Genomic DNA, 112,279 nt, shown 5'->3' on the forward strand with positions numbered 1-112,279 from the left:
GACTCCCTCGCGCGTGCTCCTCGCGGCCGCCTTCGGCGGCACGCTCGCAGGCACGCGCCACCGCACCTCTCTCGATCGAACCGCCGCGTTACCTCCACTGTCTGCGACGCTTTCACTCTCGCCCATCGCAACGACTAATCCCCCGCCGGACGCTTCCCGAGGTATGACCGGCAAGGCCACCGCGCGAGCCCACCCGATCCAGGGGCTCGTCAAGTACCACGGGATGCGCGACGAGGAACTGCGGCTCCCGTACCACGACAGCATCAGCCTCTGTACCGCTCCGACCGCGACGACGACCACCGTCGAGTGGCAGCCCGACGCGAGCGAGGACACCTACGTCATCGGCGGCGATGAGGTCGACGGCCGGGCGGCCGAGCGGATCGACATGGTCGTCGACCACGTCCGCGACCTGGCCGGCGTCGACGCCGCCGTGCGGCTGGAGAGCGAGAACTCCTTCCCGTCGAACATCGGCTTCGGCTCCTCGTCGTCCGGGTTCGCGGCCGCCGCGCTCGCCCTCGTCGAGGCCGCCGGACTCGACCGCTCGCTCCCGGAGGTCTCGACCATCGCCCGCCGCGGGTCCTCCTCCGCGGCCCGCGCGGTCACCGGCGCGTACTCGCGGCTCGACGCCGGACTCAACGACGAGGACTGCCGCTCCCGCCGGCTCGACGTGGGCGTGAGCGAGGACGGCTTCGACCCCGAGGAGGACCTCCGGATCGTCGCCGCGCACGTCCCCGCGTACAAGGAGACGGAGGAGGCGCACCGCGAGGCCGCCGCGAGCCACATGATGCAGGCGCGGACCGCCCACGTCCAGGACCAGTTGGTCGAGATGACCGACGCGCTCCGCGACGGCGACTTCGATCGGATCTTCGAGACGGCGGAACACGACTCGCTGTCGCTGACGGCCACGACGATGACCGGCCCGTCGGGCTGGGTGTACTGGCAGCCGGAGACGATCGCCGTGTTCAACGCGGTCCGCGAGCTCCGCGAGTCGGGCGTCCCCGTCTACTTTTCGACGGACACGGGCGCGTCGGTGTACGTCAACACGGTCGCGGACCGCGTCGACGAGGTGGAGAGTCGGATCGCGGAGATCGGTATCGACACCGACGTGTGGGAGGTCGGCGGTCCCGCGCGCGTCCTCGACGAGAGCGACGCCCTGTTCTGACCGGGGCGGGCCGCCGACGCGGCGGCGCGGACGGCACGGATCGATTTATCAAGGCGACCGCGAAACAGCGCCGATATGTCGAGTGGCTCCGAGGCCATCTCGGCGTTCGACGGCCCACCCCCGCGTCGTCGCGGACCTGCGGAGCGTGTCGTTCGACGTCGAACACGGACACGAGGACGTGGCGGACGCCTACTCGGACCGCGACTCGACGAGGCGTACCAGCTGGTGATGTCGAACCGGATCACCGGCGGCGACTTCAGGCAACTGATCGGCGAGAGCCGGCACGACGCCGTCTTCGCGTCGTTCGACTACGACGGCGCGTTTCCGGTGAACGAGCAGATCGACGCGGTCGTCGAGACGTAGACGGCCGAGTGAGCGGGCGGCGCGGGACCGGTCGCCCCGGAACTCGCTACTCCTCCGGATCCTCGCCGCGCGCCCGCTTGTACATCGCGAGGGCCTCCTCGCGGCGCTCCGAGTGGTCGACGATCGGTGCCGGGTACTCGGGCGCGGCGTTCGCGCGCTGGGTCGGCGACAGCTCGTGCCACTCGTGGATCAGGTCGGCGTCGACGCCGCGGAGTTCCGGGACGTACTCCGCGATGTACTCGGCGTCGGGGTCGTAGCGCTCGCCCTGCGTCATCGGGTTGAAGATGCGGAAGTACGGCTGCGCGTCCGTCCCCGTCGAGGCCGCCCACTGCCACCCGCCGTTGTCGTTGGCGGTGTCGTGGTCCGCGAGGTGTTCGCGGAAGTGGTCGTAGCCGTGCCGCCAGTCCGCGAGCAGGTCCTTCGTGAGGAAGGAGGCCACGATCATCCGCACGCGGTTGTGCATGAACGCCTCCTCGCGGAGCTGTCGCATCCCGGCGTCGACGATCGGATATCCCGTCTCGCCGCGCTTCCACGCGGCGATCTCCCCGGGGTCGTCGCGCCACTCGATCCCCTCCTCGTAGGTCTTGAAGTTCTCCGTCACCACCTCGGGGTTGTGGAACAGCACCTGCGTGTAGAACTCCCGCCACGCGAGCTGCTGTTGGAACTCCTCCACCTGTTCCGGGGCGTCGTCGGGGCGCGCGTCCGACGCCGCCTCGCTCATCGCCTCCGCGGTCGCCGCGTACGCCTCGCGGACGCCGATCTCGCCGTATTTCAGGAACGCCGAGAGCCGCGAGGTGGCCCCCTTCGCCGGGTAGTCGCGCTCGGCCTCGTAGGTGAACACCGCCTCGTCGAGGAAGGCGGAGAGGCGCTCGCGGGCGGCGGCGGTGCCGGCGGGACCGATCTCGGCGTCCGGCTCCGCGAAGCCGAGGTCGGCGGGCGTCGGGAGGTCACCGACGGCGACCCGTTCGACCGAAGCGCCCCCGTCCGCGCGGGCATCGGGATCCACCGCGGCCGCCAGCGCGTCGGCGTCGACGAGTCCCTCGGCGGTCGGCGCGGGCCGCGGGTCGTCCTTCGCGCGGTCGGTCCACTTCTTCCAGTAGTAGCTGTACACCGAGTAGGGGTCGCCCGCGTTCGTCCGGATCGCGTCGGGGTCGTGGAGGATCGCGTCGTGGTGGGCCTCGCGCTCGACGTCGGCGGCGTCGAGCGCCCGCCGCACGCCGGCGTCGCGCTCGCGTGCCAGCCCGGAGTAGTCGCGGTTCCAGACGACGCGCTCGGCGTCGAGGGCGTCCGCGAGCCGCGGGAGAACGGTCGCGGGATCGCCGCGGGCGACGAGCAGGTCGCTCCCGCGCTCGCGGTAGTCGTCGCGCAGCGCGGCGAGGCCGTCGAGCAGGCGGCGCACCCGCACGTCGCTCGCGTGGTCGAGCACGTCGGGGTCGAAGACGAACACGGCCGCGGCCGGGCCTCGGTCGACCCCCTCGACGCCGGTCCCCGTCGCGGCCGCGAGGCCGACGCTGTCGGCGACTCTGAGGTCCCGCCGGTGCCAGAACAGCTCCATGGGATCGCCACGGGCGCGTCCACCGTGAAACCACCGGGATCGAGGGGGAGGGTTACCTCACCCGTCCGTTCGCGTCCCGGTGAGCGATTCGAGCAGGCTGACGGCCGGCGCTTTCGCCAGCGGGTCGTTCCCGTTGCCGCAGTGCGGGGACTGGACGCAGGCGGGGCAGCCGTCCTCGCAGTCGCAGGAGTCGATGAGCCGCGCCGTCCGGGTCATCAGCTCCTCGATCCGGCCGTGCCCGCGGCGCGTGAGTCCGACGCCGCCCGGGTACCCGTCGTAGACGAACACCGCCGGTCCCTCGGTGTGGGGGTGGTGCGGCGTCGAGATGCCGCCGACGTCGGCGCGGTCGCAGAGCAGGTGGAACGGGAACAGCGAGATGATGCCGTGTTCGGCGGCGTGGATCCCGCCGTTGAACGCGTACTCGCCGCCCGGGATCGGCTCGCCGTCGCCGCCGTCGACCGTCCCGCCGTCCGACGCGGCGTCGCGGTCGGCGTCGGGTCCGGGGTCGCCGCTCGCGCCGGGAGCCTCGGCGTCGCCGTCGAGCGGGTCTCCCAGGGCCCGCATCTCGCGTTCGAGGTCCTCGGGAACCGGGAAGTACAGCGACTTCGTCCGCAGCGTCGTCTCCGGGAGGTCGAGCGTCGACTCGCCGAGCGACTCGCCGGTGGCCGCGTCCTTCCTGACGAACCCCGTGATCTGCTCGGTCACCGTCACGTCCGCGAACCGGACGGGGACGTCGGGGCGCGCGGAGAGCGCGCGCTCGTCGAGGTCGTCGTTCACGACGATGTCCTTGTCGGAGCGCACCTGCGTGTAGTAGTCCGCCCACGACTGCTGGAGCTCGGCCACGTCGCGGTCGAGGTCCAGTTCGACCACCTCGTAGGTGCGCCCCTGCTGGTGGTAGATCGCGCCGGGGTGCGCGTCGCGGAGCGCGTCGGCGAAGCCGAGCGTCGCGACCGTCTCGCCGCTCGACCGCTCGATCAGCGATATCTCGCGCTCCTCCGCGGTGCGGAGGTTCACGGACTGCTGCGGGCTCGCCTCGCCGGCGTGGACCCAGCGCGTCCCCTTGGCGGCCTCGCGCCGGTTCAGGACGCCCTCGTCCGTGAGGTCCGCGACGACGCCCGGGAACGAGTCGCCGAAGAACCGCTCGTCGTCCGGCGAGAGCCAGTTCTCGTCGGCCGCGCAGGCGACGTGCCCGGGCATCAGCTGACCGTTCTCCGGGTCGCAGATCGCGTCCTCCGGCGGCGCGTCGAAGAAGTCGCTCGGGTTCCGCATCAGGTACTGGTCGAGCTGGTCCTCGCCGCCGACCATCACCACGAGGGCCGGGTCGTCGCCGCGGCCCGCCCGCCCCGCCCGCTGGTGGGCTGACATCCGCGTGCCGGGGTAGCCGTCGAGCACCACGGCGTCGAGCCCGCCCACATCGACGCCGAGTTCGAGGGCGCTCGTCGACCAGACGCCCCGCAGGTCGCCGGCGTGGAGGTCGTTCTCGATCTCGCGGCGGCGGTCGTCGGTCAGGGCGGCCTGGTACGCGCCGACCTTCCCCGCGAGGTCGCGCTCGCCCCGCTCGCGGAGGTCGCTCGCGCTGTCGGTCGCGTACTGCTCCGCGGTCTGGCGCGCCCGGGTGAACGCCAGCGTCTGCTGGCCCGCCGTGACGAGGTCGACGAACAGCCGTTTGCTCTCCGTGTGACTCGACTTCCGGCGGCCGCTCCCGCGCTCCTGCCAGTCGTCGTCGTACTCGGGCGGGTTCCACAGCACCCAGTCGCGCGGGCCGCGGCCCGACGCGTCCTCGTCGATCAGGGCGATCCCGTCCGGGTCGCGGCCGGTGACGGTCGCGACGTGGTCGACGGGGTTGTTGATCGTCGCCGAACAGCAGACGAACTGCGGCGACGAGCCGAACCGCTCGCAGGTCCGCGCGAGCCGGCGCAGCGTCAGCGCGACCTGCGAGCCGAACACGCCGCGGTAGCTGTGCACCTCGTCGATCACGACGTACTCCAGCGACGAGAAGAACCAGTCCCAGAGCCGTCCGGCGTACGGCAGCAGCGCGTAGTGGAGCATGTCCGGGTTCGAGAGGAGGACTGTCGGGCGGCGGTCGCGCACGTCGCGCTTCTCCGACCGCGAGAGCCGCCCGGTGTACGAGTCGACGGAGACGCGGCTCCCGAACCCGAGCCCGGCGGCCAGCTCCGAGAGCGACTCCTCCTGGTCCGCGATCAGCGCGTTCTGCGGCCCGATGTAGAGGGTCCGCGCGCCGCGGTCCATCGCCCCCTCGAAGGCGGGGACGGTGTACGCGAGCGACTTGCCGCTCGCCGTCTCGGTCGCGAGGACCACGTCGTCGCCGTCGCGGACCGCCTCGATCGCCTCGGCCTGATGGCGGTAGAGCCGGTCGACGCCGCGGTCCGCGAGCGCGTCGGCGAGCCGCGGTTCGAGGTCGACGTCCGCGAACTCGGGTTCGCGGGCCGGGAGCCGCCGGTGGTCGGCGATCTGTCCCTCGTAGAAGGGGCGGTTCCGCAGCCACTCGATGGCGTCGTCCACGGTTACGGTACCCTCGGGTCGGCGAGGCGTAACGGTTGCGGTGGCGGGGGAGGAGAGCCGGGACCGGGAGTCAGTCGTCCGCCGGCGACCGCCCGGGCCCGGAGCCGCCGGGCGCGGTCTCGACGATCGGTTCCGCCGGTCCCTCGCGGGCGAGCGGCGGCCACCGCACCTCGGTCGCGACCGGGTCGTCGAGGTCGAGCCGCATCCGGAGGTCCCCGCGCCGCTCGACGACCTCGAACCCGACCGTCCCGTAGACGGACCGAGCGGCGCGGTTGCCGGTCTCGACGTGGAGTTCGATCCCCTCGCGCCCGGCCGCGGCGGCGTTGGCGATCACATGCCGACACAGCTCGGTCCCGACGCCGCGGTCCTGCGCGTGCGGGTGGACGAAGACGGCGAGTTCGGGAACCGCGGCGTCGGTCGGCGTGTACATCGCGTGCCCGAGCACCTCGCCGTCCCGCTCGGCGACGACGTTGTTCCCCTCGGTCAGCATCGACCGGATCCACTCGACGCGCCGGCGGCGGCTCACGGGCGGAAGGCCCTGTGCGCGATCGGATCGGCCGAAACGCTCGTACATCTCGACGAGCCGGGGTTCGTCCGCGTCGACCGCCGGACGGACCGTCCAGCGCGCGCCCTCCTCGTCGACGAAGCGCGGACAGCGCGGGGGGCAGTGGGGCGTCCCCTCGCACTCGCTCCCGTCCCAGCCGTCGCAGGCGACGCTCGCGGTATCGGGGCTCATGTCTCGACGTTACCGCCGCGCCGTGTTATATGGTGTCAACGACTTTCACGCGGTGGGAACAGGCGTCGGTGGAACGGGCGTCGGTGGGACTGCCGTCTCGGGGGGCTACTCCCGGATCAGCACGATCCCGTCGCGGAACACCGCGTGGTTCGGAATGACGTGTTCCTCGCCGTCGGTCTCGATGTGGGTGACGAACAGGTCGACCTCCTGGACGACGCCGCGCTCGCCGGCGACCCGCACCTCGTCGCCGATGCCGTACGGCTGTCGGAGGAGGAGGAAGACGCCGGCCGCCGCGGAGGCGACGAGGTCCTTCGTCGCGAGCGCGGCGAACAGCACGACCGCGAACGCGTACGCCGCGAGCAGCACGATGAGCGCGAGCGTCTGGACGCCGACCTGTCCGAGCGCGATGAGCGCGGCGACGTACACCACGCTGTACTTCACGAGCGTCGGGAGCACGCCGAGTTCGGGGAGCTTGATCCCGCGGAGCCGCTCGGCGACGAGCAGTTCGGTCTTGTCGCCGACGACGATCCCGACGATGAGCACGAGGACGGCCACGAACAGCCGCGGGAGGAAGGCGGCGACGCCCGACCAGAACTGTTCGAGGTAGTTCACGTCCGCGACGGTGAGGGCGACGATGACGGTGACGGCGAGGATGAAATAGCTCGACAGCTTCGCGACGATCCGCACCGTCGAGGTGTCGAACTCCCGGGCGGTGCGCTCGAAGGCCGTGCCCTCGATGACCTCGGGGACGCCCGCGCGTTCGAGCAGCCGACGATTGATCACGCCGGTAAGGTACGCCGACACGAGCCCGACGACGAGGACGAGGAGCGCCAGCCAGATCCGATACGGGACGGCCACCAGGATCTCGCGGAGGGCGGTCGGGATCGCGGACATCTGTCAGTACTCCTCCGGATCGATCTCCAAGACGAGTTCGCCCGCCTTGAACGCCCGGACGAGACCGTCGGACTCGGAAAGCACGATGGACGTCGAGTTGGTGTCGCGGGTGATCGCCGCGCCGGACATGTGGCGCGCGCCCAGCCCCTTCGGGATGTCGACGCCCTCGGCGGCGGGTTCGAGGTAGCGGTACGCGGAGACGATCTTCCCGGAGTCGGAGACGACGAACGCGCCGTCGAGCCGCGAGAACTCTTTTAACATTACGTTCACGATGGGGTCGCCCACGTGGACGTGCGACTTCTCGAAGGGGTTGTACGACAGCGGCCGCGACTTGTTCATCACCTTCCCCGCGTCGCCGACGACGAACAGCGCGCCCACCGGCTTCCCCTTCTGTCCCTTCTGTCCGAGCTCGATCGCGACCTCGAACACGTCGCGGATGACGCTCGGCTCCGCCCGGGAGTTGGTGAACAGGTCGTAGATCCCGGTGTGGATCCCCTCGTCGACGGTGACGCGGATCACCGCGTCGGAGCCGCCGTCGAAGACGGAGGCGACGCAGGCGACCTCGTCGCCCTCCGCGAGGAGGCCCTCGTCCATCGCGCCCTCGATACCGAACCGGATCCGGTCTTTGACGTTGTCGAACGGGAGGGGGAGCTCGACGAACGTCTCGGCGTCGACGTCGTTGTCGGGCGCGACGACGACGACCTCGACCCCGTCGTCCGCGAACCGCTCGTGGAAGGAACTCGTCGGCGAGAACAGTAGCGTGGCGTCCACGTCCGCGACGAGGTCCGCCAGGTGGTCGGTGAGCGAGGCCATTACCACAGGTGAGACGAGGTGCCCGTATAGTCGTTGCGTCGTGCGAACGTCTGACGCACGCGTGACCCGGCCTTCCGTGGGTCGACCCGCCGCGTGCCGCCCGGACGCGCCGTTTTTATTCCGGCCGGACCGAGGGGCCGACATGGCGACCCGCGAGGCCCTCTGGGGGTACCGGAACCGGTTCGGCGACGCCTTCGGGCGGACGTACTTCCGCCGGTTCGGACCGGGCGTCGCCTCCAGCGTCGGGATCGGGACGTACCTCGGCGAGGCGACGCCCGCCGTCGACGACGCCTCGCGCGAGGCGATCGGACTGGCGCTGCGCTCGGGCGTGAACCACGTCGACACCGCGGCCAACTACCGGTGCGGCCGCGCCGAGCGCGTCGTCGGCGAGGCGCTCCGGGACGCCCCCGTCGACCGCGAGTCGGTGGTCGTCGCGACGAAGGGGGGCTTCCTCCCGTTCGACGGCGAGCGCCCGGCCGACCCGAGCGCGTACGTCCGCGAGCGGTTCGTCGACCCGGGAATCGTCGCCCCCGACGACCTCGCGAACGGCGCGCACGCGATGACGCCCGAGTTCTTGGAGTGGTCGCTCGACCGCTCGCTCGACCGGCTCGAACTCGAATCGGTCGACTGCTACTACGTTCACAACCCGGAGACGCAACTCGCCGTCCGGTCGCGCGAGGACGTGTACGACCTGCTCGAAGTCGCCTTCGAGACCCTCGAACGCCGGCGCGCCGCGGGCGATATCGGGGCCTACGGCGTCGCGACGTGGGACGCCTTCCGCGTGCCCGAGGGCGACGACGCGTCCCTCTCGCTCGCGGAGGTCCTCTCGCGGGCCGAGCGCGCCGGCGAGGCGGTCGGCCCAGACGACGACCACGGGTTCGCGGCGATCCAGCTCCCCTTCAACGTCGCGATGGCGGACGCGTTCACCCGCCGGAACCAGCCCGCGCCGCCCGACTCCGACGCGGACGGTCCCGTCTCGACGCTCACGTTCGCGCACGAGGCCGGGCTCTCCGTCGTGACGAGCGCGAGCATCGGACAGGGCGACCTCGCGGTCGAGGGCGCGATCCCCGCCGACGTCGACGCGACGCTCGCGGGGGAGACGCCCGCCCAGCGGGCGCTCAACTTCGCGCGGAGCGCGCCGGGCGTCACCTCGTCGCTGGTGGGGACTGCGGACCTCGACCACGTCCGCGAGAACGTCGCCGCCGGCACGTTCGACCCGCTCGGCGCGTCGGCGTTCGACGCCGTCTTCGAGTGAGCGGGAGGGAGTCACGACACAAGAAGTTTATCGGGACCGACGCAAGCGGGTCGCATGGCCCCGACGCGACGAGCCCTCCTCGGTAGCCTCTCGGTCGGCGTCCTCGCCGGCTGTCTCGGCGGCACGGGCGATCCGGGACCGGAATCAACCCGACAACAGGTCTCCGGCACGGAGACCGACCCGACCGTGTTGAAGATCCGGAACCCCGACGGCGAGCGCGTCCTCCTCGACGGCGGCGAGACGGACGACGAGGGCGAACCGATCCCGATCGGTCGCCGGCTCGTCACGAGCGCGGACCGGGCGGACGACCTGGTGGTCGCCGAGGGCGTCGCCGACGCCGACCGGTCGCGGCTTCGGTCGTTCCTCGACGAAACCGACTTCGACGCGGAGACGGTGTACGTCGCGCGCGCCGGCGTCGAGTCGTGCGAACGCCTCGAGATCCACTCGGTCTCGTGGGACCCCGGACGCGTCGAGTACGAGTTCTGCAGCGAACTCAGGCCGCCCGACGAGGCGTGCGAGGCCGGCACGCGGGTCGCGCTCGCGCTGGTCTTCCGGCTCCCGGTCGCGCTCGACGGCCGGCTCACCGGCTCCGGGGCCAGCGGCCGGTCCCCGTGTCGGCGGACGGAGACCGACTACGCGGTGATCGACGCGAACGCCACCGTCCCCGGAAACGAGACGGCGATCGACGAAGGGGGTGGCGGGGCGTGACGCAGCGTCTCACCCGGCGTGAGGCGCTCGCGGCCGGCGGGGCCGTCGCCCTCGGCGCGCTGGCGGGCTGCTCGGAGGCCGGCGACGAGCCCCGATTCTGGGACGATCCGCCGTCGCTCGATGTCGGTTCGGTTCCGAGCGAATTCGACGCGCCGGTCCCGGAGCGGCCGCGGCTCGTCCCGGTCGACGTGGAGCCGCGGGTCACGGCCGCGTTCGCCGACCGGGTCGACCGGCTGCTCGCTCCGCTCCCCGAACCGCTGACCGCGGAGACGCTCCCGAACGGCGAGGTCCGCGAGCAGATCGGAAGGGAGCGGACCGCGGCCCGCGAGGCGCTGCGGGAGTCCGACGCGTCGCTTCCCCCGCTGAAGGCGGCGGAGCGGTACGCGACGGCGCGCGACTACGCCGCGACCGCCGTCGGCACGTGGGCCGGCGTAACCGTCGAGGGCGACCCGGAGGCGGTGGCCGCCGACGTCGGGACGGTCCGCCGCCGGGCCGCCGACGCGCTGGAGACGCTGCCCGGGTCGGCGGCCGACCCCCTCGCCGGGGCCGCGGTGTACGGACCGATCGAACGGTGGTACGACGAGTCGCAACGGCGAACGCTGGTCGGGGGAAACGCGGGTCCCGGCGGCCGGGCGAACCCGCTCCGGACGGGCGAGTCGGTCGGCGACGTCGAGCGGATCCAGTCGTACGTCGAGGCGGGCCGGTACCTCCGCGACCGGTATCGAGCCTCGCTCGCCGATCCGGTGCCGGTCGCCGAACCGCTCCGCCGGGAGGCCGAGCGACTCGGGACCGAGATCGGCGACCGACTCCGCGAACTCCACGGCGAGGGGACCGATCGGATCCGCTCGACCCCCGGCGACGAGGCGTTCTTCGACGAGCGGCCCCTCGCCCGGGACGCGCCGAGCGTCTCGCTGCTCTCGACGGCCCTCTACCGGACGTTCGAGGACCTCCGGTTCGACCCGGTTCCGGTCGACGACTACGAACCGGACCATCCGGCGACCGCGCTCACCCGGACCGCGCTCGCTCGCGCTCGGTTCCGGGGACTCGACGCGGTCGCGTCCCGGATCGAGGACGGCGAGACGATGTTCCCCGCGAACGCCGCGGCGGTCGGCGAGGCGCGTAACGCGGCGGTCGAGTCGGCGGCGTCGCTCGCGGGGAGCGGGAACCCGCTGGCGCGGTGGCTGGCGACGGAGTTCCTCCCGCTGTTCGAGGAGCCGGACGGGGCGCTCGGGGCGAGCGAACCGAGCGTCAGACAAATCGCCGAGGCGTACACCGAGTACCGGTGGATCGAGACGGTCACGCGCGAGGCGCGGACGGTCGCGGAGTCGGTCGCGGCCGCGTTCGACTCGTGAGCGCTCGCGGACGGAAGCGGTCGGCTCCGTGTCAAAGGCGGTCGACTCCGGGGCGGAGGCGACCGCGGGGGGAGATCGAAGAGAGAGGGCGACGGCGGGCGGGGCGGTCGGTCAGCGAAGCTCCTTGAATCGCTCGCCGCACTCCGGACAGATCCGGACCGAGAACACTTCGTCTGGGTCGTTCTCCTTTTTCAACACCTGATCGCAGTCGGCGCAGTTGAGCCGCTCGTAGGTGTCCTTGATCAGGTCGCCGTCGCGGAGCCCCTTGCGCGTGGATTTCATACCCCGCCGTTCGTCGTCGGGCCGGATAAAAACCCCGTACGACGCCGGTCTGACGCGAGGGGCGAAACCGACGCCAGACGCGGCGACGCCGTCGCCGACGCGGGCGGGGCGTTCCGCGGGGTCGCGGCCGCCCGTCGTCACGCCGCGTGGCCCCGACCGCTTCCGCAACGCTTGTGTCCCGGCGCGGGGAATCGCCGCCGTGTCACGGACCCGGCTGTTCGGATCGCTCTGCGCCTTAGTCTTCCTCGTCAACTTCGCGCGGGTCGTGTTCGCGCCCCTCGTGGGCGAGTTCATCGACGCGTTCGGGATCCGCGAGGGGACCGCCGGCCTCATCGTCACGCTCGCGTGGCTCGGCTCGGCCGCGCCGCGGCTCCCGGCGGGGTGGGCGCTCACCCGCTTCACGCGGCGCAGCGTGATCCTCGTCTCCGGCGCGATGCTGACCGCCGGGGCGCTCGGCGTCGCGCTCGCGCCGGGCGTGCTCGCGCTGATGGTCGCCGCCTTCGCGGTCGGGCTGGCGTCCGGCGTCTACTTCGTGGCCGCGAACCCCTTCATCTCGGAGCTGTTCCCGCAGCGCGTCGGGCGCGTGATGGGCGTTCACGGGATGGCGAGCCAGCTCGCCGCGGTCGTCGCCGCGCCCGCGGTCACCGTCGCGCTGTGGTACGACTGGCGGTACGCGTTCTACGGGCTGGCGGTCGCCGCGGCCGCCAGCACGGTCCTCTTCGTCGTCCTCGCGAACCGGACCGACCTCCCGGACGCCGGCGCGGGCGACACCGACTTCCTCGGGGCCGCCCGCGGGGAGTGGAAGCTGATCCTCGCCGGCGTCGTGCTGATGGGGCTCACCAGCTTCGTCTGGCAGGGGCTGTTCAACTTCTACGAGCTGTACATGATCGACAAGAATCTGCCGCGGTCGACCGCCCGGAACCTCCTGACGGTGATCTTCGCCGCGGGCGTCCCGGCGTTCCTCGTCTCGGGCGACCTCGCCGACCGGCTGCCGCACGTCCCGTACCTGCTCGGCATCGTCACGGCGTTCGTCGGCGGGGTGGTCCTCGTCGTCCTCTCAGAGGGCCTCGTGGCGGTGATCGCCGCGAGCGTCGTCGTCGGCTTCGCCATCCACATGCTGTTCCCGGCCGGGGACACGTACCTGCTCGCGTCGCTGCCCGACGAGTCCCGCGCGTCGGCGTACGCGATGTTCTCCGCCGGCATGATGTCCGCGCAGGCGGCCGGGTCGTGGGTCGTCGGCGAGGCGATCGAGGCGGGCGCGACGTACGACGCCGTCTTCCTCGCGCTCGCCGGCGGGCTGGCGGTCCTCGTGGCCGCGTACGCGGTCCTGTACCGCCTCGGGCGCGTCCCCGGCGGCGCGGCGGGCGCGACTGGCGCGGCCTGACCCCATCCCGGAGGCCCGACGCATCGGGCCCGGCGCGTCCCGCGGAGCCCCCGGAACCGGTCGGCGCTACCGCACCTGTTTTGGGCGTCCCGCCCGTGTGATCGGTAAATGGAGTACGTTCAGGAGCGCGTGACCACCCTTCACGCGTTGACCGACCACCGGCCCGACGCCCCGACCGACCGCGCGGCGGTCGTCGTGCCGATGACCGAACGCGAGTACGGGACCCTCGCGGCCGACCGCGTGCTCTCGACGCTGGAGACCGTCGACCCCGCCCGGGTGATCGTCCCGCTGCGGGCGTCGGCCGACCGCGCCGGGCCGTTCGCCGACTGGCTCGACGGGTTCGACCTCGACGTCGAGACGCTGTGGTGCGACGGCCCCCGGCTCGCGTCGCTGCTGGACGCGCGGGGCCTCGACGGCGAGCGGGGGAAGGGCCGCGACGTGTGGCTCGCGCTGGGACGAGCGCTCGACGAGGAGTTCGTCGTCGTCCACGACGCCGACACGAAGACCTACTCGCCCGGGTTCGTCAACCGCCTGCTGTTCCCGCTGGGCCGCGGGTACGCGTTCTCGAAGGGGTACTACGCCCGCGTCGAGGACGGCTCGCTGTACGGGCGGCTGTTCCGGCTGTTCTTCCGACCGCTCGTCCGCGCGCTCGGCGACGCCGGGCCCGGGCGGCGGCCGGACGTGATCGAGTACCTCTCGGCGTTCCGCTACGCGCTCGCCGGGGAGTTCGCGGCCACGAGCGACCTCGTCTCCCGGTTGCGCGTCCAGCGCGGCTGGGGGCTGGAGGTCGGGACGCTCGGCGAGGCGTTCGGGCACGCCGGCTTCGCCGACAGCGCGCAGGTGGATCTGGGGCGGTACGAACACGACCACCGCTCCGTGGAGGGACCGACCGGCCTCGCCGACATGAGCCGGGCGGTCGGCGCGGCGACGCTGCGCGCGGTCGAGGACGCGGGCGTCGACGTGCGCTACGACGGCCTCTCCGAGCGCTACCGCGAGGCCGCGGAGACCCTGATCGACGGCTACGCCGCCGACGCCGCGTTCAACGGGCTCTCCTACGACGGCGACGACGAGCGCTCGCAGGTGGCGACCTACGCCGAGGCGCTCGACGAACCCGGTCCCGACACCCGGCTCCCGGCGTGGGAGAGCGCTCCGGTCGAACCGGGCGAGGTCCGGGAGGCGGCGCGGAACGACCTCGACGCGGTCCGCGGCGACGACCGGAGCGTCGGCAACGTCGCCGCGGAGAACGACGCGGTCAGCGAGGCGGCGACCGACGACGGACAGACGGAGCCGGCCCCGGGTGAGGACTGACGATGGCCGACGCGAGTGAGCCGAGCGTCGCCGCCCGCGACGACCTCGCCGGCGTCGTCGACCTGTTCGGCTGGCTCACGCGGGGGGAGCTCTCCGAGGCGCTCTCCGAACTGGCGTTCAAGCGGCGCGCCGAGGTCGACGAGGCGGCCATCGACGCCGCCATCGACCTCGCGGTCGCGGAGTACGCGCTCGTGCCGGCCCCGGAGGACGCGATCTCCGGCGGTGACGAGGGGGGCGAGGCGGAGGCCGCCGCGGACGGGTCCGCGCTCGCGGTCGGGCCCGCGGCGTTCCCGACGCTCCCCGAGGGGGCCGAGGACCTCCCGCATATCCTCGACGTCCCGGACCGGTCGGTCGACCGCGAGGCGCTCGCGGACGCGGTCCTCGACCGGCTCCGGGAGGAAGCGGTCGAGGCGATAGGCGACGGCGACGCCGACCGGCTGGAGACGCTCGCCGACGTGACCTACGACGTGGAGGCGTGGGCCCCGGTCGACGTGGAGCCGGTCCGAACCCGGATCGTCGCCGAGCTCGACGGAGACGACTGAAGGCCGACGCGGAGGCCCTCTCGTTGGCGATCGAACACATAAACACGCAACGGTTCGAGACCGAATTCTCACGGGAGAAACATCCGAGCGCTTCTTAACCGGTTGAGGTGCCGAGACGAGGGTGTGATGAACGACGGAAACATCTTCGGCTCGCGTACCGCCTCCAGGCGCAGTTTCCTCTCCGCGACGGCCGCGTTGGGGACCGTCGGGCTCGCGGGGTGCGGGGCACCGCAGTCCGATGCCGGGAACGCCGCGGAGTCCGGGAACGGGGACGGCGGCGGCGAGGCCGCACAGCAGGTCGACGACTGGTCGGGGAGCGACTCGACCGCCGTCGAGACGGACCACCCGTACACGACGCCGCGGTCGACCATCGACCTCGACGAGCGTGACGGCGCGATCACCATGTCCACGCGGCCGTGTCGCCACACGCTGCTCGGCGAGAACGCGCAGGGCGGGCCGTGGGAGCTGCCGGAGGTCTGGGCGTGGGAGACGCCGGACACGGACCCCAGCGTCCCCGGCCCCCTCCTCCGGGTGACGGAGGGGACCGAACTGGAGATCACCTACGACAACACCGAGCACAACCGGCCGCACACCTTCCACGTCCACGGCCTCTCGAAGGACTGGATGGACGACGGCGTGCCGACGACGACGGGCAAGCAGGTCGCGCCCGGCGAGGAGTACACCTACGAGATCGACGCGAACCAGCCCGGGACGCACCTGTACCACTGTCACTACCAGACGCAGAACCACCTCGACATGGGGATGTTCGGGATCCTCCGCGTCGATCCCGAGGGATACGAGGCCCCGGACAAGGAGATCTTCCACACGATCAAAGACTGGGACAGCCGGCTGTCGGCGTCGATGGCGGGCGGCGACGTGGACTTCAGTCACCGCGACCGCAACCCGGACGTCTTCACCGTGAACGGGCGCTGCGCGCCGTACACCTTCCACCCCGAGGAGGGGTCGCCGCTGATCGTCGAGGAGGGCGACCGAGTCAGGATCCACTACGTCAACGCCGGCTACGAGTCGCACGCGATGCACACCCACAACCACGGGTTCACCGTCGTCGAGAAGGACGGCGGCGTGATCCCCGAGAGCGCCCGGCACCGCGAGGACGTGGTCCCGATCGCGCCCGCCGAGCGGAAGACGATCGAGTTCACCGCCGACGCCGACCCCGGCGTCTACGCGCTCCACTGCCACAAGGTGAACCACGCCATGAACGGCGACACCTACCCCGGCGGGATGATCGGCGGGATGGTGTACGACGGCGTCACCGACACCGAGCAGTTCGCCTCCGTGATGGATCTGGCGGGCTACGAGGGCTGAACTGAGAAAATCCGGCTTTCTTTGACCGCTCCGCCTATCCGGAGAACTCGGACTCGCTCACGCGGACGACGACCGTCTCGTCGACGTCGCGGAGGTCGTACTCGGGGGTCTTCCCCTGTCGCCGCCGGACGAACAGCGGCTCGACCGGGCGGCCGTCGACGAGGCCGAACACCTTCAGTCGCTGGTCGGTCTCTTCCGGGGGGACCTCGCCGTCGCGGACCTCGCGGGCGAGGTCCCGAGAGAGCCACTCGTCGGCGGAGACGGACGGCTCAGACACCAGCGCCTCCTCGACGAAGCGGACGAGGTACCAGTCGAGGTCGTTCAGAAGCGAGACCGCCGCCCCGAGGCTCACGGTGTCGACGGCGACGCTGTTCTCGAAGGGCTCCTCGATCCGGTAGGTGGCGAGCGCGTCCCGCGCGGTCTCGCGGGAGAGCAGCTCGTAGGAGAGCTCCACGTCGGGGTCGCCGAGGAGACACACCCGCGTCATGGCCGGAGTTCCGTCCGGCCGGCGCAAATCCGTTGCGGTCGCCGAGCCGCGGCCCTACCACGGGATCCGCTCGCGGTCCTTCCAGAGGTGGCCGGCGGGGCTCCCGGGCGCGAACCGCGCGAGCCAGACGGGGGTCTCCGCGCCCTTCGAGGGCGTCCGCGGCGCTTCGTCGCCGCCCATGTCCGTCCGCACCCAGCCCGGCGAGACGGCGTTCGCGATGAGTCCCCGATCGCCGTACTCGCCGTCGAGGTACGCCGTCAGTCCGCCGACGCCGACCTTCGAGAGCCGGTAGGCCGGGTAGCCGCCCTCCATCCGTCCCTCGGTGAACTGCCCGAGCCCCGACGAGAGCGTCACGACGCGACCGGCGGTCCCGTCGGTGAGCAGCGGCAGCGCGCGCTTGGTCACGGCGACCGGCCCGCGGAGGTTCACGGCCGTCGTCCGGTCGAAGTCGGCGAGGTCCATCTCGTGGAGGGGACCCGACCGCGGGAAGACGCCCGCGTTGTTCACGAGGACGTCGAGCCCGCCCTGCTCGCGTTCGATCCGGTCGACGGCGTCCCGGATCTCGCCGTCCTCGGTCACGTCCAGTCGAACGGCGTGCTGGTCCGCGGCCGTGACGTCGTCGGGGTCGCGCGCGCCGGCGTAGACCTTCGCACCCAGGTCGGTCAGCTCCGCGGCGATCTCGGCTCCGATCCCGCGGGTCGCGCCCGTGACCAGGGCCACGTCGTCGGTCAGGTCGGGTTTGAGCTCCACGTCCGTCGGCGTGTCTGCCATGTCGGATCGCACGGGGCGTCGCAAGTAGAAACCCCGGGCCGGTCGGCGTCAGCGGCGCTGCGACCGCCCGGAACGGACCGCCCTCAGAACGTCGAGACGTCGCCCTCGATGACGCTGCGGGTCACGTCGGTCACGTCGGCCAGTTCGCGGTCGACGATGGCGAGGACGTCCGCCTCGATGTCGCCCAGTTCGACGCCGTCCTCGGTGACGATCTGCGCGTCGGCGACGTGCGGCTCGTCGATCGGGCGGCCGATCTGCGAGAGCAGGCGGACCTGGAGGTCGCGGATGCCGTCGACCTCCTCGGTGACGGACTCGGCGACGCGGGTCGAGAGGAGGTTGTAGATCTTCCCGATGTGGTTCACGGGGTTTTTCCCGGAGGTCGCCTCCATCGACATCGGGCGGTTGGGCGTGATGAGCCCGTTGGCGCGGTTGCCGCGGCCGACGGAGCCGTCGTCGCCCTGCTCGGCGGAGGTGCCGGTGACGGTGAGGTAGACGGAGCCCTCGTCGTAGTCGTCGGCGGTGTTGACGTCGACGTGGACCTCGCGGTCGGTGTGCTCGCGGGCGAGGTCGTCGACGTACTCGCGGACGGACGCGACCGCGTCGTCGTAGTCGTCAAGGCCGTCGACGTAGGCGTCGACCATCGCGGCGGCGACGGTGATGTCGATCCGGTCGCCCTCGCGTTTGCCCATGATCTTCACGTCGGGGCCGAGTTCGGGGTGATCGTCGTGGTACGGGCCGTTGAGCGCGCGTTCGGCCTCGCGGACGATGGTCTCCGTCTCCGTGAGCGGCGCGTGGCCCACGCCGAAGGAGGTGTCGTTGGCCATCGGGACCTCCTGCGTCTCCTCGCCGAAGACGTCCTGGAGGTCGCCCGAGCCCTCGCCGAGCTTCACGTCGACGACCACGTCGGTGCCGTACTCCAGTTCCGGGATCGCCTCCGAGAGGTAGTCGCGGGCGGCCGCGAGCGCGGTCGAGTCGACCGGGAGCTGTTCGCCGTCGTACTCCTTCGTGGCGCGGCCGACGATGAGGATGTAGATCGGTTCGACGACCTCGCCGCCGCCGAACGCGGGGGCCGCGCGCCCGGCGACCAGCTGCGTCTCGTCGGTGTTGTAGTGGAGCACCTTCCCGACGCGGTCCAGATAGAGCTGCGAGAGCGCCCGCGAGACCGACTCCGCGACGCCGTCGCAGATCGAGTCGGGGTGACCGATCCCCTTCCGCTCGACGATCTCGACCTCCTGGTCCTCGACCGCCTGTCGGTCGAGGCGACTTACCTGTATGTTTCGGTCCATTACGCCTCGGTACTCCGCCGCTGACAGTATAACTTGCGGAAACGCTCCGCTACCGGGAAATTACTTCAAGTTATTCACTTCGTTCGAGACGGTCGGCGGAGTGGCGCGCCGGGCGTCGCGTCCCGACGACTCGCGGTCACGCAAGCGAGCGTTTGTGTTTCGGCAACGGCTTTCCGTCCCCTCGCGGTACGCCCGATATGGACGGACTCACACCCTCCCGGCGTCGCCTCCTCGCCGGCGCGGTCGCCGGGGGCGTCGGCGTCGTCGCGGGCTGTCTCGGAACGGACGGGGACGATTCGAGCGACGGCGACGGGCCCGAACTCGGGCTCTCGCTCTCGCGGGTCGACGGGTCGCTGCGAGACCGGTACGTGCGCGACCGCGACGACCCGGACGAGCGGTGGGACGAGGCCGCGCTCGACGCCGCGCTGGCGGGCGAGGAGTACGCGACTCGACGCCGGAAGCCGTTCTTCGCGAGCGCGGACGACCCCGCGTACGTGCGCGAGGACGGGACGTACTACCGGCTCGGCTCGGTGGTCGTCGACGAGGTCGCCGAGACGTATCCGGTCCTCCGACTCTTCGAGACCGACGACGAGTCGACGGGAGACGGCGGCGAGTCGACCGTCGACGGCGGCGAGGACGGACCCCTGCCGGAGAGCGACCGGCGCGCGGTCAGGATCGCGCACTTCGCCGCGCGGGCCCGGGGGAACGCGGGCGGCTATCCGGTCGGACTGGTCGAGCGCGGGGGGTACGTCTACCGGGCCGAGGCCGCGCGGAGCGACAGCGAACTGCTCGCGGACGACGGTCCGGATCGGGTCTCGTACCGGGACGTGACGTACCGGGTCGAGGTCGAACGGGAGCGGTTCCACGAGGCGGTCTCCCGGCCGACCGCGGAGGCGGTCGCCGCGGACCCGGAGCGGATGGAGGCGGCCCTCCGAGCGAAGCTCGTCGGCCCCCGGGTCGGGACGGACGAACTCTCGACGGAGGCCGAACGGATCGTCAAGCGCGCGGCGGTCGACGAGTACCGCGAGACGCACCCGTACTCCGAGGCGTACGTCGAACTGCTCCGAGCGATCGACGCGCGGCCGTACGTCGACGGGAACGTACGGAATGACGCGGGCGTCGGCGCGAACGAGAAGGAGATGATCCGGTACGGCGACGAGTACTACGAGCGCTCGCTCCGGGTACTGGCCGACGAGGACGGCTGACGCGGAGCGGACCGGAACGGTCTCAGCGGACCGCGTCGTACGCCTCGCCCATCACGTCGAGCGCCTCCCGGAGCTGTTCTTCGTCGGTCGCGTACGAGATCCGGGCGTGGCCGGCCCCGCCCTCGCCGAACGCCTCGCCGGGGACGACGACCACGCCGCGGTCGAGGCACTCGTCGACGAACCCGTCGGGGACGCGGGGCATCGCGTAGAACGCCCCTTGCGGGGTCGGACAGTCGAGCCCGATCTCGTCGAAGCCGTCGAGGAGGAGGTCGCGGCGACGCCGGAAGGAGTCGGTCATCTCCTCGACCACGCCGCGGTCGCCGCGCAGCGCGGCCTCCGCGGCGTACTGCGCCGGAGCGGAGGCGCAGGCCTGCGCGTACTGGTGGACCCGGAGCATGCGCTCGACGCGCTCGTCGGAGCCGTACACCCAGCCGAGCCGCCAGCCGGTCATCGAGAACAGCTTCGAGGCGGAGTTGACGACCACGACGTTGTCCGTCTCGGCGAACTCGATCGGCGACCGGTGTTCGCCGTCGAAGACGGTGTACTCGTACACCTCGTCCGAGATACAGAGCACGTCGTGCTCGTCGGCGATCCGCGCGAACTCCCGCACGTCAGCCTCGGAGGAGACCGCGCCAGTGGGGTTGCCCGGAGAGTTGACGACGAACGCCGCGGTGTCGTCGGTGATCGCGTCCGCTATCGCCGCCGGGTCGATCGTGAGGTCGTCGCGGAGCGGCACGGGGACCGGCTCGCCGCCGGTCAGCTTCGTCAGCGCGTCGTAGGAGACGAATCCCGGGTCCGGGATCAGCACCTCGTCGCCCGCGTCGACGTGCGCTTCGAGGGCGACGTGAAGCGCCTCGCTGCCGCCGGCGGTCGCGATGACGTTGCCCGGGTCGAGGTCGATCCCCTGGTCGGCGCGGTGTTTCTCGGCGATCGCCTCCCGCAGCGACGGAGTCCCCTTGTTCTCGGTGTAGGCGTCGGCCTTCCCGGACTCGATGGCGTCGACCGCGGCCCGGCGCGCGTGCTCGGGCGTCGGGAAGTCCGGCTGGCCCAGCCCGAGGTTGATCGCGTCGTCGCCGGCCGCCTCGAACACCTCGCGGATCCCGCTCATCGAGATCCGCTCGACCCTGTCGGAGAACGTCGTCATACTCGTGTGGGCGCGCCGCCGAGAGTTAGTTCTTGTCACGTCGGATCGGCGGCCCGCCCCGGGACTCCCGTCACCACCGCCGCCGCTCCCAGACCGGTCGCCGGTCGTCGCGGCTCGCGTCGCTGCGGATCCGACCGTCCGCGTCGGTCGGCAGCGCGAACCGGCCCTTGAGGACGCTCGGCACCTCCTCGGGGCGGGCGCGCAACAGCGCGTCGTCGACCGCGCGGAGCCGGAGCATCGGCCGCCCCGGTCCCATCGGCATCTTGATCGACTCGATCAGCTCCCGCTCGACGAGCGCGCGCCGGTCGCGGGTGAACTCCTGTCCGGGGGCGATCCCGACCCCCTCCGTCCCGACCCACCGGCGGAGGTCGCGGAAGAGGTGGTCGTGTCGCGCCGCGAGCGCGACGAGCAGCGTCCGGTCCGACGGCTCGCTCGTGCGACCGAACTCGCCGGGCACGAGCGACTCCAGCACGGCGGCCACGTCGTCGGCGAAGCGGTCGTCGAGGACCTCGCGCGCCGCGGCGATCAGTCGCCGCCGCGAGGGCATCCCGACCGACTCCGCCGTCGCCGCGTCGAACCGCGACTCGGCGGCGGCCCGGACGCCCCGGACGGTCGCCCGCGCGTCGGTCGCGGACGCGGCTCGGGGGTCGTCGTCGACCGTCGTCGTCGCGAGCGCCCGATCGCCGGCGGGGCCGACGACCGCGTCGACGCGGTCGGGACTCGCGAACAGCGTGCCGTTCGTCCCGTGATCGAGGCGTTCTCCGGTGCGGATCCGGATCGCGTCCGTCTCGACCGCCTCGGCGGCCGCGGTGCCGAGGACGAGCGCCCGGGAGAGCGCGTCGACGACGCCCGGGCGACACGCAACCCGCCACGGCGGCCCCGAAGACCGCTCGCGGGCCGTCAGAATTGACGGGAGCAAGCGAAGGGGAACGCCGACCGCGACCACCTCGGACCGGCCGCAGAGGGCCGTCTCGACCGCCTCGGCGAGCGGATCGTCGTCTCGGGGGAGGATGTCGGCGACCTCCGTCGGGTCGCGTGTCGCCCGGGTGTCGTCGCTTGCCGCGTCGCTGGTGGCGTCCGAAGTCGAGTCGGTCGCGGCGTCGTCGTCGGCTACCACACCGACGGTCACAGCCGCGACCCGAAAGAGCGTTGCGGCGGCGTCAGGGCGCTCGGGCGAACACGAGGTAGCCCGTGTGGCCGACGCCGGCGGTGGAGGGGCGCGAGCCGCGGTCGGAGAAGTCCATCTCGCGCTGGATCGTCTCGAGCGTCTCGACCCCGTCGAAGCCCGCCTCGCGGGCGGCGAGGGCCGCCTCGCGGGTCCCCTCCACGAACGGGGAGTAGACGGCGAGGCGACCGCCGGGCGCGAGCAGTTCGTCCGCGCGCTCGACCACGGCCGGCGCGTCGCCGGTGTCGAGCGTCAGCGCGTCGAACGGCTCGCCGTCGGCGAGCGCGTCCAGCTCGTCGGTGAGGTCGCCGGTCCGCACCTCGACGCGGTCGGAAACCCCCGCCGTCCGCATGTTCTCGCGGGCGACCTCGGCGAACTCGGCGTCCACCTCGTAAGAGGTGACGTCGGCCCCGGCGCGGCCGAGGTACGCGGCGAGGATGCCCGTGCCGGTGCCCGCGTCGAGGACGCGGTCGCCGCCGGACGCGCCGGTGTGGCCCATCACCAGCCCCACGTCGCGGGGCATCATCGGCGCGCCGGTGCGTTCGAGGTGGTTGAAGAGATCCGGGCCGCGGAGCGCGCGGACCTCGAAGACGGTGCCGAGGTGGGTCTCGACCTCGTCGCCGGCCGCGACGTCCTCGGGGACCTCGATCACGCCGAGGTCGGTGCCGAACTCCTCGCCCGGCTCCAGCAGGTACTCCCGGTCGTCGTGGACGAGCAGGTACGCGGCGTCCGTCACTACAGGTCCGAGATCGCGCGGGCCGGCTCGCCGTTGGCCGCCTCCAGCGCCTCTCGGGCGTCCGCCTTCGAGACGCCGGCCTGCTGAGCGACGAGTTTCACGTCTTCCTCCGGGATCTCGTCGTCGCCGCCGTCCGCCTCGTCGAGCGCCGGGTCGTCCGCGTCGCCCTCGACGGCCGTCGCGCCGCCGCCAGCGCCCGCGTCGGCGACCGCGTCGGGCGAGCCGACGATCTGATAGGTCTCCTGCCCTTGGGCGTCCATCTTGGTGACCTGCGCGCCGTCGAAGACGAGGTCGTCGCCGTCGGCCGTCTCGATGACGACCCGTTCGGCGTCGAGCTCCTCGACGTCGATCCCCATCTGTTTCATCATCTGTTTCATCTTTCGCGGGTTCATGCCGCCGCCTCCGAACATGGTCGTCGGTTCGGCCGGAGGACACAAAAAGGGTGTCGACACGGCGCGAACGGCGGCTCCTCGCCGGCCGGTTCCGCCGGAGACGGCGGTTTGATACGTCCGGCCGGCGTCGTCGGGACATGTACCTCGCGAACCACACCTGGCCGGAGCTCGGCGACGCGCTGTCGGAGGGCTCCGTCGCGCTCGTCCCGCTCGGATCGACCGAACAGCACGGCCCGCACCTCCCGCTGGCGACCGACCACCTGATCGCCGAGGCGCTCGCGACGGCGGCCGCGGACCGGTCTGACGCCTTCCGAACGCCGACGATCAACGTCGGCGTCAGCCCGCATCACCGCCAGTTCCCGGGGACGATGTGGGTCGACCCGCCCGAGTTCCGCGACTACGTCGAGTCCTTCTCCCGGAACCTCGCGTACCACGGCATCGACCGCGTGGTGTTCGTCAACGCCCACGGCGGCAACGTCCAGCACCTCCGAGAGGTCGGGCGGCGGCTCCACGAGGACGAGGTCGCCTACGCCGTCGAATGGATGTGGGACGAGTCGATCCCGGAGCTGGTCGACGACCTGTTCGAGCGCAACGGCCCGCACGCCGGGCCGAAGGAGACGGCGATGATCACCCACGTCGCGCCCGACCTCGTCCGCGAGGACCGACTCGAAGACGCCCGCGACGGGGGGCTCGTCGACCTCGACGACGCCGACACGACCGTCCACGGCGCGCGCACGTTCTACGACGCGGTCGACAACTCCGCGAACGGCGCGTTCGGCGATCCGACCGACGTGACTCCGGAGAAGAGCGAACGCCTGTTCGAGGCCGCCGCGGACCAGCTCGTCCAGCTGGCCGAGTGGATCGGCGAGCGCGACCGCGACGAGCTGTTCCCGGAGCCGCGAGTGGAGCGCGAGGCTTAGTCGCCGCCGGGGTCGCCGGTTAACTCTCCGCCGAGAATCGCTTCCAGCGTCTCGTCCGCCGCCTCGCGTCGCCCGTCCAAAACGGCGAACTCCTCGTCGCGGCGGCGTTCGAGCCAGCGCAACAGGCGGGCGGCCCAGTCGAGCTTTTTCGCCTTCATCGGGTCGACGTCGGGGTCGTCGAAGTCCCACCCGGGGAAGACGAGTTCGCCGGCCCCGACGTGGTCGGCGAGGAACGCGGCGCGGTCGCCGTCGGTGAACCCGCCCGTGTTCCGGACCGGTCCGACGGGGGCCGCCTGCGTCGTCGCCAGCGTCCGCTCGTCCGCGAAGCGCGGCAGCCACTCGCGGACCGCGGGGAGGTTGTCGCCGTGGGCGTGGGCGGCGACCGGGACGCCGTCGCGGGTCAGCGCCGCCGCCGTCTCCGGGTTCTTGTCGAGGTCGGTCACCATACAGTCGACGGCGACGCCGCGGTCCGCGAGGACGTCGACCGCGGTGGAGGCGGCGACGACGACGTCGGCGTCGCGGGCGAGTTCGACCTCGTCGGCGAGGCAGGGGGCCGCGCCCGCGACGGCGACGGTCTCGCCGCGCCAGTCGGCGAGCCGGTCGAGGGGGAACGGGGTCGCGAGGTCGGCGGCGGCGTCGCGGGCGCGCTCGTCGGCCGCACGGTCGAACCCGAAGTCGTCGAGTATCGCCTCGTACGCCGGCTCGAACGTCGAGAAGTTCATCGGCGAGTCACGCTCCGGGAGGCCTTTCTCCGGGGCGGCGCGGGACGGCGCTGCCGCTCGCCGGTTCGGATATGGTATGGACCGGAGTGGCACAGAGTACCCCTACCCGCGTGCCCCTCCGGCGTCCGGTCGATCGGTTGTCTACACGAGGGCATAAACTTTCTCTTAGCTACCGTGTCGGGCGATGTCGCCGAGAACGGCGTCGAGATCCGACGAAACGCCGGACACGTCGTCTCTGACCGCCGAGACGGCGGCCGGCGTCCCGATCAGGAGTCCGCGTCGGCCACCTGCGGGCGCGTCGACGGTTGCTCCGTCGCCGCCGTCGGCCGCCGAGGCGGTCGTCTCGCTCCGTCCGCGGTTCGGGTCGCCGAGCGCGAACGCGGCGGCGGGGGCGTCGGGACCGGCGGTCGCGGCGCGGAGCGCGCCGACGGCCGGGTCGCCGAGCCCCGAGAGCTCGTATGTGCGCACGACGGCGCTGTCGGCGACGCCCCGGTCCCCCTGCGCCGCGTCCGCCGCGCCGATCCGGTCGAGGTGGCGCTCGGCCTCGCGGACGGTCGTCACGTCGAGCTCCTCGGCGGCGACGCCGTCGGAGCCGCGGTCGGAGTAGCGATTACGGGCGAACTCGGCCCCGACGAGCGCGGCGTCGCGCGTCTCGGCCACGTCGTGAGTGCGGATGACGTGCGCGCCGCGCTCGACCGCCATCGACGTAGCCGCGAGGGAGACGGGGAGCGCCTCCTCGGTGCTGCGGCCCGCGATGGTCCTGAGGAAGCTCTTACGGTTGATCGAGACGAGCAGGGGCCGGCCGTACCCGCGGAACTCGCGGAGCCGGTGGAACGTCTCGCGGTCGTCCTCGTGGGTCTTCTCGGCGGACCAGCCGCCGAACGCGGGGTCGAGGATCGTCTTGTCGGTGACCCCGTTCATCGACAGCGCCTCGTAGATGTCGTCCACGTCCTCGATCGCGCCCGGGCGTTCCAGATCCGGGGGCGACGCCATCTTCGAGACCGCCACGTCGTGTTCGCGGCAGACGCGGGGCATCTCGGGGTCGGCGAACCCGCAGATGTCGTTGACCATGTCGAACCCGCGCGAGATCGCCTCGTCGGCGACCTCGTGGTAGCGCGTCTCGATCGACCAGACGGCGTCGCCGGAGGTCGATTCGAGCGTCTCGACCGCGGTGTCGAGCCGATCCAACTCCTGTTCGGCCGAGAGCACGTCCAAGTCCTTGTTCGCCGACTCCAGCCCGACGTCGACGATGTCCGCGCCTTCCCCGATCAGTTCCTCGTCGACGTAGGCGGCGGCCTCGCCGGGGTCGTCGTACACGCTGGGGTCGTACGGCGACTCGGCGGAGACGTTGAGTACCCCCATGATCCGGGGCGGGTGGTCGTCGCCGATCCCCAGCCCCGCGGCGTCCACGTTTCGCATACGATCACCACGGGCGCGAGCGACATAAACGGGGGGAGTGGGCGACGGAAGCGAGGCGAACGCGAGCAACTAATGGTTACAACGGACCGACCGCAGAGCGCCGGTCGGAGATAGCCCGCGGAGCCGCCCGGAACGGTCGCGAGACGTGCCAGTGTGAGACACGACGGCAGCCGTCGGACACGGCTTAACTCCGTCCGGCACGGAACTGAACCATGTACACGAAATCGGAGAGGCTGCTGTTCGGACTCGCGTTGGCCGCCCTGCTCACGACGATAGGCGCAGAGTTCCTCGGGAGTCAGTCCCTCGTCGCGGTCGGCGTCGGCGTCTTCGCGCTCGCGGTCGTGGCGCTGTTCGGGGTCATGAGCGTCGTCCTCGCGGTGAGTGTCGCCCGCGATCCGGACCTGAACGCGCACGGACCCGCGGCCGCCGACCGACCGCGCTGAAGCGGAGTCACAGGTCGAACGCGAGGCGGTCTCCGACCTCGACGCCGCGTCGGTCGGTCCACTCGTACGGGACCTCCAACACGTACTGCCCCGAGCCGGGATACTTCTGCTCGCTTCCGTCCTCGTTCGGACCGGGTTCGGGCGCGTTGTGAATTCGGGTTATCTCGCGGTCGCCGCCAACGAAGACGATGTCGATCCCGAAGCTCATGTCCGGCATGATAAACGTCAGGTCGCGCGGCGAGGCGTAGGTGAACAGCATCCCGCCGTCCTCCGGAAGCGCCTCGGCGTCGCTGAGCCCGAGCGGCCTTTTCTCCCCGTCGTCCGCGATGGCGGCCGTCACCGACCCGAGTTCCTCGCCCGCCGAATTCTCGACTGTCACCGTCGTCGTCTCGTAGTCGGCGTACGTCCCGGTCGGCCAGTCGACGCCGTCTCCGTCGCTGCCTGAGCCGTCTCCCTCACCATCGTCCTCACCGTCGCCTCCGCCGTCCCCACTACCCTCGCCTGCCGTCGGACCGCCGCCCAGACAGCCGGCCGCGGTCCCGACACTTGCGGCCGCGGCCAGCCCGAGGAGTCGCCGTCGCCTCATGGCGCGGAGGAGGGTCGCCGGACGTATAAACGGCGCGCGGGCGACGCGGCGTTCCAGCCCCGGCAACGGGTATCCCGCTGGGCGGCCCGATCGCGGCGCGTCGTTGGGGTGGCCCAGTGGTGCCGAGTCGGCGTCGCGACCGGCCTCGTGCCGGGAAGGACGCGCTTTTATCGCCGCCGGAGCGTAGCGTGCCCATGGCGAAAGTGAGCATCGGCCTCCGCGGATGGCGCTTCGAGGAGGACGAGATATTCACCGACGACGAGGAGCTCAAGCCCCTCGACGAGATCCCCGAGGACCCGCGAGAGCGACTCCTGCGGCTCGTCTCCCTCGTCGAGGAGCCCTGCGACGTCTGCTACCTCGACTACGGAGAGGCGGAGATCCACCGCTGTCGGGAGGCGGAGATCGTGTACGGCGAGCCGGACGGCGAGGTGCTGCTCTGCCCCGAACACGAGCCGGACCTGCTCTACTGGTTCCGCGAGGCGGGCGGCAGCGACCACAAGGGGACCGTCGAGTTCGCCGACCGCTTCCACGAGTGGGTCGCCGCGGGCAACGAGGCCCCGGACGGGTACGCCTCCGTCGAGCACGTCGAAGAAGATCCCGGCGCGCTCCCCGACCTCCCAGACCAGCAGGAGGTCCAAGAGCGGCTCGAAGAGGGGTTCGACGGCGACCGGATCGACATCCTCGAACTCGCCGGCGAGCGGGCCGACGACGACGAGACCGTGACGGACGAGGAAGTCGTGGAGTCCGACCTCGACCTCTCGACCGACTACCCGTCCGACCGATGAGCGGCGAGGGAGCGGAGGAACCGGACGCGGCGACGGAAGACGAACCCGCGGATGACTCGGCGGCAGCGGAGGCCGGAGCCGCAGAAGGCTCGGAGACGGGGATCGACCGTCGGAAACCGGTCGTCGTCGTCGTCGAGCCGGAGACGCCCGGCAACGTCGGTACCATCGCGCGGGCGATGAAGAACTTCGGGCTCTCCGACCTCAAGCTGGTCGACCCGCCGGAGCTGAAGGAGGACGGCGAGGCGTACGGCTTCGCCGGCCACGCCCGCGAGGACGTGCTGCCGAACGCCGAGGAGGTCACCTTCGACGAGGTCGTCGCGAACTACCACACGGTCGGGACCACCGCGATCACCGGCGAGGACGACCGCAGCCACGAGCGGTTCCCGTTCAAGACGCCCGTCGAACTGCGCGAGTCGCTGAAGACGGTCGACGCACCCACCGCGATCGTCTTCGGCCGCGAGGGGCGCGGGCTCAACAACGAGGAGCTCTCGCGGCTCGACGAGGTGTGTTCGATCCCGGCCGACGAGGACTACCCGGTCTTGAACCTCGGGCAGGCAGCGACGGTACTGCTGTACGAACTCCGCGATCTGACCGTCGGGGAGACGCAGCTCCCCGACACCGAGGTGACCCGCGCGCCCGAGAACGACGTCGAGCGCTTCCACGACTTTTTCGACGACTTCCTCGCGTCGACGGGGCAGCGCGACCACGTCCGCGAGAAGAACGCGCTGCTGATGCGGCGGCTCATGGGCCGCGCGCACCCGACGGAACGGGAGATACACACGCTCCTCGGCACCTTCCGCAAGGCGAACACGAAGCTGGAACACGCCGACCGGCTCGCGGCGAAGTACGACGAGCCGCCGTACCCGAGGGATCCGTAGCCGTGCGCGGGCCCGTCCTCGACGAGGACCTGCTCGCGGGCGTGCGAGACGTCTCCCCGCTCATGCTCGGGATCGCGCCCTTCTCGCTCGTGGCCGGCATCGCCGCCGTCGACGCCGGGCTCGGGCTCGCCGAGGCGGTGGGCATGTCGGTGATCGTGTTCGCTGGGGCGTCCCAACTGGCGGCGCTGGAGCTGCTCGGCGAGAACGCCCCCCTCGCGGTCGTGGTCGGCACGGCAGCGGTGATCAACCTCCGAATGTTAATGTACTCCGCCTCCATCGCGCCTCACTTCGCCGACTACGGCCGCCGGCTCCGCGCGGGGCTGGCGTACCTGCTCACGGATCAGGCGTACGCGCTGTCGGTCGCCGAGTTCGACGAGAACCCGGAGCGCAGCCGGTGGCGCTACTACCTCGGCGCGGCCGCGTCGCTGTGGATCGTCTGGCAGATCGGGACGGTCGCGGGCGTCGTCCTCGGTGCCGGCGTCCCCGACGCGTGGGGGCTCACCTTCGCGGTGCCGCTCGTCTTCCTCGCGCTCCTCGTCCCCGCGATGAAGGACCGACCGACGACCGTCGCCGGCGTCGCCGGCGGTGCGGTCGCCGTCGCCGCGGTCGGACTCCCGCTCAACCTCGGCCTGCTCGCCGGCGCGCTGTGCGGAATCGCCGCCGGACTGGTGACGGAGGTGACGGCGTCGTGACGGACCCCGGCGCGGGATCGGCGGGGGTGACGGCGTCGTGACCGGCGCGCTCGGCGGGCTGATCGCCTCTCCGCGCGCCTGGGTCGCCATCCTCGCGATCGGCGCGATCACCTACGGCATCCGGCTCTCCTTCATCCACCTGTTCGGCCGGATCGACGGGGTCCCGACGCGGCTCCAGCGCCCGCTGCGATATGTCCCGCCCGCGGTGCTGGCGGCGCTGGTCCTCCCCGACCTGGTGACGCCGCGCCCGTCGGTCGCCGCGACGCTGCTCGACGAGCGGCTGATCGCGGGCCTCGTCGCCGGCGCGGTCGCGTGGCGGACCGAGGACGTGTTCGCCACCATCGCGAGCGGGATGCTCGCGCTGTGGCTGTTCCGGTTCGTCGTGTTCGCGTGAGGCGAGCGGCCCGGTCATCGCTCGCGCTCGGTGAGCTCACTCGTCGTTTGCGGCCGGGGCTCTCGCTCGTCACCCTCCGTGCGATGGCTATCTTCTGTCGCGTCGACCTCCCGCTCGCGGGCGTCGGCGAGCCGCTGTGCGCCGTCTGCGATCGAGTCGAGCGCGACGAAGAGCCGGTAGGAGACGTACAGGCTCGCCGACAGGCCGACGAGGACGAGACCGAGAAGGACCTGTCCGACGAACACGAGCGAGTAGGCGAACACGAGGAGACTCAGCGTCGCGAGGACGATTCCGGCGGGCGTTCGGAGGGCTTCGGAGGGCGAGAGCGGGTCGTACGCCATGGGCGACGCTACCGGGGCGAATAAGTTAAAAATGAACGCCTGGACTCGGTCGCGACGCGCCCGTCGTCAGTCGTCGGCGGGAGCCGCCGAGTCGCCGGCGGAGACCCCGGTTCCGGGCCCGATGTCGATGTCGAGTTCGGCGAGCTTCTCGTCGGGGACGACCCCGTCGACCCAGTCGCGGGTCTCGTAGTACTCGGCCTTCAGCTGGTCGAGTTCGACGAGTTCGCCCTCGCTCGCGCCCGTGCCGGGGATGGCGTCCGGGTGCCCCTCGACGAAGCGGTTCGGCAGCGTGTCGTCCGCGCCGTCGAAGCCGACGAGGTTGTTGTAGTAGCGTTCGAGGTTGTAGACGCGCTCGCCCGCCTCGAACAGCTCGTCCTCGCTGAGGTCGCGACCGGTCACGCCGTTGTACTGGAGCACGTACTCCTCGATCCCCTCGGCGAACGCGCTGAACTTACAGATGTCGAACGAATCCGAGACGGCGTGGAGGTCCTGGAAGGTGGCGGTGAGTTCGCCCTTCCCCTCCCACTCGTACGGATCGACCTTCTCCGGGATGCCGAGGATTTCGGCGGCGGGCGTGTAGCCGCGCAGGTGGCAGGCACCGCGGTTGGAGGTCGCGTACGCGATCCCCATGCCCTTCATACAGCGCGGGTCGTAGGCGGCCATCGTCTGGCCCTTCACGGAGAGCTTGTTGCCGTGCGCGTCCTTCGCGTCCGCGACGCGCTCGGGGCCCTCCGCGAGGAGGTCGCCGAGGTCCGACGAGCGGTGACCGATCTCGTCGATGAGGTCGATCATCGTCTCCGAGTCGCCCCAGTCGAGGTGGCCGACGCCGTCGAGTTTGCCCTCCTCGCTCATCTCCATCGCCATCGCCATCATGTTGCCGGCCTCGATGGTGTCGATGCCGAGGTCGTTACAGCGCTGGAGCATCAGCGCGATCTCGTCGCGGTCGGAGTGGCCCGAGTTCGGGCCGAGCGCCCACGCGGACTCGTACTCGTACGACTCCGTGCGGACGTTCATCTCCTGGCCCTTGTGGGTGACGTTGACCTCGACCTCCTTCTTACACGCGACCGGACAGGAGTGACAGGTCGGCTCGTCGACGAGGATGTTCTCGCGGACGTTCTCGCCGGAGACGCGCTCCGCCTCCATGTCGACGCCCTCGGTCTCGTTGTACTCCTCCGTCGAGGTGTACTTCGCGTTCTTCGTCGGGAGCCCGTCCATCTCCTCGGTCGCGTTCATCAGGACGTTCGTCCCGTACATCGAGAGCCCGCCCTCGTTGGGGGCGGTCACGTCGGACTCGCGGATGACCTCCATCGCCTGCTGGTAGCCCTCTTGGAACGTCTCCGGGTCGGCGGGCTTGGGCATGTCCGTGCCCGACTTCACGACGACCGCCTTGACGTTCTTCGCGCCCATCACGGCCCCGGTGCCGCCGCGGCCCGAGGCGCGGTCGTCCTCGTTGATGACGCAGCCGTACCGGACCTCGTTCTCGCCGCCCTGCCCGATCGCCATCACGGAGACGTCGCGGCCGACCTTGCCGTCGACCTCCTCGCCGATCTGGTCGATCGTGTCGTGGACGCCCTGTCCCCAGAGGTGCGAGGCGTCGCGTACCTCGACGTCGCCGTCCTCGACGAACAGGTACACCGGCTCGTCGCTCTCGCCGTCGAGCAGGATGCCGTCCAGCCCGGCCCACTTGAGCCGCGCGCCGGACCAGCCGCCGTGGTGCGAGTCGGTGACGGTGCCCGTCAGCGGGGACTTCGTCACCAAGGCGATCCGGCCGCTCATCACGGTCTGGGTGCCCGTCAGCGGGCCGGTCATGAACGCCAGTCGGTTCTCCGGTCCCAGCGGGTCCACGTCGGGACCCTTGTCGAAGACGTACTTGACGCCGAGCCCGCGCGCGCCGATGTACTTCTCCGCGTCTTCGTCGTCGATCCCGCGGTAGCTGACGTCGCCACCGGTGAGGTCGACCTGTGCCACACGGTCTCTGTAGCCGCCCATTTCAGTCATGTAATTCTCGTTCGTTATGTTTGTACTGCGCACGGTTATTCCTTCACACGCCGACGCAACCGCTCTCGGTTACGCGCATCCGTCGTCCCCGGCCGAGGGGAAATCATACCGACTGACAGGTTCGGATCCGTCGGCCTCGGTCCGGTTCCCCGCGAAGCCGCCACGGTCCGAGCCGATACCGCACGTTCGTGGATATATAGAGCTTGGTACCACCACTTATCCGGCATGTAAATGTTTAATAGCGTCTCTCTGTCTTACGGAACTATGTCGCAAGACACGCGGTCGGAGGAGGTCGTCGATGAGACGCGCCGTCGCCTGCTGGCGGCGGCCGCGGGCGGGGTAACCGTCGGTGCCCTCGGAACCGGGGCGACGGGCGGCGCGGCGGCGCAGGACGACGGGACGCTCACGCTCGTCCACGACACGCACTTCCACGGCCGGTTCGAGGACGCGGGCAACGGCGCGATAGACATCGCGCGCTACTACGCCATCGTCGAGGAACTCCGCAGCGAACACCCGAACACCGCCTTCTTCGGGAACGGGGACGACCTCGCGCCGTCGGTCCTCGGCTTGGAGTTCGAGGGCGAGCACATGGTCGAGGCGTTAAACGAGATGGGACCGGACGCCGTCGGGGCGGGGAACCACGAGTTCGACTTCGGCGTCGACACCGCGAGCGAGCGGTTCGAGGCCTCCGAGTTCCCGTGGGTGATCGCCAACCTCCTCACCCCGGAGGGGGAGCCGGTCCCCGGGACGGAGCGGTGGACGACCGTCGATGTCGGCAGCTACACCGTCGGCGTCTTCGGGATGGGCACCACCGGCTTCTACGACATCACGGACTACCCCGAGGACTGGCAGGTCCTCGGCTACACGGAGGCCGCCGAGGCCGCCGTCGAGGCGCTCGAACCCGAGACGGACTTCATCGTCTGCGCGTCGCACGTCTCCAGCGGCGTCCACGAGACCATCGCGGCGGTCGACGGCGTCGACGCCATCGTCGGGTCGCACTCCAACGTGGTCTACGAGGAGCCGGAGACCATCGAGGGGACGACCGTCGCCGAGTTCGGCGACGAGTTCGACCACATCGGGCGGCTGACCTTCGACGTCGAGACGGGCGAGCTCTCGGAGTGGGAGCGGGTCGACGTCTACGACTCGGAGGCGCTCGGCGAGGACGAGTCGCCGCCGGAGTCGACCGAGAACTACACGCCGCGCGACGTCCGGTCGGTCGAGCGGGACCAGTCGATCGCCGAGATCGCCGACGGCTACCTCTCGGACCTCGAAGAGCGGCTCGGCCAGCCCGTCGTCGAGACGGAGGTCGAGCTCAACGCCAGCTTCGACAACTACGAGATCGAGACTGGGTGGGGGAACCTGATGACCGACCTGATGCGAGAGGTCGGCAACCTCGACCAGGAGATCGACGTGGCGGTCCAGAACGCCGGCGGCATCCGGTCGGGATCGACGTACGGGCCCGGCGACCTCACCGGTAGCGACGTGATGAACATCCTGCCGTTCCCGAACGAGATCGTCGTCTACGAGCTGACCGGCGCGCAGCTCCGGTCGTACCTCCAGCGGTCGGTACGGCCGATGCCCGGCGATTACGGGGCCCAGCCGGCCATTCAGGTGTCCGGCGTCTCCTACGAGTGGACCGGCCACGACGGGGAGGGACGGGTCCGGAACGTCTGGGTCGGCGGGGAGCCGCTCGACCCCGAGGCGACGTACCTCGTTTCGACGAACGACTTCGTCGCCGGCCGGAGCGAGGAGTTCGTCGAGGACTCCCGCGTGTTCAACTCGGGGCAGTTCCAGGGGCCGTTCGTCAAGGACACGCTCGACGCCGAGTACGACACGATCGCGCCGGAGCGCGAGGAGCGGATGATCCGCGTCGACGAGGTGGTCGAGGACGCGAGCGTCGAGGCGACCGCGGACGCGCTCACCGTCTCGTTCCCGCGGACGGACGCGGTCTCGTCGGTCGTCGAGGACACCTACCGGCTCGTGGCACCCGGGCACGGCGTCGTCGAGGCGTCGTCTGTGTCGGGGGGCGAGGAGGTCGCCGTCGAACTCGCCGCCGACGCGGTCGTCGAGGCGTTCGACGCCACCGGGGCCGACGCGCTGTCGCTGGTCGGCGGGTTCGACCCGAACAGCGAGCACTACGGCTACGAGAACGAGGACGGCGAACTGGTCGAACTCCCCGTCAACGCGAGCTACGACCACTACGAGCTTCGGACCTCGCTGTCCGGAGAGGACGTTCGGGCGACCGTCGGCGGCGACGACGGCTCCGACGGCGACGACTCCGACGGGGACGACTCCGACGACGGTTCCGGCGGAGACGGCGGGAGCGACTCGGACGGTTCGGACGGCGGCTCCGACGGGTCCGACGGCGACGGTTCGGACGGGGGGAGCGACTCGGGCGGTTCCGACGGTTCGGACGGTGGCGACGGCGAGACCGCCGACGACACGCCCGGGTTCGGTCCGCTCGCCGGGGCCGCGGGCGTCTCGGGCGCGGCGTACCTCTACGGGAAGTACGGCGCGAGCGACGGGGCCGACGACGGCGCGGGCGACGAGTAGAGCGAAGAGGGAGCGAACGAGACTCGGCGGCCGGCCGGGCCGGTCGCCGACGCCGTCTTACCGACGAGACACGAACGGTCACACGACAGGATGGAACTCCCGGATCCGGACTCGGTCCCGCGGCGCGAGTTCGCGAAGGCCGCCGTCGCGCTCGGCGGCGTCGCGGGCTTGAGCGCCTGCCTCGGCAGCGACGGCGACGCCGGCGGGGGCGGGAACGGGGACGCGGTCGGCGGCGGCCCGCTCGACGGCGTGCCCGCCGGCGACCCCGGCGAGGCCCCGGAGCGCCAGCACGCGTGGGACGACGCGCTCGACCGCGACGACGCGGGCAACGTCGTCCCGCCGACCCACCACGTGCTCCGGTACGTCGACGTCGACCGCGGCGACGCCCCCCGGGCCGACGCCCGGGAGCGGATTGAGGCGGCCTTCACTGACCTCGAACGCGCGTTCGAGCGCTCGGCCGCCGGGCTGCTGTTCACCGTGGGCTACTCGCCCGCCTACTTCGACCGGCTGCCGGGAACGCTCCCGGAGTCGGTCGATCTCCCGGCCCCGCGACCGCTGACCGGGCTGGAGGACCCGTCGATCGACGAGGCGGACGCGCTCGTCCACTTGGCCGCAGACGAGCCGGCGGCGGTCCTCGCGGCCGACGAGGCGCTGTTCGGCGAGGCGACCGCCGCCAACGGCGTCCCGATGACGGACGCGAGCGACCTGTTCGACCCCGTCGACCGGCGGACCGGATTCATCGGCGCGGGGCTCCCGCGAGAGCACCGCGACGTCGACGGGATCCCGGACGACGCGCCGGTCCCGGAGGGAGCGAAGCTGTTCATGGGGTTCGCGAACGGCTTCGCGGCGTCGCAGGCGACCGAGGATCGGGTGACGATCGAGGCCGGACCGTTCGCCGGCGGGACGACCCAGCAGGTCTCGACGCTGCGGACGCAGCTCGACGCCTGGTGGTCACAGGAGAGCCACGCCCAGCGCGTGGCGAAGCTCTTCAGCCCGACTCACGCCGACGAGGAGCGCGTCGGCGAGTACGGCGAGCGGCTCGGGAGCGACCCGGGCGTCGCGGACCTCCCGGAAGACGCGGTCGCGTACGCCCGCGAGGAGGGCGTCGTCGGGCACGCACAGAAGGCGGCACGCGCCCGCGAGGACGGAAAACCGCGGCTACTCAGGCGCGACTTCCCGACGACCGACGGCGACCACACGGGGATCCACTTCCTCACGCTCCAGGAGTCGATCGGCGACTTCGTCGCCGTCCGCGACGCGATGACGGGGGCGGACGTCGCGGACGAGACGGGGGTGGGGAGCCGGATCAACAACGGGATCCTCCAGTACGTGTTCGTCCGGAGCCGCGGGAACTTCCTCGTGCCGCCCCGCGGCCTGCGCGCGCTCCCCGACCCGGACCCGCGGAGCGAGCCGTGACGCGGCGGGGCCGACTCGGGGAGCGGGTTCGGGACCGCAGCCGGACCGACGCGGAGCGGGTCCGATGACGCGTTCGGAGCGACGGAGACACGACAGATGACACGCGACACGACACCGACAGACGGGACCGGACCGCAGCGACCGCACAGCCGCCGCCGCGTGCTCGCCCTCGGCGCGACCGTCGGAGCGGGCGCGCTCGGCGGGTGTTTAACCAACTCCGGGGACGGCAACGCCGGCGGCGGGTCGACGGGCGGGGCCGACAGCGGCGGGGACGAAGCGACGAACGGGAGCGGGGACGACGCGGGGGACGATGGCGGTGACGGCGGGTCCCCGTCGCTGCCCCGGGTCGAGGACCCGCCGGCGGCGACGTACGTCCCGACGCACTTCGAGGCGATGCGGCGGTTGGAGCTCGTCGAGGCGGGCGACTACCTCCTCGAACCGATGCTCACGTACCCGCACCGGTTCTGGAACGTGACCGGCGACCGGGTCGAGGCGGCGGCCCCGACCGACGACCACGACGTCCACCTGATGGTGACGGTCCGCGACGCCGAGACCGGGCGCGTCCTCCCGGCGGAGACCGGACTGCGAGTGACCGTCGGCCGCGAGGGCGAGTCCGGGACGCCCCACACCCCGTGGCCGATGGTCTCGCAGGAGATGGGGTTCCACTTCGGCGACAACATTTCGCTCGGCGGCGACGGCACCTACGAGGCGACGGTCCGGGTGGGAGCCGTCGACGCCCGGAAGACCGGGTCGTTCGCCGGGCGGTTCGCGGAGCCGGCGACCGGGACGTTCACCTTCGAGTACGATCGGGCGTTCCGCGAGTCGGTGATCGGCGACATCGTGTACGTCCGAGAGGAGTCGGACTGGGGCGTCCGCGGCGCGATGGCGAACGGCTCGCTCGGGCGCGGCGGCGGGCGGAGCTACGGCGACGCCGACCGCGAGGGGCCGAACTTCGTCGACGCGCAGCGACAGGACGTCGACCGCGACCACCGCGGCGAGCCGCGCTGGGAGGCGCGCGTCGACGACCGGCGGTACGGGACCTACTGGCGCGGTCCCGCGGAGGGCGAACTGCCGCCCGCGGCGCACCTCCCCGGGCGACTCTTGGGCGAACCGGTCGTCGGGGACGCGCTGCTCGCGACTGCCCTACTCCCCGGCGGGTCGCGGTTCGTCGAGGGCGACGAGCGCTACCTCCTCGTCTCGCCGCGGACGCCGTACAACCGCTCGATGCTCCCGATGGCCGCGCTCGACTACGCCGTGCGCCGCGACGGGAGCGCCGTCGCGTCGGGGGCGCTCGACGCCGCGCTCGACGACGCGGTCGGCTACCACTACGGGACCGCGCTCGACGACGTCGAGTCGGGCGACGAACTGGCGCTCTCGGTGGCGACCGCCCCGAACGTCTCGCGGCACGCGGGCTACGAGACGGCGCTGTTGGAGACGGGTGGGGTCACGCTGACCGCGGAGGTGCCGGAATGAGACCGGGCCGGCGGGGCGGCCTGGCCGCGCTCGCCGTCATCGTCGGAGTCGCGCTGCTCGTCGGTGCGGCCGGTGCGCTGGCCGCCCCGGCGAGCGCCGGTGACACCGCGGGCGCGCTCTCGGTGTCGCCGGAGTCGTTCGACGTCGAGCCCGGCGACACCGTCACCTTCGAGGTGGCGATGGTCAACGACGGGGAGCGCGACGACGACGGGGTGTACGGGCTCACGCTCCGGCTCGACTACCCGAGCGAGTACCTGACGGTCACGAAGATCGAGTCGGCGGGCTGGTTCCGGGAGGCCCCCTCGGGCGACGACCGGTCGCAGTCGGACGCCGAGGTGTCGGAGTCGGTCGAGTACGACGACGAACGCGGGGCCGCGCGGCTGGTCCAGTCGCTCGACGACCCGACGACGGGCGTCACCGGCGAGGCGGCGGTCGCGACCGTCACCGTCCGCGTGGAGCCGGACGCGGAGCCGGCGGTCGCGGAGGTCGGGACCCGCGAGACGAGCACGGACCTCACCAGCCGGCGCGACTACCCGCAGCCGCTGTCGACCCCCTCCGTGACGTTCAACGTCTCCGGCGGCGGCGACGGCGGGGTCGTCACGCCGGCCTACGACGACGCGGCGTTCTCGGACGCCGGCGACGGGAAGACCGGCGACGGGAAGACCGGCGACGGGAACACGAGCGACACCGCAGACCCGAACGAGAGCGGGGAAACGAACGCGAGCGACGAGGTCGAGGGTTCAACCGGCGACGAGGCCCCGACACCGGTCGGCGCGGCGGTCCTCGGCGTCCTCGCGGCCGCACTCCTCCTCGGCAGACGGTGAGCAGCGCCGACGCGGGTCGCTCGGCGGACAGGTGGGGCGGCGCGTGGCGGCCGTTCCTCGCGGGGACGGCGGTGGTCCTCGTCGCGTCGGTGCTCCCGGTTCCGGACGCGCTCGTCGGCCCCGGTGGCGGTGTTGGCGGCGGGGGCGCGCCGGTCGGCCCCCTCGCGGCCCTCGGTCCGACCGCCGCGTTCCACCTGATCGGCTACGCCGCGCTGGCCGCGCTGGCGACGCGAGCGACCGGGTTCGGGCGCGGAGACGCCCGCGAGGACGGACTTCCGGAGACGGGGGCTGTCGGGGGCGCGGCGCGGGCGGCGAGCGCGTCGACCGCGGTCGGCTTCTGTGTGGAACTGCTCCAAGCGCCGCTGGCGTGGCGGTCGTTCGCGTGGGTCGACGCCGGGGTCAACGCGGTCGGCGCGGTCGTCGGCGTCATGGTCGTGGCGGCGGTCGCCGTCCTGCGGCGAGCAGCCGGCTGAGCAGGGTCCGAGCCGCTCGTCCAGCCGCCGGCGAGCGGCGATGACGACACCGCTTTACGCGCGCGGCCGCTTCCTTCGGCAATGAGCCAGCCGAGCCCCGACGCGTACGAGCAGGGGCGCGGGATGGACGCGCACAACGCCGTGATGCGCGACATCCGCGCCGAGCGCTCGGAGACGTACGACCCGACTGAGCCGACCCGCGTGTGGATCGACGAGGACAACACGCCCGACGGCGTGGTGAATTCTCTCACGATCATCCTCAACACCGGCGGCTGTCGGTGGGCGCGCGCCGGCGGCTGTACGATGTGCGGGTACGTCGCCGAGTCGGTCGAGGGCGGCAGCGTCGCCCACGAGGACCTCATGACGCAGATCGACGCGTGCCTCGACCACGAGGCCGAGGAGGCCGACGAGCCGGCCGAGCTGATCAAGATCTACACCTCCGGCTCCTTCCTCGACGAGCGCGAGGTGCCCGCGGAGACGCGGGCGGCCATCGCCGAGACGTTCGCGGACCGCGACCGCATCGTCGTCGAGTCGCTGCCGGACTTCGTGAGCCGGGAGAAGATCGCCGACTTCGCGGACCACGGCATCGCGACCGACGTGGCGGTGGGGTTAGAGACCGCGACCGACCGCGTCCGCCACGACTGCGTGAACAAGTACTTCGACTTCGCCGACTTCGAGGACGCCTGCGCGGAGGCCGCGGACGCGGACGCCGAGTTCGACGCTGACGTGGGGATCAAGGCGTACCTCCTCATGAAGCCCCCCTTCCTCGCGGAGCCGGAGGCGGTCGAGGACATGATCGACTCGATCCGGCGCTGCGCCGACGTGGACGGCTGTCACACCGTCTCGATGAACCCGACGAACGTCCAGCGGTACACGATGGTCGACGAGCTGTTCTTCGAGGGGGGCTACCGCCCGCCGTGGCTCTGGTCGGTCGCGCACGTGCTGGAGGAGACCGCCGACGCCGACGCCATCGTCGTCTCCGATCCGGTCGGGCACGGCTCCGACCGCGGCGCGCACAACTGCGGCGAGTGCGACGACCGCGTCCAGACCGCGATCAAAGACTTCGACAAGCGGCAGGACCCGAGCGTCTTCGAGCAGGTGTCCTGCGACTGCGAGGCGACGTGGGAGTACGTGATGGAGGCGGAGACGAGCTACAACATGCCGCTGGCGCGGTAGGGCGCGGAAGATCGGGCGGAAACGGGGTCGCGGCGGGCGGTCTATTCCGGAACGATAGTGACAGTCCCCGATCAGTATGTTTCCTCGTTTCGAAATGATCGATCCGTTTTGGCTCGATTCGTGAAAGAGTTCGGCATGGGAGACCCGACCATGCCGAACGATCAGGTCGAAAAAGACCCTTATAGCTCCGGCTCCTGTGGTGGAACATGAACGCAGACGCCAGCGGTCCCCGGTCCTCCCGCGGGAAGTCGGTCCTCTTCTGTGCGGAGTGTCGCTTCGAGAGCGCCCTGTCGGACGGGTGGCTCGTCGTCAGCGACGGCGACGAGCGCACCGTCGTCTGTCCCGAGTGCGGCCACGTCGCCGACCACCGCTCCGAGCGGGCAGCGCCGACGCCGCAGCACGCCGACTGACCGAGCCGAGCGGTTTCAGGTTTTTCCGTCGTCGACCACGACCCGTCACAGCCCGCGGTCCGTCGGTCGGTTACAGCCCGCGATTCGTCAGACGGTGAGTCACTCCGTCAGATCAGGGCGCTCGCTCCCGAAGCACCGGGATCGCGTCCAGCCGCTCCCCGCCGAGCGCGTCCCAGTCGACGCCCGACGGGCGGGCGTACGGCGTGTCGGTGCGGACCGTCCGCTCGGGCGTCACGACGAGGTCGAGGGGAACGTCGTGGGCGTCGGGAGCCGGAAGCTCGGCGGCCGCGCCTGCGGCGGACTCGGGGCCGTCGAGGACGGAGAGTTCGTGGACGGTCGTCGCGACCGTCGTGTCGGAACTGACCGCGTCGAGCTCGCTGAGGAGCGCCCACTCCAAGTCGCTGTACCCCTCGCCTTTCCCGATCCGGGCCCCGTCGGTCGTGACGCCGACGGAGCCGGCGACGATCAGGTCGACGTGCGCGACGTCCTCGGGCGCGGTCGGCGTCCCGTACTCGGAGATCCCCGCGACGGTCGTCGCGTCGTCGATTTCCTCCGGCGGGATCTCCTCGGGGTCGAGCCGGAGGAACGGGTTCGGGTCGCGGAGCCGCGGCTGCGCCACGTAGACGGTCTTCCCGGCGCGGAGCGCGGCCCGGCGGACCGGGAGCTGCGGCGCGTCGGGGTTGGCCTTCAGCGTCGCCGCCGACTCCCACGCCGCGGTCGTCGCGAGCCGCTCCGCCGCGGCGTCGGCCCCGGCGAAGTTGGGGATGCGGTCGTGCGGCGGGAAGGGGAACCGGCCTTGGTCGCCCTCGTCGAAGGCGTCCCACACCGCCTCGCGGACGGCCTGTTTGTCCATGCGTCGACCTCGCCGCTCGCGGGCATCAACGTTCCGCCGGCAACGCGTCCGGGTGAGGTCGACGCGGGCGCGGTGCTCGGTTCGCCCGGGCGGGGTCGGCACGGGCGCGGACGGGCCACTTAACCCGTTCAGGCGCGCACGGTCGGACATGTTCGAAGACCGGCCGGGCCGCAACGCCGAGGTCGTCCTCGTGGGACGATCGAACGTCGGCAAGTCCACGCTGATGCGCGAACTGACCGGACACGACTTCTCGACCGGCGGCAAGCCGGGCGTCACCCGACAGCCGAACCACTTCGACTGGGCCAGCGAGGGGTTCATGTTCACCGACCTGCCCGGGTTCGGCTTCATGTCCGGCGTCGAGGACGAACACCGCGAGCAGATCAAGACGGACATCGTCCGCTACTTAGAGGACAACGCCGACTCGATCCTCGCGGGCGTCGTCGTCCTGGACGGGAAGGCCGCGGTGGACATCATCGACCGCCACCGCGAGCGCGGGAACATCCCCCACGACGTGGAGATGTTCGGCTTCTTGGAGGACGTGGGCGTCGACCCCATCGTCGCGGTCAACAAGACCGACAAGATCGACGACCTCGACGAGCGGTTGGACGCGATCTGCGACCGGCTCGGGCTGTACCCGCCGTGGCAGCAGTGGTCCGACCGAGTGGCCCCGATCTGCGCGAAGCGCGGCGACATCGAGGCGTTAGAGGAGTGCCTGCGGACGCGCTTCCACGACCACAACCGCGACGACCTGCTGAAGTTCGTCTCATAGGGGTCGAGTCGGACCGGAACGAGACCGTCTGATCCTCAGCCACTCGATCGGACGCGGCTACGGTCAACGACACGACCACCGAAGCCCCGGCCGGGAGGCTATACGCAGTCACTCTTGTCCCGACAGAGACCACCGAAGCCCCGGCCGGGAGGCGGGCGCACGCTCGCTGCGCTCCTCGCTCAGTCGCTAACGCTCCTTCGCTGTGGTGCTTACGTCGCCTGCGCCCGCCTCCCGGCTGCCCCTTCGAGTCCCGCCCCGCACAGCAACCGCACCTCACGCCCCCCCAGCCTCGTCGCTCACTCCGTTCGCGACTCCCTCGCGCGTGCTCCTCGCGGCCTGTCGGCCGCTCGCAGGCACGCGCCACCGCAGATCGATTTGTGAGCGATCACGGACGGAGTGGTCCAGTCGGCGGTCTCAGAACTCGAACCCCACCGCGTCGCGGCTCGGGCGGAGCGGACTCTTGGGGTACGGAGGCTCGGCGTCCGGGTCGTTGTACGCCCGCGGAGCCACGTCGTTCGGGCCGTCCGGGTAACAGAGCGCGGCAATCGTCTGGATCGCGGTGCGCCCGCTCGCGAGTTCGAACTGCCCGCCGCCGTACAGTTCGATCCCCTCGCGCTCGCAGTAGGCGATCGTCTCGAACAGCGATTCGAGCGTGCCGAACCGCGACGGTTTGACGTTACACCACCCCGGCTCGACGGGGAGCGACTCGAGGCTCTCGACGCCGTCGATCGGGTAGTCGAACGAGAGTCGATCGGCCTGCGGCTCGACGAGCGCGCCCGTCGCCGGCGTGAACGCGGGGTCCTCCACGACCGCGGCCGGAAACGCCGCGAACACGTCGCGGTACAGCTCCGGGTCCGGCTCGACGTCCACGTCGGTCCCCTCGTACCAGCCCTTCAAATCGAGGATTCGCACCGCGTCGGTCTCGCGCAGCGTCTCGAACGCCGCCTCGGGCCACTCCGGCGTCGGGTCGAGTTTGAACTCCAACTCCGGGTTGCGCGCGAGCAGTCCCTCGACGCGGTCGGTCGACGGCGGGTCGCCGAGCCGCGTCGAGACGACGAACCGGACCGGCTCCGGCTCGACCCCGAGGAACCCGCCCAGTGATTCTTCGCGCTGCCTGAGCGCCAGATCGAGCGCCGCGCTCTCGACCGCCCAGCGGCGGTAGTTCCGCGAGGTCTCGTTCTCCGGCGGGTTCCCGTGGAACAGGTCGACCTCGTCGAGCCGGTCAGACAGCGCGTCGATCGTCCACTCCCCCTCGACGTCGATCGGGTCGGTCCCGGCGAGCGCGTCGTGGTCGGCGGTCTCGTAGGTGACGTCCTCGCCGCGCCCGACGACGCCGTCGCCCGAGAGCCGATACTCCGTAGTCGTGCGCTCGAACCCGCTCGTCGTGTCCGCGGTCTGCCGGCGGCGGGCGACCGACTCGATAGTCACCGGCAGGTCCGCAATCTGCTCGTAGAGGCTCATGTGTGATCCGACGACGGCCGGTCACTTAAATCGGTGAGCGGAGCGGGGCGGCGGATCCGGTCACGGTCCGGCGTCGCTCGCGCGACTCCGAAGCGTCGCGATCCGAGTGCCGAGGGCCCAGAACAGCGGGACCACGGTGAGCACGACCGCGCCGGCGGCCGCGACCTGTAACACCGTGGTGGTGAACCACGGCTCGGCGTCCGCGTACGGCAGCGCGGTGTGGGTCACCTCGCCGACCACGGGGACGAAGTAGTCCATCAGCAGGTCGACGGTGTACCACGCGGTCGCGACCGCGACGGCGCGGAGCGGGAAGTCCGTGATGCGGTGGAGGACGAACGCCTGAACGACCATCGCGAGGTGACTCACGAGGAGGAACGCGTACAGCGCCGGGCCCGAGTTCGCGAGGAACTGCGGGTAGAAGACGACGAGGACGTACGGCGTCCACAGCCCCAGCTTGACGTTGCCGAAGAAGGCGAGCGCGGCGAGCGTGTCGCTCGACCGGCCGAGCGCCCACGCGCCGAGCGCGAGCGCGATGAGCAGCGTCGCACCGGGGCTGTCGGGGATGAAGATCCACATCTCGGTCGGCAGGGCCTGAAACTGGAACCGGTAGTACCAGAAGCCGAAGGCGGTGCCGACGAGGTTGATGGCGACGATGACCCACGCGAACCGGAAGGCGACGTCCTCCAGCCGCTTCGGGAGGGGCGCGACCCACCGCGGGAGCGAGTCGCGGTCGGGCGGGTCGCGGCCGAGCGCGCCGACGATGTCCATACCGCCGGCTCGGACCGGGCGGGCAAAGCCGTGGCGGTCGCGGCGGACGCGACCGGGGACGCGGGGCCGAGGCGAGCGCGAACCCGAGATCGCCCCGACCCCCGCCCGCGACGAAAAGGGCTATGGGGGCCCGGCGGGAAGGCGGGGGTATGCGCCCGCGAACGCTGCTCGCGCTGCTCCTCGTCGTCCCCCTCGTGGACGCGCTGTTCCTGATCGTGGTCGCGACGCGGCTCGGGTGGCCCGCGACGGTCGCGCTCGTCGTGTTGACGGCCGTCCTCGGGATGCTCCTCCTCCGCGCCGAGGGCCGCGCCACCCTCGCGCGGATCCAGCGGAAGCTGGCCCGGGGCGCGCCCCCGACCGACGAACTGCTCGACGGCGGGCTGTTGATCGCGGCGGGCGCGTTCCTGCTCACGCCGGGGCTCGTCACCGATGCGGTCGGCTTCCTGCTCGCGCTCCCGCTCTCCCGGGTCCCGATCCGATTGGCCTTAAAGAAGTACGTCGTCGTCCCGTACATCGAGAAGGAGACGGACGGGTTCCTCTCCGGGAACGTCTACATCGGCGGCTTCCCGAACGACGGCGAGGGCGGCTTCTCGATGGGCGGCGGCTTCCCCGGCGGCGGTCCCGACGGCGGCCCGGACGGGTTCGCCGGCGGCGACGGCGACGGCGGCGCTGCGGGGGGCGCTGACTCCGGCGGCGCGGCCGCGGACGACGACGTCGTCGACGTGGATTTCACCGTCGAAGAGGAGGAGCGGAAGGGAACCGACTGACGGCACGGGCCTCGCTTCGACCCCGTGAAACCGCCACACGGCGGGCGGCTCCCGAAAGGAAACCCTTAAAATCCTACCCGCGCAACGACTGAATGCGCTCACCTGGGCCAATAGCTCAGTCAGGTTGAGCGCTCGGCTGATAACCGGGAGGTCCACGGTTCAAATCCGTGTTGGCCCACCTACAACGCGCACGGTCTTTGGCCGTGCGGGATTGGTGGGCTGGGACTCCCCAGCCACCCAATTTCGGTATTCTACTATCTGATAGTTAAGTCTGTAATCACAATTCAAGTACCGCGGGATCTCGAAGGTACGGAGCCCGACGTACCCGCCGAGCTGAACGATTGGATCGTCGCGGTGGTCGCCGACCACCTAGCGGAGCTCTTCCAGCTTGTCGTCGCGGAGCCACATTTTGTGCTGGTTCGACTTCCCTGTGGACTCTAACCGCATGAAATTACTAAAAACTGATATATAAGACGGCAGAACCCACGGGCCGACCGGCGTGATCGGGCCGGTATTCCGGGTGCGGTTATCGAGTTGTTTCAGAAGTCGTCACTTGGTATTAAACACTAACTCTACGATATATATTGGCTAGTGAATCAACCCAGCTCATCAGAATGAATTGATTTCGAACTAGTATCTCCCTAAATACCTAATTCGATTACTCCCTCACAGTTCGGACAGTGTGTTTGGTCCGTGGCACTACCTGCGATATATCCGTAGCCCCCGCCAATTGCTGCTAGTCCAGCGCCGAGGTAGTACGTCGCAGCAGTCCCCGTACCACCGGAAGCAACACCAATGCCGGTACCGACCGTAGCTCCAACAGCTCCTAACACGGCACTAGCCGTGGTTGCGGCCATCACGCGTCCGTGCTTCGTTCTGTAAGCATGAACCATCTTGTTACAGTGGGTACACTCAACCTTCGCGATACGGTCGTCAACGTCGTTAGTGCTTTCATTCATTGTTGTCGTGGCCGCAGTAGGGACACGTCAGCCCCTGAAAAATCGGGTTATACGTCTTTGTACAACGATCGCAAGTGCTGGTGTGCGGGGAGTACCACGATTCGAAGTCGGCTCGCTTGACTGTCGTGATACTACCTCCGCGGGCGTACAGCAGCGTTTTGGTCGGGGGGTGGTACCGTGTTCGTGCTCCCTCCTCACTTTCGACTGTCACGGGGAACGACTGCTCCCACGCAGTTTGAACAGATAGCTTCGATCCGTCACTACGAACCGCGAAGCGAGATCGGGAGTGTACCGTGGATGCTGGAGCACTCATGCTGACACACCCTCTGGAGTCCGCGGAGATCCGACCAGATGAGGCGAAACCCCCCGGATCTCTGGTGACATTGTTTGCTGTTGTGATACATCGACTGCTGCCCAATTCGTCGTTGGATGATTGTTACTACTCATGGTTATGTACTGGATGGAACGCGAAGTCAGAACTGCTAATTTTGGGAGCAATAAGACTAACAGCTACAGTATTGGCCGAAACGAGAAGCGGAACCGAGCCGCAAAATAAAGCCTCCCATTACTGGGGGAAGGAGCCCTGGTTTGATTCTAATATGGCCATCAAGCAACCACACTTGATGGCCTCCGACTAGCGTTCCATATCCTTGTCATGCAACAGATAACTAATAAATCTAGCGGTGAACGACCTGTTTGGTCGGCAGGCGAAGTATACTTCTCATATTCGCATATAGTGAAATGATTTAATAACCGGACATGGATATCGGTCCCCATGTTTGACAATTGGCATCAAGTAGATAGAAATCTCTTCCTACTCATAAAATACCAATACTACTCATTACTTCCTTGGCTAATCTACGTTGTTATTGGAGTAGTTCTAGAAATAGTACGAATATGGTACTTTCCAGCTAGTCCCAGTAGCTCCGGATTTTTAGTATATTACGTGTTTTTTGTTCCCCATCAAATTCTGCTCATATCTCTTGTTTCTGTAATTCTGATCAAGATCATATCCACAGTAAAAACAACATTAGTCCACGTCTGGAGGAGTTGTACTCCCCCATTTGATTCAGGAGTGGAGATATTTGGTAAGTCAGAGCCAACTAAGAATCTCATCCAAACAGCTCAATACAGGGGAATACTGTTTTTATCTGGGGGATTTCTAGTAGGAGAGATCATTCCCCTCTTTGGGGAGATTCCACTACGATATGGAAGTATTTCGTTCACAGATCTTCCAAGTTTACCATATTCTGAAACGCTCACTGAGATAGCTTCTGGATTTCCCATCGTAGGGGATCTACTCACGTTATCATTACAGTCATTAATCTCGGTACAGTCACCAGTGTTGTATATACCAATATCAATCTCCGCATTTCTAATGCTCATTGGAGTTTGGAACCTATCATACGCTTCTAGACACTTTTTACAAGTAGAATCGAAATCGGGAGAAAAGTGGCAGCGATTGTTATTCGAATTATTGGCAATAATTACTGGGCCGCTTACTATTGTGTATATATACCACGTATTTTGAGGGAGTAGTAGCTTCATGTGTAAGAGATCGTAAAATTGCGGTTCAAACCTTGCTAGCTGCCAACGCGTATTCATTGTGACATCGACATTATCAAGTGGTCTTCTACCTCCTTGACATCAGACCTTGGGACGTACCCGTCGATACTTCCTTCTTCTACTACCTCTTCTAGATTGAGCTCCGATGTGTGATCTCCCTCAAGCCGAGTTGGGAGTGTCACTCTAAATCCAGGAGAGTAAACGACTTCCCCACTCATGCTCTGATATCGACCACCACCTCGTTTCGAGAACCCTGAATGTCTCCGACCAAAGGGATTTACACCCAGTTCGCCGTCACCCGGGGTATGGATCCCTTCGATAACGGGGGTAGCTGTGCGAACGGGCACTACTTCGCGTCGCCGAAGCAGGCCGGCGACGGGACCTACTACTGCCCGAAGTGCAACGTCAAGAACGTCTCGCCGGGCACGGACGGCGTCGAGGACGGCGGGCGCTGCCGGACGGGCCACTACTTCGTCGAGCCGACGCAGTTGGGCCACGGCGCGTTCGGCTGCCCGGCCTGCGAGTCGACCGACATCGAGCCGAGCGACGAAGACTTCGACGACGGCGGCGTCTGCGAGAACGGCCACGAGTTCCGCGTCGCCGACCGAAACGACGCGGGCGTGTACCGCTGTCGGGACTGCGGCACGCTCGATCTCGAACCGAACTGACCGCCGCGGGCGTGCGCCTGCCTTCCGGCCGAAAACTCGGCGGTCTCGACCGCGGCGTCGGTTTCGTCGTCGCGGGCGACTGAGGCTCCCGAGGCCACCGATTCGGTCGCCGAAATCGACGCGGACAGTAGCACTAAGGCGAGTCCGACGGAAGGGCCGTACCGAATGGATCTCTCGGAGTGCCCGTCGCGCCCCCGTGCGGCGGTATGACCGACTCGGCGACCGGCGCGATCCGTGCGGTCTTCGAGGCGTTCGTCGCCGACCTCCACGACGCGGTCGGCCAGCAGGCGCTCGAAGCGATCCTCACCGGCGAACGACCTCTCAGCGACTTCGATCTCGACTGTGAGCCGGAGACGTTCACCGAGGAGACGCTCGTCCGGCCGCTGCTTGACGCGGCCGACCTCCGGCTCGGCGCTCCGGTGGAAGAGCGGGCCGGACCGAGCGCGACGGCCCCGGACTTCCGGATCGCGAACGTCGACAGGGCGGTCGTCGGCGAAGCGAGAGCGATCGGCGAGACAGCGGCGGCGAGCGACGGCGTCGAGGCGTCCGTCGGCCCGTTCAGGGACGAGGACTACGGTATCGCCACGGACGGAGTCGTCTGGCGGCTACACAGGGCCGAGGCGCGGGGGGACGCCACCCGGTATCCGGTCGTCGCCGCGATCGACACTCGACAGGCGCTGCTGGCCGCGGCCGTCGACTCGGGGTGCCTCGACGAGACGGTCCTTCCCTCCGACGTGGACGCGACCGGGGCAGAGGCCGACCGCGACGCCGTGCGCGACGCGCTGGAAGACGTGAGGGTGGCGGCGTCCGGGTCCGGGGACGCAGCGGCCGCGCTCGACGCCCTTCCGCGCCCTCGCCGCGAGCCGGACTGGACGGCGACTGGATTCGAGGCGCAGTTCGGTCGTGCGAACCTCGACCGGCGTCTGCGGCGGTTCCCCCGAGAGCGGCGGGAACGGCGGCGACGGGAGGTCGAGGGGTTCTACGACCGGTACGTCGAGTTGCTGTTCGGCGAGGGGACGACACACTCGTTCGAGACGAACCTCCTCGCGTCGATCTCGCCGCCGGACGAGTCGACTCCGGAGTCCGAGCGGCGGCGGTTCGCGCTCGCGCTCGCGAACCGGCTGCTGTTCGTCAGGGTCCTCGAAGGGCGGGAGGTCGACGGGATCGAACGCGGATTCCTGTCCGGACGAATCGAGCGGTACGAGGCGTCTGACCCGCCGCGGAGCCTCTACGAGTCGGAGATCCGACCGCTGTTCGCCGACCTGCTGAGCACGCCGAAGTCGGAGCGACCGCCGGACCTCCGAGACGCGGACTCGCGGCGCGATCGGGTGCCGTGCCTCAACGACGGGCTGTTCCGCTCCGCCGTCCCCAACGAGGCGGCGTACAACGTGGAAGACGGGATCTTGAAGCGGATCGTCGAAGAGCTGGGCGAGGAGGACGCGGAGCGAGGGGACTCGCTGACGAGGGACGGAACCCTCGACCCGTCGGTCATCGGGGCCGTCTTCGAGAAGGTGATCAACCACCTCGGCGCGAAGCCCGACGTCGGACTCCAGAAGGAGGAGCTGGGGGCGATATACACGCCGTCGGACGTCACGGAGCGGGTAACGGAGAAAACGGTCGAGCCGGCGATCGAAGCGGCCGTCACCGGGGCCCTCCTCGATCGGTTCGACGACGCGGACGAGCGCGAGGCCGTTCGAAATCGCTTGGACCGGCTGGGGCTGGGAGCGATACTCGACCGCTTCTCGGCGCGGAAGCGACTCGTCCTCCGGCGGGACGAGGGGGACGAGTCCGCGGAGGTCGCGGTCCCGTTCGACGAACCGGACGCGATCGAGGCGGCCCTGGAGGGCGTGACGGAGCTCCGGGTTGTCGACCCCGCGTGCGGCTCCGGGCACTTCCTCACGACGGCGATGGACCGGCTCCACCGCGCGCAGGTCGAGCTGCTCACCGGTCTCGACGACGGCGACGAACCCTCCGCCGAGGCCCGGTACGAGGCGAAACGCGAACTCGCGTTGACCGGGGTCTACGGCGTCGACGTTCACGGGGCCGCGACCGAGGTCGCGCGGCTCCGCCTGTGGCTCAAAGTGATCGAGGACAACGGGTGGAAGTCGTCGTACGCGCGGCTCCCGAACGTCGACGCGAACGTCGCGCGCGGGAACGCGCTGGTCGGCTTCCCCGTCACCGGCAGCGCGGACCGAACCGAAGTCCGGGGAGACGAAGTCACCCAGGTCCGGGGAGACGAGATCGCCGAGATCGAGGAACGGCGGCTGGCGTACAAGTTCGACGCGGACACCGAGGACGACGCCCGGGAGGAGCGACGCGGCTCCCTGACCGGAAACGTCCGAGCGGAATTAGACGAGCGGTACGTTTCGCGGCTGTCCGAGACGGTCGTCGACGAGGGCGTCGAGAGCCGCGAGGATCTCCGTCGCCTCGTCGACTCGGTACCGGGTTCCGAGGAAGTCCATCCGAACGTCCGGCACGTCAAGGCGAGACCGGCCGGCGGCGGCGAGTTCTCGCCGGCACAGCGGTCGGCCCTCGAGGCCGCCGGTTTCGACGTGTTCCGCACCGGAACCACGGCGAACTTGGACGTCGGCGAGCGCGAACGGGCGCTGGAGACGCGGTCCGACGAACCGCGGGATCGACTCGTCCGTGACCTCGGAGACGTGCTGAACGAGGACGTCGTCTTCGCGGAGATCGAGCGACGACCGCTCCCCTGTGACCTAGCGGACGTCCCGGGGCGACCGTTCCACTGGATCGCCGAGTTTCCGGAGGCGGTCACGGAGACCGACGCCGGGTACGCGCTCGACTTCGACGTCGTCCTCGGGAACCCTCCGTACGGGGACCTGCTGACCGACGGCGAGAAGCGCCTCCTGACGCCGATGGATACCGGAGAGGGGTACGGAGAGCTACGCAGCGGCGAGATCGCGGGCAACTTCGTCGAGCGCGAACTCGACCTGTTGTCCGCGGACGGCTTCTTCGGAAACGTCGTGACCGTCGGCCTGTTGTCGAGCAGCGAGCGCGGAGCCGAGCACGACCTCATCACCGACGGATTCGAGTCCGCCGAGGTGTCGTCGTTCGCCCGACGCCCGTCGCAGGTGTTCGACCGGTCGGGGAGCCGCGTCGAGATCAACCCGACGATACTCACCGGTCGGCCGGTCGGGTCGGGCGGGTCGGGTGGGTCGGGCGACGGGAGCGCGGAGGGCTCCGAGACGTCGTCCGGAGCGATCCGGTCGAGCGACCTCCTCAGGTTCACCGACGAGTCGCGCGAGGCGACGATCACGTCGCATGACCTGAGCCCGGCCGCCGATCTGGTCCTCCGCGATCGGATCGGAGGCGACCCGGGAGGCGATTTCGACGCGTTCCCGAAGGTGGGCGACGGGACGAAACGCGGCATCCTCGAACGCCTCTCGGAGATTCCGCGGACGCTCGGCGACTGGGAGGTCGACGACTCGCCGTACCGCGTCCGCCACCGTCGCTCGTTCAACTACTGGCTGGTGGCGACCAGGGGCGGCGACGACCTGAACAACATGAAGGAGTACCGCTTCCCGACCGAGACCGCGCGCGACTTCGCGTATCTGGCGGCGAACAGCTCGCTGCTGTACGGCTACCACATGACCTACGGGAACATGCAGGACTTCGGGAAGAGCCGGTTCCGGCGGTTCCCGGTCCCGGCGCGGTCGGAGCTAGCTCCCTGGCGACCGCTGATTCGGCACTACGCGAACCTCCTCGAAGCGGGACTGCACCGACACGTCGAGTCGAGCGGCGACATCGATTACCGAGGGGCGAAGGGGGTGAAGGAAGTCGTCGACGAGGTCGAGTTCCTCCTCGGCTCGATATACCGCTTAGATTCACGGCAGATACGATACCTCCAGACGTACGATCGCGAGTTCGCCCGGCGCGGGCCGGACGGGTACGAGCCGGTCCCCGACGCGGTCGCGGAGAACGAGGGAGGCGACCCGACGCCGGCGGTCGAGTTCGGCCCGGCGACGGAGGGGGACGGCGGCGGGACCGCGCCGTTCTAGCCGGTCAGGGCGCGGCCTGGTTCGTCGAGACCAGTTCGATCACGTCGCGGTGGCTGAGTTCGCGGTCGGTCCCGACCTGCCGGCCGCTCCGGCAGTCGGTGCCGTGGAGGAGCCCCTCGCCGATGTCCGAGTGGATGTGGTACGCGAAGTCCTCGGTGGTCGACCCCTCGGGGAGGATGAAGCAGTCGCGGAACACGCCCTTCTCGTCACTGCTCCCGTTCGCAGAGCCCGGGAAGACGGCGATACAGCCCAGCACGTCGAAGACGGCGGACTCGAGCGCGCCCTGGACCCCGGTTCCCTCGTACTCGGCGACGAACTCGTTGATCTGATCGAGGCCCGACTCCTGTTCGCCGGAGACGTCGCCGACGACCTCGAAGTCGCTCGCGCCCGGCGTGTAGTCGACGACGCCCGCCTCGTCGGCGTTCTTCAGCGCCTTCTCGGCGTGGGCGGAGGCGGGGACGAAGGAGAGGTGGTCGTAGTCGGGGTCCGACGTAATCGTCTCCCAGTTGGCCTGCGCCTCGGGCGTGTCCATCTTGTTGGCGGCGATCACCATCGGCTTCGTGCGCTTCCGGATCTCGCGGGCCAGCTCGATCCGGTCCGTCTCGTCCCACGTCTCCGGGTCGAGTTCGAGGTCCTGCGCGAGGATGGTGCGTTTCATCCGGTCTTTGTCGGTGCCGAACGCTGACATCTGGTCGGCGAGTTCCGCCTCGATGGCGGCGTCGGCCCCGTGGTACCGCGTCTCGAACTTCTCTAACCCCTTCTCTAACACGTCGAGGTACCACGCGTCGAGCTCCTCCTCCAAGAAGTCGATGTCCTCGCGGGGGTCGTGGCCCTCGGTCGCCTCGCCCTCGATGTCGGTCTTCCCGGAGAAGTCGACGACGTGGATCAACACGTCGGTCTCGTTGAGGTCGGTGAGGAACTGGTTGCCCAGCCCCCGCCCCTCGTGCGCGCCGGGGACGAGCCCCGCCACGTCGACGAGCTTCACGGGCACGAAGCGGGTCCCCTCGCGGCAGACCCCGACGCTCGGCGTACAGGTCTCGTCGAACTCGGGGGCGGCGCAGTCGACGCGGACGTACGCCTCACCGACGGTCGGGTCGATCGTGGTGAACGGGTACGCCCCCTCGGGCACGTCGTTCATGGTCGCGGCGTTGAAGAACGTCGACTTCCCCACGGAGGGCTTGCCGACGAGTCCGATCCGGTAGCTCATTACCACCGGTGGGCGACGCGGCGTAAAAAGCGATGCGAGACGGGCCGTGGCGTGGGTGTCGGTGACGAACGGCGGCGGGTCGGCGAGCCGGGCCCGCCGACCGAGCGTCGCCCCCTCAGGCGTCGCCGTCGGACTGGCCCGGCTCGCCGACCGCCTCGATCGGGAGAACGTTCTGGAGGGCCGCGACCGCGTCGGCGGCGCTCTCGAACGTCTCCTGGTCGACGTCGGCGAGCAGGTCGCCCAGGTCACCCTCGCCGTCGGCGAAAAGCACCGTCGTGCCCGCGAACGACTCCGCGAGCGCCTCGCGGTCGGCGGGGTACGCGCGGTCTTCGAGCGCCGATTCGACGCGGGACAGGTGGATCTCGTCGGTCATACGGTCCCGTCGGCCGGGAGGGGGATAAACGCGTCCCCGGGGTGGTGCGCTCCGCCGTCGGACGCGCACCGCCGTTGGACGCGCTCCGCCGTCGGACGCGCACCGCCGTTGGACGCGCTCCGCCGTCGGACGCGCACCGCCGTCGGACGCGCACCGCCGTCGGACGCGCACCGAGCCGTCCGACGGGGTCGACCGCGAGAAACCGGCAAGAACCGCAAAGGGTTATCAGTCGTCGGTGTCATGGTACACGTGAACATGCCCCTATACGACCGGATTCTGGTTCCGACCGACGGCTCCTCGGAGGGGGAGCTGGCGGTGTGCCACGCGCTCGACCTCGCCGCGGTCCACGGGGCGACGGTCCGGGCCATCTACGTGGTCGACACCGCGCGGTACGCCGGGATGCCGATGGAGACGACGTGGGAGGGCGTCGGCGACCTGCTGTACGACGACGGCGAGGCGGCGCTCTCAACGGTCTGTGAGTTGGCCGCCGACCGCGACGTCGACGTCGAGACCGCCGTCGTCGAGGGCTCGCCGAGCCGCGAGATCATCACCCAAGCGGAGGAGACGGGCTGCGATCTCGTCGTGATGGGAACGCACGGCCGCGGCGGCATCGACCGGCTCCTCCTCGGCAGCGTCGCCGAGAAGGTCGTCCGCGGCTCGTCGGTCCCGGTGTTGACGGTCCGGATCGGGGACGACGACGCCGCGAGCGCGGCCGAGTCGGCGACGGCGTCCGAGGGAGGGGAAACGGGGACCGGCTCCGAGGCGGAACCGGAGACCGGGCCCGGGGCGGAGACGGGGAACCGCTCGGCGCTCGACGCGACCGAGACGGGCTGACCGCGCGCGACGCTCGGGGGGGGGATCGACGCCGCCGGCCGCTCTCACTCCGCGTCGCGCAGGTGTTCGCAGTCGCCCGCGTGGACGCGCCGCCGTCCCTCCTCGGTGTCGACCACGAGCGCCCCCGGTCCCGCGACGTCGACCGCGGTCCCCTCCACGGAGCCGTCCGCGGTGTCGACGCGGACGCGCCGGCCGAGCGTGGCCGATCGCTCGCGCCACGCCGGGAGGACGCGGTCCAGCGCCTCGGGCGAGGCCGTCAGCTCCGCGTAGCGTTCGAGCAGCGTCGCGGCGAAGCGGCGGCGGTCGACCGGGCCGTCGCGCTCGGCCGACACGGAGGTCGCGCCCTCGGGCAGCGTCTCGGGGTCGATGTCTGCGTTGACGCCGACGCCGACGACGAGCCAGCCGACGCGGTCGGCCTCGCCCTCCATCTCCGTGAGGATCCCCGCGAGCTTTCGACCACCGCGACCGGTCGGGTCCGACTCGTCGGCCGCTTCCCCGTTCTCGTCGGCCCCGACGAGCACGTCGTTCGGCCACTTGATGTGCGCGTCGACGCCCGCCTCGCGGGCGGCGTCGGTCGTCGCCACCGCGGCCGCGAGAGTGAAGAGCGGCGCGCGCGCCGTCGGCACGTCGGGACGCGTCAGGACCGACAGCCAGACGCCGCCACTGGGGGCCACCCACTCCCGGTCGAGACGACCCCGGCTCCCGGTCTGCTCGTCGGCGACCACGGCGATGTCGGTCACGCCGTCCGCCGCCAGTTCGCGCGCCCGCTCGTTCGTCGATCCGATGCGGTCGTGATACTCCACCGAGTAGGGCGCGTCGAGGCCGAACGCGATGCCCGCCCCGGAGTAGCCCGGGTCGCCGGGGGCGACGTACCCGTCCGGTGTCGATTCGACCGCGAACCCCTCCTCGCGGAGCCCCTCGACCGCCTTCCAGACGGCCGCCCGCGAGACCCCGAGCGACTCCGCGAGGGCCGGCCCGGAGACGGGGCCGTCGTCGGCCGCGAGGGCGTCGAGCAGCGCGCGCCGCGTGTCCATACCGCCAGTTGCGACGCCCGCGCCGAAAGCCGTTCCGGGTCCCGGACGCTTTGTGCCCGGCGCGCGAAGGGCCGACGATGACCGAGGGCGACGCCACCGGAGAGAGTGACGAGGGGGCCGACGGCGGGACGGAGACGGTCCCCCTCGTCGTCGTCGACGGCGACGAGCGGACGGAACTCGACGTCGAGCGCGGCCGAAACCTCCGGCGGGTCCTGCTCGACGCCGGGCTGTCGCCGTACGCGCCCGCGACGCGCCGGCTCAACTGCGGCGGGCGGGGGCTGTGTGCCACCTGCGGGGTCCGCGTCCGGGAGGGACCGCCGGCCGACCACTGGCACGACCGGCTCGCCGACCGGTTCGGCTACCCGCGGCTCTCCTGTCAGATCGCGGTCGACCGCCCGATGACGGTCGCGCTCGTCGACAAGCGCGTGTGGGGCGGCCGACGGCCCGATCCGGAATCGGACGGGGAGTGATCTGGTCCCGAACACGCGCCGAGACGACCCGGACCGGACACCACGTTTCCGGTGAAACGGCGAACGGTACCGCGTCACACGCCATCGGGCTACGGCGGACGGCACAAAAGCCAAGTCCGCGGGGCCGAACGCTCCGGTATGCAACCCTCCAAGGAGCGCGAGTCGTCCGAGGGCGACCCGATGGACGACCTCGACGACCTCCTCGACGACGACCTCGCCGGCGGCGAGGGAGACTCCGTCGTCGAATCCGACGGCCCCGCGACCGCCGAACCGAGCGCACCGACCGCCGGAAGCGACGAGGACGCCGGCAGGATCGGGGTCTCCGGGCGGTGGTTCTCGGGGAAGGCCTTCGCGCTCGCGCTGCTCGCGGTCGCGGTCGGGGTCTTCGCCGGGAGCCTGATCCCGCTCATCGGCGGGACGATCGGGACCGCGGGCGGCGTGTTCGTCGCCGCGTTCCTGTTCGGCCTCGTCGCGTCGGCGCGCCGGTACGCGGAGACCGGGGTCGCCGGGGCCGCCGCGGGGGCGGTGAGCGCGGTGACGAGCGTCCTCGGCGTCGGCTTCCTCCCGATCGGGATCGACTACCTCTCGCAGTGGGGGCTCCCGCTCGTCGCGGTCGGCGGAGGGGTCGGCCTGCTACTGGCGCTGCTCGGCCACTACTTCGGCCGCGACCTGCGCGCGGGACTGAGTCAGGACGTCGAGTGATCGGCGGACGGTCGGGAACCCTTTCTGTCGGTTGGCGGCCCTCGGTCTCGTCACTCGGACAGCTCGTCGAAACCGACGTAGTCGGCGATCTCGTGGCGTTCCAAGACGAGGAAGCCGGCGAGGATCGCGACGAAGCCGATCAGCGCCTCGGCGTCGACGAGGTGGCCGAGCAGGACCCAGCTCCCGACCGCCGCGACGACCGGCTCCGCGTAGCCGACGAGGTGGAGTTGCGACGGGCCGACGGCGTCGAGCAGGGCGAAGTACAGGAGGAACGCGACGACGCCGGATAACAGCGTCAGGTACGCGAGCGACGCGATCGACGTCTGGTTCCAGACGATCGCGGCGGGGGACTCGCCGGTCGCGACGGCGGCGACGAGCAACTGGCCGGCCCCGATGACCATCGCCCACCCCTGAAGCGCGGCGACGGGGAGGTCGGTCCGGAGGGGGCGGAGCAGGACGGCTCCGAGCGAGAAGGCGGCCGCGCCCGCGAACGCGAGCGCGACGCCGACGACGGCCGCGCTGCCGAGTCCGGACGCGGCCGGATCGGCGATCACCACCACGCCGACGATCCCGAGCGCGAACCCGCCGATCTCGACGGGACCGAGCCGTTCGTTCGGGAGGAGCGCGGCCGCGAAGACGGCCGTCAACACCGGCGCGAGGCTCACGACGACCGCGGCGACCGCGCCGGAGACCCGCATCTCGCCGAGGTAGAGGAAGCCGTGGTACGCCGCGATCACGAAGGTGCCCGCGACGGCGACGCCCAGCCACTCGTCGCGGCCCCGCGGGACCCACCGGTCCGCGGCGACCGCGGCGTAGCCCAGCACGACCGCGCCGGCGACGACGTACCTGACGCCGGCGAAAAGCAGCGGCGGGAAGTAGTGGAGGCCGGCCTCGATGGCGACGAAGGAGGTGCCCCACAGCGTCGCGAGGAGGAGGAACGCGCCGACGATCGCTTCCGGAGTAGAGAGCAGCTTTGACAGCTTCATTCGTTATCCGTTCGAAATACACGGTGATAGTTAAACTACACTCTTAGATCTCTCGGATATCGGGATGAACAATCAGACATACGAATCAGATCCGAATTCGGTGTCGGGTCGCCCCCGGATATTGGACTCGACTCCAAGCCTGTCGGCCGACATATACAACCGACCGGGGTCCCATCGCGGGGTATGGACGAGCGCGACGTGCGGCTGTTGAAGGCCATCGCGGATCTCGGCACCGGGAGCCCCGAACGGCTCCACGAGGAGACCGGAATCCCGGTGTCGACGATCCACTACCGGCTGAACAACCTGCGGGACGACGGCGTCATCGAGAACGACCTGTACGACTTCGACCACGAGGCGCTCGGCCTCGGCGTCACCGTCATCGTCGAGGTGCTCGCGAGCTACGAGGGCCCCTACGAGGAGTTCGCCGACGAGCTGCTCGCGGTCGAGGGCGTCACGGAGGCGTTCTTCACGATGGGCGAGACGGACTTCGTCGTCCTCGCGCGGCTCTCCTCGTCGGACACCGTCGAGCGCCTCATCAGCGACTTCGAGGCGATCCCCGAGGTCGAGCGTACGAACTCGACGTTCACCATCGCCACGCTGCGCGACGAGTCGCGCGCGCCGGCGACGTACGACCTCGACACGCTGATCGAGGAGCTGACGGACTGAACCGGCCCGCCGACGGCCCGGTCAGCGCGTCTCGTCGTTGAGACCGGTGATCCGGCGGGTCTCTCCGCGGTCGGGGTAGCCGACCGGCGGCCCGAAGCGCCGCCGGAGGCGGTCGGTGACGGTGGCGCTGACGTAGGCGAACACCGCCATCATGGGGACGTAGCCGAGCATGTCGCCCGCCGAGTAGACCGCGGTGGCGAACAGCAGGTCTGGGTGGGTGTCCGGCGTCGGGACGCCCCCGATCCGGTAGACGAACACGAGCGCGTACAGCGGGAGCGTCGCGAGCGCCACGCCGAGGATGGCGTTGTTCGCGCTCGCGTCGTAGAACCCGCCGAGCGTCGTCGCGAGCGCGCCGACGGCGATGGCGGCCGGGAGCATCCACGCGGGGCGGTCCACGACGAACAGCACCATCGCACACAGGAGGACCGTCGCCGCGGCGAGCGCCGCGACCGTCCCGCGGCCGAAGTCGAACCCCGGATCGAACGGCTCTCTCATGGGGACGGGTTCCGTGTCGGAGCGAAAAAATGTTGCGTGGAGAACGTGTTTCGAGGAGCGGGTATGTGGTCACTTGGTCAACGGGTTCCCGACCGAGCGCTCGACGTACAAAAGCGCCACCAGCCCGAGGATGATGATCGTGTACGACACGGCGGCGAACAGCGCGCTCTCGGCCGACTCGTACTCCGTCGTCCGGTAGATGATCACCTTCCGGACCATCGCGATGACGCCGGTGTAGATCACCAACCGGACGATCCGCCGGGTGTCGCTCTGCTCGATGTAGGCGACGACCGTCTCGTACACCTCGACGATGATGAGCAGGAGCAGTCCGGTCTCGATGAATCCGATGACGACGTTCGGGTCGGTGATCGCGCCGGTCGGAACGGACTCGGCGATCTGGATCGCGAGGTCGACGACCCCGATCCCGAACAGGAGGGCGAAAAGCGCCGCCGCGGCCAGCTCAACGCCGTGGATGAACCGATTGGTCACGTCGAAGACCCGGTCACCAGACGTTCGGGCGGTCGCCGGCTCGGCGGGAGGATCGGGCGCGGACGAATCGTCCGAAGAGTCGGGCGAAGGCGAGTCTGCCATTCGGTGGTCCCTCTCGAATCGGATCTGTACCTCCCAACACGTAAAGAACGGGCCTGACCGGCGCGGAGCGCGCTACGACCGCTTCCCGATCTCCTCGCGCAACACGTCCGAGACGACCTCGCCGTCTGCCTTCCCGCGGAGCGCGCCCATCGCCTCGCCCATCAACCCGGAGAACGCGCCCATCCCCTCGGCCTCGATCTGGTCGGCGTTGCGCTCGACGACCTCGACGACCGCCTCGCGGACCTCCGCTTCGCTCACGCCCGAGAGGCCGGCCGCTTCGACGGCCTCGGCGGCGGACAGCGACGGGTCCTCCGCGAGCGTCGTCAGCACCTCCGGGACGCCCTCCTTCGCGAGGTCGCCGTCCTCGACGAGGTCGAACAGCGCGAGGAAGTGGTCGTCGGTGAGGTTCTCGACCGGCGCGCCGTCGCGCCGGATCTCCGTCGTCGTCGATTCGAGGGTCGACGCCGCGAACGTGGGGTCGACGCCGCGTTCGACCGCGGTCTCGAACAGCGGGAACCGCTGACCGAACGCGACCTGCTCGGCGAGGCCGGCGTCCAACCCGAACTCGTCGGCGTACCGCTCGGTCTTCTCGTCGAGCAGTTCGGGCGTCTCGACGTCCGAGGGGTCGGGCTCGACCGGCGGCACGTCCGTCTCGGGGTACATCCGCGCGGCCCCCGGCAGGGGGCGGAGGTACCGCGTCGTGCCGTCGTCGTTCGCGCCGCGCGTCTCCTCCGGGACCCCCTCGATGGCCGTCTCCGCGCGCTCGGCCGCGGCCTCGATCGCGAGGTCGGCGGTCTCGGGGTCGGCCGCGACGATGGCGACCGCGTCCTCGTCGCCCGCGCCGACCGCGTCGCGCAGCGCCGCGACTTCCGCCTCGGTGACGCCGTACGCCGGCAGCTCGTCGGTGTGGAAGACGCCGCCCGCGCCGTGGCGCTTCGCGTGGTCGGAGAACTCCGTGCCGAGCCGGCGGTCCGGCTGGATCTCGCGGCCGACGAGGCCGTCGAAGCCGTAGAGCGGGACCGCGGTCACCTTGCCGCCCGAGTCGAGCGCGCCGCGGATGACGCCCGACTCGGTGTCGGCGAAGACGTCGGTCACGTCGGAGACGTCGCCGACGCTCGCGTCGCGCTCCCGGAGCTCGTCGCGGATCGCGAGCAGTTCGGCCTGCCGACCCACCTCGCCGCGGACGATGTCCTCGATCCCCTGGAGGTCCTGAACGCCTTTCACCTCGACGCGCGCGCCGTCGGCGATGGAGACGTTCACGTCCTGCCGGATCGTCCCCAGTCCGCGCTTGACCGCGCCCGTCGAGCGGAGCAGCATTCCGATGCGCTCCGCGGCCTTCCGAGCCCCCTCGGGGCTGCGGATGTCCGGTCCGGTTCCGATCTCGACGAGCGGGACGCCGAGGCGGTCCAGCGAGTAGACGACGCCGTCGTCGGTCTCCTCGACGCGCTTCGCGGACTCCTCTTCGAGCATGAGGTCGACGACGGACACCGACCCCGACTCGGTCTCGATCTCGCCGTCCTGTCCGAGCAGGATCGAGCGCTGGAAGCCGGAGGTGTTCGAGCCGTCGATGACGAGCTTCCGCATGACGTGGGCCCGATCGACGACCGAGAGGTCGAGCAGGTCGGCGATCTGGAGCGCCACGGCGAGCGCCTCGTCGTCGACGCGGCGCGGCGGCTCGTCGTCCTCCTCGACGAGGCAGGTGGTGTCGTACGCGAGGTAGGTGAACTCGCGGTCGACGCGGCTCTCCTCCATCGCCGCGTCGTCGAGTTCGCCGAGTTCGCTCTTCGTCGGGTGAAGCTGCCGGGTGATCGACCGGTCGGCCTCCTCGGGGTCGCGCTCGACGGTCGGGGAGTCGCAGAACAGCTTCGTCTCCGTGTCGAGCTGCTGGTGGATCTCCAGGCCGGCGACGAGCCCAAGCTCCTCGTAGTCGTACTCGGGGGTCGCGTCCGTACTCATTACGCCTCACTCCGACGCGGCGCGACTAAAAGGGTGGCAGTTCGCGCGAACGGTGACCGATTGTCAGGATGAGGCCTAGATTCCGCTGACCACGGAGTGATATATAAATGAACGATGCGGTGGCGCGTGCCGACGAGCGCCCGGAGGGCGTGAGTCGCACGCGCGAGGGAGTCGCGAGCGGGTGGGCGACCGAAGGGAGCCCAGAGCGAGCGACGAGGCTGGGGAGGTGTGAGGTGCTGTGCCGTGCGGTTCGGGGTGGGACTCGAAGGGGCAGCCGTGAGAACGCCGGAGGCGACGCAAGGACCGCAGGAACGAGCGGAGCGAGTGACAAGGACCGCAGCGAGCGTCCGGCGTTCTCACGGCTGGGGCTTCGGAGGTGTTCACGGTCGATTCGCTGTCAGCCACTTATAAGCAAGCGGCTGGCGAGTAGTGGCTATTCAAGGTCACCCTACGCAATCGCATGCGGTCGAGTAACCACTCGTCGGGTAGCGTTCGGAAGGAATTGTGCGTGGGTGCTGTCGTAGAGACAACACCGTGCATCGTTCGGGGGTGGACCCCTGCGATGCGTGGGACCGGATTTGAACCGGCGGACCTCTACAGGACAGCGCCCTCAACGCTGCGCCGTTGGCCTGGCTTGGCTACCCACGCTCGCGGTCTTTTGTCGCGTCTCCTCCTACCTTTCCCCAGATTAAAAGCCCTTCCATTCGCGGGTGCCGTGCCGGAGTTTCTCAGGCGGACGGCCGGCCGCAACCGGCACGCGTTTGGGGGTCGCGTCCCATCGCACGCACATGTCCGATTGGGCCCGCGAGAACGTCTCCGTCCTGACCGCCGCCGCGTCCGCCGTCGCGCTCGCGCTCGTCTTCGGCGCGGTCGGCGGCATCATTCCGAGTTCGATGCTACCGCGCGCGAGCGACGCCGTCCTCGCCGCGATCCCCCACTTCAACGCCGCCGTCTCCGCGACCGCCATCGCCACCATCCTGCTCGGCTGGCGGGCCATCTCGCGCGGGAACGTGACGCGCCACCGGAACTTCATGGTGACCTCGTTCGCGCTCTTTACGGCCTTCCTCGGCGCGTACCTCTACCGGCTGATCCACGTCGGGACGACGGAGTTCGTCGGACCGGAGGCGGTGTACACGTATCTCTACCTGCCGTTCCTCGCGATCCACATCCTGCTCGCGATCGTCTGCGTCCCGTTCGTCATCCACGCGCTCCTGCTCGCCGCCACCCGGCCGTTCGAGGAACTCTACCACACGCGGCACTCGCAGGTCGGGTTCGTCGGCGCGGTCCTCTGGCTGATCTCGTTCGCGATGGGGATCGGCGTGTACCTGCTGCTGTATCACCTCTACTGAGCGGCGCGACTCGCGGCGGCAACGGTTGACATCCGCCCCGCGCTGAAGCGCGAGGCTTTCTCCCTGATTCTCCGTAACCGGACACCGACCGCGACCGCGAACGGCAGAAAAGCACCGACGCGTCCGACCCGCGCGAGCGACGGCGTCCCTACGCGTTCTTCTCGGCCTTCTGGTGTGCGGCGTAGAACAGCGGAACCAGCAGCGCGCCGGCGAACCCGAAGCCGAGCGCGAGGGCCCCGATGTCGCCCGCCGAGAGGCCGCTGTCGCCGCCGGACCCGCCGTCGCCGCCGAGGAGGTCGTCGTCGACCGTCCCGACCGCGACGGCCCCCTTCATTCCGGCTCCGGCGTGCGGCTCGCAGACGTACCGGAAGACGTCGCCCTCGCCCGCGTCCTCGAAGGTGTACTCGAAGGTCGATCCCTCCTCCGCGACCGTCTCTCCGCTGGAGAAGACCTCGTTCTCCTCGACGACGTTGTGCGCGCCGCCCTGCCCGGTCCACTCCCAGACGACCGTCGTGCCCGGATCGATCAGGATCGCCGGCGGGTCGAACAGCAGGCCGTTCTCGCCCGCGCCGACCGAAACGGTCACCTCGCTCTGTCCGCGGAGGTCGCGGGTCCCCTCGTAGTTGCCGACGTTCTCGAACCAGTCGCCGTACCCGGCCGCACCGCCGCCGGATCCCCCGTCCCCGCCGTCGCCTTCCGCCTGCGGGTCGACGAGGTCGTCGTCGACGGAGCCGACCGCGACGACGCCCTTCATCCCGGCTCCGCGGTGCGGTGTACAGAAGTAATTGAACGTGTCGCCCTCCTCGGCGTCCTCGAAGGTGTACTCGAAGGTGGTCCCCTCCTCGGCGACCGTCTCCCCGCTGTCGAACGTCTCGTCGGCGGCGACGACGTTGTGCGCGCCGCCCTGCCCGGTCCACTCCCAGACGACCGTCGCGCCCGGATCGATGAGGACGGCCGCGGGACCGAACCGGAGGCCGTTCTCGCCCGCCCCGACCTGAACGGTGACCTCGTCCTGTCCGGTGTAGTCGTGCGTCCCGTCGTAGTTGCTGACACCCTCCAGCCAGCCGTCGTACTGGGCGGCCGCGCTCCCGCTCCCGGCGGCGACCCCCGCGGCGACCGCCGCCCCGGCGGCCCCGGCGCGGAAGAACCCGCGACGGCTCATCGACCCGGCGTCGTCGCCCGCGGCGGTCGCGTCGGCGTTCGATCTCATACCCCCACGTCTGATCGTGAGCGTATTTAAGCCCCCGATACGTCCCGAGCGGTCGGATTCGACCCGAACTTATTCGGGACACCACCGCGTCGGAGGTCGGGCGTCCGCCCGCTTGGAGGGTGCCGATCGAAGCGAAACGGGTCGCTGAAAAGGGGAGCGACGGCGGTTAGTCGTCCGCCGGAGTCGGGTCCGAAACGGGCGCGTCGACGTCGCGGTCGGTCGCTTCGCCCTCGACGTCGAACGGGTACTCGCCGGTGACGCAGCCGAGACAGAGGTCCGCGCGGCTCTCGCCGAGCGCGTCCGCGACCGCGTCGACGGAGAGGTACGACAGCGAGTCCGCGCCCACCTGCTCGCGGATCTCCTCGGTCGAGGCGTCGGCGGCGATCAGCTCGTCGCGCGTGGCCATGTCGATACCGAAGTAGCAGGGGGCGAGGATCGGCGGCGCGCCGATCCGGAGGTGGACCTCCTCCGCGCCCGCCTCGCGCACCAGGTCGACGAGCTGGGTCGAGGTCGTCCCGCGGACGATGGAGTCGTCGATAATGGTGACCGACTTCCCCTCGACCGTCGAGCGGATCGGGTTGAGCTTCAGCCGGACCGCCCGCTCGCGCTCGTCTTGGGTCGGCATGATGAACGTCCGACCCACGTACCGGTTCTTCATCAGCCCCTCCGCGAACTCCACGCCGCCGTCGTCGGACTCGCGCAGGTCGCCGTCGGCCGTGGTCTCGCCCGCGGCGTCGGCGTAGCCGGAGGCGAACGCGCGACCGGAGTCGGGGACGGGCATCACCACGTCGGACTCGACGCCGGACTCCTCCCAGAGCTTCCGGCCGAGCTTGCGGCGCACCTCGTACACGAGGCTCTCGTCGATGACGGAGTCGGGCCGGGCGAAGTAGACGTGTTCGAAGAAGCAGTGGGCGGTCGCGTCGCGCTCGACCAGCTGATACGTGTCGTAGCCGGTCCCGTCGGGGTCCAAGACGACGAGTTCGCCGGGTCGCACGTCGCGGATCAGCTCGCCGTCGAGCGTGTCGATGGCCGCGGACTCGCTGGCGAGGACGTAGCCGCCGTCGATCTTCCCGAGACACAGCGGGCGGTTGCCGAGCGGATCCCGGACGCCCAACACGGTGTCGTCGTGGGTGATCGCCAGCGAGTAGGAGCCGTGGATGCGGTTCATCGTGTGTTTGACGGCGCGCACGAGGTCCTCTTCGAGGAGGTTGCGCGCGAGGTCGTGGGCGATCACCTCGGTGTCGCCGTCGGAGGTGAAGGCGTGGCCGGCCGCCGCCAGTTCGTCGCGCACCTCGTCGGCGTTGACGAGGTTCCCGTTGTGCGAGAGCCCGAGCGACCCGGACTTGAACGAGACCGAGAACGGCTGGGCGCAGCTCTTGTCGAGGCTGCCGGCGGTCGGGTAGCGGACGTGACCGATACCGGTGCCGCCGGACAGCGATTCGAGGTCCCCCTCCTCGAACGCGTCGCCGACGAGGCCGCGCTCGACGTGGCTGTGCTGTTGGAACCCGTCGTGCGTGACGATCCCAGCGGACTCCTGCCCGCGGTGTTGGAGCGCGTACAGCGCGTAGTACAGCGGGCGCGCGGCCTCCCGGTCTTCGAGCGAGACGCCGACGACCCCGCACTTCTCTCGCGGTTCGTCGCCGCCGTGGTCCCCACCGGCGTTCATGTACGCGTCGGCAGGGCCGCTGTCGATAAAAATCCTCGTGTTCGTGGCGTATCCCTCTGCTTTTCGCCAGGAATTATCCGCGATCGTGTACAGAAATGCGGTCGACCGCCGCGGTGCTCACTCCACGGCGTCGCCGCCGACGAACTCGTCGAGGCGGGCGAAGTACTCCTCGCGGGGCACCTGATACGCCGCCCGGTAGTCCACGTCGCCGGCGGCGAACCGCTCCGCGACGTCGACCGCGCCGGCCTCGCCCGCCTCGCGGCTCTCGTACGTCTCCGCGACCGCCTCGATCTCCGGTTCGAGGAAGAGAACGACGTGCCACTCCTCGGTGGCGTACTGGCCCGACCCGGGCCGGGCGCTCCGGGACCCGTTCGTCAGGTAGATCGTCGGGAGGCACTCGTCCGGGAGGTCGCCGCCCCCGAAGACGTCGGGCCGGTAGACGAGGATGGCCCGACCGCTCGGCTCCTCGTTCCACACGCGCCACCCCTCCGGCAGCGATTCGAAGGTCATGGTCGCCCTCCGTCGCGGAGGCTTGAAAACGTCGCGTTCGGCGGGGGTGAGCGCTCGACGAACCGCTCGCCCGCGACTCGTGGCGCGGATCAGTCTACGATGTCCGACCCGCCCGGCGGGAGGAACTCCTGAAGCTGGTCGGCGCTCGCCACCTTCCGCACGAACGACTGGTCGGTGAACCGCTCTTTCAGGTCGCGGTACGCCATCATCGCGGCGTCGTTTTGCGCGTACATCCCCGGCTCGAAGGTGACGTGCGCGGCCGCGCGGTCGACGATCGCCGACGGCGGGCCGCCGATGGCCTGCGTGACCGGCTCGCACTGGACGCCGACGGCGATCCGACAGGGCACGTCCTCGAAGTAGGTGCGGTCGCCGCGGATCACGAAGCTCCCCTTCTCGATGTACTCGCCGCTCTCGGGCGTCTTCGACACCTGATCGGGGTCGACCATGTACGCGTCGCCCGCGCCGCGGCCGTCCTTCCAGTCCGACGAGTAGGAGACGGCGAACTGCGCGGCCTCCCGCAGCGTCTCCTCCGAGAAATCGACCGGCTCGGCCGACTCGGAGGGACCGGCGGCCTTCAGGATCGTCACCGGGCCGCCGTGGGCCTGCGTGTGGAAGAACCGGTCGTGTTTGTCCATGTACTTTTTCACCAGCTCCTCGTTCTGGTCGGCGTTGCGCCCGCCGATGACGAGGTAGCCCGTCGACGTGTGGAACCACCGGAAGCGGTCGTACCAGTCGTCGGGGCTCCGGATCGGGATCGAGGCGCGCGAGAGCCAGTCGGTCTCGTACTCCTCGTCGTCGTCCTCGTCGTCGCCGTCGCCGCCCTGAGCGCTTCCGTCGTCGGCCGCCTGCTGTTCCTCCCACTCGGCCTTGCGCTCCTTGACGGCCTCCAGCTCCGCGCGGGTCGACTCGATCGCCGCCACCGCGCCCTCCTTCTTCTCCTCGACGCGTTTCGCCTCCTGATAGAGCCGGTCGGCGTTGACCTCCACCCCTTCGCTCGCGTCGAGTTCGATCCGGGTCGTCCCGCCGCTCGCGCCGTCCTCGCCGTCGACCGCGTCGTCGTCGGGTTCCTCGGCGAGTTCGACCGTCACCGTCCCCTCGCCGCCGTCGACGTCGACGACGGCCTCCGCGGCCGGGATGCCGCGCTCCGCGCCGGCGTCGAGCGTCTCCTCGATTTCGTCCCACGGCACCTCGCTCTCGCGGGCCTCCCGCACCGTCGATATCACCTCGTCGACGAGGTCGTAGTTCGCGTACAGTAGCTCGGCGCGCTCCCGTTCCGCCTGCGCCTGCTCCTCGAACCCCTCGATCGCGCCCTCCTGCTGTTCGATGATCCGCTCCTGTTTGGCGATCTCTCCCTCGAAGTCCGGGCGGGAGGCGCTCGCGTCCGCGGGCGCGTCGCCCGCCTCGGTGTCCTCGCTCCCGAGCCGGTAGAAGTACTCGTCGACCGCGTCGTTGAACGAGTCGAACCCGACGCTCGGGAGGTTCTCGTGTTCCGCGAGCGGGAAGGGCGTGACGTCGACGACGCGGGGGTCGGCGTCGTCCGCGTTTCCGTCTCCGTCGCCGCTTCCGTCGATCGACTCCTCGTACACGCGGGGGTCGATGTCCCCCGACCGGAGCCGCTCACCGATCCGGGAGAGCGCGTCGTGGAGCGCCCGGAGCTGGTCGTCGGTCGCCTCCTCGATCGGCGTCTCCTTCTCGACGCCGGCGCGGGTACACACCTCCTCGGCGTAGAGCCCGCCGAGGTTCAGCTGCGTCGCGAGCGTCCGCACCACGTCGCTGTCCGACTCGCGCATGTGTCGCTCGAAGCCGCCGCGGCTCACGTCGAGCGGGTTGAGCCGGGAGCCGGGGTACTCGTACTGCGAGCCGGGCGCGACCGTGCGGGACTTGAGTCGGACGGTCGACAGCGACCCCACCACCTCGCCCGTCTCGTCGAGCGCGGCGACGTTCCCCTGTCCGAACAGCTCGGCGACGAGCGTCGTGTTCTGGTCCTCGCGCTCGAACTCGAAGGTGAGGATCCGGTCGAACTCGTACTGTTCGACGCCCGCGAAGTCCGCGCCGGACATGCGGTTCCGCAGCATCTTCGCGAAGTTCGGCGGACGGCCGGGGGCGTCGGCGACGCGGTCGGGGTCGGCGGCGTGCGCGCGCTTGATATCGCCCACCTCGATCATGAGTTCGACGCGGCCGCGGTCGAAGTCGCGGAGCTTCAGCCGGAGCAGGTCGTCGTCGTAGAGGTACGCCTTGTCGACCTTCGCGCCCTCGTACCGGTTGAGCTCGGTGACGAGCGCGGCGAGGTCGATGCTCGACAGCTCCCGCTTCTGGTCCATACCGCAACGTGAGGGTCGGCCCTGAAAAGGCGTGTCGTTGTGGGGGCGGTTCGGAGCGTCTCCGTTCGGTCGATCAGAGCCGCTTCGACACGTACGGCCCGTCCTGCCGGTAGCCGAGCTTCTCTCGGTAGTACTCGCGCGCGCCGATCCCGGAGATCACCGCGATCTTCCGGTAGCCGGCCTCGCGGGCCAGCTCCTCGGCGCGTTCGAGCAGCCGGGTGCCGTACCCCTGATGCTGCCAGTCGCCGTCGCCGCCGATGCCGACCTCGGTGCCGTACACGTGGAGTTCGCGCACCAGCGCGGCGTCTTCGAGCTCCGGCCGGATCGGGTCGCCCTCGGTGCCCGGCGCGCCGGGCTGCTCCGGGGCGAACGAGGGGAACCGCAGGCGGCAGAACCCGACGAGGAGGTCGCGGACGGGGTCCTCGAAGGCGATGAAATGTTCCGTGCCGCCGCCCGCCTCGTAGGTGGTGACGGAGAGCTCCACGTCGTCCGGGTCCGGGTCGGCGTCGTTGTGGCCGACCTCGCGGGCGCGGATGTCGCGCTGGACGATCCCCGTCTCCTCGGCGCGCTGTGCGGCGAGTTGGCGGAGGTTCGACTTCTGGACGCCGGCGTCGATGAAGTCCGCGGGGATGTCTCGCTGGACGCGCTGGAGCCGGGTGTACTTCGGGATCAGGTCCATCACCTCGGCGACGACGTCGGCCGCCTCCTCGCTCGTGAGCGGGTCGAAGTCCTCGCGCCGCCAGCGGTCGTAGACGCGCGTGCCCTCGACGACGAGGGTGGGGTAGATCTTCAGGTAGTCCGGCCGCCAGTCGGGGTTCTCGAACAGCTGTCGGAAGTCCTCGATACACATCTCCTTCGTCATCCCCGGCTGCCCCGGCATCATGTGGAAGCCGACCTTGAACGCGGCGTCGCGCAGGCGGCGGTTGGCGTTCCGGCTCGCCTCGTTGCCGTGCCCGCGGTGCATCTCGCGGTTGATCCGCTCGTAGGTGGTCTGGACGCCGACCTCGACCTTCGTCCCGCCCAGATCGAGCATCCGGTCGATCTGTTCCGGATCGCACCAGTCCGGCTTCGTCTCGAAGGTGGTCCCGATGTTGCGGATCGCGTTCGTCTCGTTTTCGGCGATCACGTCTTCGAGGTACTCGAACTCGGTCTCGTCGGGGGCGGGCGCGAACGACTCACCCTCCGCCGGCTCCGGCTCCTCGTCGAGGTCGTAGTCGTTCATCGCCTGGAGGGCGCGCTTGACGAACCACTCCTGGTAGTCGTGCGACCGCGCGGTCATCGTCCCGCCCATCAGGATGAGCTCCACCTTGTCGACCGGGTGGCCGATCTTCCGGAGCTGTTCGAGCCGGAGCGTCACCTGCCCGTACGGGTCGTAGTCGTTCTGCTCGCCGCGCGCGGCGGCCGGCTCGTGGCCCGTGTACGACTGCGCGGAGGAGAACTCCGAGGCCGGTCCGCCGGGACAGTAGAGGCACTTCCCGTGCGGGCACAGCTTCGGCGAGGTCATGATCGCGACCGGCGAGACGCCGGAGGCCGTCCGGACGGGCTTGCGCTGGACCACCTCGATCACGTCGTCGCGGTGTTCCGCGGGGGCGTGATCGAGTATCTCGGTGTTCTTCGGCACCTTCGGCGAGGAGAACTCCGAGCAGGCGTCGAGCTTGGCGCGTTCGAGGTCGTCGCGCTCGACCTCGCCCGCGAGGATGCGCTCGACGAGGTGTTCGCAGGTGCGGACGAACGCCTCGGGCTCGTCGCCGCCGGAGTCGCCGTCGCCCGTCGCGTTCTCGGCGTTCGTGTCGTCCGCCGCGTCCGTGCTCATTACCCTCCGATCGAGGAGTTTCGGGGTTAAGCGTGTCGCACCCCGCGCCGGTCGGAACCCGGACGGACCACCGAAGAGTATATTAGCTAGTGGTATAACCGAGTGATTAATGGCCGCAACACAGATCGAACTGGCCCGAGACGGGGAGATCACGCCGGCGATGGAGCGCGTCGCGGAGCGAGAGAACTGCGAGGCGGCGTTCGTCCGGCGGCGGGTCGCAGAGGGCCGAGCGGTGATTCCGAACAACCGCGGTCACGACTCGCTCGATCCGATGGTCATCGGCGAGGACTTCTCGACGAAGGTCAACGCCAACATCGGCAACAGCGAGTCGACGAGCGACCTCGACGCGGAGCTGCGGAAGCTCCACGCCGCCGTCCACTACGGAGCCGACACCGTCATGGACCTCTCGACTGGCGATCGGCTGGACGAGACTCGCGAGGCGAACGTCGCGTACTCGCCGGTCCCGGTCGGAACGGTCCCGATATACGAGGCGGTGAAACGGGCGGAGAGTCCGGAGGAGATCACTCCGGAACTCCTGCTCGACGTGATCGAGAAACAGGCCGAACAGGGCGTCGATTACATGACGATCCACGCGGGCGTGTTGCTGGAACACCTCCCGCTGACCGACGGTCGAAAGACCGGGATCGTCTCGCGGGGCGGGTCGATCCTCGCCCAGTGGATCGAGGAGAACGGGGCGCAGAACCCCCTGTACACGAAGTTCGAAGAGATCTGCGAGATCTTCGCGGAACACGACGTGACGGTTTCGCTTGGGGACGGCCTCCGTCCCGGGTGCCTCGCCGACGCGAGCGACGAGGCGCAGTTCGCTGAGCTCGAAACCCTCGGCGAGCTCACCCGAGTCGCGCGGGACCGCGGCGTTCAGGTGATGGTGGAGGGTCCCGGCCACGTCCCGATGGACGAGATCGCCGACAACGTCGACCGGCAGCAGGAGGTGTGCGACGGCGCGCCCTTCTACGTCCTCGGGCCCCTCGTGACCGACATCGCCCCCGGCTACGACCACATCACGAGCGCGATCGGCGCGACCGAGGCGGCGCGTGCGGGCGCGGCGATGCTGTGTTACGTCACGCCGAAGGAACACCTCGGCCTCCCCGACGCGGAGGACGTTCGGGACGGGCTGGCGGCGTACCGGATCGCGGCGCACGCCGCCGACGTCGCCGCCGACCGCCCGGGTGCGCGCGACTGGGACGACGCACTCTCCGAGGCGCGCTACGAGTTCGACTGGACGCGGCAGTTCGACCTCGCCCTCGACCCGGAGCGCGCGCGGAACTACCACGATCAGACGCTCCCCGGAGACAACTACAAGGAGGCCCGGTTCTGCTCGATGTGCGGCGCGGAGTTCTGCTCGATGCGCATCGACCAAGACGCCCGGGACGCGGACGGGGAGATGTCCGACATCGGCGGCGAGACCGACCTCGACGCGTCGGCCGCCGCGGCGGTGAACGTCCCCCCGGTCGGTACCCACGACACCGACCGCGTCCCGGACGAGATCGAGATCGGAGGGGTCACGTTCACCCCGGAGGCGGAACGAGCGGACGACTGAAGCGGTTCGGCGACCGGCGGGACCGTCGCGCCGATCCGCTCGTTTTAGGTCGGCCGGAGCGTACCGCGTGAACGTGTTACGGAAGGACCTCCTGCGCGTCTCCCGGGCGGGCGGCGGCTACCGTCCGCAGTTCACGACCCGGGAACACCGCCCGCTCGCGGCGCGGGTCCTCGGGACCTTCGAGTCGCACGTCGGCGATCGCCGCGGCGACCTCGACGACGCGCTGGCGGACTTGGAGGCCGACGCCGCCGCCCGCAACGGCGATTTTAAGCTGGTTCGCGGGCTCGCGGCGCTCGTCGAGCGCGAGTGCGAGTTCGAGACGCGCGCACCGGTCCCGCCGCGTCGCGTCCGCCGGGCCGCGTTCGAGGCCGCGGCGGCGGTCGGCGTCGCGAGCGAGGCGGAGCGGGAGACCGCGGTCGGCCGCGCGGCCGACGCGCTGGGAATCGAGCCGAGGGACGTGGAGGCGTCGCTGTACGCCGACCGCGACGTGAATCGGGTCCTCGTCGACGCCGACGTGCGCTGGGACCCGGACGACCTGCTGGAGCAGTACGACCTCTCGCTGGCCCAGACCGCGCTGTTCGACGCCACCGAGGTCAGGGTCAGGTCGAACGACCCGAAGCGGCTCGTCTCGGCGGTGAAGCGGCTGCGGCTGATGTACGAGGTAGAGAAGACGCCGGAGGGGCGAGAGCTGGTCGTCACCGGTCCCGACGCGCTGTTCACGCGCACCCGACGCTACGGCACGGCGTTCGCGCGGCTGCTCCGGACCGTCGCCGAGTCGGCCGAGTGGTCGCTCTCGGCGACGATCGACGACCGCGGCCGCGAGCGCACGATGCGGCTCTCGGACGGCGACGTGACCGTGCCCGACGTGGAGCCGGTCGCGGAGCCGACGTTCGACAGCGGGGTCGAGGCCGACTTCGCCGGGCGCGTCCGCGGCCTCGACCTCGACTGGACGCTGGTCCGCGAGCCGGAGCCGCTGGAGACCGGCGCGAGCGTGATGATCCCGGACTTCGCGTTCGACTACGACCACGCCGACTTCCGCCTGTTCTTCGAGGTGATGGGCTTCTGGACCCCCGAGTACGTCGAGAAGAAGCTCGGCCAGCTCGCCGACGTGGAGGACGTGGACCTGCTCGTCGCCGTCGACGAGAGCCTCGGCGTCGGCGAGGAGATCGCCGCCCGCGACCACCGCGTCGTCACCTACTCCGGGACGGTGCGCGTGAAGGACGTGGTCGACGTGCTCCGCGAGTACGAGGCCGAGTTCGTCGCCGACGCGGCCGCCGCCCTCCCGGACGAACTCGTCCCCGACGCCGACGCGATCGGACTGGCCGAACTGGCCGCCGAGCGCGGCGTGAGCGTCGAGGCGGTCGAGGGGGTGTCGTTCCCCGAGCACGAACGGGTCGGCCGCACGCTCGTGCGGCCCGCGGTGTTGGCGGCCGTCGGGGGAGAGATCGAGCCGGGGATATCGCTCTCGGCGGCAGAGGCGATCCTCGACGAACACGGCCTCGACGACGCCAGCGCCGCGCTCTCGCGGCTCGGGTTCCGCGTCGAGTGGGAGGGGCTCGGCGGCGGGACGGTGCGGGAGAAGGCGGAGTGAGTCCCCGACGCGGTTCCTACTCCACGACCGGCAGGTCCGCCCGGCTGCCCTTCGGGACCACCGACCGCAGTTCGTCGTAGAGGTACAGCCCGACACCGATCGGGACCGACTCGCCGGCGACCTCGTGGGTCGCGATCAGGTACCCCCAGTCGCCGTCCCACTCGGGCAGGTCCTGGTCCTCGCCGGCCGCGAACCGGGACGCTCGCTCGGGACCCAGTTCGACGACGTTCTTCGTCGCGTGCCGGCCGAACCGGGAGACCGCCCGGCCCGTCGGCTTCCAGTGCTCCTGTCGCGTGCGGAGGAAGGTCATCCCTATCGCCTCGACCTCGCTCGGGTCGGTCGCCTCGCCGTTGTATATCCAGACCTTCCCAGCGCCCTTCTCCCAGAAGCTGTACCCCTCGAAGACCGCCGGCTCGATTCCGAACCGCTCGTGCCACCAGTCGAGGACCTCCTGCCGGCTCGCGCGCCCCTCGACCTCCCGCTCGTCGGGAGTCGCCGGCACCCGGTCGAACTGCTGGCCGTCGTTTTCGGGCGCGTCGTCGCTCATGCGGCCACCTCCTCGTCGTCGGCCGCCCCGCCGTCGCTCACGGCGTCGTCTCCCTCGCCGCCGACCCGCAGCTTCGCGCAGAAGAACCCGCCCGTGTCGTTGCGGTGCGGGTAGATGCGCTTCGCGCGCGTCACCGACTCGTCGTACGTCTCGCCGTCCCACTCGGTGACGCCGGGGTCCGTCTCGACCGGGAGGTCGAACGCGACGAGTTCGCAGTCCTCCCCGTCGAGGACGTGGTCGAGGACCGCCTCGTTCTCCTCCGGAGCGAACGTACACGTTGAGTAGACGACGACTCCGCCGGGACGGGTCGCCTGAACGGCGCGGGCCAGCACGCCCTTCTGGATCCCCGCGACCGCGTGGACGTGGTCGAGCGTCCACTGGTCTAAGACGTCCGGGTTCTTGCGGCAGGTGCCCTCACACGAGCAGGGGGCGTCGACCAGCGCGCGGTCGAACTCGTCGAACGCCAGCGGCTTCAAAGAGAAGTTCCGGGCGTCCTGGTTCGTGACGACGGTGTTCGTGATCCCGAGCCGTTCCGCGTTATGCCGGAGCGCGGAGAGGCGGCCGAGGTTGTTGTCGTTGGCGACGACGGTCCCCTCGTCGCCCATCGCGTCCGCGATCTGGGTGGTCTTGCTGCCGGGGGCCGCGCAGGCGTCCCAGACGCGCTCGCCCGGCCGCGGGTCGAGCGCGAGGCCGGGCAGCACGGACACCTCCTCCTGTCCGTGCGTCCAGCCGTGGACGTACGGCCAGTTGCCGCCGGGGTTCCCGTCCGGGAGCCGGAAGAGGCCGTCGTGCCAGTCGACCGCCTCGTAGGCGACGCCCGCCTCGTCGAACGCCTCGCGGACGCGGGCCGGCGTCGCCGCGATCTCGTTCGTGCGCACGACCGAGGGGAGGGGACGGTCGCACGCCGCCCGGAACGCGTCGACGTCGTCGACGAGCGACTCGTATCGGTCGAGCGGATTCATTGGCTCCCCTTTCGCGCCGGGCCGTTAGACGGTTTCGGGACGCGGGCGGCCGGCCCGCGCTCGGACCCGACCCCGCGCCCGACGCGCGCCGCACCTTTAGGTCCGTGCCAGTCGTACCCTCGCGCATGACGCGCATCTCCGTCGTCGACGACGTCTCGCTGGAGGAGCCGACGCTGATCGAGGGGTTCCCAGGCGTCGGGCTCGTCGGGAAGATCGCGACCGACCACCTGATCGACGTCCACGAGATGACCCACCACGCGAACGTCCACTGCGACGGCCTCCCGCCGGTTGCGGTGTATCACGAAGGCGAGACGGCCGCGACGACCCCGGTTCGGCTGTACGCCGACCCCGAGAACGACCTCGTCGCGCTCCGCAGCGACGTGCCGGTGAAGCCGGGCGCGGCGACGGAGGTGGCGGCGTGTCTCGGCTCGTGGTTCGACGAGGTCGATCTGTTCCCGGTGTTCCTGTCGGGGCTCGGCCGCGAGAAGGACGAGTCCCCGCCGGACCTGTACGGGATCGCGACCGGCGACGGCGGCGAGGCGCTCGCGCGCGCCGAGGTGACGGAACCGCCCGAGTCCGGACTCGTCTCCGGGCCGACGGGCGCGATGCTGGCGGCCGCGCTGGAAGACGGTCGCGACGCCGTCGGGCTGGTCGTCGAGTCCGACCCGAAGTTCCCCGACCCCGAGGCGGCGCGGGCGCTCATCCGCGACGGGATCGACCCCGTCGCTGGGATCGAGACGCCGACCGACGGACTCGTGGAGCAGGCGACCGAGATCCGGGAGGCGAAACAGCAGCTCGCCGAGCAGATGCGGGCGGCGACGGAGGAGAGCACGCAGGCCGAGCCGCTGAAGATGTTCCAGTAGGGAGAGCGGTTATCGATCCGGCGAGTCGCTCGCGTCGGTCTCTAACTCGTCGAGTATCGGTCGGTACTTCAGCTGGACCTCGTCCCACTCGCGGTCGGGGTCGGAGTCGGAGACGATGCCGACGCCCGCGAACAGCGTGGCGCGCCGCCGGCTCGCGACGGCCGAGCGGATCGCGACCGCGAACGCGCCGTTGCCCGCGGCGTCGATCCAGCCCACCGGGGCGGCGTACCAGCCGCGGTCGAACGGCTCCGTCTCGCGGATCGTCTCCAGCGCGCGGTCCGGCGGCAGTCCGCCGACCGCGGGCGTCGGGTGGAGCGCCTCGACGAGGTCGAGCACGTGACGGTCCGCGTCGAGTTCGGCGGTGATCGGCGTGTGGAGGTGCTGGACCGTCGCGAGCCGCCGGACGCGACGCTCGCCCGCGGAGACGGAGGCCGCGAACGGCTCCAGCTGATCGCGGACGGTCTCCGCGACCAGCTCGTGTTCGTGGACGTTCTTCTCGTCGTCGAGCAGCTCCTGCGCGAGCCACTCGTCCTCGGCCGGCGTCTCGCCGCGCCCGGTCGTCCCGGCGAGGGCGTCCGTCTCGACGGTCCGACCGCGCAGCGAGACCAGTCGCTCGGGCGTGGCACCGAAGAAGGCGCGCTCGCCGCCGGCCGGTTCGAACCAGTAGCGGTGGCAATCGGGGTACTTCTCCGCGAGGCGTTCGAGCGTGGCCGCCTCCGGGAAGTCCGCCGCGAGGTCGGCCTCCAGCGCCTGCGCGAGCACCACCTTCCGGAGGTCACCGTCGCGGATCCGGTCGACCGCGGCGGCGACGCTCTCGCGCCACGCCGCGCGGCTCGTCGTCCGACGGCTCTCGCGGATCCCCGGTCGAGGGCTGCGAGCGGCGCGGTCGGCGGTCGAGTCTGCGGGATCCGCCGCGTCGAGCGCCGCGAAGCGGTCGACCTCACGCGCCAGCCGGTCCTCGACGGCGGGGACGTCGGCGTCGTCGCCGACCGCGTTGACCGTCAGCCACGCGCCGCCGTCGTCCGCGACCGTCAGCTGGACCCGCGGCAGCACGAACCGCGCCTCGGAGAAGGGCTTCCACGGGTCGCCGTCGCAGGCCCCCTCGTGGAAGGCGAACCCGCCGAAGACGCGGGGGCGGGCCGCCTCGGTCCCGGCGTGGACGTCGCCGGCCTCGAACAGCTCGGTCGTCGCCTCGCGGACCGCGGCGAACCGGTCGGTCCCGGACGCGGTCAGCGTCGCGGCCGCGCCGCCGCCGAGCACCAGCGCGTCGTCGGGCGCGCTCCAGGTCGTGCGCGGCGACGAGAGCGCGTCGAACGCCGCCGCGAACGCCGGCTCGTCGATCTCCGTGGTCCGGCTGACCAGCGGCGGCGACGACCGCGAGCGCGCCTGTTCCATGCGTTACGTGTCGGGGACGGGGACTCTTTACCCTGACTATCGAGGCGGGTAGACGGGGGAAATCCGAGCGACGGGAGTAAAGTCAAGCGAGAATCGACGAGCGTCAGCTGTAGCGCTCCTCGTTCCAGGGGTTCGCCGTGTCGCTGTACCCCCGCTTCTCCCAGTAGCCGAGCTCCTTCTCCGTGAGGAACTCGACGCCGGAGACCCACTTCGCGCCCTTGTACGCGTACTTGTGCGGCGTGACGACGCGGATCGGGCCGCCGTGGTCGGCGGGCAGGTCGTCGCCGTCGAAGCCGTACGTCAGCTGGACGCCCGGCTTCGTACACTCGTCGAGCGGGAGGTCGGTCGTGTAACCGTCGAGCGCGTGGAACATGACGTGTTCGGCGTCGTCGGTCACGCCGGCGCGTTCGGCCAACTCCGCGAAGGCGACGCCCGCGAACTCGCAGTCGAACCTGCTCCACCCCGTCACGCAGTGGAAGTCCTGCCGCTGGGTGACGCTCGGGAGGTCGCGGAACTCGTCGAGCGAGAAGGAGAGCGGCTCCTCGACTGCGCCCCACACCTCGAGTTCGAACGTCTCCGGGTCCCACGAGGGGGTCCCGCTCTTCGAGAGGACGGGGAAGCCGTCGGTCTCGCGTTGGCCCGGCGGGAGCCGGTCGTCGCCGTACTCGCGGTAGAGGTCCGTGAGATCCTCCACGGAGTCGGCACGGGATGCTGTCATGGACTCCGATACGACCCGGACCGACGTATGGATGTCGCTCCCGAGAGGGGATCGCGGGCGAGCGCTCGGCTCCCGCGATCGGTGTCGGCGCGTTCGAAATATCGAAACAGGTGTTTCATCGATCAAAAAGAGAATTTCCGAGATCGGTTTTGAGTTTTCAATTATACGGATCTGCGACGCCACTTTTATATGTACTATCCCACAAGACCCGGACAGCAAATGCCACGAGTGAAGATAACGGTGCCGGAGCATCTGGAGATGCAGATCGCCCAGATGGTCGAGGAGGGCGAGTTCCTCAACCGGGAGGAGGCGGTCGAGGAACTGCTATCGACGGGCATCAAGGCGTACAAGACGAGCGGCCCGAGAGACGACGACGACTCCAGCGGTTTCGAGGACGAGGGGATGATGGGCCACGAAGACGAGTACGTCTTCTGACCGCGCGCTTCTGACCGCGCACCGCTCCGCTCGGGGTCCGGGAACGCGGAACCGTGCGTACCGGCCTCAACAACGCTTAAAGGGCCTACAGACCGTATCCGAGGGTATGCACAAGGACGAACTGCTCGAACTCCACGAACAGATGGTGACGATCATGGAGCACTTCCGCGCGCAGGAGACGGTGGACGGGTCGCTCTTCGACCCCTACGACGAGCTCGACGTCGACCCCTCCCACGTCCACAAATCGAAGAGCGAGCACAAACACGCCGTGTTCGTCCTCGGTAACGCCTTAGCGAACGCGATGAGCGAAGACGAGTTCTCGCCCGCCGGCCGCGTCGGCAAGCGGATGGAGGAGCTCGCCGACGACGCCGAAAGCAAGATCTGAGACGAACGCTCTCCCGCGGTGGACCGGGGGATCGGTCGGCGTTTTCGGGGCCGTCTCGATTGGTGCTCCCGTACGTCCGAGTCTCTCGCTTCGGATTTCTCCCGCCTCTGACTCTCTCCGTTTCCGAGCCTCCCTCGCTTCCGGCCTCCCGTTCGTCGCGGAACGCTGCCGACCCCCGAATTGATGTGCGCGCGGCCCTCTCCGTCGTGACATGGTCGCGGAGGCGCTGACGTCGGACGCCGTTCACCTCGCCGCGGGGGCCGCGGGCGTCGTCGTCGCGCTCGGCGCGGTGTACCTCGTCGACCGCCCGGCCGGCGACTGGACGCGGGCGCTCCGCTCGCGGCTCCTCCTCGGCGTCCCGTGGGGGACGCTCGTCGTGATCGCGGGCGTGATCGGGGTGTACCTGTTCGTCCAGTCGGGGATCGACGACCCGAACCGGCCGGTCGTGATCCCGTTCCGGTCGTGGTCGTACTTCTACCCCGAGGGCCTCTTGTGGTCCAGTTTCGCGCACTCGGGCCGCGGACACGTCACCGGAAACCTCCTGTCCGCGCTCGTCGCCGGCGGGCTCGCCGAGTACGCGTACGGCCACTTCCCCGGCGGCCGCGAGGTCGACGAGCCGGAGCCGCTCACCGCCCGACTCCGGCGACTGCCGAGTAAAGCGCGGGGCATCCCGCGGCGGATCCGACGCCTGCCGAGCCGGATCGCGGCCGCCGGGTCGCTCGCGTCGAACCCCTACGTCCGGGCGTTCCTGATCGTCCCCGGTGCCGCCGTCGCCTTCGGGCTCCTCTCCGCGCTGTTCGCGCTCGGCCCGGTGATCGGTTTCTCGGTCGTCGTGTTCGCGTACTGGGGGTTCGCGCTGGTCACTCGCCCCGTCGCCGCGCTCGTGGCAATGGCGGGGACGACGCTCGTCCGCGTCCTCTACGACGCCCTCCGAGTCCCGGTCGCGTTCGCCGAGGCGTCCCCCTCCTACGGCGCGCCGAGCTGGGCGAACATCGCGATACAGGGGCACGCGCTCGGGCTCATCGGCGGCGCGCTGATCGCGGTCGTCCTCGTTCGACGCCGGAGTCGGGGCCGGAGCGACGAAGGCCGAGGGCCAGGCGAGGAGGGACCCGAGCCGGACGCGGCGAGGAGCAGGTGGAGCCGCCACCCGAACGCGACCGCGGGGGACAGCGAATCGAGCGCGGGCGCGACCGAGCGCTCCGCGCTCGTCGTGTTCGGCGCGCTGCTCCTGTTCGGTGCCTCGCGGCGGCTGTGGGCGGTGTACTGGTACCTCGGGAACGAGCAGTACGAGCTGTACCGCGCGGTGGGGCTCGGGCTGCTCGCCCTGCTGGGGGCGATCGTCGCGGTCGCCGCCGTCTCGCGCGACGAGCCGCTGTGGCCGGACCGGGCGGTCCCGAACCCGGAGACGCTCCGGGCCGGGATCCGGTCCGCGACGCCCGCCGCGATCGGGATCCTCCTCCTCGTCGCGGCGCTGGCGGTCGTCGCGGGACCGGGCGTCGTCCCGAACCTCGCCGCCGTCGACGACGGGGACCTCCCCGGCGACCCGGTCGAGGTCGAGGGGTATCAGGTGACGTACGCCGAGGACGTCGAGGACCGGCTCGTGAGCGTCGTCGACGTGGAGGCGTTCGGCCGCTCGACGTCGGTCAACACGTCGGGCGTGATCGTCAGCCACCCGGACCGCGAGATATGGACGACCGCCGTCTCGAAGGGCAACCTCGCGTTCTGGGGGTACCGCGCGGTCGACGTGGGCGGCACGGGCTGGCGCGAGACCGTCTGGGTCCAGCGGGTCGGCTGGGTCGCGACCGGCGGCGGCCCGACCTACCGGGTCGACGCGGTCCGAAACGAGACCAGACGGACGCTGTTCGCGAGCGGTCCGGCCCGAGCCGAGCCGCGGATCGACGGTCGGAACGTCGTCGTCGCGGCCGCGGAGGGCGGGTTCGAGCTGTCGGTGATCGGCGGCAACGGGAACAACGTCACCGCGCCGCTCCCGGCCGCGAACGAGTCGACAACGGTCCGAGGGATCACGTTCGTACGGGAGAACGACGCCGTGTTCGCGGAGCGGGGCGAGACGCGCGTGCGGATCGCGCAACGGGAGACGTACGAGGGGCGGCAGTAACCGGAGGAGGGCGGGAGTCCGCGCCGGGCGGTCGCGGACCCGTCAGGCCCACTCGATCCGGTACACTTCGGTGTCGACGTCGCGCGCCTCGTCGGTGTGGTGGTCGAACTGTGCCTCGATCCGGAACTCGGCGGCGAACGCGTGGGTCACCTCGCCGCCCTCGTCCGCGGCGAACGCCTCGACGAACTCCCGGCTGCCGGCGTTGTGGACCGAGTAAGACACCTCGGCGAGGTCGCTCGCGGTGGCGAGGAACGCCCGGTCCGCGTTGCGGTTCCCGTCCTGCGCGCCGAACGGGGGGTTCATCACGACGGTCGCCGGCTCGGCGACGGCGAGCGGGGGTCGGGTGGCGTCGCCCCGGACCCAATGGACCGGGGCGCTGGCCGCGACGCGGCGCTCGTTGGCCCGGGCGACGCTCAGCGGGTCGCCGTCGAGTTCGAGCCCGACGACGCGGGCCGGACCGCGCAGCGCCGCGGCGAGCGCGAACATCCCGGTGCCAGCGCCCAGATCGATCACCGTGCGGCCCTCGACGTCGCCGTGGAGGTCGGCGAGGTGGACCACGTGCGCGGCGAGTTCTGGGGGCGTCGGGTACTGTTCGAGGGCCGCGTCGGGACGCTCGAATCCGGCGACGACGCCGAGCTTGGTCGCGAGCGACCGCTTCGTCGCCATCGGTCAGGCGTCGTCGTCCGCTCCGACGCGGACGAGTTCGACGCCCTCGCGGTCCGCCCGCTCGGAGAGCGCGGCGAGGACGGTTCGGACCTCGTCGCACTCCGCGTCGGCGGCGACGCTGACCTCGATCCGACCGGCACCGAGGAACGACGCGGCGCGGACGAGTCCGCGGAGGCGGTCGGCCTCGCGCTGGCGTTCGAGCGTGCTGTCGGCGTCGAACTCGGCCTCGGTCGCGACCGCGGCGGGCTGGTAACCGCGGGCCGCGAGCCCCTGTTTGAGGTCGCGGAGGTGGTCGGGCGCGGTGCTGTCGAGGTCCGACGCGTCGATGACGACGGGGTCGACGTCGGCGGGGCGACAGCCCCGAAGCGTGCGTTCGATGCCGGGTGACGAGGTGGTGCTCATACACACCCATTGGTGTAGGTTATACAAAAATCTTTATAGATGTTCTACAGTAATATACCGCGGCGACGAGCGTGAATCGACCGCTCGGGACCGGTGCCGGTTTCGGCCGGCAATCCGGTCGGTATCGGGAGCGACGCGGGCGATCGGACGCGACAGATTCCGACCGACCGCCGCGGTCACGTTTTGTGCGTCCCGTCGGGAACGCCGGCGGCTTCTCGAATCTCCGCAGAGGATGCTCGATTTGCTTGTTCGCGCAGTAAACGCCCTCAGAGCCCCGAAATTCGGACATCGAAACGACGCCGTGTCTGTCAGGGTCGATTATAGATCTGGACAAGACTTAAATACGAGAATGACCAGAAACGTTTTAATGGAACGTCCGAGCCGCCAGCGGCAACAGGAGCGGAACACGGAGCAGGAAACGGACGAATCGACGGTTGCCTGTCCGGAGTGCGACTCGGAGAACATCGTCACGGACGCCGATCAGGAGCTGGTCTGTGAGGACTGCGGGCTCGTCTTGGACGAGCGGAACATCGACCGCGGCCCGGAGTGGCGCGCGTTCAACCACAACGAGCGGCAGTCGAAGTCGCGCGTCGGGGCCCCGATCACGGAGACGATGCACGACAAGGGGCTGACGACGACGATCGACTGGAAGGACAAGGACGCCTACGGCCGCTCGCTCTCCTCGGAGAAGCGGTCGCAGATGCACCGCCTGCGCAAGTGGCAGGAGCGGATCCGGACGAAGGACGCGGGCGAGCGCAACCTCCAGTTCGCGCTCTCGGAGATCGATCGGATGGCCTCGGCGCTCGGCGTTCCCNGCGCAACCTCCAGTTCGCGCTCTCGGAGATCGATCGGATGGCCTCGGCGCTCGGCGTTCCCCGGTCGGTACGCGAAGTGGCGTCCGTCATCTACCGACGCGCGCTCAACGAGGACCTGATCCGCGGTCGCTCGATCGAGGGCGTCTCCACCGCCGCCCTCTACGCCGCCTGTCGACAGGAGGGGATCCCCCGGAGCCTCGACGAGGTCGCGGACGTCTCTCGGGTCCCACAAAAGGAGATCGGGCGCACGTATCGGTACATCTCGCAGGAACTGGGGTTAGAGCTGCGGCCGGTCGACCCAAAGCAGTTCGTCCCGCGGTTCGCGTCCTCGCTCCAGCTCTCCGAGGAGGTCCAGTCGAAGGCGACGGAGATCATCGACGTGTCCGCCGAACAGGGACTGCTCTCCGGGAAGTCGCCGACGGGCTTCGCCGCGGCCGCCATCTATGCGGCCTCGCTGCTCTGTAACGAGAAGAAGACCCAGCGCGAGGTCGCCGACGTGGCCCAGGTCACCGAGGTCACCATCCGCAACCGGTATCAAGAGCAGATCGAAGCCATGGGCTTCAGGTAGGGCGATTCGCACGTCGGACGACGGCGTCGCCGTCGGCTCCGGAGCCGTTGGATCGGGTTTTTAATCGCTACCCGCTGTACCCACGGAGTGAGATGTACTCAGAAATCCTCGTTCCGACGGACGGCAGCCCGGCGTCGGACGCCGCGATCGAACACGCGATCGACCTCGCCGACCGCTACGACGCCCGCCTCCACGCGCTGTACGTCGTCGACGGCGCGGCCTACTCCAGCTTAGAGGCCGGGGCGGAGGTCGTCGTGGACGCGCTCGAATCCGAGGGCGAGGCGGCGACGGGGCGGGTCGCGGACGCCGCCGCCGACGCCGGGGTCGACTGCGTCGCGACCGTCGCGTCCGGGACCGCGTACCAGTCGATCCACGACTACGTCGACGAACACGGCATCGACGTCGTCGTGATGGGGACCCACGGTCGGAAGGGGCTCGACCGCTACCTGCTGGGAAGCGTCACGGAGCGCGTCGTCCGGACCTCGGACGTGCCGGTGTTGACCGTGCGACAGCCGACGGATGAGTAACCCCGCCTCCCCCGGCGAACGGGGGTGACAGCGATGCGCGACTGGCTGTCACACCGCGTCGTCTCGTCGCCGGACGACGACGCCCTGATCCGCGCCGAGGACGGGGAGGCGTGGAGCTACACCGACCTCGACCGCCTCGTCTCCGAGACCGCGGGGCGGCTCGTCGCACACGGAATGGGCGAGGGCGACCGGATCGGCGTGCTCACGCCGCCGTACGTTGGCACCGTCGGGCTCGTCCACGCGACGATGCGGATCGGGGCGACGTTCGTCCCGCTCGGCGAGGAGCTGACGCCGCGCGAGATCGCGGCCCGGGTCGAGCGGACGGACCTCGATGCCGTCGTCTGCGCGGAGGCCACGGAGCCGACCGCGACCGACGCGGCGTCCCGGATCGACGGGGTCCCCGTGTACTCCGTCGACGACCCGGCGAGCGCGGACGTGACCGCGGTCCACGACGTCGAGCCGGCGTCGCTGGACCCGCCGGAGTGGTCGTTCGAGGACCCGCTCTGCGTGCTGTTCACCTCCGGGACCACCGGCGACCCCAAGCCCGTGCCGCTGACCGCGGGCAACGTGTACAGCTCCGCGGTCGCCTCCGGGTTCCGGCTGGGCGTCGAGGCCGACGACCGGTGGCTGGTGTCGCTGTCGCTCCACCACATGGGCGGGCTCGCACCGGTGTACCGGTCGGTGCTGTACGGGACCACGCTCGTGTTGCGGGAGGGGTTCGACGCGGGCGGCACCGCCGACGACATCGACGCGTACGACGTGACCGGCGTCTCGCTCGTCCCGACGATGCTCCGGCGGATGCTCGACCGCCGCGGGACGCTGTCGGACTCGCTCCGCGTCGTCCTGCTCGGCGGCGCGCCCGCGCCGGCGGAGCTGCTGGAGCGGTGCCGGGACTACTCGATCCCCGTATACCCGACCTACGGGATGACGGAGGCCGCCTCGCAGATCACGACCGCGACGCCGCGGCAGACCAGAGACCGGATCGGGACGGTCGGCCGGCCCCTCTTCGGCACCGACGTGACCGTCGTCGGCGACGACGACGACCCGGTCGCGCCGGGCGAGACCGGCGAGATCGCCGTCAGCGGACCGACGATCACGCCGGGGTACCTCGTCGAGGCGGGGGGCGAAGGCTCCGACCCCTCCGACGGACCCGACGAAACAGACGAACGCGACGGCCCAGCGTCGGACTCGTTCGGCGTGAACGGGATCGACCCCGCCGACATCGATCGGAGCGACTTCGGTCCGTACGGACTCCACACCGGCGACGTGGGACGGTTCGACGAGTCGGGGTACCTCCACGTGCTCAACCGCGTCGACGACCGGATCATCACCGGCGGCGAGAACGTCGAGCCCGGGGAGGTTGCGGACGTGCTCCGCGAGTACGCCGAGGTCGACGACGTTGCGGTGGTCGGGCTCGACGACGACACGTGGGGCGAGCGGGTCGCGGCGCTCCTCGCCGTCGGGGACCGATTCCCGCCGGTCGCGCCCGACGCCGATTCCGCCGACGGCGTCCCCGCGGAGAGCGACTCCACGGAGGGCGATCGCGAACCGGCCGACCCCGGATCGGACGGCTCCGGATCGGCCGACCCCGGATCGGACGGCTCCGAACAGGCCGCGGAGGAAGAGTCTCCGGCGGACGGATCCGCCGAGCCGAGCGCGGGCACGGGAGTCATCGGCCCCTCGCCCGTCGACGAGGCGGCGTTCCTCGCGTTCGCCCGCGAGCGGCTGGCCGGATTCAAGATCCCGAAGACCGTCGCGTACGTCGAGGAACTGCCCCGGACGGTCTCCGGGACGGTCGACAGGGAAGCGACGCGGACCGCCCTCCGCGAGCGCGGCGCGGACCTCCGAGAGCGCGTCGACGCCCGCCTCGAAACCGCCGGATTCGAGCCCGCCGACCCGACCGAACCGCCGGAGGAACAGACGCCCGGGGAGAGCGCGTCCGAAGGCGCGGACGGCGCGCCCGACGACGCGGCGGACGACGGGGAAACCGACACCCCCGAGACCGCTCCGGTCGGCGACATCATCGAGGACGCGGAGGGCGGCGACGGCTTCACGGACGACCGGGGCGCGGACGGCTCGGGGAACGAGTCCGGCGAGGCCGACGACGGAGGGACGCTCGACGAGGACGCTGAGAGCGGCGACGCCGGCGGGAGCGGTGACTCCGACGATCGGACGTAAACTCCCCCGTCGTTTGTCGTTGTTCCACGAACGTTTTGACCGCGGGGCCGTTACGTGTCGTATGGAGTTATTCGACGACAGCATCGTGCCGGAGCGCGCGCGAGACGTCAAACAGGAGGCCCGCGAGTTCGCCGACGAGTACATCGCCCCGAACGCCGAGGAGTACTACGACACGGGAGAGTACCCGTGGGAGGTACTCGAAGCGGGGATGGACGCCGGGCTCGTCGCCCAAGACATCGGCGAGGAGTACGGCGGCAAAGGGTTCGACCTCGCGCAGATGCTCGCCATGGCGGAGGAGTTCTACCGCGCCGACGCCGGCATCGCGCTCACGCTCCAGCTCGCCAGCTTCGGCGCGGAGATGGTCGAGGACTACGGGACGGAGGAACAGAAGGAGAAGTACCTCCGCCCGGTCGCCGAGAACGAGCAGCTCTCGGGGCTCGCGGTCTCCGAGCCGCAGACCGGCTCGGACCTCGCGGGAATGACCACGACGGCGGAGAAGGTCGAGGGGGGCTACGAGCTCACCGGCGAGAAGTACTGGGTCGGCAACGCGGTCGAGGCCGACTGGCTCACCGTCTACGCGAAGACCGGCGACGGCGACGACCGCTACTCGAACTACACGCTGTTCATCGTCGAGACCGACTCGGACGGCTACGAGGCGGAACACATCCCGGAGAAGATGGGGATGCGCGCCTCCAAGCAGGGTCACATCGTCTTCGAGGACTGTTTCGTCCCCGAGGAGAACGTCGTCGGCAGCGAGGGCGGCGGCTTCTACGCGCTCGCGGACTTCTTCAACCACGGTCGCGTCGTCGTCGGCGGGCACGGGCTCGGCCTCGCCGCCGCGGCCATCGAGGAGGCGGAGGCGTTCATCAGCGACCGCGAGGCGTTCGGCCGCACCATCGACGACTTCCAGGCCGTCCAGCACACCATCTCGGACATGCGGATCGGGTTCGAGTCGGCGCGCGCGCTCAACTGGCGCGCCTGCGAGAAGGTCGCGAACGGCGAGGACGCGGGATACTGGGCCGCCCTGGCGAAGACGAAGTCGACCGAGGTCGCGACCGACTGCGCCGAGAAGGGCATGAAGCTCCACGGCGGCCGCTCGAACTTCACCGACCGCCGGATCGCCCGCGTCTACCGCGACGTGCGCATCCCGGTGATCTACGAGGGCGCGAACGACATCCAGCGCAACCTCATCTACCGCCAGTCGCGGTGAACCGCTGAGCCGTCAGAGCCGCGCCGCCAGCCGCCCCAACGCCTCGCCGCCGCCCGACGCGAGCGGGTCCCCGTGGCCGACGCAGGCGACCTCGAAGGGCGGGGCGCGAGCGGCGAGTCCGCGGACGCTCGCTTCGACCGCGCCCGTGTCGTAGCTTATCAGCCAGCCGGACGGCGAGAGGCCGCCGTCGGACTCCGAGACGAGGTCGCCGAGCAGCCCGACGCCCAGTTCCTCGCTGACGTACGCGACGTGCCCCGGCGTGTGGCCGGGCGTGTGATAGGCGGTGAAGGAGCCGACCGTCTCGCCGTCCGCGACCGGTTCCACGTCGAGGTCGGCGGCGTCTGTGACGAGACCGCCGAGCCGCTGGATCAGGCCCTTGTGGTTGCGGAACGGGGGTTTCCGCGCGCCCCGAAGCACCTGCGCGTCGAAGCCGTATGCGTGGACCGGCGCGTCGAGTTCAGGGGCCAACGCGGCCAGCGTCCCGACGTGGTCGAGGTCGTAGTGGGTGAGCAGGACGCGGCCGACCTCCGAGACCGCGACGCCGGCCTCGCCGAGACCGTTCCGGATCGCCGCCTCGTCCCACGGCGTGCCCGCGTCGACGAGGGTCGGCACGTCGTCGAACACCAGGTACGCGTTGACCCCGCGACACTCGAACCGCCAGACGCCGTCCGCGATCTCCGTGGCCATGACTGCCGGGTACGGACCCGAGGCGGATGAACGCTGTCGTGGCGGGAGCGGCTCCCGGAGGGCGGACCGAGTGACGGCGACGAAAGCGCCAAGACGCAGCGGCGACACCACGACGTATGCGACTCCAGGACTACTGGGGGATCGGACCCAAGACGAGCGAGCGGCTCACGGAGGCGCTCGGGACCGAGCGGGCCGTCGCGGCGATCGAGTCGGCCGACGTCCGCGCGCTCGTCGACGCGGGACTCCACCGCGGCCGCGCGACCCGCATCCTCCGCCGGGCGAACGGCGAGGCCGGGATGGACGTGCTCGCTACGGGCGACGCGCGCTCGGTGTACGACGAGCTCCTCGCGCTCGCGGCCGACGCGGCCCTGACCGCGCACGCGGCAGACCGGATCCGCGTGATGACGCCGCTCTTGGACCGGAACGCCGTCGGGGACCGGCTCGACCGGGTCGTCGCCGCCCGCGACGGGTGGAGCGGCCTCGACGAGGCGGACCGCGAGGCCGTCGAGAGGGCGTTCGCCGCGTACGACGAGGCCGACGGGTCGGACCTCGCCGCGGTCGAGACCGCCGTCGCGCTCCGCGAGGCGGGGCTGACGGCGGACCCGTTCGCCGACATCGGCGCGCTAGACGGCGACCGACTGCGGGACGCGGCCGACGCGCTCGCCGACGTGCGTGGGTCGATCGACCCGGCCGGCGGACTCGACGGCGACGACATCGAGATCGCGGCGGGCGCGGACGCGGAGTTGGACCGCCTGCGCGACCAGTTGGCCGCCGCGCGCGACCTCGCGGACTCGGCGTTCGACGTGCTGGAGTCGGTGCGCGACGGGAGCCTCCGCGACTTCGAGGCGCTCGAAGCCGCAACGATCGACCACGTCGCGCGCGAGACCGGCGTCGAGCCGGCGACGGTCCGGGCCGCCGCGCCCGACGAGGCGCTCGACGCGGCCGACTTCGTCTCCGCGACGCTGCGGGACCTCGTCGTCGAACTGGAGGCGGCGGTCGACGAGCGCGAGGCCGCGGTCGCGGCCGACGTCCGCGAGCGGCTCGGCGACGAGTCGGGGGCGGACGCGGCCGAGGAGGGCGACGACGCGAGCGGCGGCGACACGACCGTCGCCCGCGCCACCGCGGCGGTCTCGGAGGCGGCCTTCCTGCTGTCGCTCGGGCGGTTCGCGGCCGAGAACGGCCACGTTCGCCCGACGCTCGTCGACGACGGGATCGCGGTGCGGGGCGCGCGCAACCCCTTCCTCGCCGGCGAGGTCCAGCCGGTGTCGTACGGCGTCGGCTCGCACTCGCTGGCGGACGGGTCGGGGGTCGCGAGCGCCGACGCGCCGCCGACGGGCGACCGCGTGAGCGTCCTCACCGGGGCGAACTCGGGCGGGAAGACGACGCTGTTGGAGACGCTCTGCGCGGTGGCGCTGCTCGCGTCCATGGGCCTCCCCGTGCCCGCGGACGCGGCCGAGGTCGGGACGTTCGACCGGATCGTCTTCCACCGCCGACACGCCTCGTTCAACGCCGGCGTGCTGGAGTCGACGCTGAAGTCGGTCGTCCCGCCGCTCGTCGCGGAGGGGCGAACGCTCATGCTCGTCGACGAGTTCGAGGCGATCACGGAGCCGGGCCGGGCCGCCGACCTGTTGAACGGGCTGGTCACCCTCACGGTCGACCGCGGCGCGCTCGGCGTCTACGTCACGCACCTCGCGGACGACCTCAGCCCGCTGCCCGAGGCCGCCCGGATCGACGGCATCTTCGCGGAGGGGCTGACGAACGACCTCGACCTCCGGGTCGACTACCAGCCGCGGTTCGAGACGGTCGGGAAGTCCACGCCGGAGTTCATCGTCTCGCGGCTCGTCGCGAACGCGGGCGACCGCGGCGTCCGCGCCGGCTTCGAGCACCTCGCGGGTGCGGTCGGCGAGGAGGCGGTCCAGCGAACGCTCTCGGACGCCGAGTGGGCGGCGAACGATGACTGAGGAACCGGCGAGCGGCGACCGCGAGTCCGAGAGCGCGGAGCCGGGACCGGACCGGGTCCGGTCGCTCGCGGTCCACCGCGAGGACGTGGCGAACGCGCTCGAAGCGACCCTCCGGAGCGAGCGCGAGGTCGTCCTCCGCGCGACGCCGCCCTTCTCGGGGCGGATGCGGGCGCGCCTCCACGCGCTCGACGCCGGCGCGACGGGCGCTGGCGAGTCGAGCGAGAACGGCACGGCCGGCGAAGGCCCCGAACCCCTCCACGTCGACCCCCGTGACCTCGTCGACGAGGTGCCGCCGTACCCCGAGGTCGACGACACGGCCGCCGAGTACCCCGACGCAGACCTCGAAACACGCCGGAAGAAACACGAGGAGGCCGTGGAAGCGTGGCGGGAGGGCGTCCGCGCGAGCGTCGTCTCGACGGTCGAGATCCGCGTCGACGGAGAGACCCGCGCGGTCGACGTGACCGCGCTGGGATAACGGGCGAAAAGAAAGTGGAAAGAAAGCGCGGGAAGAGACTCGGCTACAGCCGGATCCGCTCGACGCCGGTCCCGGCGGCCTCGAAGTCGGCGTCGGAGGCGGCCGCGACGACGACCGTGCCGGCGTCGGTCGCGGCGTCGAGGTCGACCTCGAACGCGCCGTCGGCGTCCGGCGTCACGAGCGTCGAGGTCGAGCGCGTGTGGACCGCCACCCGCTCGCCGTCCGTCTCGCCGGCCACGACGACGGCGTCCTCGACGAACTCGGCGGTCGCGGTCAGGTCCGGTCCGGCCGGGCGGTCGCGCTCGACGTAGCGGTCGCGGACGACGGCCGGGGTCTCGACCGGCTCGCCCGCGTCGACGCCGTGCGCCAGCCGGACGAAGCCGGCCATCGACCACGCGAGGGGAGTCGCCCCCCCGGTGCCCTCGCCGAACTCCCAGCCGTACTTCGTCGGGTGTTCGCGGTCCCACACCTGCTCTGGTAACATCAGCCCGGAGTTGCCGAAGCCGGCCATCGTCTCCAAGAGGGCCTCGGGTTCGAGCAGCTCGTCGTCGGTGCCGCCGAAGGCGTCCGGGCCGTCGCCGCGGGCGCGGAGCTCGTACTCACCGCGCTCGCCGGTGAATATCGGCCAGAGCCGCCCGCGGCCGTCGCCGGTGCCGGCCCACGGCGCGCCGGGGTCGCCGACCGCGATCTCGCCGTACGCGTCGCCGACGTACCGGTACCAGGCCGCGCCGTGGGGCGTGTCGACCCGGATCGAGTCGTCGACCACGGAGACGGAGTTGCGGACGACCTCGTCGTCGGCGGGCTTGATGCCGAGCCGGACGAGTTCGAGGAACCCGCCGTCGACGATCTCGCGTTCGTCGTACGTCGGCCCGTCGTTGGCGATGGTCCGGGGACGCCCCGCCTCGGGGTCGCCGTCGGCCGTGATCCGGAGGTAGTACGGCGTCTCCTCGTGGCGGTCGGTGCCGGTCGCGGTCGCGCACCACTCCTCGACGCGCGCCGCCCAGTCGTCGGCGAGCGCCAGCCACGCGAGCGCGTCGGCGCGGAGCGAGTCGGGCGACTTCGCGGTTCCCGGCTCGTCCTCGCCGCCTCGGTCGGCTCCCTCGCGCCGGTCCGCCTCCGCGAGCGCGAGCGCCGCGCCGGAGACGAGTCCGGCGATTTCAGCGGCGATGCTCGACGGCGAATAGCCGGCCTCCTCCTCCCACCGCTCTTGTGCGGTCTCGGGACCGTTCTCGGCGATGTAGTCGAGCGAGCGGCTGACCTGGCCGTAGGTGTAGCCCGCCTCGTCGAGCGTCACGCCGCGCTCGTACAGCTGCCACGCCATCACCGAGGGGAAGCCGATGTTGTCCATCTGCTCGCCGCCCCACCGGGTCCGCCCGTCGATGTAGGTGTTCTGCGGGAGGAACCCGTCGTCGTCCTGCTGGGTGTTGTACAGGTACGCCAGGGCGTCCGCGCCGCGTTCGAGCTCGTCCATCTCGATCAGCGCCGTGAACACCTGATAGAGGTCGCGCGACCAGACGAAGTTGTAGCCGTAGCCGCGGTCCTCGGCGGCGTACTCGGTCTCGCCCCACGGGACCGAGGGGCTGGCGATCCCCGCGCCGTCGTGGGCCTTGTCCTCGACGGCCGCGAGCGTCATCAGCGCGAAGCGGTACTGCGCCGCGAGGTCGGGGTCGTCCGCGACCGAGTCGGGGAGATCGCGGCCGTCGAGCCACGACCGCCACGTCTCGGCGTACGCGTCCGCGGCGTCGTCGAACCCGCGCGCGAGCGCCCCCTCGGCCTCGCCGAGCGCCGCCGCGGTGTCCGAGCCCTCGGCGAACCCGAGCGCGACCGTGTCCGCGACCGCCTCGCCGCTGCCGACCAGCCCGGCGAGGAGGACGTTGCCGACCGCCTCGCTCGACGCCTCCCCGCGCTCGCCGTCGCCGAACAGCGCCTCCGCGTCCTCGCCGCCGGCCGCGAGCGCGCTCGCCCAGTCGAAGCCGTCGCCGCTCGCCAGCGCGAGCGCGGTGTCGAACGGCTCTCCCTCGTCGTCGACGAGCTTGCCCGCGTCGCGGTCGGGGTCGTCCTTCCGAGCGAGGAGGTGCGCGCCCCCGTCGCCCGCGACGCGCTCGGCGCGGTCGTCGGTGCCGACGTTGGCGACCGTCGCGTCGACGAGCGCGTACACGTCGTACTCGCGGCTCCCCTCGAAGCGCACGTCGGCGAGGATCGCGGTCCCGTCGGTGTCGACCGCGTACTCGACGCGGAGCGTCCAGCCGTGGCCGTGGCCGTCGCCGGTCTCGCGGACCGTCTGGACGTACGCGAGCGCGTCGGCGGCCGCCGGCTCCGTCGTCCGCTCGACGGTCTCCGTCGCCGTGACGTGATCCGTCTCGTCGAAGGTGCGGACCGCGTACTCGGAGTCGGGGTCCGCGACGAGGAAGTCGAACGTCCGGACGTTCATCACGTCGATCCGAGGGAACCGCGCCTCGGTGAGCGCTCCCTCGGTGAGGGTGAACCAGACCGGCACCGGGTCGTCGGCGTCGTAATCGGCGGGCGTGCCGACCCCGAACTTCCGGCCGGTCGTCCAGTGGGGAGCCGCCTCGGGACCGGTCTCGCGGTCGTGCGGGACCGGGAGTTCACCGTGGCTCGCGAGCGTCACCGTCGCGTCGATCCGGAGGGCGTGCGACCACGCGATGGGGGTCGCGCTGTCGAGGTCGCCGTCGTCGAACGCCTGCTCCGCGAACAGCCCCGCCTCGTTGACGAAGCAGCCGTCCGGCTCACAGAGCGCGTACAGGTCGCGCGCGTCGGCGAACAGCGGGCCGGCGGCACCGCCCCGCTGTTTGACGACCCCAGCGAGCGTCGCCGCCGCCGTCGCGCCCCACAGCGTCGCGATCGACCACACCTTCGCCGCGCCCTGCTCGGCCGTGCGCCAGTCGTCGCCGGTGAACCGGACCAGTCCCTCCACGGCGGCGGTCTCGCGCCGGAGCGCGTCGATCGACTGCCGGACGTGCGTGTTGACGCGGTCGAGGAAGCGGTCGAACTCGCTCGCCTCGACGGACTCGACAGATCCGGCCCCGTCGGTCGCCGCCGAGCCGTCGGCGGCGTCTCCACCGGACGCGGAGGCAGCGTCGGTCGCGGACGAGTCCGCGGCGTCCCCGTCGTCGAGCAGGGCGGCGTACTCCGCGGCGGCGGTCGCGAGCGCGAAGGTGCTGGCGTCGGCGCGGGCGTCCCGCCCCTCGTCGCTCGCGCGTTGGAGGAACCGCTCCGTCTCGGGGTTCCAGCGGGCGTCGAGCCCGGACAGCGCCGCGTCCGCGGCGGCCGCGGCCTCGCCGCGGAGATCCTCGTCGACCGGCGCGCGCGCCACCGCGGCGAACGCCCGCAGGTACTCGGCACCGGTGTGGGTGAACCGGCCCAAGGCGTTCTCCCAGCAGTTCTGACAGCGGCGGGGGAGGCCGTCGTCCTCCGTGGTTTCGAGGAGGAAGTCGACCGCGTCGGCGATCGTCTCGTCGATCCGGTCGCGCCACTCGGCCGGGAGGTCCGCCTCGCGCCGGAGCGTCGCGAGGAAGGCGACGACCGCGGCGGGCTGGTCGAGCTGGTCGTTCGGGCCGGGGGTACCGTTCGCGCCCTCGATGCGGGCGTTCGCCCAGCCGGGCGCGACCTTCCCGGAGTCGGCCCACACCCGGTGGGGCCACGAGCCGTCCGCGTCCTGCGTCCGGCAGAAGAAGCTCGCGGTCGCGAGCAGCTCCTCGTCCGCGTCGAGGCCGAGCTCCTCGCTCGCGTCGAGCAGCGCGGTCGACACCGTCGCCTCGTCGCGGAACCAGGTGTAGCCGTACCCGCCGGAAGTGGAGTAAAACGGGTCGAACTCGGGCGCGGCGATCCGCGCGCCGGACTCCGCGGTGAGCAGGTCGAGCGCGCGGAGGTCGCTCGCGACGACCGACCGGCGGGGGGCGTCCTCGGGCACGTCCGGGCCGCGGCCGTCGGCCGCCTCCCGGAGGTCGTCGGCGTCGGGGTAGGCGGTGGCGATGTTCGAGACGGCCTCGATACGGCGCTGGCGGTCGATCCCGTCTGTGAGCGCGTCCTTCGCGTCGTCGCCGGTGTCGCGCGCCTCGCGGCGGTCGACGACGGCGCGGCCCGCGAGCGTGACGCGCTCGGTGCGCCCGTCGCGCTCGAACGGCGCGCGGACGACGACGTCCGGGGTCAGCCGGGAGTCCTCGCGGCGGTCGATCTCGCCGCGGTGCGGGAAGCCGTCGCCGCTCTCGCCGAGGAGTTCCGGGATCGTCCGGAGCCGCTGCCCGTGGGCGTTTGAGAGGCCCGTAGAGGCGGTGAGGAAGTCGTGTTCCGTTCGGTGGTACACCTCGACGACGCCGCCGTCCGCGGGGCCGGCGGCCTCGTGGACCATGTTGCCGACGCGGCCCTCGACCATGTCGGGCGAGAACGCGTAGGCGGCGACGAGTTCGGCGTCGGCGGGCGGCGACCCGCGGAGTTCGACGTGGGTGAGGTGCGTGTCGCTCACGACGAGGTCGAACTGGTGGATCGTGTAGCGGCCGGCGTCGTACTCGGTCTCGACGAGGGGCGTGTCGCCGTCGTAGTGCTGACGGGTCGTCTCCAGATCGTCGAACCACCGGACGCCTCGCCCGGCGGTGATCCCCATTCGGAGGCGGTCGGCACCGCCGACCCCCGACAGCGAGTACGAACAGTCGTGGACGGTCCCGTCCGGCCCGACGTGGACCAGACGGCCGTCGTCGCCGGTGAACGCGCCGGCGGTCATCGAGTGCTCCGCCGGGTAGCGCTCCCCGCGCCGACGTTCGTGTTCCGTGAGGGCGGTACGCAGTCGCATACCCGCTCTGCGCCTGCCGGAGTAAAAGCCTTGACGACCGCGGCGGAGACGAGGTGCGGGGGAAGAAGACTCCGCGAGCACGGCGTCGACGCGTTCTCGACGCCGGCACAAGAGCAACACCGAAGGCCCCGGGCGTCGATGGCCGTCACATGCACCACCCCGGACCCCCGCGCTTCCTCGCGACCGGCGAGCGGACGGAGCTGGCACCGAGAGATCCCGACCCCGACGGACGGTACGCGTGGCGCGTCGCCGACGCGCCACCGGGCAGCGAGGCGACCGTCGGCGACGCCCCCGTGACCGAGTTCACCCCGGACGTCCCGGGTCGCTACCTGCTCGGGCTCGACGCGCCGGACGGCGACCACCTCCTCACGGTGCGGGCGTTCGCCGCGAGCTACGAGGGGGTCGACGTCGCGGGCGGGAGCGGCACCGCGATACGCGACCGCGACGCGGGCGACGCCGGCGACGCGCCGGGGGGGTACGCCGCACGGGAGCGCCGCGAGGGGGACGGTCGACCGCGCGTTCGGGTGGACGCGCGCGTCGAGTTCGACGGCGACGGCGCGGCCGGGGAACGCGACGGCGAGGCGGTGTTCGCCGCGACGCCGACGCCGAACCCCGAGTCGACGCTCGACGCCGCCGACCTCGCGGTGACGTTCGTCGTCGACGACCGCGACGTCGAGAGCGCGGTCGCGGCGGGGCGCACGAACCCGCGGGACGCGCTCGACGCGAGCACCGACGGCCGCGAACTCCGGATCCCGCTCGACGCGGTCCCGGACCGACTTCGCGTCCACGCGGTCGCGGTGGCGAGGGACTCGGGCGCGGACCCGCGGGTCAGCGTCGCCGACGCGGCCGCGGTCGAGCGCGTCCCTGCCGACGGTCGCCCCGCCGGCGACGCCGGGGAGGCGGGGCTGACGCCCGACGCGCCCGACTTCGAGACGCGGCGGCTCAACGACCCGCCCGAGTGGACCGAGGGGGCCTCCGTCTACGAGGTGTTCGTCCGCACCTTCGCGGACGCCGAGGAGGGGGAGACGTTCGACGCCATCGCCGACCGGATTCCCCGGATCGCGGCGCTCGGCGTCGACACGCTGTGGCTCACGCCGGTCCTCGGCCACGACGGGAAGCCCCACGGGTACAACATCGTCGACTTCTTCGACACCGCCGACGACCTCGGGGACCGCGAGGACTTCGAGGCGCTCGTCGAGACCGCACACGACCACGGGCTGCGCGTCCTCTTCGACTTCGTCGCCAACCACACCGCGCGCGACCACGAGTGGTTCCGTGACGCCTACCGGAACCCCGACTCGCCGTACCGCGACCGCTACGAGTGGCAGGAGTCGGGCGAGCCGGGCACCTACTTCGACTGGGAGCTGATCGCGAACCTGAACCACGCGAACCTCGACGTGCGGCGGTTCCTGCTCGACGTGATAGACGAGTGGGCACCGCTGGTCGACGGGTTCCGCTGCGACATGGCGTGGGCCGTGCCCGACTCGTTCTGGCGCGAACTGCGCGACCGCGTGAAGGACATCGACCGGGAGTTCCTCCTGATGGACGAGACCATCCCGTACATCCCCGGGTTCCACGAGGGGATGTTCGACGTCCACTTCGACGCGACGCTGTACTTCCAGCTCAGACAGGTCGGCCGGGGGGCGGAGCCGGCCGCCAGCGTCCTCGACGCGGTCGATCAGCGCGCCGAGATCGGGTTCCCCGACCACGCGGAGTTCCTCCAGTACATCGAGAACCACGACGAGACGCGCTACCGCGTCGAGTGCGGCGACGCCGCCGCCGCGGCCGCGGGCGCGGCGATCATGACGCTGCCGGGCGTGCCGATGGTGTACGCCGGGCAAGAGATCGGTCAGCGCGGGCGGCGCGACGCCATCGCGTGGGACCACGCGCGCGAGGACGTGCGCGAGCGCTACGAGCGCCTGCTCGCGACGCGCCGGGAGCACCCGGCGCTCGGACCGGCGGGGGACCTCGCGCGCGTCGACTACCACGTCGCAAGCGGCGACCTCACGGAGCGACCGATCGTCGCCAGCGGCGACGTCCACCCCGACGACGTGGTCGCGTTCCGCCGGCGCGACGGCGACGAGGACCTCGTCGTCGTCCTCAACTTCGCGCCCGCGGACGCGAGCGTCGCGGTCGACCTCGACCACGGCGAGCGCGACCTCGTCACGGGTGCCGAGTGCGTCGTCGCGGACGCCGACGGGACCGAGCGGATCCGCGTCGGCGACGTGGCCGTGGTACCGGTCGATTCCGAGTGAGTCGCTCGCGAGGGCGGATCCTCGTTGTCGTCGCGCGCGGAGGCGGGCACCGTCGTCGCCGGCCGCGTCGGACACAACGCTTGAGTCGGTGGGGGTCGCAGGGGGCCGTATGCGATTCGACCGCTCCGACGGCGTCTTCTGTCACGTCACCTCGCTGCCGGGGGCGTACGGGATCGGCGACCTCGGCGAGGGCGCGCGCGAGTTCCTCTCGTTCCTCGGCGACGCCGACGTCGACCACTGGCAGATCTGTCCCATCGGCCCGACGCTCTCCGTGGCCGGGGAGTCCCCGTACCAGTCGCCGTCGGCGTTCGCCGGCAACCCGCTGTTCGTCGACCCCGACGGCCTCGTCGCGGACGGCTGGCTCGACGAGGAGGACCTGAAGCCGGTCCCGGACTTCCCGACCGACCGCGTCGACTACGACGCGGTCCGCGAGTACAAGCTCCCGCTGCTGCGGACCGCGTTCGACCGGTTCGAGGAGCGGGCGGGCGAGGCGGACCGCGCCGCCCTCGACGCGTTCGTCGACGACGAGCCGTGGCTCGCCGACTACGCGCTGTTCCGGGCGCTGTCGGACGCGCGCCCGGAGGACGTGTGGACCGAGTGGCCCGCGCCGCTGCGGACGCGCGACCCCGAGGCGCTCGCGGCGGCGCGCGAGGACCACGCGCGGGAGGGACGGTTCCGCGAGTTCGTCCAGTGGACGTTCGACCGCCAGTGGCGCGACCTGCGCGCGGTCGCGGCCGACGAGGGGGTGTCGATCGTCGGCGACGTGCCGATCTACGTCGCGCTCGACTCGGCCGACGTGTGGGCAAACCCGGAGGCGTTCCGGCTCGACGAGGGGAACCGCCCGACCGCCGTCGCGGGCGTGCCGCCCAACGCCGGCGACTCCGGCCAGCGCTGGGGGAACCCGCTGTACGACTGGGAGCGGCTCGCCGAGTCCGGGTACGACTGGTGGCTCGACCGGTTCCGCCGGCTGTTCGATCTCGCTGACGTGGCCCGGCTCGACCACTTCCTCGGGTTCGTGAAGTACTGGGCGATCCCCGAAGACAGCGACGACCCCGCGGACGGCGAGTGGCGCGAGGGGCCGGGTCGGGACCTGTTCGAGACGGTCGAGCGCGAACTGGGCGGAGTCCCCTTCATCGCCGAGGACCTCGGGTTCGAGGAGCCGGCGATGGACGAGCTGATGGCCGAGTTCGGCTTCCCGGGGATGCGCGTCCCGCAGTACGCCGACTGGTGCGCGGAGGGGAACGAGTACCAGCCGATACACTACCCCGAGGGCGTCGTCGGCTACACCTCGACGCACGACACGGACACGTGGGCCGGCTACTTCGGGGACCTCCCGGAGCGCCAGCGCGACTGCTTCCGGTACAACGTCGGCTCCGAACCCGACGAGCCGAGCGAGTGGGCGATCATCGACGAGGTGTGGGCCTCAGAGGCGATTCTCGCCGTGACGACGGTTCAGGACCTGCTCGGGCTGGGGAGCGACGCGCGGTTCAACGAGCCGGGCACGCTGGCGGGCAACTGGGAGTGGCGCGTGTCGCGCGACGCGCTCGACGACGCGGTCGCGGACCGGCTGTGGGAACTGGCCGGGGACCACGTGCGGTAGGGCCGTGACGGGACTCCTCCCCGGCGCGCCCGTCGTCCACGCTCTGGTTATCGCGGCGGCGACCGGTCTCATCTGGCTCGGTAGCGGGTGGTTGGAGGAGGCCGCCGAGACCCTGTCGGGGTACTACGGGCTGCCCGCGGTGGTTCAGGGGTCGCTCGTCGTCGCGGTCGGGTCGAGCTTCCCGGAGCTGGTGAGCGTGCTCGTCACCGCCCTCACCGGGGTCTTCGACATGGGGGTGGGCGCGCTCGTCGGCTCGGCGATCTTCAACGTCCTCGTGATCCCGGCGGCCGCGGGCATCGGGGGCGAGGACGAACTGGAGGCGAACCGGACGATCGTGTACAAAGAGGCGCAGTTCTACATGCTCGCGGTCTCGGCGCTGGTCGTGACGTTCGCGCTCGCGGTCATCTACTTCCCGGTCTCGTCGGACCCGATCGTCGGAACGATGCCCCGGTCGCTCGCCGTCATCCCGCTCGCGCTGTACGCGCTGTACCTGTTCATCCAGTACCAGGACGTCGACGACGCGGAGATGGACCGGGTCAGAGACGGGGTGAACGTCGGCCGGGAGTGGGGGAAGCTGGCGGCCGGGCTCGGACTCATCGTCGTCACGGTGGAACGGCTCGTCGCGTCGGTCGAGTCGCTCGGCGTCGCCTTCGGGATCCCCGAGTTCCTCGCCGGCGTCACGATCGTCGCGGCCGCGACGAGCCTCCCCGACACGCTGGTGAGCGTTCGGACCGCGCGCGAGGACCGCGGCGCGACGAGCCTGGGGAACGTCCTCGGGTCGAACACCTTCGACCTGCTCGTCGCGATCCCGCTCGGCGTGCTGATCGTCGGCGAGGTCGCCGTCAACTTCTCGACGGCGGTGCCGATGCTCGGCGTCCTGACCGTCGCGACGGTCCTGCTGTTCGTGACGCTGCGGACGGGGCTGGCGCTGGAACGGCGCGAGTCGTACGCGCTGCTGGCGGCCTACGGGCTGTTCGTCGCGTGGGTCGTCGCCGAGACGGTCGGGGCGACGAACGCGCTCAGAGGAGTGTGAGCGTCCGACGGGCCGGGACTCCTCAGTAGGAGTTCCGCCCGATGATGAAGTACAGGAGGATGCCGAGGATCGGTGCGAAGAACACGATGAGCGCCCAGAGCACGGGCGGGTGGTCGCTGCGGGTCTGCGCGTCGGAGTACGTCCACGCGATCATGGCGAAGTGGACGACGAGCAACAGCAGCCAGATCAGGACGAAGATGCCGGCTGCCGCGCCTTGGAGGGGCAACGGGGACATGTCGCCTGACACCACAACGGCCGCGGACAAGTGCTTTCGGGATCGCTCGCGTGGCCGCTCGGCGAAACCGATAACCGTGTTTACTGGAAATTATTCGCATGGTCAACGCGGTGCGCGCGGTCGGCACCGGGATCGAGTGTCTCGGGGGGATCGGCCTGCTCGCGCTGTCGCGGCTCCTCGACGGCGAGGTGCCCGCCGGCCCCCTCGCGGTCGGATTCGCGGTCGGCTACTGCTACCGTCACGCGCGGGCGACCGCGGGGTGTCGGCGGTTCCGCGGCGGTCCCGGGCGGAGCCTCGGCGTGGCGATGGCGTGGGCGGCGCTCGGCGTCGCGGCCGACCGGTCGATCGACGACCCGGGGGCGAGCCGGGCGTTCGGGGCCGGGCTCGGACTGGGGTCGGCCGGCTACTGGCTCGCCCGCCGCGGGGAGTGAGCGGTTCGACGGGGCGATCCGAATCGGCGCGGGAGTCGGCGCTCCGACGCGGTCGCCGGAGACCGAATCGTTTTGATCCCGCGGTGCCCGGTTCGGGTATGAACCTCCCAGTCGACGCGGACCGGCTCCGCGCGGACATCGAGGCGAACGCGGCGTTCGGGCGGGTCGAGATGAACGACCCGGACGCGCACGCGCGAACGAACCGGACGGGGACGGAGGCCAACCGAGAGGCCAGAGGCCGGCTGGTCGAGCGCCTGCGCGACGCCGGACTCGACGTCACCGTCGACGCGGTCGGCAACGTCCTCGGGACGTGGACCCCGGCGAGCGCCGACCCGGACGCGGCCCCCGTCGTCTCGGGGAGCCACCTCGACAGCGTCCCCGAGGGCGGGATATTCGACGGCCCGCTCGGCGTGTACGCCGCGCTGGAGGCGGTGCGCGCGATGCGCGACGCCGGGGTCGAGCCGGAGCGACCGGTCGGCGTCGTCAGCTTCACCGAGGAGGAGGGCGGCACCTTCGGCAACGGCCTGCTCGGCTCGTCGGTCGCGACGGGCGAGACGGGCCTCGACGAGTCGCTCGCGCTGACGAACGACGACGGAGAGTCGCTCGGCGAGGCGCTCGACCGGATCGGCTACCGCGGGGGCGACGCGGTCGACGCCGCCACCCCGACCGACGCGGAGGGCGCGACGACGACGCTCCACCCCGCGTCGTGGGACGCCTTCTACGAGCTCCACGTCGAGCAGGACACGACGCTGGAGGAGACGGGCGCGGCCGTCGGCGTCGTGACGACGATCACCGGGATCACGCACTGCGAGGCGACGATCGAGGGGGAGGCGAACCACGCGGGCGCGACCGCGATGGGCGACCGCACCGACGCGCTCGCGGCCGCGAGCGAGTTCGTCTTGGACGTCGAGGCGGCCGCCGAGGAGGTCGTCGAGACCGCGTCGGCGTCGGCGGTCGGGACCGTCGGGTCGCTGTCGGTCGAGCCGAACGCGACGAACGTCGTCCCCGGACGCGTCGCGGCCGGCGTGGACGTCCGCGACGTCGAGGCCGAGTCGATGGAGACCGTCGTCGACGCCGCGCGCGACTCCCTCGCCCGGCTGGAACGCGAACGGGGAGTCGAGACCGAGTTCGAGCGCCCGTTCGACGTGGCCCCGACGCCGATGAGCGACCGGCTGCGCGAGGCGGCCCACGGGGCGGCCGTCGCCGCCGACCGCGAGGCGATCGACCTCCACTCGGGGGCGGCCCACGACGCGATGCGGGTCGCGCGCGTCACGGACGCGTCGTTGCTCTTCGCCCCCTCGCGCGACGGGATCTCGCACAACCCCCGCGAGTGGACCGACTGGGACGACTGCGCCGCCGCGACCGAGGTGCTCGCGGGGGCGATGGCGCGCGCCGCGGTCAGCGAGCGGTGATCGTCGTCGGCTCTGACGGCGTCCGCGTCCGCGCCGGCGCAATCGTTTTGCCGGTCGGCCGCGAGCGACGAGCGTGAGACGACCTCTCGGACTCGCGTCGCTCGCGGTCGGGCTGTTGGCGGGGATCGCCGGGACCGTCGCCGGGACGACCGGCGCGCTCGCCGACTGGCCGCCGATCGGCGGGTATCCCGCGGCGGTCGTCGTGGGTCGCTCGCTGCTCGTCGTCGCCGTCGCGGGCGTGGTGTACGGGAGCTACCTGCTCGCGGTCCGGGTGTTAACGCGGGCGGCGAGCAAGCGCCGGGCGCACAACGTCCGGAACCTGCTCCGATTGGCGTTCGGGACCGTCGGGACGGTGGCGACGCTCGCGGTGGCGACGGAGAACTGGCTCGGACTCCTCTTCTCGCTCGGCGTGATCGGCTTCGCGATCACCTTCGCGCTCCAGCAGCCGCTCCTGTCGCTGATAGCGTGGGTGTACATCGCGGTCAAACAGCCGTTCGGGGTCGGGGACCGCGTCCGGATCGACGACGCGAAAGGGGACGTGATCGGCGTCGACTTCCTCGTGACGACGCTGTGGGAGATCAACGGCGAACTGGTCACGACGAACCAACCCTCCGGGCGGGTGGTCACCGTTCCGAACAGCGTCGTCCTCTCGTCGAACGTCGTCAACTTCGGCGGCGGCGGGTCGCCGTACGTCTGGAACGAGGTGCCGGTCCAGGTCGCCTACGAGACGGACCTCGAGTTCGCGCGCGAGGTGATGATCGAGGAGACGACCGACCTGCTCGGTCGGGACATGGCCGACGGCATCGCCGCGTACCGCGAGGCGCTCGCGGAGACGCCCGTCGAACTGGAGGTCCACGACGGACCGACGGTCAACGTCCGTCAGGAGGAGTCGTGGGTCGAGCTGCGCGTCCGGTATCTCACCCATCCGCGGCGCGGTCAGCGCGTGAAGAACCGGCTGTACGAGCGGATCTTGGAGCGGTTCAACGACAACCCCGACCGCGTCGCGTTCCCGGTGAGCCGGAGCCGCTGACCCGGGCGTCGGGAGCCGATCGGCAGCCCTCGGACGCCGGAGGGACGGACGAATTTCGAATGCCGGTCCCACCCGGATGCTGACTTCTCGTTAACGGACGCGCACGGTCGCGGAGCGGCCATGACGCGACGACTTCGGGAGTGAAGTATATACGTCGTCGTGTCTCCGAATCGGTGCCGTTCCGCCATCAGGCGAGAGCCGCCGTTCGTCAATCACCGTCGTAGACCGTCTTTGACGGGTCTTTCGTGGAAATCCTTAGGCCCGTGTACCGGCACATTTATATACTCTCAGAACTAACTATACGTTAACAGCTGGCGATTCGCGGACCTCGCTGTATTTTCGTCGGGGGATCGTCGGACCAACCCATGACAGAGACAGAGACCTACAGCGGCGGCAGTACCGAGCGAGAACGACCGACGGACGCGAGCGACGGGACCGAGAGCGGGGGACGCACGCGCGTCCGATCGATGGAGTCGACGGCCGAAAGGTCCGAGAGCGCCGCGGAGACGACGAGCGAACGCGAGAGCGAGCGGACGACGACCTGCCCCGAGTGCGGCGGACGGCTCGCGAGCGACACGGAACACGGCGAGACCGTCTGTAGCGACTGCGGGCTCGTCGTCGAGGCGGACTCGGTCGACCGCGGGCCGGAGTGGCGCGCGTTCAACTCCGGCGAGCGGGACAGCAAGTCGCGCGTCGGGGCCCCGACGACGAACATGATGCACGACAAGGGGCTGTCGACGAACATCGGCTGGCAGGACAAAGACGCCTACGNCAAGTCGCGCGTCGGGGCCCCGACGACGAACATGATGCACGACAAGGGGCTGTCGACGAACATCGGCTGGCAGGACAAAGACGCCTACGGCAAGTCGCTGTCCGGGCGACAGCGACGGCGGATGCAGCGGCTGCGGACGTGGAACGAGCGGTTCCGCACCCGCGACTCCAAGGAGCGCAACCTCAAGCAGGCGCTCGGCGAGATCGACCGCATGGCCAGCGCCCTCGGCCTCCCGGACAACGTCCGTGAGACCGCGAGCGTCATCTACCGCCGCGCGCTGAGCGAGAACCTCCTGCCCGGCCGCTCCATCGAGGGGGTCGCGACCGCGGCGCTGTACGCCGCCGCGAGGCAGGTGGGGAACCCCCGGAGCCTCGACGAGTTCACCGCCGTCTCTCGGGTGGAGAAGATGGAACTCACGCGGACGTACCGCTACGTCGTCCGCGAACTGGGGCTCCGCGTCCAGCCCGCGGACCCGACGAGCTACGTCCCGCGGTTCGTCTCGCGGCTCGACCTCTCGGACGAGACCGAGCGGCGGGCCCGCGAACTGCTCGACGACGCCGCGAGCGCGGGGATCACGAGCGGCAAGTCGCCGGTCGGTCTCGCCGCCGCCGCGGTGTACGCCGCCGCGCTGCTCTCGAATGAGAAGGTGACCCAGAGCCAGGTCTCCGACGTGGCGGACGTCAGCGAGGTCACCATCCGGAACCGGTACAAGGAGCTGCTCGAGGCGAGCGGCGACGTGGCCGCCTGACGCGGCCCGCCGGATTCGCTACTCCCGGATTCGCCACCCACGTTTTTAACGCGGCCCGGTGTAAGCGGTGACATGGTTGACGCGTTCGTCAGACTCGTCTGTCCGGAGTGTGGCAAGGAGTGGCAGGACAATCCCGCCGACCTTCAGGACCTCCGATCCAACTTCAGCTGTTCGGCGTGTCACGCGACGCGACGGCTGACCGAGTTCATGCGGACGGAGCGCGATCTCGAGGCCGTCAGGCAGTTCCAGTAACCGACCGGGAGATCCCGCGTCTCGACGGATTCGGCAGTCGACCCCGGAGAGTTCGACCCGGCGAGCTTGGTGCGGCGGCTCCCGTCCGATAGTCCCGCGCGTGTCGGGGCCGGCGAGCGGCCCTCGCCCGCGGGCGGGGTGTGCGGCGGAGCCGCGGATGTGCGCGAAACGATCCTGAACGATCTCCGAGAACCCACTTCTCCGCCCCGCTACTCGCGAAATACGTGAAGACCATGGTAACGTGGCTCAAGATAATAATATATACCTCCAGTAGCAAAGAACTGGTACTCATGAAGAAGCAGGAACTCATCCATCTTCACGGTCTCCTCGCGGAGGTACGAAAACAGTGCGAGTTCTGGGACGACGACGTCGACCTCGAAGCGTACGAGGAACTGGGCGTCAAGCCGACATCGATTCACAAGTCGAAGACCGACCACAAAGCGGCCGTTTTCAAGCTGACCGAAGGAATCACCGAGCCGATGGAGTCGTCCGAGTCGGAGCCGCTGGCCCCGACGGCCGACTGAGACCTTCCGCGTACTGCTCCTCGCCGACCGTCCAGTTCACCGCCCAGCGGAGCGACCGGCAGCCGATCGTCGGTACGTTCAGTCGCCGGCGCTTTCCTCGTCGTCGGTCGCCGGCGTCTCCTCGGCGCGGTCGCTCTCCTCGGCGCGGTCGCTCTCCTCGGGGTCGATTTCGGTGACCGACAGCACCTTCAGCGGGATGTTCTGGAGACGCTTTCCGATCTCTTTGCGCGCCACGCGGCTGGCGTGTTCGTCGCGGTCGACGTTGAACACGTCCATCTGAAGCTCCAGAGCGACGAGCGCCTCGTCCGCCGCGACGAACGCCGGATCGAGCTGTTCGCCGCTGGGCGACGTCCGCGTCCCGGCGTCGATCTCGACGTAGTTGAGGTCCGGGTTGAGCATCTCGCCGGTCTTCGAGATGGCGATCCGGACCGCCTCGTCGACGGTCTCCACGTCGTACACCGGAACCGCGGCCTCGACGACGACTCGACAGTCCATCACGTGCGGAGTTACCACGCGAGCGAGTATCAAACTTCGGCCGGCGTCGCCGTTCGTCTCCCTCACTCGCCGCCGGCGCGGAGGTAGTAGAACACGTACGTCTGCGCGTACCCGGAGAACTCCCCGCCGAACTGCTCGCGGATCGCCCGCGACGTCGCCGCGTAGCTCCCGCGGTCGCAGTCGGGGTAGTACTCCTCGATGGTGGTGCGGATCCAGGTGTCGAGCGGCACCGCTTCGAGGAAGCCGAGCGAGAACAGCAGCACGCAGTCGGCGACCTTGTCCCCGACGCCGACGAACCGCGTGAGCGACTCGCGGGCGTCCTCGTACGGCAGGTCGACCGCCTCCCGGGGGTCCGCCTCGCCGCTCGCGACCATCTCGGCCGTGCGCTGAACGTACGGCGCGCGGTAGCCCAGAGAGAGGTCGCGGAGTTCGCTCTCCGTGCGCGCGGCCAACTGCTCCGGCGTCGGGAAGGCGCGGTACGTCTCGTCGCCGAGCGCGACCCCGTCGCCGTACGTCTCCCGGAGTCGACGCTGCATCCCGTGGATACGGGCGACGCGCATCTGCGCCGAGCAGATGAACGAGATCAGGCAGGGGAACACCGGGTCGCGGATCAACCGCAGTCCCTCGTAGGCGTCGTACGCGCGTTCCAAGAGCGGGAGGTCCGGCGTGGCGTCCACGATCGCGTCGAGGTCGTCGTCGAGCCGGAGCAGGTGGGTCAACAGCGGCTCGGCGTCGGTCGACGCCTCCCAGCGGAGCGTCCCGTCGTGGACGCCCCCCTCCTGTCGGACCCGGACCGCGACGCGCTCGTCGGTCACGCCGGGGATCGGGTCGACGACGGTCTCGTACCACGCGTCGCCGCCGTGCGCGTGGAGTTCGTCGTAGGTGTCGCCGTCCGCGCGGTTCCAGAGGTAGCTCTGTCCGCTTTCGAGCGTCGCCTGAAGGTCGAACGGTCCGGCCAAGTCGTCGACGTCGATCGCCCCGCGTTCCATCGTGTTCGGACAGGAGCCCCGTGGACATCGAGGTTTCGGTCCCGGACCGCCGCCGAGGACGGCTTTTTGTCCGCCCGACCCGTACCGCGGGTATGCCGACGTACAGGCGGACGACTCGGGTGCCGGCCCCGATCGAAGACGTGTGGGAGTTTCACTCCACGGTCGACGGACTGCGAGAACTCACCCCCGACTGGATGCGCCTCCGGATCGGCGGCGTCGAGGGGCCGGACGGGGAGTCAGACCCCGAGGTCCTCGTCGCCGGGTCGACGATCGAGATGTCGATCAGGCCGTTGGGGGTCGGGCCGCGACAGCGGTGGACCTCGCGAATCACCGAGCGCGGGCCCGAAGGAACGACCGCCCCCGAGCGCTCTGCCCGGTTCGTCGACGAGATGGAGGGCGGCCCGTTCCGACGCTGGGAACACACACACGCCTTCTACGCTGACGGCGACGAGACCCTCCTCGTCGACACGGTCGCCTACCGGCTGCCGCTCGGACCGCTCGGTGACGTCGCCGGCCCGCCGGCGAAGATCGGGTTCGAAGGGATGTTCCGCGACCGACACCGTCGGACGGTCGAACGCTTCTCCGAAAACTGAACGCGCCGCAGACCGCGTAGCGGACCGCCTACGGCGACGCGGCCTGCGTCGCGTCCGCGCCGAAGGTGAGTTCGAAGACGGCACCGTCCTCGTTTCTCGCCTCGATGTCCCACTCGTGCGCCTCGACGATGCGGTCGACGATCGCCAGCCCGATCCCGGAGCTGTCGGCCGACGAGACGCCCGAGTCGAAGACCGTGTCGACCACCTCGACCGGGATTCCGGGACCGTCGTCCGCGACGTACAGCCCCCTGTCTCCGCCCTCGGCGAGCGGTCCGATCTCTATCGTCACGTCCCGGCCGCCGTGATCGATCGCGTTCCGGAAGAGGTTCTCGAACGCCTGCCGGAGCCGGCTCGGGTCGGCCTCGACGCGGCCGATCTCGTCGGCGATCGTGAGGGTCGCGTCGGGTGCGCGCACCGACTGCCACGCGTCCTCCGCGACGGCCTCGACCGGGACCGGCTCCGTGTCACCGATCGCCTCGCCGCGCCGAGCGAGCATGAGGAGGTCGTCGATCAGCGTCTCCATGCGGTCGACCGCGCCGCTCATGGCCTCGTAGCGCGCCGGCGAGAGTTCCTCCTCGGAGAGCGAGAGGTATCCCGAAAGCACGTTGAGCGGGTTCCTGAGGTCGTGTGAGACGACGGCGCTGAACTGTTCGAGCTGTTCGGCCTGCCGCCGGAGCGCCCTCCGGCGATCGTTTCGGGCGACCGTGTGCGCGACGAGGTCGCCGAGCGTGCGGTACAGGTCGACCTCCTCGTCCGTCCACACCCGGCGGTCGTCCGACTCGAACGCGACGATCCCGCTCAGTTCCCAGTCGACGACGAGCGGCACGTGAACCGTCGCCGACGGTCGCTCCCCCGTCTCGTCGCCCCCGTCGCCAGCGGACGCGGGAGCGGTGGGGGGACGGGCGACGTTCGCGAACGTCGACAGCTGATCGGGCTCGGGGAACTCCTCGAACGCGGTCGGTTCCGGTTCGAATCCGTCGGGACACCAGCTGTACGCGGGCACGAACCGCCCCTCGTCCTCCCGGTAACAGACGATCCGGTCGAGTTCGGCGTGTTCGCCCACGTTCTCCATCGTCCACTCGATCTTCGTGCCGACCTCGTCGGTCCGCGTACTCATCAGCGTCGTCCCGGCGTCAAGCAGCACCTCGGCGAGACGGGCGACGTCGTCGTCGCCCAGTCGGACGCGATCGGGATCCGCTCGGCTCGCGAGACGCTCGACGAGTCGAGCGACCTCGTCGGGGCCGTCGGCGGCCGAGTCCCGCCCGCCCGCCTCCACCACGTCGTCCACGCCGGCGGACAGCAGGGTGCGGATCGTCGCCGTCGTCGCCTCGTCGACGAGCGCTATCACCGGCACGTTCGACGGGAGGGCGTCGAGACGGTCTCTCACGGCCCCGTCCGCCGCGGCCGCGGCGGTGACGACCACTCCGCAGGTCGCGTTCAGCGGGCTCTCGCCGTCGCGGTCCGTGTCGAGGTCGGCCGGGGCGAGCGCGCGAAACGTCGGGTGGGGGCCCTCCCAGGCGGCGTCGACCGCGCGGGACACGCGTTCGCCGGCGCTCGCGTCGTCGCCCACGAACGCGACGACTGTTCGCCGGTCCATACCCTGTTCAGTCGGCCGGCTGGCTTCAACGTTTATCCCAAAATATCGAGGCTGAAAACGCTACTTGCGGTCGGCGGCCGCCGTGACGTAGATGCCCAGGAGGACAACGCAGCCGCCGGACACAGTCGCCGGCGTCGGAGCCTCCGAGAGCAACACGAACGCGAGCAGGGTCGCGCCGACCGGTTCGCCGAGCAGCGAGACGGAGACGACGCTCGATTCGAGGTGTGCGAGCGCCCAGTTGAGGACGGTGTGGCCGAGCAGCCCCGGCCCCGCCGCCAGCCCGGCGAACAGCAGCCACTCCCGGGGCGGGTATCCCGTGAGCGGACGACCGGTCGCGAGGACGAAGGCGAGCAGCACGACCACGCAGACGCCGTACACGACCGTGACGTAGGGGATCAGCGAGATACGCTGGCGCAGCGAGCGTCCCGCCAGCACGTAGCCCGCAGCGGCGACCGCACCGGACAACGCGAGCGCGTTCCCGTACAGGGGACGGGGACCGACCGCCACGCCAGCGAGGAGGTCGCCCAAGGACATCGACACCATCCCGACCACGGCGACCGCGATGCCCGCACCCATGCGACGCGTGACCCGCTCGCGCAACAGCAGCCACGCGCCGAGCGCGACGAACACCGGTTGGGCCTGAACCAGCGTCACGCTCGCCGCGACGCTGGTCCACCGGAGGCTCTCGAACCACGCCGCGAAGTGGACGGCGAGTGCGACCCCAGAGAGGGCCGCGAACGCGAGGTCCCGAGAGCGGATCCGGGCGAACTCGCCGCGGTACCGCCACGCGGCGACCGAGGCCAGCGGCAGGGTCGTGAACAGCACCCGGTAGAACGCGGCGACCGAGCTCGGCGCGTCGCTCAAGCGTACGAGGATCGCGCCCGCGCTCACGGCGGCGACCGCGACCGCCAGTCCCGCGCTCGGTGACACCGCCGGCTTCGAGGTCATCGGATCTCGCGGCCGTTCGAGCGGCGGGCGCTTACCGGTTTCGAGTGGTGGACGTGCCCGTCCGGAGGAACGTACCCACCGACGGACGCAGCGACGGAAACTTGACCTCTCGGCTCGAACCGCAGCCAATGTGTGCGGACACGTTCGGCGTCGGCATCCGCGTCGCCGAGACGGAACTCCGCGTCGTCGTCGGCGTCCCCTCCGACATCGACGCCGGGTGGACCGACCCCGAGGCGTTCCAATCGCTCGTCGCGGAGACGGTGTGGGAGCGGCTCGACCGACGCCGAACCCTGGAGGCGGTCGCCGCCCGATACGACACCGGCGAGACGGCTCCGCTCGGGAGCGTGACAATCGAACCGGACGGGACCGTCGTGGAGACGGACCTCAACCGCGTCGGAGAGACAGACGACTGACAAGTTGGGTGGGAAAACGTCGCGAGCGGCGGCTCAGTCGTCCGACCCGCTCGCCTCAACCGCGACGCCGATGGCCCACGCGCGGTCCGGCCGGTACGCGGTGAGATCGTATCGGGTCGGCCCCACGGTCTCGCTCCACGTGTCCAGCGCGCCGAGCGTCACCAAGCCCGACAGCGTCGCGCCGAGCGTTCGCGGCGTCGTCTCCGGATCCGCCAGCGCGGCGTGGACCTGTTTCGACTGCGGGTAGTTGCGGTCGCACGCCTCGACCCCTCGCTTGGCCTCCGCCCAGTGCCGACGGACGTACCCGAAGGTAGTCGGGTCCTCGCGCGCGAGCCGTTCGACCGCGTCCGCCTCAGGGTCGGTACCGACGAGCGAGTCGACGCTGTCACCGACTCGGGACACCAGTTCCACGGGACTCCCGGAAGAGTATCCGAGCGCGATCCGATTCGCTCGCCCCTCAAACCGCTTCAGGAGCCGGTCCGTGAACGCGACCGCGGAGTCAGACCCGTTGCGCGCGGCGACGGGGGCGAGGTCGTCGATCACCAGATCGACCGTCCCCGAAGGGACGCCGTCGAAGTGAGACGCCACGGCGTCGAGCACCCGCTCGTTCACGGCCCCGCGACCGAGCACCGTGTACGCGAGCCCTTCGTTCGCCATGACCTGCGTCGACGAGGCGGCCCCGCTCCGGGCGACGTCGCTCGCGTCGACCACCGCCTCCCGACTCGGCGGTCCCGCGGCCGTCCGCCACCAACCCGATCGCCAGGTCTCAACGTCGGTCCCGAACAACACCGACACCACCCGCTCCGCGGCGATCTCGTCGCGAACCGACGGACGATCCCCACAGGCCAGCCGCACCGTGGCGTCGGCGTCGTTCGGTCCGTCCATGACACCTTAGCTTCACCGACAAAACTCATAAACTTACGCATGATACTATCAGTACTGATATGACTATCCGCGATCGGGGACACCGGTCGCTCGGAGCCTAGTGACCGAGCACACCGTCGCCGCTCAACGGTGCCGTCGAGGCCACCGCACAGCGGCACCGACCTCGCGTGCCCGTACGACTATCGATCAGTCGTAACCGGTCGTTGATCGCGAGCGCGGGGGCTCGCGGGTACATGAAATGAAAACAGCCCGCGGGCATTACGCCCGCGGGCTGAATAGTGAGAGCTAATCGCTCT

The 112,279-nt window shown here is 70.6% G+C and carries 103 protein-coding genes, 2 tRNA genes and 1 pseudogene; 56 read left to right on the plus strand and 50 right to left on the minus strand.

The features are described from left to right. Positions 1-163 precede the first annotated feature (163 nt). Together mvaD and C472_RS18025 are read left to right on the plus strand one after the other, a co-directional pair. Positions 164-1,162 (plus strand): phosphomevalonate decarboxylase MvaD, encoded by a 999-nt coding sequence (gene mvaD, locus C472_RS11550; protein WP_006630021.1) that lies wholly within the window; start codon positions 164-166, stop codon positions 1,160-1,162. 228 nt (positions 1,163-1,390) lie between these two features. Continuing rightward, positions 1,391-1,525, plus strand: a complete 135-nt coding sequence (locus tag C472_RS18025; RefSeq protein WP_275039750.1) for a hypothetical protein — start codon at positions 1,391-1,393, stop codon at positions 1,523-1,525. A gap of 46 nt (positions 1,526-1,571) precedes the next feature. Here C472_RS18025 and C472_RS11560 read toward each other — a convergent pair whose 3' ends face one another. The 5 genes from C472_RS11560 to dacZ all read right to left on the minus strand — a co-directional run bounded on the left by C472_RS11560 (position 1,572) and on the right by dacZ (position 8,046). Then, positions 1,572-3,080 carry a cryptochrome/photolyase family protein gene (locus tag C472_RS11560; protein ID WP_006630022.1) on the minus strand — a complete coding sequence of 503 codons (1,509 nt, stop codon included), beginning with the start codon at positions 3,078-3,080 and terminating at the stop codon, positions 1,572-1,574. 57 nt (positions 3,081-3,137) lie between these two features. Then, on the minus strand, positions 3,138-5,603 hold the full coding sequence (locus C472_RS11565; protein ID WP_006630023.1) for a DEAD/DEAH box helicase: 2,466 nt from the start codon (positions 5,601-5,603) through the stop codon (positions 3,138-3,140). Between the two features lie 70 nt (positions 5,604-5,673). Next, positions 5,674-6,339 carry a GNAT family N-acetyltransferase gene (locus tag C472_RS11570; protein ID WP_006630024.1) on the minus strand — a complete coding sequence of 222 codons (666 nt, stop codon included), beginning with the start codon at positions 6,337-6,339 and terminating at the stop codon, positions 5,674-5,676. Between the two features lie 105 nt (positions 6,340-6,444). Further along, positions 6,445-7,233 carry a mechanosensitive ion channel family protein gene (locus C472_RS11575; RefSeq protein WP_006630025.1) on the minus strand — a complete coding sequence of 263 codons (789 nt, stop codon included), beginning with the start codon at positions 7,231-7,233 and terminating at the stop codon, positions 6,445-6,447. Positions 7,234-7,236: 3 nt separating this feature from the next. Continuing rightward, a complete protein-coding gene (gene dacZ, locus C472_RS11580) occupies positions 7,237-8,046 on the minus strand; it encodes a diadenylate cyclase DacZ (RefSeq protein ID WP_006630026.1) in 810 nt (269 codons plus the stop codon). Positions 8,047-8,188: 142 nt separating this feature from the next. On the opposite strand from dacZ, the gene C472_RS11585 reads away from it, so the two are divergent. The 3 genes from C472_RS11585 to C472_RS11595 are packed head-to-tail and all read left to right on the plus strand — an operon-like array spanning position 8,189 to position 11,361. After that, on the plus strand, positions 8,189-9,301 hold the full coding sequence (locus tag C472_RS11585; RefSeq protein WP_006630027.1) for an aldo/keto reductase: 1,113 nt from the start codon (positions 8,189-8,191) through the stop codon (positions 9,299-9,301). A gap of 54 nt (positions 9,302-9,355) precedes the next feature. Continuing rightward, complete coding sequence (locus tag C472_RS11590; protein ID WP_006630028.1) at positions 9,356-10,009, plus strand: hypothetical protein; 654 nt, start codon at positions 9,356-9,358, stop codon at positions 10,007-10,009. Further along, positions 10,006-11,361, plus strand: a complete 1,356-nt coding sequence (locus C472_RS11595) for a hypothetical protein (RefSeq protein ID WP_006630029.1) — start codon at positions 10,006-10,008, stop codon at positions 11,359-11,361. Before C472_RS11590 ends, C472_RS11595 begins: the two co-directional genes overlap by 4 nt. 111 nt (positions 11,362-11,472) lie before the next feature. Here the strand turns inward: C472_RS11595 and C472_RS17565 are convergent, their stop codons facing one another. Next, positions 11,473-11,643, minus strand: coding sequence for an HVO_0758 family zinc finger protein (locus C472_RS17565; RefSeq protein WP_006630030.1), 171 nt, complete (start codon positions 11,641-11,643; stop codon positions 11,473-11,475). Between the two features lie 199 nt (positions 11,644-11,842). Between C472_RS17565 and C472_RS11600 the strand changes: the two genes are divergently transcribed. From C472_RS11600 to C472_RS11615, 4 genes are all read left to right on the plus strand, one after another. After that, a complete protein-coding gene (locus C472_RS11600; RefSeq protein WP_006630031.1) occupies positions 11,843-13,027 on the plus strand; it encodes an MFS transporter in 1,185 nt (394 codons plus the stop codon). A gap of 108 nt (positions 13,028-13,135) precedes the next feature. Then, positions 13,136-14,335: a hypothetical protein gene (locus C472_RS11605; RefSeq protein WP_006630032.1), complete on the plus strand. Its 1,200-nt coding sequence runs from the start codon at positions 13,136-13,138 to the stop codon at positions 14,333-14,335. A 2-nt stretch (positions 14,336-14,337) separates the two neighbouring features. Continuing rightward, positions 14,338-14,877 carry a DUF7109 family protein gene (locus C472_RS11610; RefSeq protein ID WP_006630033.1) on the plus strand — a complete coding sequence of 180 codons (540 nt, stop codon included), beginning with the start codon at positions 14,338-14,340 and terminating at the stop codon, positions 14,875-14,877. Between the two features lie 126 nt (positions 14,878-15,003). Beyond that, positions 15,004-16,203 (plus strand): multicopper oxidase domain-containing protein, encoded by a 1,200-nt coding sequence (locus C472_RS11615; protein ID WP_006630034.1) that lies wholly within the window; start codon positions 15,004-15,006, stop codon positions 16,201-16,203. Between the two features lie 34 nt (positions 16,204-16,237). Here the strand turns inward: C472_RS11615 and C472_RS11620 are convergent, their stop codons facing one another. The 3 genes from C472_RS11620 to C472_RS11630 form a co-directional block, all read right to left on the minus strand. Beyond that, positions 16,238-16,690 (minus strand): DUF5804 family protein, encoded by a 453-nt coding sequence (locus C472_RS11620; protein ID WP_006630035.1) that lies wholly within the window; start codon positions 16,688-16,690, stop codon positions 16,238-16,240. A gap of 54 nt (positions 16,691-16,744) precedes the next feature. After that, on the minus strand, positions 16,745-17,461 hold the full coding sequence (locus C472_RS11625) for an SDR family NAD(P)-dependent oxidoreductase (RefSeq protein WP_006630036.1): 717 nt from the start codon (positions 17,459-17,461) through the stop codon (positions 16,745-16,747). Positions 17,462-17,544: 83 nt separating this feature from the next. Then, positions 17,545-18,747 (minus strand): methionine adenosyltransferase, encoded by a 1,203-nt coding sequence (locus C472_RS11630; protein WP_006630037.1) that lies wholly within the window; start codon positions 18,745-18,747, stop codon positions 17,545-17,547. A gap of 197 nt (positions 18,748-18,944) precedes the next feature. Here C472_RS11630 and C472_RS11635 point away from each other — a divergent pair, with 197 nt between their 5' ends. Next, entirely contained in the window at positions 18,945-19,952 is a 1,008-nt protein-coding gene (locus tag C472_RS11635) for a hypothetical protein (RefSeq protein ID WP_006630038.1), read from the plus strand. Between the two features lie 22 nt (positions 19,953-19,974). On the opposite strand, the gene C472_RS11640 is transcribed toward C472_RS11635, so the two are convergent. The 4 genes from C472_RS11640 to C472_RS11655 form a co-directional block, all read right to left on the minus strand. Then, on the minus strand, positions 19,975-21,096 hold the full coding sequence (locus C472_RS11640; RefSeq protein ID WP_006630039.1) for a pyridoxal phosphate-dependent aminotransferase: 1,122 nt from the start codon (positions 21,094-21,096) through the stop codon (positions 19,975-19,977). Positions 21,097-21,166: 70 nt separating this feature from the next. Next, positions 21,167-22,213 carry a transcriptional regulator TbsP domain-containing protein gene (locus C472_RS11645; protein WP_006630040.1) on the minus strand — a complete coding sequence of 349 codons (1,047 nt, stop codon included), beginning with the start codon at positions 22,211-22,213 and terminating at the stop codon, positions 21,167-21,169. Between the two features lie 43 nt (positions 22,214-22,256). Beyond that, complete coding sequence (locus C472_RS11650) at positions 22,257-22,997, minus strand: tRNA (adenine-N1)-methyltransferase (protein ID WP_006630041.1); 741 nt, start codon at positions 22,995-22,997, stop codon at positions 22,257-22,259. Further along, positions 22,997-23,407, minus strand: a complete 411-nt coding sequence (locus C472_RS11655) for a nascent polypeptide-associated complex protein (protein WP_006630042.1) — start codon at positions 23,405-23,407, stop codon at positions 22,997-22,999. The genes C472_RS11650 and C472_RS11655 overlap by 1 nt, the downstream gene beginning before the upstream one ends. A 119-nt stretch (positions 23,408-23,526) precedes the next feature. Between C472_RS11655 and C472_RS11660 the strand changes: the two genes are divergently transcribed. After that, positions 23,527-24,309 carry a creatininase family protein gene (locus C472_RS11660; RefSeq protein WP_006630043.1) on the plus strand — a complete coding sequence of 261 codons (783 nt, stop codon included), beginning with the start codon at positions 23,527-23,529 and terminating at the stop codon, positions 24,307-24,309. On the opposite strand, the gene C472_RS11665 is transcribed toward C472_RS11660, so the two are convergent. Then, entirely contained in the window at positions 24,306-25,031 is a 726-nt protein-coding gene (locus C472_RS11665) for a 6-hydroxymethylpterin diphosphokinase MptE-like protein (protein WP_006630044.1), read from the minus strand. The two genes, C472_RS11660 and C472_RS11665, sit on opposite strands and share 4 nt — an antisense overlap. Before the next feature lie 165 nt (positions 25,032-25,196). Continuing rightward, positions 25,197-26,450, minus strand: coding sequence for a dihydropteroate synthase (folP, locus tag C472_RS11670; protein WP_193788351.1), 1,254 nt, complete (start codon positions 26,448-26,450; stop codon positions 25,197-25,199). A gap of 212 nt (positions 26,451-26,662) precedes the next feature. On the opposite strand from folP, the gene C472_RS11675 reads away from it, so the two are divergent. Next, positions 26,663-26,893, plus strand: a complete 231-nt coding sequence (locus C472_RS11675; RefSeq protein ID WP_006630046.1) for a hypothetical protein — start codon at positions 26,663-26,665, stop codon at positions 26,891-26,893. Positions 26,894-26,900: 7 nt separating this feature from the next. Here C472_RS11675 and C472_RS11680 read toward each other — a convergent pair whose 3' ends face one another. Next, the gene (locus C472_RS11680) at positions 26,901-27,479 is read right to left on the minus strand and encodes a DUF192 domain-containing protein (RefSeq protein ID WP_006630047.1); all 579 of its coding nucleotides are present in this window, start codon (positions 27,477-27,479) and stop codon (positions 26,901-26,903) included. A 194-nt stretch (positions 27,480-27,673) separates the two neighbouring features. Between C472_RS11680 and C472_RS11685 the strand changes: the two genes are divergently transcribed. The 4 genes from C472_RS11685 to C472_RS11700 are packed head-to-tail and all read left to right on the plus strand — an operon-like array spanning position 27,674 to position 30,228. After that, positions 27,674-28,264 (plus strand): hypothetical protein, encoded by a 591-nt coding sequence (locus C472_RS11685; RefSeq protein ID WP_006630048.1) that lies wholly within the window; start codon positions 27,674-27,676, stop codon positions 28,262-28,264. Continuing rightward, positions 28,261-29,142, plus strand: a complete 882-nt coding sequence (locus C472_RS11690; RefSeq protein ID WP_006630049.1) for an RNA methyltransferase — start codon at positions 28,261-28,263, stop codon at positions 29,140-29,142. Before C472_RS11685 ends, C472_RS11690 begins: the two co-directional genes overlap by 4 nt. Before the next feature lie 2 nt (positions 29,143-29,144). After that, entirely contained in the window at positions 29,145-29,834 is a 690-nt protein-coding gene (locus tag C472_RS11695; RefSeq protein ID WP_006630050.1) for an AzlC family ABC transporter permease, read from the plus strand. A 37-nt stretch (positions 29,835-29,871) separates the two neighbouring features. Then, the gene (locus C472_RS11700; RefSeq protein WP_006630051.1) at positions 29,872-30,228 is read left to right on the plus strand and encodes an AzlD domain-containing protein; all 357 of its coding nucleotides are present in this window, start codon (positions 29,872-29,874) and stop codon (positions 30,226-30,228) included. 14 nt (positions 30,229-30,242) lie between these two features. Here C472_RS11700 and C472_RS11705 read toward each other — a convergent pair whose 3' ends face one another. Continuing rightward, positions 30,243-30,569, minus strand: a complete 327-nt coding sequence (locus C472_RS11705; RefSeq protein WP_006630052.1) for a hypothetical protein — start codon at positions 30,567-30,569, stop codon at positions 30,243-30,245. A 66-nt stretch (positions 30,570-30,635) separates the two neighbouring features. Then, entirely contained in the window at positions 30,636-32,567 is a 1,932-nt protein-coding gene (locus C472_RS11710) for an aldehyde ferredoxin oxidoreductase family protein (protein WP_006630053.1), read from the minus strand. A gap of 264 nt (positions 32,568-32,831) precedes the next feature. Between C472_RS11710 and C472_RS11715 the strand changes: the two genes are divergently transcribed. The 7 genes from C472_RS11715 (at position 32,832) to C472_RS11745 (ending at position 40,892) form a co-directional block, all read left to right on the plus strand. Next, complete coding sequence (locus C472_RS11715; RefSeq protein WP_006630054.1) at positions 32,832-35,120, plus strand: bifunctional metallophosphatase/5'-nucleotidase; 2,289 nt, start codon at positions 32,832-32,834, stop codon at positions 35,118-35,120. A 90-nt stretch (positions 35,121-35,210) separates the two neighbouring features. Continuing rightward, positions 35,211-36,536, plus strand: coding sequence for a DUF7405 family protein (locus C472_RS11720; RefSeq protein WP_006630055.1), 1,326 nt, complete (start codon positions 35,211-35,213; stop codon positions 36,534-36,536). A gap of 96 nt (positions 36,537-36,632) precedes the next feature. Further along, complete coding sequence (locus C472_RS11725) at positions 36,633-38,009, plus strand: DUF7350 domain-containing protein (protein ID WP_082238255.1); 1,377 nt, start codon at positions 36,633-36,635, stop codon at positions 38,007-38,009. After that, the gene (locus C472_RS11730; protein ID WP_006630057.1) at positions 38,006-38,833 is read left to right on the plus strand and encodes a hypothetical protein; all 828 of its coding nucleotides are present in this window, start codon (positions 38,006-38,008) and stop codon (positions 38,831-38,833) included. Before C472_RS11725 ends, C472_RS11730 begins: the two co-directional genes overlap by 4 nt. Then, entirely contained in the window at positions 38,830-39,306 is a 477-nt protein-coding gene (locus C472_RS11735) for a hypothetical protein (RefSeq protein ID WP_006630058.1), read from the plus strand. Before C472_RS11730 ends, C472_RS11735 begins: the two co-directional genes overlap by 4 nt. 81 nt (positions 39,307-39,387) lie before the next feature. Next, positions 39,388-40,482, plus strand: coding sequence for an archaeosine biosynthesis radical SAM protein RaSEA (locus C472_RS11740; protein WP_006630059.1), 1,095 nt, complete (start codon positions 39,388-39,390; stop codon positions 40,480-40,482). A 206-nt stretch (positions 40,483-40,688) separates the two neighbouring features. Next, the gene (locus tag C472_RS11745; RefSeq protein ID WP_006630060.1) at positions 40,689-40,892 is read left to right on the plus strand and encodes a hypothetical protein; all 204 of its coding nucleotides are present in this window, start codon (positions 40,689-40,691) and stop codon (positions 40,890-40,892) included. Positions 40,893-41,004: 112 nt separating this feature from the next. Here C472_RS11745 and C472_RS11750 read toward each other — a convergent pair whose 3' ends face one another. After that, positions 41,005-41,745, minus strand: coding sequence for a 5-formyltetrahydrofolate cyclo-ligase (locus C472_RS11750; RefSeq protein ID WP_006630061.1), 741 nt, complete (start codon positions 41,743-41,745; stop codon positions 41,005-41,007). A 148-nt stretch (positions 41,746-41,893) separates the two neighbouring features. On the opposite strand from C472_RS11750, the gene engB reads away from it, so the two are divergent. After that, positions 41,894-42,514, plus strand: coding sequence for a GTP-binding protein EngB (gene engB / locus C472_RS11755; protein ID WP_006630062.1), 621 nt, complete (start codon positions 41,894-41,896; stop codon positions 42,512-42,514). A gap of 414 nt (positions 42,515-42,928) precedes the next feature. On the opposite strand, the gene C472_RS11760 is transcribed toward engB, so the two are convergent. Together C472_RS11760 and C472_RS11765 are read right to left on the minus strand one after the other, a co-directional pair. Then, positions 42,929-43,975, minus strand: coding sequence for a hypothetical protein (locus C472_RS11760; protein WP_006630063.1), 1,047 nt, complete (start codon positions 43,973-43,975; stop codon positions 42,929-42,931). A gap of 60 nt (positions 43,976-44,035) precedes the next feature. Continuing rightward, the gene (locus C472_RS11765; RefSeq protein ID WP_006630064.1) at positions 44,036-44,743 is read right to left on the minus strand and encodes a DUF1405 domain-containing protein; all 708 of its coding nucleotides are present in this window, start codon (positions 44,741-44,743) and stop codon (positions 44,036-44,038) included. A 149-nt stretch (positions 44,744-44,892) separates the two neighbouring features. Between C472_RS11765 and C472_RS11770 the strand changes: the two genes are divergently transcribed. Both C472_RS11770 and C472_RS11775 read left to right on the plus strand, forming a co-directional pair. Next, the gene (locus C472_RS11770) at positions 44,893-45,510 is read left to right on the plus strand and encodes an FxsA family protein (RefSeq protein WP_006630065.1); all 618 of its coding nucleotides are present in this window, start codon (positions 44,893-44,895) and stop codon (positions 45,508-45,510) included. Between the two features lie 104 nt (positions 45,511-45,614). Beyond that, positions 45,615-45,688, plus strand: a tRNA-Ile gene (locus C472_RS11775). A gap of 1,906 nt (positions 45,689-47,594) precedes the next feature. Here C472_RS11775 and C472_RS17045 read toward each other — a convergent pair. Beyond that, positions 47,595-48,017 carry a hypothetical protein gene (locus tag C472_RS17045; RefSeq protein WP_152420635.1) on the minus strand — a complete coding sequence of 141 codons (423 nt, stop codon included), beginning with the start codon at positions 48,015-48,017 and terminating at the stop codon, positions 47,595-47,597. Between the two features lie 53 nt (positions 48,018-48,070). After that, on the minus strand, positions 48,071-48,253 hold the full coding sequence (locus C472_RS17050; RefSeq protein WP_152420636.1) for a hypothetical protein: 183 nt from the start codon (positions 48,251-48,253) through the stop codon (positions 48,071-48,073). An 87-nt stretch (positions 48,254-48,340) separates the two neighbouring features. On the opposite strand from C472_RS17050, the gene C472_RS11780 reads away from it, so the two are divergent. Both C472_RS11780 and C472_RS11785 read left to right on the plus strand, forming a co-directional pair. Further along, positions 48,341-48,703 carry a hypothetical protein gene (locus tag C472_RS11780; protein ID WP_006630066.1) on the plus strand — a complete coding sequence of 121 codons (363 nt, stop codon included), beginning with the start codon at positions 48,341-48,343 and terminating at the stop codon, positions 48,701-48,703. Between the two features lie 206 nt (positions 48,704-48,909). After that, positions 48,910-52,722: an Eco57I restriction-modification methylase domain-containing protein gene (locus C472_RS11785; RefSeq protein ID WP_006630067.1), complete on the plus strand. Its 3,813-nt coding sequence runs from the start codon at positions 48,910-48,912 to the stop codon at positions 52,720-52,722. 4 nt (positions 52,723-52,726) lie between these two features. Here C472_RS11785 and C472_RS11790 read toward each other — a convergent pair whose 3' ends face one another. After that, entirely contained in the window at positions 52,727-53,929 is a 1,203-nt protein-coding gene (locus C472_RS11790; RefSeq protein WP_006630068.1) for a redox-regulated ATPase YchF, read from the minus strand. Between the two features lie 115 nt (positions 53,930-54,044). Next, on the minus strand, positions 54,045-54,302 hold the full coding sequence (locus C472_RS11795) for a DUF5789 family protein (RefSeq protein ID WP_006630069.1): 258 nt from the start codon (positions 54,300-54,302) through the stop codon (positions 54,045-54,047). A 255-nt stretch (positions 54,303-54,557) separates the two neighbouring features. On the opposite strand from C472_RS11795, the gene C472_RS11800 reads away from it, so the two are divergent. Then, entirely contained in the window at positions 54,558-55,136 is a 579-nt protein-coding gene (locus tag C472_RS11800) for a universal stress protein (RefSeq protein ID WP_049906587.1), read from the plus strand. A gap of 44 nt (positions 55,137-55,180) precedes the next feature. Here the strand turns inward: C472_RS11800 and C472_RS11805 are convergent, their stop codons facing one another. Next, complete coding sequence (locus C472_RS11805; protein WP_006630071.1) at positions 55,181-56,170, minus strand: biotin--[acetyl-CoA-carboxylase] ligase; 990 nt, start codon at positions 56,168-56,170, stop codon at positions 55,181-55,183. Between the two features lie 77 nt (positions 56,171-56,247). On the opposite strand from C472_RS11805, the gene C472_RS11810 reads away from it, so the two are divergent. Next, a complete protein-coding gene (locus C472_RS11810; RefSeq protein ID WP_006630072.1) occupies positions 56,248-56,640 on the plus strand; it encodes a 2Fe-2S iron-sulfur cluster-binding protein in 393 nt (130 codons plus the stop codon). Between the two features lie 138 nt (positions 56,641-56,778). Then, entirely contained in the window at positions 56,779-57,342 is a 564-nt protein-coding gene (locus C472_RS11815) for a hypothetical protein (protein ID WP_006630073.1), read from the plus strand. A 50-nt stretch (positions 57,343-57,392) separates the two neighbouring features. On the opposite strand, the gene C472_RS11820 is transcribed toward C472_RS11815, so the two are convergent. Next, a complete protein-coding gene (locus tag C472_RS11820) occupies positions 57,393-58,328 on the minus strand; it encodes a DMT family transporter (protein WP_006630074.1) in 936 nt (311 codons plus the stop codon). A 183-nt stretch (positions 58,329-58,511) separates the two neighbouring features. Here C472_RS11820 and C472_RS11825 point away from each other — a divergent pair, with 183 nt between their 5' ends. Then, positions 58,512-58,994, plus strand: coding sequence for an Lrp/AsnC family transcriptional regulator (locus C472_RS11825; protein ID WP_006630075.1), 483 nt, complete (start codon positions 58,512-58,514; stop codon positions 58,992-58,994). Between the two features lie 21 nt (positions 58,995-59,015). Here C472_RS11825 and C472_RS11830 read toward each other — a convergent pair whose 3' ends face one another. The 4 genes from C472_RS11830 to C472_RS11845 form a co-directional block, all read right to left on the minus strand. Next, positions 59,016-59,489 (minus strand): hypothetical protein, encoded by a 474-nt coding sequence (locus C472_RS11830; RefSeq protein WP_006630076.1) that lies wholly within the window; start codon positions 59,487-59,489, stop codon positions 59,016-59,018. A 69-nt stretch (positions 59,490-59,558) separates the two neighbouring features. Then, complete coding sequence (locus tag C472_RS11835; RefSeq protein ID WP_006630077.1) at positions 59,559-60,080, minus strand: phosphate-starvation-inducible PsiE family protein; 522 nt, start codon at positions 60,078-60,080, stop codon at positions 59,559-59,561. A gap of 72 nt (positions 60,081-60,152) precedes the next feature. Continuing rightward, positions 60,153-62,036, minus strand: a complete 1,884-nt coding sequence (gene gatE / locus C472_RS11840; RefSeq protein WP_006630078.1) for a Glu-tRNA(Gln) amidotransferase subunit GatE — start codon at positions 62,034-62,036, stop codon at positions 60,153-60,155. Between the two features lie 563 nt (positions 62,037-62,599). Further along, a tRNA-Leu gene (locus tag C472_RS11845) sits at positions 62,600-62,684 on the minus strand. Between the two features lie 140 nt (positions 62,685-62,824). On the opposite strand from C472_RS11845, the gene C472_RS11850 reads away from it, so the two are divergent. Further along, positions 62,825-63,385 carry a DUF420 domain-containing protein gene (locus C472_RS11850; RefSeq protein ID WP_006630079.1) on the plus strand — a complete coding sequence of 187 codons (561 nt, stop codon included), beginning with the start codon at positions 62,825-62,827 and terminating at the stop codon, positions 63,383-63,385. Positions 63,386-63,533: 148 nt separating this feature from the next. Here the strand turns inward: C472_RS11850 and C472_RS11855 are convergent, their stop codons facing one another. The 5 genes from C472_RS11855 to C472_RS11875 all read right to left on the minus strand — a co-directional run bounded on the left by C472_RS11855 (position 63,534) and on the right by C472_RS11875 (position 70,905). Next, the gene (locus C472_RS11855; protein WP_006630080.1) at positions 63,534-64,595 is read right to left on the minus strand and encodes a halocyanin domain-containing protein; all 1,062 of its coding nucleotides are present in this window, start codon (positions 64,593-64,595) and stop codon (positions 63,534-63,536) included. A gap of 166 nt (positions 64,596-64,761) precedes the next feature. After that, on the minus strand, positions 64,762-66,261 hold the full coding sequence (gene purF / locus C472_RS11860) for an amidophosphoribosyltransferase (protein WP_006630081.1): 1,500 nt from the start codon (positions 66,259-66,261) through the stop codon (positions 64,762-64,764). A 117-nt stretch (positions 66,262-66,378) separates the two neighbouring features. Next, positions 66,379-66,771, minus strand: coding sequence for a DUF5820 family protein (locus C472_RS11865; RefSeq protein ID WP_006630082.1), 393 nt, complete (start codon positions 66,769-66,771; stop codon positions 66,379-66,381). A gap of 89 nt (positions 66,772-66,860) precedes the next feature. Further along, complete coding sequence (gene rqcH / locus C472_RS11870) at positions 66,861-69,092, minus strand: ribosome rescue protein RqcH (protein WP_006630083.1); 2,232 nt, start codon at positions 69,090-69,092, stop codon at positions 66,861-66,863. Positions 69,093-69,165: 73 nt separating this feature from the next. Continuing rightward, a complete protein-coding gene (locus C472_RS11875) occupies positions 69,166-70,905 on the minus strand; it encodes a tRNA uridine(34) 5-carboxymethylaminomethyl modification radical SAM/GNAT enzyme Elp3 (RefSeq protein WP_006630084.1) in 1,740 nt (579 codons plus the stop codon). A 109-nt stretch (positions 70,906-71,014) separates the two neighbouring features. Between C472_RS11875 and thiC the strand changes: the two genes are divergently transcribed. Next, positions 71,015-72,463 (plus strand): phosphomethylpyrimidine synthase ThiC, encoded by a 1,449-nt coding sequence (gene thiC / locus C472_RS11880; RefSeq protein WP_006630085.1) that lies wholly within the window; start codon positions 71,015-71,017, stop codon positions 72,461-72,463. A gap of 73 nt (positions 72,464-72,536) precedes the next feature. Further along, positions 72,537-74,054, plus strand: a complete 1,518-nt coding sequence (locus C472_RS11885) for a DUF790 family protein (RefSeq protein ID WP_006630086.1) — start codon at positions 72,537-72,539, stop codon at positions 74,052-74,054. 16 nt (positions 74,055-74,070) lie between these two features. On the opposite strand, the gene C472_RS11890 is transcribed toward C472_RS11885, so the two are convergent. Then, a complete protein-coding gene (locus C472_RS11890) occupies positions 74,071-74,601 on the minus strand; it encodes a DUF7122 family protein (RefSeq protein ID WP_006630087.1) in 531 nt (176 codons plus the stop codon). Beyond that, positions 74,598-75,563: an RsmB/NOP family class I SAM-dependent RNA methyltransferase gene (locus tag C472_RS11895; RefSeq protein ID WP_006630088.1), complete on the minus strand. Its 966-nt coding sequence runs from the start codon at positions 75,561-75,563 to the stop codon at positions 74,598-74,600. Before C472_RS11895 ends, C472_RS11890 begins: the two co-directional genes overlap by 4 nt. Positions 75,564-75,688: 125 nt before the next feature. Between C472_RS11895 and C472_RS11900 the strand changes: the two genes are divergently transcribed. Next, positions 75,689-76,426 carry a proteasome assembly chaperone family protein gene (locus C472_RS11900; RefSeq protein ID WP_006630089.1) on the plus strand — a complete coding sequence of 246 codons (738 nt, stop codon included), beginning with the start codon at positions 75,689-75,691 and terminating at the stop codon, positions 76,424-76,426. A 9-nt stretch (positions 76,427-76,435) separates the two neighbouring features. Here the strand turns inward: C472_RS11900 and C472_RS11905 are convergent, their stop codons facing one another. Together C472_RS11905 and C472_RS11910 are read right to left on the minus strand one after the other, a co-directional pair. Then, complete coding sequence (locus tag C472_RS11905; RefSeq protein WP_006630090.1) at positions 76,436-77,821, minus strand: isochorismate synthase; 1,386 nt, start codon at positions 77,819-77,821, stop codon at positions 76,436-76,438. Positions 77,822-77,924: 103 nt separating this feature from the next. Further along, the gene (locus C472_RS11910; protein ID WP_049906576.1) at positions 77,925-78,539 is read right to left on the minus strand and encodes a sulfite oxidase-like oxidoreductase; all 615 of its coding nucleotides are present in this window, start codon (positions 78,537-78,539) and stop codon (positions 77,925-77,927) included. Positions 78,540-78,758: 219 nt separating this feature from the next. Between C472_RS11910 and C472_RS11915 the strand changes: the two genes are divergently transcribed. The 3 genes from C472_RS11915 to C472_RS11925 all read left to right on the plus strand — a co-directional run bounded on the left by C472_RS11915 (position 78,759) and on the right by C472_RS11925 (position 81,475). Beyond that, positions 78,759-78,974 carry a ribbon-helix-helix domain-containing protein gene (locus C472_RS11915; RefSeq protein ID WP_006630092.1) on the plus strand — a complete coding sequence of 72 codons (216 nt, stop codon included), beginning with the start codon at positions 78,759-78,761 and terminating at the stop codon, positions 78,972-78,974. Between the two features lie 106 nt (positions 78,975-79,080). Then, positions 79,081-79,359 (plus strand): UPF0058 family protein, encoded by a 279-nt coding sequence (locus tag C472_RS11920; RefSeq protein ID WP_006630093.1) that lies wholly within the window; start codon positions 79,081-79,083, stop codon positions 79,357-79,359. Between the two features lie 211 nt (positions 79,360-79,570). Next, positions 79,571-81,475 carry a rhomboid family intramembrane serine protease gene (locus C472_RS11925; RefSeq protein WP_006630094.1) on the plus strand — a complete coding sequence of 635 codons (1,905 nt, stop codon included), beginning with the start codon at positions 79,571-79,573 and terminating at the stop codon, positions 81,473-81,475. Between the two features lie 42 nt (positions 81,476-81,517). Here C472_RS11925 and C472_RS11930 read toward each other — a convergent pair whose 3' ends face one another. Together C472_RS11930 and C472_RS11935 are read right to left on the minus strand one after the other, a co-directional pair. Beyond that, entirely contained in the window at positions 81,518-82,141 is a 624-nt protein-coding gene (locus C472_RS11930; RefSeq protein ID WP_006630095.1) for an METTL5 family protein, read from the minus strand. Between the two features lie 3 nt (positions 82,142-82,144). Then, entirely contained in the window at positions 82,145-82,543 is a 399-nt protein-coding gene (locus tag C472_RS11935; protein WP_006630096.1) for a hypothetical protein, read from the minus strand. Positions 82,544-82,910: 367 nt separating this feature from the next. On the opposite strand from C472_RS11935, the pseudogene C472_RS11940 reads away from it, so the two are divergent. The 4 genes and pseudogenes from C472_RS11940 (at position 82,911) to C472_RS11955 (ending at position 87,841) form a co-directional block, all read left to right on the plus strand. Then, positions 82,911-83,926: pseudogene (locus C472_RS11940) on the plus strand (transcription initiation factor IIB). Positions 83,927-84,018: 92 nt separating this feature from the next. Next, positions 84,019-84,453: a universal stress protein gene (locus tag C472_RS11945; RefSeq protein ID WP_006630097.1), complete on the plus strand. Its 435-nt coding sequence runs from the start codon at positions 84,019-84,021 to the stop codon at positions 84,451-84,453. A 33-nt stretch (positions 84,454-84,486) separates the two neighbouring features. Then, complete coding sequence (locus C472_RS11950; RefSeq protein ID WP_006630098.1) at positions 84,487-86,631, plus strand: AMP-binding protein; 2,145 nt, start codon at positions 84,487-84,489, stop codon at positions 86,629-86,631. 61 nt (positions 86,632-86,692) lie between these two features. Next, positions 86,693-87,841 (plus strand): acyl-CoA dehydrogenase family protein, encoded by a 1,149-nt coding sequence (locus tag C472_RS11955; RefSeq protein ID WP_006630099.1) that lies wholly within the window; start codon positions 86,693-86,695, stop codon positions 87,839-87,841. Positions 87,842-87,853: 12 nt separating this feature from the next. Here C472_RS11955 and C472_RS11960 read toward each other — a convergent pair whose 3' ends face one another. Then, positions 87,854-88,528: an MBL fold metallo-hydrolase gene (locus C472_RS11960; RefSeq protein WP_006630100.1), complete on the minus strand. Its 675-nt coding sequence runs from the start codon at positions 88,526-88,528 to the stop codon at positions 87,854-87,856. A gap of 116 nt (positions 88,529-88,644) precedes the next feature. On the opposite strand from C472_RS11960, the gene C472_RS11965 reads away from it, so the two are divergent. Then, positions 88,645-90,489 (plus strand): MutS-related protein, encoded by a 1,845-nt coding sequence (locus C472_RS11965; RefSeq protein ID WP_006630101.1) that lies wholly within the window; start codon positions 88,645-88,647, stop codon positions 90,487-90,489. After that, complete coding sequence (locus C472_RS11970; protein ID WP_006630102.1) at positions 90,482-90,964, plus strand: hypothetical protein; 483 nt, start codon at positions 90,482-90,484, stop codon at positions 90,962-90,964. The genes C472_RS11965 and C472_RS11970 overlap by 8 nt, the downstream gene beginning before the upstream one ends. 43 nt (positions 90,965-91,007) lie before the next feature. Here the strand turns inward: C472_RS11970 and C472_RS11975 are convergent, their stop codons facing one another. After that, complete coding sequence (locus tag C472_RS11975) at positions 91,008-95,771, minus strand: glycoside hydrolase family 15 protein (protein WP_006630103.1); 4,764 nt, start codon at positions 95,769-95,771, stop codon at positions 91,008-91,010. A 149-nt stretch (positions 95,772-95,920) separates the two neighbouring features. Here C472_RS11975 and malA point away from each other — a divergent pair, with 149 nt between their 5' ends. The 3 genes from malA (at position 95,921) to C472_RS11990 (ending at position 100,659) form a co-directional block, all read left to right on the plus strand. Further along, on the plus strand, positions 95,921-98,026 hold the full coding sequence (gene malA, locus C472_RS11980; RefSeq protein ID WP_006630104.1) for an alpha-amylase MalA: 2,106 nt from the start codon (positions 95,921-95,923) through the stop codon (positions 98,024-98,026). Positions 98,027-98,135: 109 nt separating this feature from the next. Then, on the plus strand, positions 98,136-99,626 hold the full coding sequence (malQ, locus tag C472_RS11985; protein ID WP_006630105.1) for a 4-alpha-glucanotransferase: 1,491 nt from the start codon (positions 98,136-98,138) through the stop codon (positions 99,624-99,626). 4 nt (positions 99,627-99,630) lie between these two features. Beyond that, positions 99,631-100,659, plus strand: coding sequence for a sodium:calcium antiporter (locus C472_RS11990; RefSeq protein ID WP_006630106.1), 1,029 nt, complete (start codon positions 99,631-99,633; stop codon positions 100,657-100,659). A 22-nt stretch (positions 100,660-100,681) separates the two neighbouring features. On the opposite strand, the gene C472_RS11995 is transcribed toward C472_RS11990, so the two are convergent. Further along, on the minus strand, positions 100,682-100,894 hold the full coding sequence (locus C472_RS11995) for a PLDc N-terminal domain-containing protein (protein ID WP_049906580.1): 213 nt from the start codon (positions 100,892-100,894) through the stop codon (positions 100,682-100,684). A 98-nt stretch (positions 100,895-100,992) separates the two neighbouring features. On the opposite strand from C472_RS11995, the gene C472_RS12000 reads away from it, so the two are divergent. From C472_RS12000 to C472_RS12025, 6 genes are all read left to right on the plus strand, one after another. Beyond that, entirely contained in the window at positions 100,993-101,325 is a 333-nt protein-coding gene (locus C472_RS12000; RefSeq protein ID WP_006630108.1) for a hypothetical protein, read from the plus strand. A gap of 98 nt (positions 101,326-101,423) precedes the next feature. Further along, the gene (locus C472_RS12005) at positions 101,424-102,737 is read left to right on the plus strand and encodes a Zn-dependent hydrolase (RefSeq protein ID WP_006630109.1); all 1,314 of its coding nucleotides are present in this window, start codon (positions 101,424-101,426) and stop codon (positions 102,735-102,737) included. A 73-nt stretch (positions 102,738-102,810) separates the two neighbouring features. Then, positions 102,811-103,767: a mechanosensitive ion channel family protein gene (locus C472_RS12010; protein WP_006630110.1), complete on the plus strand. Its 957-nt coding sequence runs from the start codon at positions 102,811-102,813 to the stop codon at positions 103,765-103,767. Positions 103,768-104,132: 365 nt separating this feature from the next. After that, entirely contained in the window at positions 104,133-105,287 is a 1,155-nt protein-coding gene (locus C472_RS12015; protein WP_006630111.1) for a transcription initiation factor IIB, read from the plus strand. Between the two features lie 72 nt (positions 105,288-105,359). Then, the gene (locus C472_RS12020) at positions 105,360-105,539 is read left to right on the plus strand and encodes a DUF7836 family putative zinc-binding protein (RefSeq protein ID WP_006630112.1); all 180 of its coding nucleotides are present in this window, start codon (positions 105,360-105,362) and stop codon (positions 105,537-105,539) included. A 290-nt stretch (positions 105,540-105,829) separates the two neighbouring features. After that, positions 105,830-106,063 carry a UPF0058 family protein gene (locus C472_RS12025; RefSeq protein ID WP_004598519.1) on the plus strand — a complete coding sequence of 78 codons (234 nt, stop codon included), beginning with the start codon at positions 105,830-105,832 and terminating at the stop codon, positions 106,061-106,063. A gap of 78 nt (positions 106,064-106,141) precedes the next feature. Here the strand turns inward: C472_RS12025 and C472_RS12030 are convergent, their stop codons facing one another. Both C472_RS12030 and C472_RS12035 read right to left on the minus strand, forming a co-directional pair. Continuing rightward, positions 106,142-106,558, minus strand: a complete 417-nt coding sequence (locus tag C472_RS12030; protein WP_006630113.1) for a DUF555 domain-containing protein — start codon at positions 106,556-106,558, stop codon at positions 106,142-106,144. 62 nt (positions 106,559-106,620) lie between these two features. Further along, positions 106,621-107,547, minus strand: coding sequence for a DNA-3-methyladenine glycosylase family protein (locus tag C472_RS12035; RefSeq protein ID WP_006630114.1), 927 nt, complete (start codon positions 107,545-107,547; stop codon positions 106,621-106,623). Positions 107,548-107,639: 92 nt separating this feature from the next. On the opposite strand from C472_RS12035, the gene C472_RS12040 reads away from it, so the two are divergent. After that, the gene (locus C472_RS12040; RefSeq protein WP_049906582.1) at positions 107,640-108,140 is read left to right on the plus strand and encodes an SRPBCC family protein; all 501 of its coding nucleotides are present in this window, start codon (positions 107,640-107,642) and stop codon (positions 108,138-108,140) included. Positions 108,141-108,168: 28 nt separating this feature from the next. Here the strand turns inward: C472_RS12040 and C472_RS12045 are convergent, their stop codons facing one another. Continuing rightward, a complete protein-coding gene (locus C472_RS12045; RefSeq protein ID WP_006630116.1) occupies positions 108,169-109,737 on the minus strand; it encodes a sensor histidine kinase in 1,569 nt (522 codons plus the stop codon). 60 nt (positions 109,738-109,797) lie between these two features. After that, complete coding sequence (locus tag C472_RS12050) at positions 109,798-110,685, minus strand: DMT family transporter (protein ID WP_006630117.1); 888 nt, start codon at positions 110,683-110,685, stop codon at positions 109,798-109,800. A 128-nt stretch (positions 110,686-110,813) separates the two neighbouring features. Between C472_RS12050 and C472_RS12055 the strand changes: the two genes are divergently transcribed. Next, complete coding sequence (locus C472_RS12055; protein WP_006630118.1) at positions 110,814-111,098, plus strand: hypothetical protein; 285 nt, start codon at positions 110,814-110,816, stop codon at positions 111,096-111,098. Positions 111,099-111,131: 33 nt separating this feature from the next. Here C472_RS12055 and C472_RS12060 read toward each other — a convergent pair whose 3' ends face one another. Then, a complete protein-coding gene (locus C472_RS12060; RefSeq protein ID WP_006630119.1) occupies positions 111,132-111,983 on the minus strand; it encodes a hypothetical protein in 852 nt (283 codons plus the stop codon). Positions 111,984-112,279 lie beyond the last annotated feature (296 nt).

Source organism: Halorubrum tebenquichense DSM 14210, from assembly GCF_000337415.1.
In the GTDB taxonomy this organism is placed as follows: Archaea; Halobacteriota; Halobacteria; order Halobacteriales; family Haloferacaceae; genus Halorubrum; species Halorubrum tebenquichense.

Coding starts and splice junctions, on each gene's coding strand:
- mvaD (WP_006630021.1), top strand. CDS start 164: ATGACCGGCAAGGCCACCGCGCGAGCCCACCCGATCCAGGGGCTCGTC.
- C472_RS18025 (WP_275039750.1), top strand. CDS start 1,391: ATGTCGAACCGGATCACCGGCGGCGACTTCAGGCAACTGATCGGCGAG.
- C472_RS11560 (WP_006630022.1), bottom strand. CDS start 3,080: ATGGAGCTGTTCTGGCACCGGCGGGACCTCAGAGTCGCCGACAGCGTC.
- C472_RS11570 (WP_006630024.1), bottom strand. CDS start 6,339: ATGAGCCCCGATACCGCGAGCGTCGCCTGCGACGGCTGGGACGGGAGC.
- C472_RS11575 (WP_006630025.1), bottom strand. CDS start 7,233: ATGTCCGCGATCCCGACCGCCCTCCGCGAGATCCTGGTGGCCGTCCCG.
- dacZ (WP_006630026.1), bottom strand. CDS start 8,046: ATGGCCTCGCTCACCGACCACCTGGCGGACCTCGTCGCGGACGTGGAC.
- C472_RS11585 (WP_006630027.1), top strand. CDS start 8,189: ATGGCGACCCGCGAGGCCCTCTGGGGGTACCGGAACCGGTTCGGCGAC.
- C472_RS11590 (WP_006630028.1), top strand. CDS start 9,356: ATGGCCCCGACGCGACGAGCCCTCCTCGGTAGCCTCTCGGTCGGCGTC.
- C472_RS17565 (WP_006630030.1), bottom strand. CDS start 11,643: ATGAAATCCACGCGCAAGGGGCTCCGCGACGGCGACCTGATCAAGGAC.
- C472_RS11605 (WP_006630032.1), top strand. CDS start 13,136: ATGGAGTACGTTCAGGAGCGCGTGACCACCCTTCACGCGTTGACCGAC.
- C472_RS11610 (WP_006630033.1), top strand. CDS start 14,338: ATGGCCGACGCGAGTGAGCCGAGCGTCGCCGCCCGCGACGACCTCGCC.
- C472_RS11615 (WP_006630034.1), top strand. CDS start 15,004: ATGAACGACGGAAACATCTTCGGCTCGCGTACCGCCTCCAGGCGCAGT.
- C472_RS11620 (WP_006630035.1), bottom strand. CDS start 16,690: ATGACGCGGGTGTGTCTCCTCGGCGACCCCGACGTGGAGCTCTCCTAC.
- C472_RS11625 (WP_006630036.1), bottom strand. CDS start 17,461: ATGGCAGACACGCCGACGGACGTGGAGCTCAAACCCGACCTGACCGAC.
- C472_RS11630 (WP_006630037.1), bottom strand. CDS start 18,747: ATGGACCGAAACATACAGGTAAGTCGCCTCGACCGACAGGCGGTCGAG.
- C472_RS11635 (WP_006630038.1), top strand. CDS start 18,945: ATGGACGGACTCACACCCTCCCGGCGTCGCCTCCTCGCCGGCGCGGTC.
- C472_RS11640 (WP_006630039.1), bottom strand. CDS start 21,096: ATGACGACGTTCTCCGACAGGGTCGAGCGGATCTCGATGAGCGGGATC.
- C472_RS11655 (WP_006630042.1), bottom strand. CDS start 23,407: ATGTTCGGAGGCGGCGGCATGAACCCGCGAAAGATGAAACAGATGATG.
- C472_RS11660 (WP_006630043.1), top strand. CDS start 23,527: ATGTACCTCGCGAACCACACCTGGCCGGAGCTCGGCGACGCGCTGTCG.
- C472_RS11665 (WP_006630044.1), bottom strand. CDS start 25,031: ATGAACTTCTCGACGTTCGAGCCGGCGTACGAGGCGATACTCGACGAC.
- folP (WP_193788351.1), bottom strand. CDS start 26,450: ATGCGAAACGTGGACGCCGCGGGGCTGGGGATCGGCGACGACCACCCG.
- C472_RS11675 (WP_006630046.1), top strand. CDS start 26,663: ATGTACACGAAATCGGAGAGGCTGCTGTTCGGACTCGCGTTGGCCGCC.
- C472_RS11680 (WP_006630047.1), bottom strand. CDS start 27,479: ATGAGGCGACGGCGACTCCTCGGGCTGGCCGCGGCCGCAAGTGTCGGG.
- C472_RS11685 (WP_006630048.1), top strand. CDS start 27,674: ATGGCGAAAGTGAGCATCGGCCTCCGCGGATGGCGCTTCGAGGAGGAC.
- C472_RS11690 (WP_006630049.1), top strand. CDS start 28,261: ATGAGCGGCGAGGGAGCGGAGGAACCGGACGCGGCGACGGAAGACGAA.
- C472_RS11705 (WP_006630052.1), bottom strand. CDS start 30,569: ATGGCGTACGACCCGCTCTCGCCCTCCGAAGCCCTCCGAACGCCCGCC.
- C472_RS11710 (WP_006630053.1), bottom strand. CDS start 32,567: ATGACTGAAATGGGCGGCTACAGAGACCGTGTGGCACAGGTCGACCTC.
- C472_RS11715 (WP_006630054.1), top strand. CDS start 32,832: ATGTCGCAAGACACGCGGTCGGAGGAGGTCGTCGATGAGACGCGCCGT.
- C472_RS11720 (WP_006630055.1), top strand. CDS start 35,211: ATGGAACTCCCGGATCCGGACTCGGTCCCGCGGCGCGAGTTCGCGAAG.
- C472_RS11725 (WP_082238255.1), top strand. CDS start 36,633: ATGACACGCGACACGACACCGACAGACGGGACCGGACCGCAGCGACCG.
- C472_RS11730 (WP_006630057.1), top strand. CDS start 38,006: ATGAGACCGGGCCGGCGGGGCGGCCTGGCCGCGCTCGCCGTCATCGTC.
- C472_RS11740 (WP_006630059.1), top strand. CDS start 39,388: ATGAGCCAGCCGAGCCCCGACGCGTACGAGCAGGGGCGCGGGATGGAC.
- C472_RS11745 (WP_006630060.1), top strand. CDS start 40,689: ATGAACGCAGACGCCAGCGGTCCCCGGTCCTCCCGCGGGAAGTCGGTC.
- C472_RS11750 (WP_006630061.1), bottom strand. CDS start 41,745: ATGGACAAACAGGCCGTCCGCGAGGCGGTGTGGGACGCCTTCGACGAG.
- engB (WP_006630062.1), top strand. CDS start 41,894: ATGTTCGAAGACCGGCCGGGCCGCAACGCCGAGGTCGTCCTCGTGGGA.
- C472_RS11760 (WP_006630063.1), bottom strand. CDS start 43,975: ATGAGCCTCTACGAGCAGATTGCGGACCTGCCGGTGACTATCGAGTCG.
- C472_RS11765 (WP_006630064.1), bottom strand. CDS start 44,743: ATGGACATCGTCGGCGCGCTCGGCCGCGACCCGCCCGACCGCGACTCG.
- C472_RS11770 (WP_006630065.1), top strand. CDS start 44,893: ATGCGCCCGCGAACGCTGCTCGCGCTGCTCCTCGTCGTCCCCCTCGTG.
- C472_RS17045 (WP_152420635.1), bottom strand. CDS start 48,017: ATGAAGCTACTACTCCCTCAAAATACGTGGTATATATACACAATAGTA.
- C472_RS17050 (WP_152420636.1), bottom strand. CDS start 48,253: ATGAGTGGGGAAGTCGTTTACTCTCCTGGATTTAGAGTGACACTCCCA.
- C472_RS11780 (WP_006630066.1), top strand. CDS start 48,341: ATGGATCCCTTCGATAACGGGGGTAGCTGTGCGAACGGGCACTACTTC.
- C472_RS11785 (WP_006630067.1), top strand. CDS start 48,910: ATGACCGACTCGGCGACCGGCGCGATCCGTGCGGTCTTCGAGGCGTTC.
- C472_RS11790 (WP_006630068.1), bottom strand. CDS start 53,929: ATGAGCTACCGGATCGGACTCGTCGGCAAGCCCTCCGTGGGGAAGTCG.
- C472_RS11795 (WP_006630069.1), bottom strand. CDS start 54,302: ATGACCGACGAGATCCACCTGTCCCGCGTCGAATCGGCGCTCGAAGAC.
- C472_RS11800 (WP_049906587.1), top strand. CDS start 54,558: ATGCCCCTATACGACCGGATTCTGGTTCCGACCGACGGCTCCTCGGAG.
- C472_RS11805 (WP_006630071.1), bottom strand. CDS start 56,170: ATGGACACGCGGCGCGCGCTGCTCGACGCCCTCGCGGCCGACGACGGC.
- C472_RS11810 (WP_006630072.1), top strand. CDS start 56,248: ATGACCGAGGGCGACGCCACCGGAGAGAGTGACGAGGGGGCCGACGGC.
- C472_RS11815 (WP_006630073.1), top strand. CDS start 56,779: ATGCAACCCTCCAAGGAGCGCGAGTCGTCCGAGGGCGACCCGATGGAC.
- C472_RS11820 (WP_006630074.1), bottom strand. CDS start 58,328: ATGAAGCTGTCAAAGCTGCTCTCTACTCCGGAAGCGATCGTCGGCGCG.
- C472_RS11825 (WP_006630075.1), top strand. CDS start 58,512: ATGGACGAGCGCGACGTGCGGCTGTTGAAGGCCATCGCGGATCTCGGC.
- C472_RS11830 (WP_006630076.1), bottom strand. CDS start 59,489: ATGAGAGAGCCGTTCGATCCGGGGTTCGACTTCGGCCGCGGGACGGTC.
- C472_RS11835 (WP_006630077.1), bottom strand. CDS start 60,080: ATGGCAGACTCGCCTTCGCCCGACTCTTCGGACGATTCGTCCGCGCCC.
- gatE (WP_006630078.1), bottom strand. CDS start 62,036: ATGAGTACGGACGCGACCCCCGAGTACGACTACGAGGAGCTTGGGCTC.
- C472_RS11850 (WP_006630079.1), top strand. CDS start 62,825: ATGTCCGATTGGGCCCGCGAGAACGTCTCCGTCCTGACCGCCGCCGCG.
- C472_RS11855 (WP_006630080.1), bottom strand. CDS start 64,595: ATGAGATCGAACGCCGACGCGACCGCCGCGGGCGACGACGCCGGGTCG.
- purF (WP_006630081.1), bottom strand. CDS start 66,261: ATGAACGCCGGTGGGGACCACGGCGGCGACGAACCGCGAGAGAAGTGC.
- C472_RS11865 (WP_006630082.1), bottom strand. CDS start 66,771: ATGACCTTCGAATCGCTGCCGGAGGGGTGGCGCGTGTGGAACGAGGAG.
- rqcH (WP_006630083.1), bottom strand. CDS start 69,092: ATGGACCAGAAGCGGGAGCTGTCGAGCATCGACCTCGCCGCGCTCGTC.
- C472_RS11875 (WP_006630084.1), bottom strand. CDS start 70,905: ATGAGCACGGACGCGGCGGACGACACGAACGCCGAGAACGCGACGGGC.
- thiC (WP_006630085.1), top strand. CDS start 71,015: ATGGCCGCAACACAGATCGAACTGGCCCGAGACGGGGAGATCACGCCG.
- C472_RS11890 (WP_006630087.1), bottom strand. CDS start 74,601: ATGAGCGACGACGCGCCCGAAAACGACGGCCAGCAGTTCGACCGGGTG.
- C472_RS11895 (WP_006630088.1), bottom strand. CDS start 75,563: ATGAATCCGCTCGACCGATACGAGTCGCTCGTCGACGACGTCGACGCG.
- C472_RS11900 (WP_006630089.1), top strand. CDS start 75,689: ATGACGCGCATCTCCGTCGTCGACGACGTCTCGCTGGAGGAGCCGACG.
- C472_RS11905 (WP_006630090.1), bottom strand. CDS start 77,821: ATGGAACAGGCGCGCTCGCGGTCGTCGCCGCCGCTGGTCAGCCGGACC.
- C472_RS11910 (WP_049906576.1), bottom strand. CDS start 78,539: ATGACAGCATCCCGTGCCGACTCCGTGGAGGATCTCACGGACCTCTAC.
- C472_RS11915 (WP_006630092.1), top strand. CDS start 78,759: ATGCCACGAGTGAAGATAACGGTGCCGGAGCATCTGGAGATGCAGATC.
- C472_RS11920 (WP_006630093.1), top strand. CDS start 79,081: ATGCACAAGGACGAACTGCTCGAACTCCACGAACAGATGGTGACGATC.
- C472_RS11925 (WP_006630094.1), top strand. CDS start 79,571: ATGGTCGCGGAGGCGCTGACGTCGGACGCCGTTCACCTCGCCGCGGGG.
- C472_RS11930 (WP_006630095.1), bottom strand. CDS start 82,141: ATGGCGACGAAGCGGTCGCTCGCGACCAAGCTCGGCGTCGTCGCCGGA.
- C472_RS11935 (WP_006630096.1), bottom strand. CDS start 82,543: ATGAGCACCACCTCGTCACCCGGCATCGAACGCACGCTTCGGGGCTGT.
- C472_RS11945 (WP_006630097.1), top strand. CDS start 84,019: ATGTACTCAGAAATCCTCGTTCCGACGGACGGCAGCCCGGCGTCGGAC.
- C472_RS11950 (WP_006630098.1), top strand. CDS start 84,487: ATGCGCGACTGGCTGTCACACCGCGTCGTCTCGTCGCCGGACGACGAC.
- C472_RS11955 (WP_006630099.1), top strand. CDS start 86,693: ATGGAGTTATTCGACGACAGCATCGTGCCGGAGCGCGCGCGAGACGTC.
- C472_RS11960 (WP_006630100.1), bottom strand. CDS start 88,528: ATGGCCACGGAGATCGCGGACGGCGTCTGGCGGTTCGAGTGTCGCGGG.
- C472_RS11965 (WP_006630101.1), top strand. CDS start 88,645: ATGCGACTCCAGGACTACTGGGGGATCGGACCCAAGACGAGCGAGCGG.
- C472_RS11970 (WP_006630102.1), top strand. CDS start 90,482: ATGACTGAGGAACCGGCGAGCGGCGACCGCGAGTCCGAGAGCGCGGAG.
- C472_RS11975 (WP_006630103.1), bottom strand. CDS start 95,771: ATGCGACTGCGTACCGCCCTCACGGAACACGAACGTCGGCGCGGGGAG.
- malA (WP_006630104.1), top strand. CDS start 95,921: ATGCACCACCCCGGACCCCCGCGCTTCCTCGCGACCGGCGAGCGGACG.
- malQ (WP_006630105.1), top strand. CDS start 98,136: ATGCGATTCGACCGCTCCGACGGCGTCTTCTGTCACGTCACCTCGCTG.
- C472_RS11995 (WP_049906580.1), bottom strand. CDS start 100,894: ATGTCCCCGTTGCCCCTCCAAGGCGCGGCAGCCGGCATCTTCGTCCTG.
- C472_RS12000 (WP_006630108.1), top strand. CDS start 100,993: ATGGTCAACGCGGTGCGCGCGGTCGGCACCGGGATCGAGTGTCTCGGG.
- C472_RS12005 (WP_006630109.1), top strand. CDS start 101,424: ATGAACCTCCCAGTCGACGCGGACCGGCTCCGCGCGGACATCGAGGCG.
- C472_RS12020 (WP_006630112.1), top strand. CDS start 105,360: ATGGTTGACGCGTTCGTCAGACTCGTCTGTCCGGAGTGTGGCAAGGAG.
- C472_RS12025 (WP_004598519.1), top strand. CDS start 105,830: ATGAAGAAGCAGGAACTCATCCATCTTCACGGTCTCCTCGCGGAGGTA.
- C472_RS12030 (WP_006630113.1), bottom strand. CDS start 106,558: ATGGACTGTCGAGTCGTCGTCGAGGCCGCGGTTCCGGTGTACGACGTG.
- C472_RS12035 (WP_006630114.1), bottom strand. CDS start 107,547: ATGGAACGCGGGGCGATCGACGTCGACGACTTGGCCGGACCGTTCGAC.
- C472_RS12040 (WP_049906582.1), top strand. CDS start 107,640: ATGCCGACGTACAGGCGGACGACTCGGGTGCCGGCCCCGATCGAAGAC.
- C472_RS12045 (WP_006630116.1), bottom strand. CDS start 109,737: ATGGACCGGCGAACAGTCGTCGCGTTCGTGGGCGACGACGCGAGCGCC.
- C472_RS12050 (WP_006630117.1), bottom strand. CDS start 110,685: ATGACCTCGAAGCCGGCGGTGTCACCGAGCGCGGGACTGGCGGTCGCG.
- C472_RS12055 (WP_006630118.1), top strand. CDS start 110,814: ATGTGTGCGGACACGTTCGGCGTCGGCATCCGCGTCGCCGAGACGGAA.
- C472_RS12060 (WP_006630119.1), bottom strand. CDS start 111,983: ATGGACGGACCGAACGACGCCGACGCCACGGTGCGGCTGGCCTGTGGG.